At 54.8% G+C, this 106,198-nt stretch carries 77 protein-coding genes and 2 pseudogenes; 21 read left to right on the top strand and 58 right to left on the bottom strand.

The annotated features are described in order from the left end of the window. Positions 1-385 precede the first annotated feature (385 nt). The 3 genes from N0M98_RS18595 to N0M98_RS18585 form a co-directional block, all read right to left on the bottom strand. Positions 386-1,690 carry an extracellular solute-binding protein gene (locus N0M98_RS18595; protein ID WP_249866284.1) on the bottom strand — a complete coding sequence of 435 codons (1,305 nt, stop codon included), beginning with the start codon at positions 1,688-1,690 and terminating at the stop codon, positions 386-388. Positions 1,691-1,825: 135 nt separating this feature from the next. After that, positions 1,826-3,421 carry a response regulator transcription factor gene (locus tag N0M98_RS18590; protein ID WP_249865455.1) on the bottom strand — a complete coding sequence of 532 codons (1,596 nt, stop codon included), beginning with the start codon at positions 3,419-3,421 and terminating at the stop codon, positions 1,826-1,828. After that, positions 3,418-5,184: a cache domain-containing sensor histidine kinase gene (locus tag N0M98_RS18585; protein ID WP_259618794.1), complete on the bottom strand. Its 1,767-nt coding sequence runs from the start codon at positions 5,182-5,184 to the stop codon at positions 3,418-3,420. Before N0M98_RS18585 ends, N0M98_RS18590 begins: the two co-directional genes overlap by 4 nt. A 207-nt stretch (positions 5,185-5,391) precedes the next feature. Between N0M98_RS18585 and N0M98_RS18580 the strand changes: the two genes are divergently transcribed. From N0M98_RS18580 to N0M98_RS18560, 5 genes are all read left to right on the top strand, one after another. Next, on the top strand, positions 5,392-6,057 hold the full coding sequence (locus N0M98_RS18580) for a helix-turn-helix transcriptional regulator (protein WP_249865457.1): 666 nt from the start codon (positions 5,392-5,394) through the stop codon (positions 6,055-6,057). Between the two features lie 14 nt (positions 6,058-6,071). Beyond that, positions 6,072-7,178 (top strand): alanine racemase, encoded by a 1,107-nt coding sequence (locus N0M98_RS18575; protein WP_249866285.1) that lies wholly within the window; start codon positions 6,072-6,074, stop codon positions 7,176-7,178. Positions 7,179-7,246: 68 nt separating this feature from the next. Continuing rightward, positions 7,247-8,851 carry an N-acyl-D-amino-acid deacylase family protein gene (locus N0M98_RS18570; RefSeq protein ID WP_259618793.1) on the top strand — a complete coding sequence of 535 codons (1,605 nt, stop codon included), beginning with the start codon at positions 7,247-7,249 and terminating at the stop codon, positions 8,849-8,851. Between the two features lie 139 nt (positions 8,852-8,990). Next, entirely contained in the window at positions 8,991-9,455 is a 465-nt protein-coding gene (locus N0M98_RS18565) for a RidA family protein (RefSeq protein ID WP_249865459.1), read from the top strand. A 94-nt stretch (positions 9,456-9,549) separates the two neighbouring features. Then, positions 9,550-10,674, top strand: a complete 1,125-nt coding sequence (locus N0M98_RS18560; protein WP_259618792.1) for a GNAT family N-acetyltransferase — start codon at positions 9,550-9,552, stop codon at positions 10,672-10,674. A 196-nt stretch (positions 10,675-10,870) separates the two neighbouring features. Here N0M98_RS18560 and N0M98_RS18555 read toward each other — a convergent pair whose 3' ends face one another. Next, positions 10,871-12,283 (bottom strand): PASTA domain-containing protein, encoded by a 1,413-nt coding sequence (locus tag N0M98_RS18555; protein WP_259618791.1) that lies wholly within the window; start codon positions 12,281-12,283, stop codon positions 10,871-10,873. Positions 12,284-13,082: 799 nt separating this feature from the next. Between N0M98_RS18555 and N0M98_RS18550 the strand changes: the two genes are divergently transcribed. After that, positions 13,083-13,973: a DMT family transporter gene (locus N0M98_RS18550; protein WP_249865462.1), complete on the top strand. Its 891-nt coding sequence runs from the start codon at positions 13,083-13,085 to the stop codon at positions 13,971-13,973. A gap of 209 nt (positions 13,974-14,182) precedes the next feature. Continuing rightward, positions 14,183-15,112, top strand: a complete 930-nt coding sequence (locus N0M98_RS18545; RefSeq protein ID WP_259618790.1) for an aromatic acid exporter family protein — start codon at positions 14,183-14,185, stop codon at positions 15,110-15,112. A 71-nt stretch (positions 15,113-15,183) separates the two neighbouring features. Here N0M98_RS18545 and N0M98_RS18540 read toward each other — a convergent pair whose 3' ends face one another. Further along, on the bottom strand, positions 15,184-20,049 hold the full coding sequence (locus N0M98_RS18540; protein ID WP_259618789.1) for an Ig-like domain-containing protein: 4,866 nt from the start codon (positions 20,047-20,049) through the stop codon (positions 15,184-15,186). A gap of 500 nt (positions 20,050-20,549) precedes the next feature. Between N0M98_RS18540 and N0M98_RS18535 the strand changes: the two genes are divergently transcribed. Continuing rightward, complete coding sequence (locus N0M98_RS18535; RefSeq protein ID WP_249865465.1) at positions 20,550-20,738, top strand: YqaE/Pmp3 family membrane protein; 189 nt, start codon at positions 20,550-20,552, stop codon at positions 20,736-20,738. A 32-nt stretch (positions 20,739-20,770) separates the two neighbouring features. On the opposite strand, the gene N0M98_RS18530 is transcribed toward N0M98_RS18535, so the two are convergent. The 8 genes from N0M98_RS18530 to N0M98_RS18495 all read right to left on the bottom strand — a co-directional run bounded on the left by N0M98_RS18530 (position 20,771) and on the right by N0M98_RS18495 (position 25,711). Next, entirely contained in the window at positions 20,771-21,001 is a 231-nt protein-coding gene (locus N0M98_RS18530; RefSeq protein WP_249865466.1) for a cold-shock protein, read from the bottom strand. A 101-nt stretch (positions 21,002-21,102) separates the two neighbouring features. After that, on the bottom strand, positions 21,103-21,303 hold the full coding sequence (locus N0M98_RS18525; protein WP_249865467.1) for a cold-shock protein: 201 nt from the start codon (positions 21,301-21,303) through the stop codon (positions 21,103-21,105). Positions 21,304-21,788: 485 nt separating this feature from the next. Further along, a complete protein-coding gene (gene paiA / locus N0M98_RS18520; RefSeq protein WP_249865468.1) occupies positions 21,789-22,307 on the bottom strand; it encodes a spermidine/spermine N(1)-acetyltransferase in 519 nt (172 codons plus the stop codon). 44 nt (positions 22,308-22,351) lie between these two features. Then, complete coding sequence (locus N0M98_RS18515) at positions 22,352-22,777, bottom strand: NUDIX hydrolase (protein ID WP_249865469.1); 426 nt, start codon at positions 22,775-22,777, stop codon at positions 22,352-22,354. A gap of 137 nt (positions 22,778-22,914) precedes the next feature. Then, a complete protein-coding gene (gene maa / locus N0M98_RS18510) occupies positions 22,915-23,478 on the bottom strand; it encodes a maltose O-acetyltransferase (RefSeq protein ID WP_249866286.1) in 564 nt (187 codons plus the stop codon). 117 nt (positions 23,479-23,595) lie between these two features. Then, complete coding sequence (locus tag N0M98_RS18505; protein WP_249865470.1) at positions 23,596-23,856, bottom strand: SRPBCC family protein; 261 nt, start codon at positions 23,854-23,856, stop codon at positions 23,596-23,598. A 48-nt stretch (positions 23,857-23,904) separates the two neighbouring features. After that, on the bottom strand, positions 23,905-24,126 hold the full coding sequence (locus tag N0M98_RS18500; protein WP_249865471.1) for a DinB family protein: 222 nt from the start codon (positions 24,124-24,126) through the stop codon (positions 23,905-23,907). Between the two features lie 196 nt (positions 24,127-24,322). Beyond that, positions 24,323-25,711, bottom strand: a complete 1,389-nt coding sequence (locus N0M98_RS18495; RefSeq protein ID WP_259618788.1) for an aminotransferase-like domain-containing protein — start codon at positions 25,709-25,711, stop codon at positions 24,323-24,325. A 184-nt stretch (positions 25,712-25,895) separates the two neighbouring features. On the opposite strand from N0M98_RS18495, the gene blaOXA reads away from it, so the two are divergent. Continuing rightward, a complete protein-coding gene (blaOXA, locus tag N0M98_RS18490) occupies positions 25,896-26,705 on the top strand; it encodes a class D beta-lactamase (protein WP_259618787.1) in 810 nt (269 codons plus the stop codon). An 86-nt stretch (positions 26,706-26,791) separates the two neighbouring features. Further along, on the top strand, positions 26,792-27,979 hold the full coding sequence (locus N0M98_RS18485) for an epoxide hydrolase family protein (protein WP_259618786.1): 1,188 nt from the start codon (positions 26,792-26,794) through the stop codon (positions 27,977-27,979). Between the two features lie 356 nt (positions 27,980-28,335). Here the strand turns inward: N0M98_RS18485 and N0M98_RS18480 are convergent, their stop codons facing one another. Continuing rightward, positions 28,336-28,869: a hypothetical protein gene (locus N0M98_RS18480; protein WP_259618785.1), complete on the bottom strand. Its 534-nt coding sequence runs from the start codon at positions 28,867-28,869 to the stop codon at positions 28,336-28,338. Between the two features lie 626 nt (positions 28,870-29,495). Here N0M98_RS18480 and N0M98_RS18475 point away from each other — a divergent pair. Further along, a complete protein-coding gene (locus tag N0M98_RS18475; RefSeq protein WP_259618784.1) occupies positions 29,496-31,967 on the top strand; it encodes a hypothetical protein in 2,472 nt (823 codons plus the stop codon). An 86-nt stretch (positions 31,968-32,053) separates the two neighbouring features. Next, the gene (locus N0M98_RS18470; RefSeq protein ID WP_259618783.1) at positions 32,054-36,988 is read left to right on the top strand and encodes a pectinesterase family protein; all 4,935 of its coding nucleotides are present in this window, start codon (positions 32,054-32,056) and stop codon (positions 36,986-36,988) included. A 90-nt stretch (positions 36,989-37,078) separates the two neighbouring features. Here N0M98_RS18470 and nagZ read toward each other — a convergent pair whose 3' ends face one another. Continuing rightward, entirely contained in the window at positions 37,079-38,368 is a 1,290-nt protein-coding gene (nagZ, locus tag N0M98_RS18465; protein ID WP_259618782.1) for a beta-N-acetylhexosaminidase, read from the bottom strand. A gap of 206 nt (positions 38,369-38,574) precedes the next feature. Here nagZ and N0M98_RS18460 point away from each other — a divergent pair, with 206 nt between their 5' ends. Beyond that, positions 38,575-39,234: an SGNH/GDSL hydrolase family protein gene (locus tag N0M98_RS18460; RefSeq protein WP_259618781.1), complete on the top strand. Its 660-nt coding sequence runs from the start codon at positions 38,575-38,577 to the stop codon at positions 39,232-39,234. Between the two features lie 176 nt (positions 39,235-39,410). On the opposite strand, the gene N0M98_RS18455 is transcribed toward N0M98_RS18460, so the two are convergent. The 4 genes from N0M98_RS18455 to N0M98_RS18440 form a co-directional block, all read right to left on the bottom strand. Beyond that, complete coding sequence (locus N0M98_RS18455; RefSeq protein WP_259618795.1) at positions 39,411-40,505, bottom strand: M24 family metallopeptidase; 1,095 nt, start codon at positions 40,503-40,505, stop codon at positions 39,411-39,413. A gap of 420 nt (positions 40,506-40,925) precedes the next feature. Further along, the gene (locus N0M98_RS18450; RefSeq protein WP_259618780.1) at positions 40,926-44,114 is read right to left on the bottom strand and encodes a bifunctional cytochrome P450/NADPH--P450 reductase; all 3,189 of its coding nucleotides are present in this window, start codon (positions 44,112-44,114) and stop codon (positions 40,926-40,928) included. Between the two features lie 199 nt (positions 44,115-44,313). Further along, positions 44,314-44,892, bottom strand: a complete 579-nt coding sequence (locus tag N0M98_RS18445) for a TetR/AcrR family transcriptional regulator (RefSeq protein ID WP_259618779.1) — start codon at positions 44,890-44,892, stop codon at positions 44,314-44,316. Positions 44,893-45,149: 257 nt separating this feature from the next. Further along, positions 45,150-46,127, bottom strand: a complete 978-nt coding sequence (locus tag N0M98_RS18440) for a helix-turn-helix transcriptional regulator (protein ID WP_259618778.1) — start codon at positions 46,125-46,127, stop codon at positions 45,150-45,152. Between the two features lie 125 nt (positions 46,128-46,252). On the opposite strand from N0M98_RS18440, the gene N0M98_RS18435 reads away from it, so the two are divergent. Then, positions 46,253-47,620, top strand: coding sequence for an MFS transporter (locus tag N0M98_RS18435; RefSeq protein WP_259618777.1), 1,368 nt, complete (start codon positions 46,253-46,255; stop codon positions 47,618-47,620). Between the two features lie 346 nt (positions 47,621-47,966). Here N0M98_RS18435 and N0M98_RS18430 read toward each other — a convergent pair whose 3' ends face one another. Beyond that, positions 47,967-48,473, bottom strand: coding sequence for an ADP-heptose synthase (locus N0M98_RS18430; RefSeq protein WP_249865491.1), 507 nt, complete (start codon positions 48,471-48,473; stop codon positions 47,967-47,969). 630 nt (positions 48,474-49,103) lie between these two features. Here N0M98_RS18430 and N0M98_RS18425 point away from each other — a divergent pair. Next, a complete protein-coding gene (locus N0M98_RS18425; protein ID WP_249865492.1) occupies positions 49,104-49,469 on the top strand; it encodes a FlxA-like family protein in 366 nt (121 codons plus the stop codon). 338 nt (positions 49,470-49,807) lie between these two features. Here N0M98_RS18425 and N0M98_RS18420 read toward each other — a convergent pair whose 3' ends face one another. The 7 genes from N0M98_RS18420 to N0M98_RS18390 all read right to left on the bottom strand — a co-directional run bounded on the left by N0M98_RS18420 (position 49,808) and on the right by N0M98_RS18390 (position 57,122). Then, positions 49,808-51,145, bottom strand: a complete 1,338-nt coding sequence (locus N0M98_RS18420) for an amidohydrolase family protein (RefSeq protein WP_259618776.1) — start codon at positions 51,143-51,145, stop codon at positions 49,808-49,810. A 32-nt stretch (positions 51,146-51,177) separates the two neighbouring features. Then, positions 51,178-51,996, bottom strand: a complete 819-nt coding sequence (locus N0M98_RS18415) for a carbohydrate ABC transporter permease (protein WP_249865494.1) — start codon at positions 51,994-51,996, stop codon at positions 51,178-51,180. 133 nt (positions 51,997-52,129) lie between these two features. Further along, entirely contained in the window at positions 52,130-53,404 is a 1,275-nt protein-coding gene (locus N0M98_RS18410) for an ABC transporter substrate-binding protein (protein ID WP_259618775.1), read from the bottom strand. Between the two features lie 19 nt (positions 53,405-53,423). After that, entirely contained in the window at positions 53,424-54,350 is a 927-nt protein-coding gene (locus N0M98_RS18405) for a carbohydrate ABC transporter permease (protein WP_249865496.1), read from the bottom strand. Between the two features lie 18 nt (positions 54,351-54,368). Continuing rightward, complete coding sequence (locus N0M98_RS18400; protein WP_259618774.1) at positions 54,369-55,304, bottom strand: nucleoside hydrolase; 936 nt, start codon at positions 55,302-55,304, stop codon at positions 54,369-54,371. Positions 55,305-55,371: 67 nt separating this feature from the next. Then, on the bottom strand, positions 55,372-56,142 hold the full coding sequence (locus N0M98_RS18395) for an IclR family transcriptional regulator (RefSeq protein WP_249865498.1): 771 nt from the start codon (positions 56,140-56,142) through the stop codon (positions 55,372-55,374). 83 nt (positions 56,143-56,225) lie between these two features. Further along, on the bottom strand, positions 56,226-57,122 hold the full coding sequence (locus N0M98_RS18390; RefSeq protein WP_259618773.1) for a tyrosine-type recombinase/integrase: 897 nt from the start codon (positions 57,120-57,122) through the stop codon (positions 56,226-56,228). Between the two features lie 135 nt (positions 57,123-57,257). On the opposite strand from N0M98_RS18390, the gene N0M98_RS18385 reads away from it, so the two are divergent. The 3 genes from N0M98_RS18385 (at position 57,258) to desA (ending at position 59,270) form a co-directional block, all read left to right on the top strand. Further along, complete coding sequence (locus N0M98_RS18385) at positions 57,258-57,461, top strand: cold-shock protein (protein WP_249865500.1); 204 nt, start codon at positions 57,258-57,260, stop codon at positions 57,459-57,461. A 115-nt stretch (positions 57,462-57,576) separates the two neighbouring features. After that, entirely contained in the window at positions 57,577-57,855 is a 279-nt protein-coding gene (locus N0M98_RS18380) for an HU family DNA-binding protein (protein ID WP_259618772.1), read from the top strand. A gap of 422 nt (positions 57,856-58,277) precedes the next feature. Continuing rightward, positions 58,278-59,270, top strand: coding sequence for a Delta(5) desaturase DesA (gene desA / locus N0M98_RS18375; protein ID WP_259618771.1), 993 nt, complete (start codon positions 58,278-58,280; stop codon positions 59,268-59,270). A gap of 185 nt (positions 59,271-59,455) precedes the next feature. Here desA and N0M98_RS18370 read toward each other — a convergent pair whose 3' ends face one another. After that, positions 59,456-60,373: a helix-turn-helix domain-containing protein gene (locus N0M98_RS18370; protein ID WP_259618770.1), complete on the bottom strand. Its 918-nt coding sequence runs from the start codon at positions 60,371-60,373 to the stop codon at positions 59,456-59,458. Positions 60,374-60,529: 156 nt separating this feature from the next. Between N0M98_RS18370 and N0M98_RS18365 the strand changes: the two genes are divergently transcribed. Next, entirely contained in the window at positions 60,530-61,846 is a 1,317-nt protein-coding gene (locus N0M98_RS18365) for an ABC transporter substrate-binding protein (protein ID WP_249865503.1), read from the top strand. Between the two features lie 70 nt (positions 61,847-61,916). Here the strand turns inward: N0M98_RS18365 and N0M98_RS18360 are convergent, their stop codons facing one another. The 7 genes from N0M98_RS18360 to N0M98_RS18330 form a co-directional block, all read right to left on the bottom strand. Continuing rightward, positions 61,917-63,221: an ABC transporter substrate-binding protein gene (locus tag N0M98_RS18360; RefSeq protein WP_259618769.1), complete on the bottom strand. Its 1,305-nt coding sequence runs from the start codon at positions 63,219-63,221 to the stop codon at positions 61,917-61,919. 124 nt (positions 63,222-63,345) lie between these two features. Beyond that, complete coding sequence (locus tag N0M98_RS18355) at positions 63,346-64,905, bottom strand: response regulator transcription factor (RefSeq protein WP_259618768.1); 1,560 nt, start codon at positions 64,903-64,905, stop codon at positions 63,346-63,348. Then, complete coding sequence (locus tag N0M98_RS18350; RefSeq protein WP_249865506.1) at positions 64,883-66,670, bottom strand: cache domain-containing sensor histidine kinase; 1,788 nt, start codon at positions 66,668-66,670, stop codon at positions 64,883-64,885. The genes N0M98_RS18355 and N0M98_RS18350 overlap by 23 nt, the downstream gene beginning before the upstream one ends. A 103-nt stretch (positions 66,671-66,773) precedes the next feature. Next, a complete protein-coding gene (locus N0M98_RS18345; protein WP_259618767.1) occupies positions 66,774-67,616 on the bottom strand; it encodes a carbohydrate ABC transporter permease in 843 nt (280 codons plus the stop codon). Position 67,617: 1 nt separating this feature from the next. After that, a complete protein-coding gene (locus N0M98_RS18340; protein WP_259618766.1) occupies positions 67,618-68,529 on the bottom strand; it encodes a carbohydrate ABC transporter permease in 912 nt (303 codons plus the stop codon). A 199-nt stretch (positions 68,530-68,728) separates the two neighbouring features. Then, on the bottom strand, positions 68,729-69,829 hold the full coding sequence (locus N0M98_RS18335) for a glycoside hydrolase family 88/105 protein (RefSeq protein ID WP_259618765.1): 1,101 nt from the start codon (positions 69,827-69,829) through the stop codon (positions 68,729-68,731). A gap of 196 nt (positions 69,830-70,025) precedes the next feature. Then, on the bottom strand, positions 70,026-71,039 hold the full coding sequence (locus N0M98_RS18330; RefSeq protein ID WP_249866288.1) for a zinc-binding alcohol dehydrogenase family protein: 1,014 nt from the start codon (positions 71,037-71,039) through the stop codon (positions 70,026-70,028). Between the two features lie 129 nt (positions 71,040-71,168). Here N0M98_RS18330 and N0M98_RS18325 point away from each other — a divergent pair, with 129 nt between their 5' ends. Beyond that, positions 71,169-72,035: a helix-turn-helix domain-containing protein gene (locus N0M98_RS18325; RefSeq protein ID WP_249865510.1), complete on the top strand. Its 867-nt coding sequence runs from the start codon at positions 71,169-71,171 to the stop codon at positions 72,033-72,035. Between the two features lie 168 nt (positions 72,036-72,203). Here the strand turns inward: N0M98_RS18325 and N0M98_RS18320 are convergent, their stop codons facing one another. The 9 genes from N0M98_RS18320 to N0M98_RS18280 form a co-directional block, all read right to left on the bottom strand. Next, complete coding sequence (locus N0M98_RS18320; RefSeq protein ID WP_259618764.1) at positions 72,204-73,673, bottom strand: CoA-acylating methylmalonate-semialdehyde dehydrogenase; 1,470 nt, start codon at positions 73,671-73,673, stop codon at positions 72,204-72,206. Between the two features lie 18 nt (positions 73,674-73,691). After that, positions 73,692-74,561, bottom strand: coding sequence for a class II fructose-bisphosphate aldolase (locus N0M98_RS18315; RefSeq protein WP_259618763.1), 870 nt, complete (start codon positions 74,559-74,561; stop codon positions 73,692-73,694). A gap of 11 nt (positions 74,562-74,572) precedes the next feature. Then, entirely contained in the window at positions 74,573-75,568 is a 996-nt protein-coding gene (iolC, locus tag N0M98_RS18310) for a 5-dehydro-2-deoxygluconokinase (protein ID WP_249865512.1), read from the bottom strand. Positions 75,569-75,597: 29 nt separating this feature from the next. Continuing rightward, the gene (gene iolB, locus N0M98_RS18305; protein WP_249865513.1) at positions 75,598-76,413 is read right to left on the bottom strand and encodes a 5-deoxy-glucuronate isomerase; all 816 of its coding nucleotides are present in this window, start codon (positions 76,411-76,413) and stop codon (positions 75,598-75,600) included. A 291-nt stretch (positions 76,414-76,704) separates the two neighbouring features. Then, positions 76,705-77,730, bottom strand: coding sequence for an inositol 2-dehydrogenase (gene iolG / locus N0M98_RS18300; RefSeq protein WP_249865514.1), 1,026 nt, complete (start codon positions 77,728-77,730; stop codon positions 76,705-76,707). A gap of 105 nt (positions 77,731-77,835) precedes the next feature. Continuing rightward, positions 77,836-78,714 (bottom strand): myo-inosose-2 dehydratase, encoded by an 879-nt coding sequence (gene iolE, locus N0M98_RS18295; RefSeq protein ID WP_249865515.1) that lies wholly within the window; start codon positions 78,712-78,714, stop codon positions 77,836-77,838. A 168-nt stretch (positions 78,715-78,882) separates the two neighbouring features. After that, positions 78,883-80,748 (bottom strand): 3D-(3,5/4)-trihydroxycyclohexane-1,2-dione acylhydrolase (decyclizing), encoded by a 1,866-nt coding sequence (gene iolD, locus N0M98_RS18290; protein ID WP_259618762.1) that lies wholly within the window; start codon positions 80,746-80,748, stop codon positions 78,883-78,885. Positions 80,749-81,170: 422 nt separating this feature from the next. Next, complete coding sequence (gene thrS / locus N0M98_RS18285) at positions 81,171-83,084, bottom strand: threonine--tRNA ligase (RefSeq protein WP_259618761.1); 1,914 nt, start codon at positions 83,082-83,084, stop codon at positions 81,171-81,173. Positions 83,085-83,908: 824 nt separating this feature from the next. Further along, on the bottom strand, positions 83,909-84,913 hold the full coding sequence (locus N0M98_RS18280) for a LacI family DNA-binding transcriptional regulator (protein ID WP_249865518.1): 1,005 nt from the start codon (positions 84,911-84,913) through the stop codon (positions 83,909-83,911). A 379-nt stretch (positions 84,914-85,292) separates the two neighbouring features. On the opposite strand from N0M98_RS18280, the gene N0M98_RS18275 reads away from it, so the two are divergent. Beyond that, positions 85,293-86,291: an aldo/keto reductase gene (locus tag N0M98_RS18275; protein ID WP_249865519.1), complete on the top strand. Its 999-nt coding sequence runs from the start codon at positions 85,293-85,295 to the stop codon at positions 86,289-86,291. A gap of 148 nt (positions 86,292-86,439) precedes the next feature. Here N0M98_RS18275 and N0M98_RS18270 read toward each other — a convergent pair whose 3' ends face one another. The 14 genes and pseudogenes from N0M98_RS18270 to N0M98_RS18210 form a co-directional block, all read right to left on the bottom strand. Further along, positions 86,440-87,750, bottom strand: coding sequence for a CehA/McbA family metallohydrolase (locus tag N0M98_RS18270; protein ID WP_259618760.1), 1,311 nt, complete (start codon positions 87,748-87,750; stop codon positions 86,440-86,442). A gap of 177 nt (positions 87,751-87,927) precedes the next feature. Further along, positions 87,928-88,722, bottom strand: a complete 795-nt coding sequence (locus N0M98_RS18265; protein ID WP_249865521.1) for an endonuclease/exonuclease/phosphatase family protein — start codon at positions 88,720-88,722, stop codon at positions 87,928-87,930. A gap of 60 nt (positions 88,723-88,782) precedes the next feature. Further along, positions 88,783-89,667, bottom strand: coding sequence for a carbohydrate ABC transporter permease (locus N0M98_RS18260; protein ID WP_249865522.1), 885 nt, complete (start codon positions 89,665-89,667; stop codon positions 88,783-88,785). A gap of 20 nt (positions 89,668-89,687) precedes the next feature. Then, positions 89,688-90,578, bottom strand: coding sequence for an ABC transporter permease (locus N0M98_RS18255; RefSeq protein ID WP_249865523.1), 891 nt, complete (start codon positions 90,576-90,578; stop codon positions 89,688-89,690). A gap of 70 nt (positions 90,579-90,648) precedes the next feature. After that, a complete protein-coding gene (locus tag N0M98_RS18250; protein ID WP_259618759.1) occupies positions 90,649-92,304 on the bottom strand; it encodes an extracellular solute-binding protein in 1,656 nt (551 codons plus the stop codon). A gap of 159 nt (positions 92,305-92,463) precedes the next feature. Beyond that, entirely contained in the window at positions 92,464-93,264 is an 801-nt protein-coding gene (locus tag N0M98_RS18245) for a response regulator transcription factor (protein ID WP_259618758.1), read from the bottom strand. Positions 93,265-93,353: 89 nt separating this feature from the next. Continuing rightward, positions 93,354-95,096, bottom strand: a complete 1,743-nt coding sequence (locus N0M98_RS18240) for a sensor histidine kinase (RefSeq protein WP_249865526.1) — start codon at positions 95,094-95,096, stop codon at positions 93,354-93,356. 84 nt (positions 95,097-95,180) lie between these two features. Continuing rightward, positions 95,181-96,197 (bottom strand): LacI family DNA-binding transcriptional regulator, encoded by a 1,017-nt coding sequence (locus N0M98_RS18235; protein ID WP_259618757.1) that lies wholly within the window; start codon positions 96,195-96,197, stop codon positions 95,181-95,183. Between the two features lie 250 nt (positions 96,198-96,447). Continuing rightward, positions 96,448-97,479: pseudogene (locus tag N0M98_RS18230) on the bottom strand (glycosyl hydrolase family 95 catalytic domain-containing protein); the annotation flags it as partial. 49 nt (positions 97,480-97,528) lie between these two features. Next, a complete protein-coding gene (locus N0M98_RS18225; protein ID WP_259618756.1) occupies positions 97,529-98,557 on the bottom strand; it encodes an ATP-binding protein in 1,029 nt (342 codons plus the stop codon). 30 nt (positions 98,558-98,587) lie between these two features. Further along, positions 98,588-98,704 (bottom strand): annotated as a pseudogene (gene sda / locus N0M98_RS33905) (sporulation histidine kinase inhibitor Sda); the annotation flags it as partial. A gap of 365 nt (positions 98,705-99,069) precedes the next feature. Then, complete coding sequence (locus N0M98_RS18220) at positions 99,070-101,589, bottom strand: O-antigen ligase family protein (RefSeq protein WP_259618755.1); 2,520 nt, start codon at positions 101,587-101,589, stop codon at positions 99,070-99,072. 232 nt (positions 101,590-101,821) lie between these two features. After that, positions 101,822-102,826 carry an ABC transporter substrate-binding protein gene (locus tag N0M98_RS18215; RefSeq protein WP_259618754.1) on the bottom strand — a complete coding sequence of 335 codons (1,005 nt, stop codon included), beginning with the start codon at positions 102,824-102,826 and terminating at the stop codon, positions 101,822-101,824. Between the two features lie 189 nt (positions 102,827-103,015). Next, a complete protein-coding gene (locus N0M98_RS18210; protein WP_259618753.1) occupies positions 103,016-105,523 on the bottom strand; it encodes an S-layer homology domain-containing protein in 2,508 nt (835 codons plus the stop codon). Between the last annotated feature and the right edge of the window lie 675 nt (positions 105,524-106,198).

The raw sequence follows: 106,198 nt of genomic DNA, 5'->3' as shown, positions 1-106,198 counted from the left end.
GTGCTGCTACGCAACGGCCAACTCTATACGCCACGGAAGAAGGTGACGCCTGCGAAGGATTAACGCCTCCTTTGCTAAAGTCCCTGGCATAATTCCCAGTTAAAATCTGGATATTATCTCGATTTTTCGCTGGGTTCAGTTTGAGCTGTCCTTTTTTCGGCACTCCCAGCTGTTACAGCCAAGAAAATTTCCAATTCGACCGATTCGGGGACTTGACATCATACCGCTGGACTTAAAAGCTTTGCCTTAGGCAGAGCATTCTTTCAACATGAGCAAGGTTCGCTTTATCACTTCAATGCTTTATCTTAACAAATAGAACGGACAGGGTTAAAAAGCAATTCCAGTCTCTGTCACAAGACTGGAACCGCCGCACCGCTATGCTTCTTTACTTGATTCCGAGCGATTTCGCCTGCGCATCCTGAATTTTCTTCGCGATATCGTCCGGTTTGCCGCCCATAAGCAGCTCCTGCAGTCCGTTATTCACGACATCGCTCGCCGCAGAGCTGAGCACGCCGTCGTATACAGGCGTCCGCTTCACCTTCCCGAGCATTTCATGCACTTGCGCGAACAGAGAAGACACTTTCGTTTTGTCCAGCTCGACTTTGTAGCTGACGAGTTGGTTGCTTTCAAGCGTAGCCTTTTGCGCCGCCGGGCCGGACAACGCGTAGATCAATTCATACGCGGCGTCTTTGGCCGCTCCGCCCGTTTTCTTGCTCATGCCGAGGCCCGTGCCGACGACGCCGGACAGCGAGTTCGGATCGCCCTTGCCGCCGGGTACGGATGGGAGCACCGTGACGCCCATATTGTCCAAGGCTTCCTTGGACGCGCTGGCCGCAAGATTCGTCAGCGCCCAGCCGCCGTCGATCATCATCGCCGCTTTGCCCTGCGCGAACATTTGCTCCATTTGCGTATTGTCGATACTGTTGAAGCCTTCCTGGAAGGCGCCCGCTTTACCGAGCTGCTGCAGATAAGTCAGCGCCTGGATAAATTCAGGATCGGTGAATTTCGCGCCCTTCTGGTTCGCTGCGTTCAAGAACCATTCCGAGCCGGTGACGCGATCCGCCAAAGAGCTTAAAATGCTCGATTGAGCCAGCCAGGCCGCCTTATTGCCGAGCGCGATCGGGGTGATGTTATTCTTTTTGAACGTGTCGACGAGGCTCATCAGCTCATCCCATGTTTTCGGCGGCTTTACGCCGTATTTATCGAAGATCGATTTGTTATAGTACAAAATCGAGGTCGGCGACAGTCCCATAGGGGCGCTGTACGTTTTGCCGTCGATCGTGAAATCGTCAAACGAGTTCGGGAGAAAGCCGTTCTTCCAATCCGGTTTGCTGTCCAGCAAGCCGTTGATCGGCTGCAGCAGGTCGCCCCCGACGAATTCCTTGGTCATGGCGCCAGGCCACATGACGAACAGATCGGGCATTTCGTTGGCTGCGGCAACCGTTTTCAAACGGGCTTTATAGCCGTCGGGCGGAATCCCTTGAATATCAAGGTCGACATTCGGATGATCCTTTTGGAACTGCTCCATGATCGCCCGCATATTTTTGGCACGAAGATCGTCCCCCGTATAGTTATGCCACAGAGAAAGCTTTACCTTTTGTCCGGCTTTGTCGTTATTGCCGCCGTCTCCCGCCGCCTTGCCGTCCGTGCCGCCGCTGGAACCGCAACCGGCCAGCAAAGCCGTCGTCATTACCGCAGTCAGCGCAATGGTCGTTATCTTTTTCAATCGCTGCACCCTCCTCGTTATCTCTTCACATGTTCAAGTATAGAGGACAGCCGCAGGCTGCAAAAAGGGAGAGACTTCGGCGCCAGGGGGGGAATTTTTTCAGTCTTTCGACGATTGGCGAAATTCCGAAGGCGTCTGCCCGGTATGCTTTTTAAACTGCTGGCTGAAATATTTGATATCCTCGTAGCCGACGAGGCCGGCGACTTCGCTGATCTTGGCCTGCGTGCCCTGCAAAATGTCGGCGGCCCGCCGCATCCGCTCCTGCGTCACGAACTCGATATAGTTAAGGCCGGTTTCCCGCTTGAACACCTCGCTGAAATGATTCGGGTTCAAATGGACGAATTTCGCCACCTGCTGAAGCGATAAATGCTGATCGAGATTCGCTTGAATATATGCGATCGATTTTTGAATATATGGGAACCTGTTATCCGCCATCGCATCGTGAAACGACGACATAATCGAGTTCAACTGGCGGAACACTTCCTCCTCCGGCTGGTCGGCCAGCTCGAACGTCATCGTATGCGCTTCTCCCGGAGCCGTCTGCTCCCGAAGCTTCGCATTCCCGGCGATGCCCGCGTCAGCCGCGCCTTCTCTAACCCGGTCCAGCCACCGGTGCCCGGACCAGACGATAGACTGCAAATATGCCTGCACCGACGCGGCCGTAGCCGAAGGCTCCTCCATCCGGGCGCGCACCTTCTGATTGACCCAGTGACGCAGCTCCGGCGGATGATTGCTCATCAGAATGGCGGACAGCTCCGCCTCCTCCTTTTGCGAGCAAACCGTTCTTCCGCCTTGACGGTCCTTGACGTCGTCCATCGCGAACAACCCGCGGGCAGCGACCAGCCCCCGAAAGGAGAAAACATACTCCGCCTCGCCGCAGGACAGCTTCAAGCCGTCGTAGCTGTCCACCGCACGGCCGAGCGCGGCGAAGACCGCGCACTTGAGCGTCTGCTCCACCCGCTGCAGCGCCTGCTTCAGCGCCCCGTCATCGCTCATGCCTTCGGGGCCGCGTACGACGAGCAGCAGCCGGTCATGCTTCAGCAGCGTAACGGCGGGCAGCAGCTCGAACAGCATATTCTCCGCGGCGCCGAGCAGCAGCCTGGCGAGCGGCTCATCCCCCCAACCCGAAGCGGAGACCATCAGGACCGACATCGGGGACATAGCCGCAGCGTCCGGCTGTACGCCGTTTTGGGCGAACCACAGCTTCAGCTGCTCCTGAACCGAAGACGGCTCTTGTCCCAAACCCTGTGTAACGAGCCGCTCCAGCAGCTGATTGCGAAGCGCCGCCGTCTGGAAATTTTCCTGCTTGAGCGCCTCCCATTTCTCCAGAATGCGCTGCTTCGCCTTCATCGCCGCCTTAATAATTTCCTCCGGACGGCTCGTCTTAAGCAAATAATCGGTCACGCCCTCCCGCAGCGCCTGCTGCGCATAAGCGAAATCGTCATAGCCGGTTAAAATGACAATTTCCGTATCCGGCAGCAGCTTCTTCACTTCGCGCGCCAGCTCGATCCCGTCTTTCCCCGACATCCGGATATCGGTAAGCAAAATATGGGGCTTCTCCGCCGGAATACGGGCGAGCGCCTCCTCTGCGGACGAAGCCGGAGGCAGCAGCTCCAGCCCGAGCTCCTTCCAGTCGATCACCGTGCACAGTCCGGTCCGAATGATCACTTCGTCGTCTACAATCAATATCCTCATATCGGTTCCCCCGCTATCGGTATGGTGAATGAAATAATCGTGCCTTTCCCCGGCTCGCTCTCGATCGTTAGCCCTGCTTCGGGCCCGTAATGGAGCAGCAGCCTCTGATGCACGTTGCGCAGTCCGTAGCTGCCTCTCGGCTGAACCGCCGGCGTTCGCGCTTCCTCCATGGTCAGGTTGCGCCGCACTTCCCGCAGCTTCCCCGGATCGATTCCGATCCCCGTGTCCTCGACGATAAACTTCATGCGCGCCGCGCCGGACAGCTCTCCGTGAACGTAGACATAGCCTTTGCTCTGCTTTTTCTGAATGCCGTGAATGACGCTGTTCTCGATTAACGGCTGAAGCAGCAGCTTGAGCATCGGAATCGGCAGCATCGCCGGATCGATATAAAATTCAATGTGGAACTGCTCGGGAAAACGAATCGATTGAATATAAGCGTAATTTTGCGCATGGGCCACCTCCTGCTGAACGGGGCAAAACTCCTCGCCTTTGTTCAGGCTGAATCTGAGAAAATCGCTGAGCGCCCCGACCATCTCGGCGATCTGGCGGTCCTTGTTCATCAGCGCGATCCAATGGATCGAAGACAGCGTATTGTACAGAAAATGAGGATTGATCTGCGCCTGCAGCGCCTGAATGTCCGCTTCCTTCTTCATCGCCTCGTTCTTCTGCACCTGCTCCTTCAAGCGCTGGATTCGGTCGCTCAGCTTATTGTAGCTGCGCAGCAGCAGCCCTACTTCATCCGTGCTCCGCACCTCGAAATGAGGAATCGGCTCATCCGGATTGATGTCCTTCATGTTTTGCGTCAGACGGGTCAGCGGCCTCGTCACCCATTGCAGGAAGTACAGCGCCAGTCCTGCTGCCAAAATCAAGCCGAGCCCTACCGCCGAAGCGGTGACCATCAGGACGTAGCCGTTCTGCTTCGTATAAATTTGCGTCGGAATGAAACCGACCAGCTTCCAGCCGAGACCGGGAATCGTGTAATACAAAATCGTCTTCTGTTCCTTGCCGCCGTAATTGAGAATTCCGCTGTCCCCTTCCATCGACCCGATATCGGGAAAAATATCCGCTACCGGACGATTCAGCCACTGCGGCTGGCCGGAGGACAGAATCTCGTCCCGGGAATCCAGCAGCAGGACGAACCCGCTCTCCTCCCAACCCGCTTCCGCCAAGTAACGGGCGATTTCTTCCTCGTCGACGCTGATCGAGATCGTTCCGAGCGGCTTGAAATTGTTGTAGCTGCGCACCGGGCGCACGAGAGAGAATACCTTCTTCAGACCGTCGGTCGTCTGATTCTCGTAGAGCGGCGACCACCATTTTACGCTGCTGCGGTACGTCTCTTCATTTTGCTTCAGCACATCCGGAAGGCCGGAGCGAAGCACCGTCGTATTCGACAACGGCGGTCTGCCGCTATCGTTCGTAATCGTAATGTTCGATATATACTTTTTGGAAAAAGCCAGATTCGTCAAAAATCCTACGTTAGTCATGAAGCGGAGCACGTCTTCCTTGTCATCGTCCAAGTAAGCCTGAATATCCCGCTGCCCGATAATGAACAAGGACATCGTCTCCACGTCCTGAATAATAAATTCCAGTTTGCCCGCGATTTGCCTAAGCGTATTCATCCCCGACTGCTTCGCTTTATCCTCGGTAATCGAGGAGGCGATTTTGTACGAGATTCCTCCGGTTAACAGGAGCGGCAGCAAAATGGCGAACAACAAAAACAAAGACAGCTTGCGTTTCAACGACTTACCGAACCACCGCTTCATAGCAGGTTCCCCCATCAACCGTGAATTGTTACCGGTCGCAATCGTCCATAACCCCGTGCGTCCGTTCATTTTGCAAGCGGTAACAATATTATACTAACATACTTTTTTTCTTTCGAACAAACTTTTTGTTTGACATTTCAATCCGTTATGATACTATCGGTTTCAAGAAGATTTCGAAGCTATAGCGAGAGGAGGATAAGCAATCCCATGGAGCACATCCGCGACGAATCCGAGCTTCTAAACAGTCTGGTCAAAGGCATCGCCGCCCAGTTCGGCGACAACTGCGAGGTGGTGCTGCACGATCTGACCGGATCGTACGAGAGCACGATTACCGCCATCGAGAACGGCCACATTACAGGAAGAAAAATCGGCGATCCGGGCACCAACCTCGGTCTGGAGCTGCTGCGGGGCAACCATGTCGACGGCAATAAATTCAATTACGTCACGCAAACCAAGGACGGCCGTATTTTACGTTCTACCTCCATTTACATGAAAAATAACGAAGGTAAAACCATCGGCGCACTGTGCATCAATTTCGACATCACCGAGCTGATGGTAGCGGAGAAGACGCTGCATTCCTTAACCAGCACGGGCCTGCAGCCGGAGGTCAAAGAATCGTTCGTCAGCAACGTCAGCGATCTGCTCGACGCCTTGATTCAGGAAGCCCAGGAGCAGGTCGGCAAGCCGGTCGCCGTAATGGCCAAGGAAGACAAGATGAAGATGATTCAGCTGTTGGACCGCAAAGGGGCGTTTCTGATCAAAAAAGGCGGCGAAAAAATTTGCAGCTATTTGAATATTTCCAAATATACGCTGTACAACTATTTGGAGGAAGGCAAGTCATTATCCGAAGCGGAAGGGGATGAAGACGCTTGACCGACAGCAAACCGATGTCCGGCATGCCGGAAACGCCCTGCGTCATTATCGACGCGGAGCGAATGAACCGCAATATTCAAACGATGGCGGAGGTGGCCCGCAAGCATAACGTCCGGCTTCGGCCCCATGCCAAAACGCATAAAATTCCCGATGTAGCCAAGCTGCAATTGGAGGCCGGAGCGGTCGGCATCACCGTCGCCAAAGTATCGGAAGCCGAGGTGATGGCGGAGCACGGCATCGCGGATATTTTCATCGCTTATCCGCTCGTTGCCCCCGGCAAAATCGAACGCGCCGCGGCGCTCAGCCGACGCATCCGGCTGATCCTGGGGGTCGACAGCGACGAAGGCGCGGCCCGCATGAACGAAACTGCCGGGAGGCTGGGCGTTCAGCTTACAGTACGGCTCGAAATCGATACGGGCCTGCGCCGCAGCGGCGTTCCATATGACGATGCCGCCGCTCTGGCGGCCCGTATCCATGCGCTGGAGCATCTGAAGCTGACCGGCATTTATACGTTCCGCGGCGCGCTGCTGCAGCAGAGGCCGACGCTGGACTTGGCCGACGCCGGCGAAGAGGAAGGCCGCATCATGGTTCAGCTCGCCGAACGGATGCGCGCTCAAGGCATCCCCATCGCCGACGTCAGCGTCGGATCGACGCCTACGGGCGCATATGCCGCAGCCGTCGAAGGCGTGACGGAAATTCGTCCCGGCACCTATGTATACCAGGACAGAATGCAGGCCCGCTTCGGCGTCTGCGGCCTGGAGGATTGCGCGGGCAGCGTGCTCGTCACCGTCGTCAGCCGTCCCTCCCCCGATCTCGCCGTCATCGACGGCGGCAGCAAGACGTTCGCCACCGACGTACAGCCGAATTCGGCGCCGCTGATGCTCGAAGGCTTCGGCCATGTCGTAGGCTACGAGGATGCGGTATTGGAGCGGATGTCCGAGGAGCACGGCATGCTTCGGCTCGGGCCGGAAGCGCAGCGGAAGGGGCTTAAGGTCGGCGACCGGATATCCGTTATTCCAAACCATATATGCAGCACGGTCAATTTGCATAATCGGGTATTGTTTCGCCAGGGCGACGTGCTGGAGCCGAAACGGGTTGCCGGCCGGGGAATGCTCGAATAAAGGGAATGCCGCAGCGATTATGCAAACGGTTTCAATGACGTCACATGAAAAACGGGAGGTTTAACCGCATGCTCGATCTCGTATTGAAAAACGGACGCATCGTCGACGGCACCGGCAATCCGTGGTTTATCGGAGATGTCGGGATCAAGGACGGGCGCATCGCCGCCGTGGGGCGGCTCGACCAAGAGGCGCGAGAGACCGTCGAAGTCCACCGTCAAGTCATTGCGCCGGGATTTATCGACGGCCACTGCCATTCCGATCTGATGATATTCGATCATCCGCTAAGCGAAATTAAAATCCGCCAGGGCGTCACCACGGAAGTGGTCGGCAACTGCGGCCTCGCCCCCGCCCCGTTCGTCAAAGACCAGGCGGAGCTATTGCAAAGCTACGTGCAGCCCGTGCTCGGCAAAACCTCCTGGGAGTGGCCCTGGGAGACGGTCGAGCAGTATATGGAATCGCTCGCCCGCTCGAATCCGTCGGAGAATCTCGCCACCTACGTAGCGCATGGCGCGCTTCGCATCGCCGTAATGGGCTTCGCCAACCGCCCGGCCACCCGGCAAGAGCTGCAGCGGATGAAGCAGATGCTGGAGCAGGGTCTTCAAGCCGGAGCGATCGGCTTCTCCATCGGCCTGCTGTATGCGCCCGGCAGCTACACCTCCAAGGAAGAGCTGGCCGAGCTGTGCTCCGTGCTGCCCCGGTATAACGGGCTGTTCTCCACCCATATCCGCGGCGAGGGCAATAATCTGATTCCTTCCGTGAAGGAAGTGATCTGGATTGCCGAAAAAGTGGGCGTCTCCCTGCACATCAGCCATTTGAAGGCGGCCGGCAAAATCAACTGGGGCAAGGTGCTTGAGGCGATGGAGTTAATCGAAGATGCGCGCTCCCGAGGACTCGACGTCACCTGCGATGTATACCCTTACAATGCCGGTTCCACGACGCTCACGACCGTTCTCCCTCCATGGGCCGTCGAAGGCGGCATCGAATGCGTGCTGGAGCGGTTCCGGGACGCCGCATTGCGCAAGCGGATTCGCGAGGAGCTTGGCCGGGAACAGGACGATTGGGATAATCTGGTCTGCTCGACAGGCTGGCAGAGCGTTTACATCTCCGCCGTGCATACGGAAGCGAACCGCCATCTGGAGGGCAAGCATATCGCCGCAATCAGCGAGGAACGCGGCCTGCATCCGGCCGACTGCATGATGGACCTATTGCTTGAGGAGGACGGGCGAATTTCCATCGTCTACTTCCACATGTCCGATGAAGACGTCAAGCAGGTCGTCGGCTACGAGCGGTCGCTGATCGCCTCGGACAGCCTGACCTGCGAAACCGGCAAGCCGCATCCCCGGCTGTACGGCACCTTCCCTCGCGTCTTCGCCAAGTATGTCCGCGAAGACAAGGTGCTTACGCTGGAGCAAGCGGTGCGCAAGCTGACGAGCTTTCCTGTGCAGCGGTTCAAGCTCGGCAAGCGCGGTCTGCTCGTGCCCGGCTATGCCGCCGACGTGACCGTGTTCGATCCGGAGACGATCCGGGATCTTGCGACCTTTGACGAGCCGCGACAGTATCCGGCCGGCATTTCCCATGTCGTTGTCGGCGGCAAGCCGACACTGCTCGCCGAACGCCACACCCAAGCCCGCGAAGGCGTCTTGATCCGGGCGCACCACTGCTGCCGTCATTAATTTTACGGCACGAGCGAAGGCGGCCGTTTCCGCATCGCAGAACGCCGGGGGGGAACCCGCTGCTTTGCAGCTCCCGTCCCCATCGCTTCGGCCGCTGAGAAATCGCAACATCACTAAGCCCTTATTCGGAGGTATTTATATGAGCCAAATCGAACAAAGACTACATGAGCTCGGCATCGCGCTTCCGCCGTCGCCCGAACCCCGCTTCACCTATGTTCCTTGCAGCCGCACCGGCAATCTGATCTATTTGTCCGGACAAGATTGCCGTATTAACGGCGAGCTGATGTACGCAGGCAAGGTCGGCGGCGAGCTGACGATCGAGCAGGGCCAGGAAGCGGCACGGCAGGTCATTATCAACTGCCTCGCCGTCATGAAAGGCTATCTTGGCGACCTTGACCGCGTCGTACAAATCGTCAAGCTGCTCGGCTTCGTCAACAGCGCTCCCGGCTTCGCCGATCAGCCTTACGTCATGAACGGCGCATCCGATCTGCTGGTGGAAGTGTTCGGGGAACGCGGCAAGCACGCCCGCTCCGCGATCGGCGCCAGCGACCTGCCTTTCCATACGCCGGTCGAAATCGAAATCATTGCCGAAATCCGCGACTAGGCGGCCATTATCGCATCCCGAGAATGACGCCTTCACCGATTGTCGCTTTAAGATAGTTCACTGTCTGTTCATTTTCCTTTAGGAGGCGTTATTATTGGAATTTCGACTCGTACGCAATGAAGAGCTGCAGCAAGCCGTTCATCTGGCGGACAGCATCTTTCGCGATGCCGAGCAATCGTCGATGGGAACCGCTTTTCCGCTGATTTTCTCGCCGGGACAAAGCCACTCCTACGGCGCTTTTGCAGACGGCAAGCTGGTCAGCTTCATGGGCTTCGTTCCTTTCGTACTCCGTGTGGGCGCGGCGCGGCTGAACGTCTTCTCCGTCGGCTCGGTCTGCACCGATCCGGACTACCGCGGCCAAGGCACCGCGGGCCGCCTGCTGGAGCTGTGCAAGCGGCATGCCGATCAGGCCGGCGCTTCGCTGATCTTCGTCTCGGGCGACCGGTCGCTCTATACGCGGGCGCACTGCTATCACTTCGGCCGCACGGATCGGTTTACGCTGGACGCCGCCGGCGCCGCCCGGCTCCGCGCGCGAACCGCGGCGCATAGCGGCCGCGAGATTCGCCCGTACGCGCCGCAGGACGCGTTCGCACTGCATGCAGCCGCGGACGCCCGCGAAGTCGCGTTCGCGCATAGCGTCACCGAGCTGCAGCGGCTGCTCGGCGCGCAGGCCCACGCCAGCTGCGCGAAGCTGGCGCACGAGGCGCTCGTCGCCGCTCCGGCGGGCGGCGGCGTCGACAGCTTCGCTGTGATCGAGGCCCCCGGCCGCTATCACAGCAAGAGGCATCCGGCCGCCGTCGAGTGGGGCGGCCCGGCGGAAGCCGTCGCGGCGCTGCTCGCCGACGCGGTGGAGCGCTTCAACCTCGCGGAGCTGACGGTTGCGGTAGGTTGGCACGAGCGCGAGCTCGCGCTGCTGCTGCGCGAAGCAGGCGTGCCGTCTGCGCCGGCGGCGAACAGCGGCACCGTGTTCGTCGTCAGCGCAGCGCGCCTGCTGGAGCAAGCGGCCCCTTATCTTCGCGCGGCCGGCGGGATTATCCCTGCTGTCGGCGAGCAGCAGGAGGATGGCTGCACCGTTGCCGCAGAGGGCCGCGGCAGCGTGCGCTTATCGGCAGGGGAGCTCGTCTCCCTGCTGTTCGATCCCTCATCGGAGCAGGCCGCAAGCCTGCCCGGCTGGACCGCGATTCCGCTGCCTTCTCTCAGCGGACTCAGCTATACTTAAGACCGCTTCCGGCGCAAGCGATCGGATCGTATTGTCTCCGGGCACTTCTTCACCATGCGGTGAAAAAGTCCCTGTTATTGCAAAATAAAGCCATCAAAGCTACCAACAAAAACGGAACCCTAAGCATATCGTAGAGCAGCATAAACAGCCCGAACGACCTCATCATACGGTCATTCGGGCTGTTCCTATGCAAATACTATTGTTTCCCTTTACTTACCCAGAAAGTAACTTTGGTGCCCGCGTCCACGGTCTGCCCCGCCTGCAGGTCCTGCTTGAATACTTTCCCTTGCTCCATATCGTTCGGTTCAATTTCAAAGTAAAACCGCAAACCGGCATTCACAGCCGCTTTTCCCGCTTCATCCTGCGTCATACCGATCAGGCTCGGCACCTGGACCGGCCCGCTGTTCGGCGGCTTGGCCGCTCCCGTATCATTGTTATTTGCATCATTATTCGCATTCCCTGTATTTCCGGCATTATTCGTTCCGCCCTTATTGGCGTTATTGCCTTGTTTTCCGGCATCCGTCCCTTTTCCTGCATTATTCGACTGCCCGCCGTTCTGATTTTGGGCTGCGCCCGACCCGTCAGCGGCGGGAGGCGTCGTCTGGGAGGCGTCCGAGCTCGGAGGAAGATACCCGCCTTTATCCGGCTTCAGCGTTTCGAACAAACCCATGAGAATGAGCACGGAGCAAATTCCGATAACGACGATCGCTCCGCCGATCAGAAGCGTCTTTTTCATGACGCCTCCTACGGTGATGCGCCGGGGCTCATCCTCCTCGTCCTCCTCATCGTCTTCCTCTTCCTCGATCACCGGAGGCCGTCTTGCCGGTTCTTCCTGCAGCGTCTTTTGCCTTCTGGCGTCGGCCGTAATCGCCGGCTTCACTATCACCGCCGGCTCAATTTCCCTCGCGGCCTCTTTCGGCGCGCTCATATAGCCGCGCAGCTCGGCAATGAACATTTTGACCGGGACATCCTCATTCATCGTCTGCCTAAGCAGATCGGCCAGCCTTCTTCTTTGCTCCGCAGGAATCGTTCTTAGCGCCGCCTGAACTCTCGGATCGTCCAGCTCCGGCTGCGCCGAGTTCGCTGCGCTACCGGACAGCATCCGCAGCAGCAGGCCGCTCAGTCCCCGGGTGCCGCGCTGCGCGCTCGCTCCCTGCTCCCAATAGTTCATGACGACGGGGCGCCGTTCAAAATCAAGCCAGACATTGTCCGCGCCGACCGAAAATCCGGCAATCCCTTCCTCCATCGCCTTCTGCATGCCGCGCGCCAGCTCGTACACAATCGTGATAGCTTCCTCGGCAGACATCTCCTGCTTGGCGATCTCATGCAGCAGCAGCGTTCCGTTGCAAGGCTTGAGCACCGCAATCAGCCGGTTCGACGAGCGATTGAATCCGATATCCAATATATGCATAAAACTGTTATCGGTAAACTGGGAAGCTTCTCCCAGCAGCTGCGTATACGTTTGCGTAAACGACTCATTCGGACTGTCCAGCGAATATAAAATCACTTTTCGATTCAGCGACAAGTCTTTTCCCATATAAATCATGCCGCCAGGCAGCGGCAATATCGGCTGTTCCGGCAAATATCGTTGTTCCATGCGATCTTCCATCCGGTAAGCCCCCCTTTCTCTTCTAAGCGACGCTAGGGTTCGACCCTATTCATCTTACTCATATAGTTCGATCTTTAGTCCGGATTTTCGCTGATACGAGCAAAAAAACAAGGAATGGACGCCGTCATTTCGAACATTGCCTATTCTATTATAATACGAAACGGCAAAAAAGCCGACTTTTGCAAAAAAGCGGCGTACCTCAGTGACATTATATAGTTTGTTAAATATCATTGGCAGCTTTTCATATGTAAATGGATCATTTTAAAATTCGTTTATTTTTCTTCTCCACGTAACCGAATGCCACTCCGTTTTTACTAAAAACATTCATGCCGTGATAAATGGTTATTCCGAGCGTCACAACGATCCAGATAATCCCTAAGAAACCTGCATAGGGAACTACTTTAAAGATCCCAAACAATAACATTAAACAACCTGCGATCATGGTAATGAAAGAAATACCTTTAGACGGCCGGATTCTGTACATGGTGAAACCCCGCTTCCTTTTCATCCAATCCATAAGCTTTCAGGATTATTGTACCATTTTTATAATAAATAAGGAAATCAAATCATTCGAGACGACGGATGGTGAAATATGAAGACTGCGCGCGAGGCATGCGGAAAACATCTTCCGGTTGCTGCTGAACCCGATTTCCTGTGAGCGGACGTAAGTACGTTTCCGTAACCGGTCGAGAAGCGCCAATTCCCGGCAATTTTGCCCCATATCCCGGTTTACTTCCCTGCAAACGGTGATTATAATGAAGCAGTTATTATGACGATATATGGAAAGGAACAGAAACCAGTGTCCCATCGGGCTGTTATTTTGCGCTTGCTCGGCGTCTCTCTGCTGTGGGGATGCAATTATGTGGCGAGCGCCTATTTGTTGAGGGATTTCTCCCCTATCTTTTTGTCCTACTCTCGTTTGGTCCTAACCTCACTCTTCCTGATTTCGGTCGCCTTTGTGAACCGCAAGATGAAGCGGCCAACGCTGCAAGAATGGCTTATCCTGATCTTCGCCGGGCTGTTCGGCACCTTGTTCAACCAATTTTTTTATTTTACCGGTTTGCAGCATTCCACTGCAGGCAACGCTTCGCTCATTATCGCCTTGTCTCCGGTCGCGACGACCTTCCTGGCGAGAATGTTTCTCGGAGAGTCCATTACCGTGAACAAGCTTACTGGGGCCGGATTGGCGCTGGTCGGCGTCGTGCTGATCGTGCTGTTCGGCGGCAAATCGATCGGCATTTCCCAAGGGGATATTTTGCTGGTGCTCGCCATGCTGGCATTGTCCATTAGTCTCTTGTTCATTCGCAAATTGTCTTCCAGCATGCCGTCCTACGATATTACGATATTAGCCACGGTCATCGGCACCGTTTTGATGACTCCGGCAGCCCTATGGGAAGCCAGTCAAGGGCAAATGCACTTCAGTATGCACCTTACGATGTGGCTGCTTCTGACCTGCGTAGCTATTTTGGGCCAAGGCTTGGCGAGCTTTTGGTGGAATCAGGGCATTTCGGAGGTCGGCGCTTCGACCAGCTCGATGTTTATGAATATTCCGCCGTTTATTGCCATTATCGTCGCTTATCTGGTTCTCGGCGATGCCATTTTACCCGCGCAAATTGCCGGGGGCATCCTGATTCTTACCGGCGTCGCCGTCTCCAACCGGAGAAGCGCCGTTCCTGCGGCGGCCGCTTGACGCCAATCGCATAAACACAATGAGGCGTTCCCCCGCGGAGCGCCTCTCTTATTTTCACCCGCAATTATATCGCAATACTGCTGCGGATCGCTTCGCGCAAAACGCGCAGGAATGAGCAGGTAGCTTCCGTTCTTCCTCCCATCAGCTTTACGTTTATACCTTGCCAGGATTACAATATATTCAAAAAAACCGTTTATGGTGGTGACAACATGATGAAGATCGGTTTCCGCACTATTAAAACCGCCGTCGGCGTCAGCATTTCGATTTTACTCGCCCAGCTGCTGCAGCTGGAGTACTATTCCTCCGCGGGAATCTTGACTCTGCTCTGCATTCAAAAATCGCGCAAACAATCGACTCAAGCCGTCATAAGCCGATTTTTCGCCTGCCTGGCCGGATTGTTGTTTTCCAGCGTATTGTTTACTCTCATCGGTTATCATCCGTACGCTTTCCTGGTGCTGCTGCTCGTGTTCATTCCGCTTTGCGTCCGCATGAAAATTCAGGAGGGCATCGCCAGCAGCTCGGTTATCGTTATGCATGTATATATGCATCGGAAGATCGAAGCGGCTTTTTTCCTGAACGAATTTCTGGTCATTTTGATCGGCCTCGGGGTGGCCCTGCTCGTCAATTGGTACATGCCCAGCATCGACAAGGAGCTTAACCGCTGCAAGGAAGAGGTCGATCGCCTGATCGCCGCGATATTGAAAGAGATGGCCGCCTATCTCAAGGAAGGCTATACGATGTGGGACGGCAAAGAGATCATTCAGCTCGGCGACGCCCTGAATCAAGCGAAGCGTCTGGCGCTGCTGGACGCCGAGAACAACCTGCTGCGCAAAGCCAGCTCTTATGAAGCCTATTTTGAAACCAAGCGCAGGCAGTTCGAAATATTGGATCGCATGCTCCCGCCGATCTCAAAAATCACGGTGCAGATGGAGCAGGGAAGCCGCATCGGGGATTTTGTGCTGGAGCTGAGCGGCAGCTTGGGCAATAACGATTCGACCGACCAGTTCCGCGAGAAGCTGCATGCGATCAGGGAATACCACAAGCTGCTTCCGCTGCCCGAATCGCGCCGAGAGTTCGAAAACCGGGCAAGCCTCTATACCGTAGCCAACGAGCTGGAGCGGTTTATCCAAACCTTGTAACCTTTCCTGCGCTTGCTCATAGAAAAAAAGCAGTCGAGACGTCTCGGCTGCTTTTTTTCGTAAATATCCTCTTAAATCGTATGAGCTCCAATATATTGATAAGTCCCTTTCGGATAGCTGGTCCATTCGCCTTGATCGCTGAACGATTTCGAACCGGTGTAAATCCCCCGTTTGCGGATAATCGTTCCGCCGTTCGGCATGAACCGCTCATGGGAGTTCGGATCTCCCAGCACATCGACGACTTGCCCGTCCTTTTTTAACACCAGTGCAACCGTGTTGCCGTCATTGAGGTATAAGTTTAATTCATCATTATAGTATGAGGTATTAGTCAAATCAAAATAGTCGTAGAAAATGGCGTTAATAAATATATAAGGAACCCCTGGAAATACACCATTTTCTGCGGGTTTGCTTGAAAATGAAGCGATCTGTGCAGAAGTGACCTGCATCTTATTATCCTTCTTCACCCATTGATACACATCCACCGAATACCCTGTCGCTTTATGAGAGGGGTCTCCATCGCCTTTGTAGTAAAGCTCAATCGCAATTCGGCCGTCCCCGCCATCCAAATATTGCGAGAAAAATAATTCCGGCGAGCCTTGGGACTCGACGACAACCTTGAAGACGGCTGCCTTGCCGTCGGCGCCGATAACCCAAGTGTACATCGAGTCATTAGCAAGGGTAACTACCTTGCCGCCAAGAGGCGTAGGGCCGACAAAGGTTGAGTCCGGCGTCCCCTTGTACACTTTAAATTGAGTTTGACCCGGGAACAGCGTCGAAAGGTCATAGGAAAAGTCGCTGACCCCCTGCTTGGTCGTGTACGTGACAAAAGCATTGCTAGCCGTTAACGGAGCGTTCCGCACCGTAAAGGTATAGGTTGCTACGCCTCCGTTGCCGTCATTGGCCGTAGCCGTCACTTGGGCGCTGCCGGCCACACTCCCCGCAGACAATGTCAGCATACTTCCCGACACAGTCACTTGAGCGATATTCGGGACATCGGCGCTTGCCGTAAATTGAAGCACGTCTCCATCCTCATCGGAGAATAGCTGAGAAAGATCATACGATCTGCTATTCGTTACCGTTGCGGTCAGTACTTGCTCGTAAATCATGGCTTCGACCACAGGTTTGTGATTCGAATTGCTCGTAACCGTCAGCCGTATAGTTCCGGCGGTTACTCCTCCGCGATGATCATCCGCATGGACGGTGATTTCCGTCTGCCCGGCGGCCTTCGCCGAAATGGACAGCATATTGCCTGTAACCGTGACTGTGGCTATCGAATGATCTTTCGTATCGGCAGTGATCGTCAAGGCATCCCCGTCCGCATCCTGCACGTAAGAACTTATATCCAACTGCAGCGGAGAGCCTCCTGATGTTACGGACTGATCAGGAATCGGCTGAATGACCGGCGCATGGTTCGCCGCCTGCACCGTCATCTGGAACGAGGTTGTGACCTCGCCTCCTCGGCCGTCGGCCGCCTTCACCGTCACCGTCGATTCGCCCGGAGCTACCGGCGTGATCTCCACTTTGCTTCCCGTAATACTTACCGTCGCCACGCTCGTATTCGACGATACGGCGCTAAGCGTCAGCGCATCTCCGTCTTCGTCCGTGAACGTTCCGCTCAAGTCGTACACTACGGCCGACCCTTGCTCTGTCCCGCTTTGAGCAGGAATCGCTGCGGCTACCTTCGGCGCATGGTTCGCCGCCTGCACCGTCATCTGGAACGATGTCGTGACTTCGCCTCCTCGGCCGTCGGCCGCCTTCACCGTCACCGTCGATTCGCCCGGAGCTACCGGCGTGATCACCAGCTTGCTTCCCGTAATACTTACCGTCGCCACGCTCGTATTCGACGATACGGCGCTAAGCGTCAGCGCATCTCCGTCTTCGTCCGTGAACGTTCCGCTCAGGTCGTACACTACGGCCGACCCTTGCTCTGTCCCGCTTTGAGCAGGAATCGCTGCGGCTACCTTCGGCGCATGGTTCGCTGCCTGCACCGTCACCTTGAACGAGGTTGTGACCTCGCCTCCTTGGCCATCAGACGCCTTCACCGTCACCGTCGATTCGCCCGGAGCTACCGGCGTGATCACCAGCTTGCTTCCCGTGATATTCACCGTCGCCACGCTCGTATTCGACGATACGGCGCTAAGCGTCAGCGCATCTCCGTCTTCGTCCGTGAACGTTCCGCTCAGGTCGTACTCCACGGCCGCCCCTTGTTCTGTCCCGCTTTGAGCAGGAATCGCTGCGGCTACCTTCGGCGCATGGTTCGCCGCCTGTACCGTCACCTTGAACGAAGTTGTGACCTCGCCTCCTCGGCCGTCGGCCGCCTTCACCGTCACCATCGATTCGCCCGGAGCTACCGGCGTGATCTCCACTTTGGTTCCTGTGATTTTCACCGTCGCCACGCTCGTATTCGACGATACGGCGCTGAGCGTCAGCGCATCTCCGTCTTCGTCCGTGAACGTTCCGCTCAGGTCGTACTCCACGGCCGAGCCTTGCTCCGTCCCGCTTTGAGCAGGAATCGCTGCGGCTACCTTCGGCGCATGGTTCGCCGGAGGCTCTGACGTGACCGTCATTGTGAACGAAGCCGTCGCTTTTCCGCCCTTGCCATCCTCCGCCGTGATACGAATCGAGGAAACGCCCGCTTGCAGAGGCTTCAGCTTAAGCACGCTTCCGTATACTGCTGCCGTCACGGAGCTCTCATTGGAGGATACCGCATTGAAGCTCAACGCATCTCCGTCTTCATCGGTGAAGCTACCTGCCAAGCTCAGGCTAATCTCGGGTTCGCCCGCCATGGCCGTCTGATCGGCTAAACCGGCAGCCGACACTTTCGGATCGTGATTAACCGGCGCCGCCGTCACCGTTACGGAGAACGTCGAATTGACCGACTTCCCTTTTCCGTCATTGGCCGATATAGCTATGCTAGCCGTTCCTGCGCCGACCGGTATCAGCTTCAGTATGCTGCCGTTTATTTCTGTTTTGACAACCTTCGTATTTAAGGAAACGACGGTAAACTTGAGAATATCGCCGTCCTCGTCGCTGAACCTTTCGTTCAGATTAAAAACGGGTTCCTCTTCCCCCAGCGATATCGTCTGTTTCGGAATAGCTTGGGCGACAACCGGAGCATGATTCGTCGCCGTTCCGAGCACGATAACGGGAACCGTCGTCGTCTGACCTCCAAACACGTCCAATGTCGTCGTATACGGATTCGGAACATACCCGCTCGCCGCTACGCTAAGCGTCAAACCGGTTCCCGCGGGAACCGAAGGCAGCTCATAGCTGCCGTCCGATCCGGTAGCGGCAGTAAGATCTCGTACCGTTACCGTGGCGTTCGCCAAAGGTTTATTGGCCGCGCCATAGTAAACGAAACCCGATACGGCGCCTAACAGCACCTTAGACGAATGGGAAGAGCTTGAACCGCCGGAGGAAGCGCTGCCGCCGCTAACCGTCTGGCCTGAAGCGCTTGTTACCGAACCAATCTGCCCGCTGACCGCGGCATAATTGGCGATCACATCGCTCGCGGCTGCACCGTCCGGAAGCACGATGCTCTGCACCTGCACTCCGGGCGGTATCGTAATCTGCACATCTTTATTTGTCACTTCGAGCTTACCGATCGTACCTGTCGTTTGAATGGTCACCGCGGCGGTTCCCGACACGGTAATCGATTGGATATTTCCGCTGCCGCCGATAACCGCCGGCTGCGACGATTCCAGTTGTAACGAAGAGACATTGGCATTAATCTCTACGTTGGCTGCGCCGTCCGTCACCGTCAGCTTGGGAATCGTGACCCCGGGGTCGGCCGTTACCGTTGCATTCGCGCTTACTACTACATCTCCCGTGGTTGTGTTGCCGATCGCCTCGACCCGGACCTCTTGTTTATTGATCTGAAAGGTATCCAGCGAAGCATTGTCGAACACAATCGTATGGGAAGAGCCCCCATTAATGACCGTCGTTCCTTTTACATACAGATTTTTTCCGTAAAAATCGTTCTTCAGTTCATCCCCTATCCGAAAATTTCCGCTAACTTGCAAATTGCGAATCGTAATAAAATCCGCTTGAATTTCCAAATTCCCTTCGATTCGGTTCCCTTGTCCATCCAGCACAAGATTTCCGCCGAATTCCTCCTCCGCCTCTTTCGGCTCTCGACCGCTTTTATGAAGTGTAAGCGATGTTAGCTTCGTTATCGTATTATCCTTAGTATCGAACGTGACCGCAGCCCCGTCCAGCACATCACGGTTGGCCTCGTTCAAAATTCCTTTCACCGAATCGCCGACGGCATATGTATGCTGATCTACGGTTACGGTATCCCCTGCCAGACTGCGTATAAGTCCGGTCGCCTCCTGCCCGGCGGGCAGATGAAGCAGCCTGGATACGACCTCCGCCATCTCCTGTCTCGTCACAGGGCGCTTAGGAGCGAACTGCTGACCGTCGCCTACCATTAATCCCGTTTTGTTAACCGCTTGTACGGCCGCCTTGGCCCACTCGCTGATATCATCCTTGTCGGCAAAGTCCGGCCCCGTTTCGTTATTCGCCGCGCGAATCTGCTTGGCTCTTGCCAATACGACGGCCAATTGCTCCCTTGTAAGCGTTTTCCCTTCGCCGAAGCTTCCTTCTTCCTCGCCTTGGAAAATGTTCGCCTTGACCAACGCTTCAACATAAGGAAACGCATAATGAACAACCGGAATATCCCGGAACGTGGCCGTAGACGGCGGATTGCTCACGTCAAGCTGCAGCGCCTTGGCAATCAGCACGGCAAAATCCTGCCTTGCGATATACGTCTGCGGCGCGAATGTATCTCCGCTCACCCCGTCCACAATCCCCATTCGTTGAAGCTCCATAATCGCGTCTTTGGCAAATGAAGCGTCAATGTCGGTAAACACAGCCGGATCGGCAAACGCCGTGGCCCCTTGCGTAAGCAATAACAAGGATGCCGTTATAGAAATCATCTTTTTCCTCATCGATCCCAGCCCTCTCCCACAACTACAAATCTAGTACTAATATACTACTTACTGCTGGGAAATGTAATGTGAAATTACACACTTTATCAGAAAAAGCAAAGGATCGTGTCGAATCCTATCACAAAATGTCATTTTTTTCGTAACATCATTATACTAATCCAACCGCATTCTTCATATTAAAACATAATTGATCGTCTTGCCCGATCCCACAGTAACGATTAAGGATTGACAGGCGCGAAGGATTGGCGGAGAATAAATCAACACGATTTTCAAAAATCTGCATACCAATAACGGAACGGATGCCCCGCTCCCAGGCGCCATGTCTTTTGCAATGGCATGCCGCGCAGCCAATAGAATCCTCCGGACATCATTGAACAAAGCCGGGGGCGCAGGCGGTACAAAACAGGCTGCCTGGCCGTCCCCGCCCGAAACTCTGCTAATTCACAGACGTATGATTAATTAACTTAGAAAAACGCGAGGTGATTGACATGTATTTATTGGCGATCCTGCTTCCCCCGGTTGCCGTCTTGTTTTGCGGGAAACCGTTTCAGGCTGTTCTTAATCTGATTCTGACCTTATTTTTCTGGTTGCCTGGAGCCATCCATGCGTGCATGGTCGTTCACGAGAGAAAACAGGATAAGCGAATGGAAAAAATGACGAGGCATTGGAACAAATAAACGTCCCGAATTCTGGAGGCAAACCGGTGAGGTTAGGAAATTTGAATGCCTTTTTTGATCAGTTTCAAATTTCCGTTAGTGTTGACAAGCAGCGGCAGCATTCTCATGCTTTTTACCATAGGGGATTGACATTGCCAGCAAGTCGGTACGTATTCGAAGGCAAAGTTGTCACGAATCCATCCTGAGCAGTTTTCTTTGGTGCAAGACCAAATCATAGTGTCCTCTTCCGGGACATTTTCCATTGTTTTTTTTCTAGAATACATGTTTACCCCTCCTCGTTTTAATGAACTCATGCATTATGAACCGGTAATAAAAAAACTGCCCCTAACACATGTTAAGGGCAGTTTTTGTAGTGGAGCAAAGCTTACAGCTTTACTACGTTTTCTGCTTGTGGTCCGCGGTTGCCTTGAACAACGTTGAACTCAACGCGTTGGCCTTCGTCCAAAGATTTGAAGCCGTCGCCTACGATTGCGCTGAAGTGAACGAATACGTCGCTTCCGCCTTCTACTTCGATGAAACCGAATCCTTTTTCTGCGTTAAACCATTTAACTGTACCTTGTTGCATAATGTATTACCTCCAAAATTGGTATTTAACATGTTCTTTTTATTTTGTAAAATAAAAAATTCACACATTGTAAAAGGCTCCATCGCACAAATGACAACCCTTTACAACACGTGAATAAGGTTCTAATGTATGATTTAATGTTAGAATAGCATACTTTTTTATTAAAAGCAAATGTTTTTCTTGTTTTCCATCTTTCTTTTTTCAAAAAAATTACCGCTTTGAAATGTACAGCCCTCTTCCATTGATGCCAACAGGTTAACAACATTTACATAACCGGGGAACCAAGTGTCTGGCGTAAACCAAGATTCATCCGATCGCCTCACATTCGTCAAGATTCAAACCGCATCATCCTCACTCTACAAATAAGGCAATATTCGTTTTACTTCAGGATGTCTCTGCAGTTCTTTAACGGGAACCACTTTAATTCGAGTAGCTCCAGATCGGCAGCGTCTCCAATCAGCCACCGCTCTTCGTAGTAGAAAACGTTATATCAGCGTTTTGGTCATTATAAAATCAATTTGTTCTTCGTCGCCCATGTAAAAAGAGTGCGCTCCGGTTTGCACAAAACCCATTTTTTTATAAAAGGCTATTGCGTTCTCATTCTTTTCCCATACGCCCAGCCAGATCGTCTTTTTGTTTTGTCCGCTGGCGATGTCCATCGCTTTGTTCAGCAGGTGTCTCCCAAGCCCTTTTCCTTGAAAGGAGCGTCTCATATAAATCCTCTCGATTTCGAGCGAATGCTCGCCCATGGGTTCGGATTGGGACTCGTTCGCATTGACCTTTAAATACCCGGCAAGTTGTTCATTGAGATAGACGAAATAAAATTCCGAAGATGGATCGGACAATTCCTTTTCCAGCTGTCTGGCGTTAAATGCTTTTTCCAAATAAGCTTTCATATTTTCAGGCGAGTTCTGCTCTTTAAACGTATCGTTGAAGGTTTCCATACTTATTTCTTGAAGTTTGTGTAAATCTTCAGGGCCGCACTTTTTAATTTCCACAGTCATTTCAAATACTAGCTCCTTTACATTCGTCCCACGTTCGCAGCAGCCTAACAATCCTTGAGCGGAATCGAAAATTCAACATAAAACGGGTGAAGCTTTTCATCCAAACAAAACTGAATTCTTTGCTTAAAATTCCCCCAGCTTACCATCTCCAATGCTGTTTGGATTGGGAAAAATCCTACTTCCAAAGACTCCGTAGAAGTTGTTAATTCCCCGCCGACTGGTCTGCCCAAAAATAAAGTGTTACAAATACAACTGCTTACATTTTGAAAAATACCACAAAACTTGGTCACTTCTATATCCATACCGCTCTCTTCCTTAGTTTCCCTTATCGCTGCATCTTTCAACGATTCGCCTTCTTCAACCTGCCCTCCCGGCATTTCCCATCCTCGTTTAGGCCCTTTTATCAATAAAATTTCGTTGCGCTCATTAATTACAATGGCTGCCGCAGAAACTATATGTTTTGGAGCCACTTCATCGTCCTCCCTTTTTTACAAATGAATACAACTATATTACCACTAATTTCCTATTGCAGTATACTACCGGTTAGCGCAATAAAGCTGCCGTTCACCGCGGCAGCTTTATTATGGTGTAATCGTACGCTAGCTTACTAGCCATTATCAATCTGCTTGATGACCTTGGCGGGGCTGCCGCCTACGACCGCATTGTCGGGGACGTCTTTGGTAACGACCGCACCGGAAGCTATAACCGCGTTATTGCCAATTGTGACGCCAGGGTTGATAACGGCTCGCCCGCCGATCCATACGTTGTGCCCGATCGTAACCGGCTTGCCGAACTCGGCTCCGGAAATTCTCTCTTGGGCCTCTAGCGGGTGCGTCGCCGTATAGATATGCACACCGGGAGCAAGGAAGCAGTTATTGCCTATACGAATTTCACATACATCGAGAAACACGCAATCGAAGTTCGCATAGAAATTCTCGCCGACATGAATGTTGTAGCCATAGTCGCAGCGGAATGTTGGCTCTATGTAATAATGGTTCCCCATGGAGCCGAATAGCTCCCGTAAGAGTTCTTTTCTTAGTTCGTCTTCCGTTTCGAGCGACTGATTAAATAATCGGGTCAACCGGCGTGCGTTCAAACGATCCTTCGTTAACTCCGGGTCAGCCGCCTGGTAAAGCTCGCCGCTTACCATTTTTTCTTTCTCCGATTTGATTTGCACAGAAGTATTCCTTTCACAAATTTTTTCTCAATTGTACCATCTGCGCCCTTTTTTAACCACGCTTTTACAGAGATTCTAAGAATCGCTTGATTGCCAGACATCCTGCCTCGACTAAGGGTTCGACGCGCTGTGATGGGTGAAACCGCCGTCCGCTACGCTATAGGCTAAGCGGCATGTTTCTTCATCTACACTTACAAGCCGCTCTTGAACGACGTATCCGTTGTCGAAAGTCACCGTTCGCATGCCCGCAGTCTCCCGGCAATCCACCAAGACGCCGGCGAACAAGCTTGCGGCATTTCCGAAGTCCCGAAGCTGGGCCCAAGCTGTATCAAGGCTGCAATCGATTTCAAGTTCACGATGGATAGTTGCCATAGTTTGTCCCCTCCCAATGTTCCGATTCATAGATAATCAAAGTTGATGTCAGACGGTCCATGAGCCTTGTAATTTACGGATGAACACGATTTGCCCGGTATGATAAATGTCGTGAAGAGCAAGATCCGATACCCATTGATAAATCGTGATCCCATCCAATTCCTTCTGCAGTTTTTGATCGTCCATCGTTATAAGCTTTTCGCGAACGCGCGTATGTACATTTTTCAATTTCGCAACCGTTGCCTGCCACTCTTCCTCCGTTATCATCACCAGGATCTAAACGCCAAGGATTGGAAACCTGGATAGCCATTGAGCGATTAGCGGAGAGGGCAGGCGCTGCCCGTCCGGTCGAGTTGGCGGAACTATTGCGCATGTTATGCAATGGCGCCGTTATGCTGTCCTATATACAACAGTCCGACTTTAATCCCGATAATTTTTCCAAAGCGGCTCATACGCTCGTTGATTCTCACTTGTCCGGCTGGGCTGGACGGAATCTTCCGGATCGTTGAGGCGCCGTATTAAGCAGTTCCTTCATAACGTGCGCTATTTTTTGAACCCCAATGCCGATCCGTTCCTCCTCCACCTGCGACACGCTCAAGCGGATGACCGAATCTTGTTCAAGCTCGGGCAAATACATACTTTTGGCATCGGCCACATGCACGTTTTCCTTCTTCAAATGCTCTATAAACGTCTTGGCCTTTAGCGGACTCGGCAGCCGGATTGTCGAATAGAAGCCCGAGAGCGAACCCGAATATACGACGTCGCGCGGCAGCGTCTCTAGATAGGCCTTTTGCAATAAAGCCGCTTTCCTTCTGTAGATCGACCTCATCCGCTCAATATGAGCCTTAAACATCCCGCTCTTCAAATAAATCTCCAGTGCTCCTTGCGTGAGAACCGGCGAATGCAGATCCGAAGCGAACTTGGCATTTAGAAACGAGTTTCGCATGGGCTCCGGAATCACCGCCAGTCCCAATCTTAAGCCGGGCAGCATCACTTTGGAAAAGCTTTTGGTATATATGACTCTTCCTGACGGATCATAAGCGAACATCGGGTCCTGACGCGTGTCGGAGTCCAGATCGCCCAGGTAATCGTCTTCGATGATATAAACGTCGTATTTTTGCGCCAGCTCCACCATTTTCCGTTTTTCCATGTTCGAATAGCTGTAGCCTGTCGGATTATGAAACCTTGACACAGTGTAAAAAAATTTAATATCGTTGCATTTGAACAGATGTTCCAGACGCTCCATGTCGAGTCCATTAGAAGTAATTTCAATCCCGTATGCCGTGGCCTGCTGAAATTTGATCGATTCGACCATACTCATATGCGTGGGCTGTTCGACGCAAATATTCCTCTTGCCGTTGGGAAACGGAAGCGCGATGAATAGATGAAGAGCCTGCTGCGACCCGGATACTACGCATATTCGATCCGGCACCGTAAACACCTGCAGCTCCCGCAGATGACGAGCCAGCTCCTCCCTTAACGAATACAGCCCCTGAATCTCCGAATACGTAAACATCTCCTCTTTATATACTTCAATGGCTTGATTAATACAGTGCTGATAGTCCCGGTAAGGCATTGCCTTCTTATCCGGTCCGGCCGACAGAAAGTCGATGATTCCCGCGTCCGTTGAACCTAAGTAGCCGGAGGGAACCCGCTCCACCACATAGTAGCCGCTCTTGGAGACGGAATAGATGATATGCTTCTTTTCCAATTCGGAATAAGCTTTGATGATCGTATTGACACTGCACTCGAACCGCTTGGCCAGAGACCTGATGGACGGCAGCCTCTTCCCCGGCTTTAACTCGCCGCTATCGATTTGCCGTTCAATATGTTTCATAACCTCGGCATAGATCATTGATGTCCCCCTCCCTCTCTTCCAATCTGTACAGGTACAAACCGTAAAAAACATGATTTACTTGCCGCACCCGTATAACTAGACTAATAATATCAAAACGCTTTTGATATTGGGAAATTGTTCCTCTCGATGGCCATCGAAACCATTCCCGAAAAAAACGAACGCACTAAGGAGGGATTCAGGAGTGTTACAGGTGAAAAAGGCAAGCCGACTATCGATTTTTATCGCTATATTCGCTATGGTTCTTTGCTTATTTGCTTACTCCCCGGGCGCCGATGCCAAGTCGCGCTTTCATCAGCTTGAACTGGAAGATATATTTCATAACACCCAAGGGACAGTGGTCCTCAAGAACCTGAAGACCAATCAAGTATATGAATACAATCCTGAAAGAAGTAAGGAACGGTTTACCCCGGAATCCAGCTATAAAGTGGCGAATGCGCTAATCGGGCTGGAAGTAAAGGCAGTGGCCGACGAATACGAAGTCAAGAGATGGGACGGTATTGTAAGAGAGTTCCCGGGCTGGAACCGGGATCATTCGCTCGCTTCGGCCATGAGGGAGTCGGCGATTTGGTTTTACCAGGCAATGGCTCGCGATATCGGCCAAGAACGGATGCAGGATTACGTAAATCGAATCGGCTACGGTAACCGCGACATATCGGGAGGAATCGATACGTTCTGGCTGGACAGCAGCTTGAAGATCTCTGCCGAAGAACAGGCGGAATTTATAGAAAAGCTGGTTGAGGAGAAGCTCCCTTTTCAGAAAAAAACGATGAAGACGGTCAAGCGGATTATGATCGACAACGAACAGGACGCGTATACGGTTCATGGAAAAACCGGTACTAGACTGTCGGACATGGGGCTTGGCTGGTATGTCGGTTATATTGAAACGGATAAGGATATATGGGTTTTCGCGACGAATGTAGCCGGCAGCGGTTCAACCGCCAAACAATTGACGCTGGATACGCTGAAAAAAATGAAGATCGTGAAAGAGTAACGGGCAAGAAGCCGAACATGCTGCAACAACTTCAGTTTCCCCGGCAAACCGTTGTCAGGAAACAATCCATAGGAGAGGAACTTCAAATGATGAATCCAATATATTCCGCAGCGACAAAGGATATCCGGCCTTTTCGAATCGAGACCTCGCAAGAGGCTTTAGACGATCTCAGTAACCGTCTGGCGCTCACCCGCTGGCCTGACGAGCTCCCCGGAGTGGGCTGGAATTACGGCGTTCCGCTGAATTTCGTGAAAGAAATGACCGAGTACTGGACAGCGTCCTTCGACTGGCGCAAGCAAGAACAACGCCTGAACGAGATCCCGCAATATATGACGACGATTGACGGTGCCAACATTCATTTCTTCCACATCCAATCGCCGGAACCGAATGCGACGCCGCTTCTGCTCATTCACGGTTGGCCGGGCTCCCCGGTCGAGTTCCTGGATCTGATCGGACCGCTGACAGATCCCGCCTCCTATGGCGGAGATGCGGGTGACGCTTTCCATCTGGTCATTCCCTCGATCCCGGGCTTCGGCTTATCCGGGCCGACGAAGGAGGCGGGATGGACGTCCGGCCGCGCGGCTCAAGCCTTCGCCGAGCTGATGAACTGGCTGGGCTATGAGCGATACGGCGTGCAGGGAGGAGATATGGGAGCGATGATAGCGCCCGAGCTTGGTCGCTTCGCGGCTGATCAAGTTATCGGTGTGCACGTGAATGCCGCTACGCTAGGATTCATACCGATGGGCCAGATGGAAGAGGAAGTATTGGGCTCGCTTTCGGATGCCGAAAAAATCCGGTTGGGTCGTCTCGGCCAGTTTATGAAGGAGCGGTTCGGTTTTAATGCGATTCAATCGACGCGACCGCAGACGTTGGCCTACGGACTTCACGACTCGCCGGTCGGTCTGCTCGCTTGGACTTCCGAATTGTTTTATGGCTTCGGAGATGCGGTAGGAGCCGTCGACCGAGACCGGTTTTTAACGAATCTGATGCTGTACTGGCTGAGCGGAACGGCCAATTCCTCGGCCAGAATGTATTATGAAGGAGCGCATGATCCGGCAGCCTGGGCACCTAAAGCCCCATCGAATACGCCTGTCGGCGTTGCGGTATTTCAGTCATCTGATGTCGCGATCCGCCGCTACGCCGAGCAAAGCAACCGTATCGTTCATTGGAGCGAGTTTGACAGAGGCACTCATTTCGCTGCGATCGATGCGCCTGATTTAATGATCGGCGATATCCGCAATTTCTTCCGCGGGTTGAACGTACTTCGGGTTTAGAGATACGATGAAGGGATAAGACGGAATCCCATCTTTATGTAAGCAAAACGGCAGCCGATCAGGATTGATCGGCTGCCTCAGTTGGAGTCGTAAAAAGCATTCGCAACAAGACCCGCGAAGATGAATATCGCCTCACTCTCAAAGCTTTTGTTCACCTGCTCGAGCTGCATCATTTAGTTAGGATAAAACCGTCACGCCCTCTGGAACGATGAGAGTTGTTTCTCCATTTCTCAGCTCAAAACGAATCTCCCCTGCCGGCTATATTAGCGTAATCGCTGCGGTTCATTGCATCCATACACATTTGTTGCACTTAATTACGCTCCATACTTAAGTGTGGCGAAAACGCTCTCCCAGCTTCAAATGGCCCCCATAAATCGTATCAAACCTAACAGGGCGAAGCCGAATAGCACCGTGCCGGCGCCAATGCCCGTAATCGCGCTATTCGCCACTCGGAGCTTAGGAGCTATAATTACGGTAACAATCGAGACGGCAATCATAAGCGCTGCCAGAATCCATAAGCTGGGATCATCGAATACGCTCTTCAAGCTAATAAAGTGAATGCCGACGATAAAAGCGATCCAGGGGGAGATATAAGCTTTGCGCTTCGATCTGCTCAGTACAAAGGCTCCGACCCCGGCCAAAGCAAATTCTGCATAAAACGAGATTAAATAATTCCGGAAGGCGGACGCCTCCGACAAAGCGGATGGCGCTTCCCAGTTCGTCACGCTTAAATAGACACCCGTTAAGCAGACTGCAAGCGCAATACCGGATGCAATCCCGATATATAACCGCCAGTTTGGCCTGGGGCCTTCTTGCGCCCAGCCGAACCAGACAAAACTAAACATGCCAAATACGGATGCATACATGGCGTAATCCCTAATGTATTCCATTAATTCCCTCCTCCGTTTCATTAGTTAGCCGAGCCGCCTTTCTCAATAACCGATTTATCCCATCTCCCTCCATTCTTTACAATAGACGAAACGTCCGGGCAAAGTGTTACGTTAATCTGCCTTTAACGGAACGAGACTGTCGATTATGTCGGCAGCCTCGCCCTTGTTGTTCATTACGCTCTTGTTTCTCCGCTTTCAGAATTCCCCCTCATTTTACCGCAAAACATTGTAATATAATTGAAATATTGCTTTCATCTTGCTTTAATGTAGCTGGGCTATAATAATACATGACCCCCTTTTTAAAATATAAACCTTTGACCCGCGGCCCGTTGCCGACGGGTTTCTTTTTGTATATTTAGGAAGTTTGTAAATATGATCGTTTTCCCCCATGTATTTGAAATCCTCCCCCTATTAGGAAAGAAGCTTTTTGTAATACAGTAAGTTGGGATGTTCCTAGTTTTTATTATTTTTCAAAAAGGAGGAGGGAAATCCCCTGAAAATGTGAAAGCGATTACACTTTTCGTATGCCCTTGCCAAAGGAGGTGCCCGTTTAGAAAGACGATCGATTCATTTCTAGCCGTCATCAAGCGAAAAACATGGTTTATTGAAACCGGAGGTGTATAGATTTGCGATCTGTTATTTATCGCCTGCTATGCTTTGCTTTATTGATTCAACCGTTAGCAGCCGGAGGCCTGCTGCTGCCGAATCCGGCCCCTGCCGCCGCAGCCTCCGTGAACGATATCGAGACGATGCTGGAAAAGGATTTTTCCGTTATTGCCGAAGGTACGTCGGGCGCGCAAATGGGGTTTGATTACGGCTCGCTCCCGGCCGGTGCCGAAGGTACTGCCGTTATCGAGACCGAACCGGCGACAGGACAAAGAGCGCTGCACATGTCCGTCAAAGACGCGGGAAAAACCCCCTTCCTCTTGAGCAAAACTTTCGGCGAGAGCCGAACAGGAACCATTACCGCCGAAATTACGTTTTTGCAGCCTGGCAGCAAAAAGCAAGATCAACTGCTCCAGCTGTACAATTCCGGCATCGGCACCAGCAGCAAGTATCTCGTCATCGGCGGACTTGATCCGAACAAAGGAGCCGTCTATTGGACCGATACCGCTCCTACGGATCTGAAGATTCCTTACCAAGTCGATCAATGGCATACGATGAAGCTTGAAGTAAATACGGTCAATAAAAGGTTCAGCCTTTGGCTTGATGGCGTCCTGATTCGCACACGGGAGAAAGCCAATTTGTTTTCCTCGACGGAAGCCGATGCTTTTAATTTCAAAAAGCTGGTTATTGGGACTCCCGCAGGCGACGGCGAGCTGTATGTCCACAGCGTCAAGGTAACTCACATCCCTCCCAAAAAGCCGGAGCCGCCGCAAATCGCCTACTGGGTTGGACGTAATCAATCCATAGCCGTCTGGATTTATCCCGATACCGCGGCGACGAAATACGCCGTAAAAATTAAAGCAAAGGAAGAAGACCCCTGGTACATCTCCTCTTCTTACACCGGGACTCCACAAAGTATCCCCATTCTGGCGTCTCCTTCGGCTTCCAATGAATGGGATTACGACTTGAACAAAGCGGTCAAAATTACAAACGGCAAGAAATATTATATCGGCATTACTGCGATTACAAGGGACGAGTTTAACAAGGTAGATATTGAAAGCGATATCACCGAATTTGAAGCTACGCCTTATGCCGTCACGCCGGTCCAAACCCCGGACACGAGTATTATCGGAACGATCGAGGCCTACAACAACTATTCCGCACACCGCTGGTCGCTGCAAAGTGGACTGAAGGAAGGCGACGAAGTGTTCGCCGACAGAACCTCTCCTCTCAAAATCGATGCAGCGCCTGCTAAATATCAATCCGTCGACAGAATTAAAATGCACGCGGATACGATGAAGTACAGCGATACCAGCCAAATTGCGACGTTCCCCGTACGCGACAAAGCCAATGTATATGTGGCGATGGATCAAAGGGAGACGCCTCCGGACTGGCTTCAGCCCGAGCAAGGCTGGTCGGATACCGGAGATACGGTGAAGCTTTCGGATACGGCCCTGTCTTATACGTTCAAAATTTACAAGAAAGTGTATGACGCGAACGAAGAGGCCGTCATGGGCTTGAACCGATACGCCGATTATAACAGCGGCAAGAACGCCGGGTACTTCGTCTTCGCCGAACGCATTCCCACCGGGCTAACTATCGATCCGGTAAAGGAGTATACGAATACGGCTCACTATACGATCTCAGGCTCAGTCACCGATAACGTGTACGCAGCCAGCGTATCCTCTTCGGTCTATCAAAGCGTGTACGATGCTGTGGGCAGCGTCACCTTAGCGGTCTATCATAACAAAAGCCTGGTCTATAACAGTCCGCTGTCCGGCAACCGCTATGAGCTGGATCTTACATTGACACCGGGCGAAAATCTGGTCGAAGTCATAGCGTCGCGCAGCCATTCCTCCTTCTCCGATCAAGCGACGGCGCTTATTCATTACGACCGCGACACGCCGGAGCTGCAAATTCCTGCCCCGCCCTCGGTTGTTAGAGAACCCGTCTACAACCTGGAAGGAACCTTAAGCAAAGCCGCTTCCTTGACCGTCAAGCTGAACGGCCGAGTCGTTGCGGACTCCGTCGGGCAGTCCGTTTACGGTCCGTTCGCCTACCCGCTGACCTTGGATGAAGGCAGCAATATCATTGAAGTATCCAGTGTGGATTTGGCAGGCAACGAAGCGTCGGTCAGTTATATGATCCGGTATGAATTTTGGGCCGGGCTGCCGCAGGCGTTCGGCTTAAGCGGAGCCCCCGTTTCCGATAATCGCTTCTCCGACCAAATGCTCGCCCGCAAGCAAATCACGAATACGACAGCAACCGTCAAACATGTGACCTTGTGGTTCGTCCTATACGACGACAATCGTACGATGCTGGACTACTCCAGCTTGGAGACGGAGCTTGCGCCGGGCGAGACCAAGACGCTGCATGCAGGATTCTCGGTTCCCGCTTCCTTCAGCGGCTATGTGAAAGCCTTCGTTTGGGACAGCATGACCGGCATGAAGCCGCTGTCCGATACGCTTAAGCTCAGCGGATCGACGGAGTGACCCCGCAAAGTACCTGAACGGACTTAGGAGCAAGGCCCCGCTTGGGGTTATTTTGGGATTGCATAACTTGAAGGAGGGTTGACCCTATGAAGATTGCCCTGCGGCTAGGGCTTTGCCTAATGATCAGCATGAATCTGACGCCTGCGACTCTCTACGCCGAAGCTGCTTCGGCATCCGCCGCTGCGGCGCAGACGGCGGCGGTAGTGGAGCGTCCCGCCGAGCTGGCGGCCATAGCAGGAAACAACCGAGTTTCCTTATCTTGGAAATCAGTTGTAGGTGCAGATACTTATCAAATTAAACGGAGCACGGTAAACGGAGGACCTTACGCGCTCATCCAAAGCATTCCAAGCTCAACGGAATATACCGATCTGACCGCAGAAAACGGACAGACATACTACTACGTCGTTACAGCAAGCCGCGCCGCTGCGGAAAGTATGATTTCCGATCAAGTCAAAGCGGTGCCTTACGCTCCTCTAGCAGGCGTTCCGGAAGCGCCCCGCGATTTTGCGGCGACGGCGCATTACGGCAGCGTCGATTTGACGTGGACGGCCGTTCCGGGCGCAGCCTTGTACACTGTGAAGAGGGCCGAAGCAAGCGAAGGTCCCTACGTGACAGCTGTTGACGGACTTACGTCCCCTAGCTTCACGGATAACGTAGTGGAAGGAGACTCTTCCTCCATACAAAACGGAAAAACATACTACTATACCGTTGCGGCAGTCAATGAACACGGAGAGAGTCGGCCCGCAGAGGAACTGGCCGTCTCCCCTGCCAAAGTCATTACAGTCGCTCAAGACGGCAGCGGAGATTTTACGAATCTCGCGGATGCGGTTGCCGCCGTCAATGCACAGCAGCAGGACAGCCGAACCGTCTTATATGTAAAGAAAGGAACGTATACCCAAGCCGATTCGGTTCAAATTACGGCGCCTTACGTCAGCCTGGTCGGCGAAGGCTCGGATAATACCAGAATTGTAGGCAACAAGTCCAATGCGGACGCTCCGAATCAAGCGATTCAAAAAGCGACGCTGCTCGTTAGCGGAGATCATTTTACAGCCTCCAACGTGAGCATCGAGAACAACGCCGCGCCGGAAAAGGGACAAGCCGTTGCCTTAGCCGTCCTAGCCGATCAGGCTGTTATGGACAATGTGAAGCTCGTCGGCTATCAGGATACGCTGTATGCGGGCATCCGCAGCGAAAGCCCCCGTCTCGGGCGGCAATATTACCGGAACAGCACGATTATGGGGAGAACCGATTTCATCTACGGTCCCTCGAACGCGGCGGTATTCGATCATGTTGACGCCATCAGCATTAACAGCGGCGACAGCGGCGGCGTAATCACCGCCCCGGCGACGAAGAATGAGACGGATGCAGGGCTCGTTTTCATAAATTCCCGCCTTTTAAAGAACGGTACAACGCAGGGAAAGCATTATCTCGGCAGGCCGTGGCAGGACAACCCGATCATCCGGTTCATTAACACGTACATGGATGATCATATCGATCCAGCGGGCTGGACAACGATGCAGGTCCCTCCTTATTTGTTTGCCGAATATAACAGCACCGGACCGGGAGCAAGCCCCGGCACGCGCGTCATGGGAACGCAGATGACTGCGGAGGAAGCAAGCGAGCTGACGATTCCGCGGATATTCGACGGCTGGGACCCGACCCGCTCCCTTATCGTTCCGGAGATGTTTCCCGAACTTAGGGCGCAGGTGGCGCCTTCCTTGCCGGACGGATTAAACGGCTCGTATACGAAGCCCGTGATGATCTATTTGGAGCAAAATGAGGAGCTGCCGGAAGCGGACCGGGTGCAGTACCGGATTAACGGAGGAGACTGGACCGCATACGCGGCGGAATTCGAAGTCGCGTCGCCCGGGGAAAATCGGATTGAATTCCGCTATGTGGACAAATCCGGCAATGCAAGCGCCGTCCAGTCGATCGCCGTTACGATCGATCCTTCGGCGGAAGCCCGCGTTCCCGCCTTCCCGGGAGCCGAAGGAGCCGCTATGTACGCCAAGGGAGGCCGCGGCGGCGATGTCTACGAGGTAACGACGCTGGAAGATTACGACACCGCAATCGGAGAGGCTCCGATTCCCGGTTCCTTGCGCGATGCCGTGAGCCGCGGAAACCGCATCGTCGTTTTCCGTACGTCCGGAACGATCCATCTCAAGCGCGAGCTCGACATTACTTCAGGCAATTTGACGATTGCGGGGCAAACCGCTCCCGGAGACGGTATTGCCGTAAGCGGCTATATGGTCAAATTCGGCAATAACGATGTCGGCACCGATCTGATTATCCGGTATATCCGGTTTAGAGACGGCATCAATGTGCTCAGCGACGCCGCGGACATTACCGGCAACAATATTATCGTCGATCATTGCTCCTTCAGCTGGAGCTCGGACGAAACGTTCACCATCAAAAACCGCAAAAACTTCACCGTACAATGGAGCATTATCAGCGACAGCCTCAACCTGTCGATTCACGGCAAAGGAGCGCACGGTTACGGCGGCATTTGGGGCGGCACGAATGCGACCTACCATCATAACCTGCTGGCGAACCATAACAGCCGGAATCCGCGATTCGACCGGCAGACCGATCCGGATAATTATCCTACTACAATCGATTACCGAAACAACGTCGTGTACAACTGGGGAGGCAACTCCGCCTACGGCGGCGAGCAGGCGATCGGCATCAACATGATCAACAACTACTACAAGCCGGGGCCAAGCACGTTCGACGGCGTGAAGAACCGGATTGTCGCTCCTTCCGGGGAAGCCAACAGCGGTTCCTGGTATATCGACGGCAACTATATGGAAGGGGCGCCCGATGTTTCTCAAGATAACTGGGTGACCGGCAGCGACGGGAAGTGGAAGGCGATCAAGCCGGACGGCCCGCTTGTCCGTAAATATAAGCCGTTTCTGATTCCTAACGAAATGGACCCGATTGGCGGTCCCGTTGCTACGGATACCGCGCAGGACGCCTACGCCAAAGTGCTTGAATCCGCGGGAGCATCGCTGCCCAAACGAGATTCGCTGGACGCTAAGGTAATCCAAGATGTGAAGGACGGGACGGGACGAATCATCAATACCATTCAAAGCGACGGCGGATTGCCTGAACTGAATTCGGCTCCCGCTCCTGCGGATAGCGACCACGACGGAATGCCGGATGATTGGGAGCTGCAGCAGGGACTCAATCCGAACGATAGCTCCGACGGCGCGTTGACGGCGAGTAACGGCTATACGAATCTTGAAAATTACATCAATTCGCTGGTTGTGCCCGTCACCCCCAATCCTGAAGTAAAAACGACGGGAATCCAAATGCACCAAGCGTATACCGCCGGACAACCGATTGTCATCCAAGCCGATGCGCGAGCGGAGAGCGGCATTGCCAAGGTCGTATTCTATACCGGCGATCAGGAGATCGGTCAGGACAATACCGCTCCGTACGCTCTGGAATGGAAGGACGCCCCGCTCGGCGAGCATTACATTTATTCCAAAGCGATCGACAATACCGGCCGGATGACGCTATCCTCCGTTACGATCATTTACGTCGACGGAGCAGGCGATATCGCCCCGTGGGCCCAGCAGGATATCGGACAGGTCGCCATACCGGGGAGCGCCAGTCTGGAAGAGCCGACCTTCACGGTTAAAGGCTCGGGAGCGATCAGCGGCCGCTCCGATTCGTTCCATTACGTGTACCAGCCGGTACAGGGAAATTTCGAGATGATGGCCTATGTCAATTTTAATTCGGAAATCGACGATCCGGCCAAAGCCGGGCTGATGGTTCGCGACAGTTTGGCGCCGAACGCTCCGGGAGCCGCTATCATGCTTACGCCGGACGTCAGCGACCATGCCGAATCGGGGCGGATGGGGCTGTTCATGAGCCGCACCGCCGAAGGCCAAAGCTACGTCTCCAAGTCGGCCACTTCGAGCATCTTGAAGGCTCCGTTCTGGCTTAAGCTTACGCGAACGGACAATACGATCGCCGGTTATGTTTCGACCGATCAGATCAACTGGGGCTTGGTTGACTCCAGCACGCTGACCTTCCCGGCCACCGTCTATGTCGGCATGGCGGTCGACGCCCCCAAGGCGACGAGCAATTCCAACTATTTGACCTCGGCAACGTTCACCGGGGTTCAATTGAACCGATCGGCCCAGTTTACTTTGCAGAACCCGGCGGAGGAAACCGCCGACATTCCCGAATATACCGTCGCGGGCACGGTTATTGACGGCGCAAGCGTCAGTATTGCTCGAAACGGAGAAACTGTCGTCAGCTCCGATCATTATGACGCTGGGGCGCAATTCTCTTACGACCTTGCCTTGAAAGAAGGAGTTAACACCATTACCGTATCGGTCCTGGGAGACGAGCCCGGCAGCGTCGTCTCCGCCAAAACGATTCAGGTCACTTACAACAAGTCGGCCGTCGTATTTAAGCCGGAAACGGAACTGCCCGGACAAGTGTCCAATCAGGAACTCACTTTCACCGTGAACGTGAATAGAGATGCGACGGCCTCCGTCCGGCTGAACGGCAGCGTGATTATGCAGAATGTCGCCGCGCATGCCGGAACCCCGCTGCTGATTTCCCTGATGCTCCAGGAAGGAATCAACGAGATCGTCCTATCGGGAACGGATGAATACGGCAACTCCGGCTCGAATACGTTCCGCGTGAAATACAACAAAGATTGGGGAGCGGGCAAGTTTACGATTCAAAGGCTGACGTTAACCGACCTTAACGGGAATCTGACGTACAGCTTGAGCGGGTTGCGCGATATCGTCGCAGAAGTGCAAATATCCAGCAACTCCGGGGTTGAACAGGGCGGTACGATAGTCATAGCTGTCCTGGATTCGCAAAATCGTATGGTGCGTTACGCCTTATTGCAGCAAACCGTGCCGGCAGGGGCAAGCGTTCAAGCCAAAGCCGTAGTAAGCCTGCCTGAAAAGACGGATACCGGATATAACCTGCAGGCCTTTGTATGGGACGATCCCGCAGCGCGGCAGATCGTGTCCAATGTCATTACCGTGCCTTAACCCGGGCTGCCATTCGTGCTCCAATCGATACTTTCACCGATATTGAAATAGAAAGCTCCCCCATCCGGTTCACGCGATGGGGGAGCTCTTTTATTTGGCCGAACCGCTATTTCCGGTCCGGGTGCTGGCGGAGTTCACTACCGAACGAATATCCGCAGCCAGCTTCCCCGTATCCGGCTCCGGCAAGCTATCGCTGTCGGCCGGCAGCTTCGCCTTCTGCTTAAGCTTGACAATGCGGGCCGCGCTCGCGTCGATCGCTTCCTTGGAGAGAGTCCCGTCCTCCGCGGCCTTCTTGAGCGCGTCCAATACCGCTTGCTGCTGCGCCGGATCATGGCCGACCAGAACGATGTCCGCCCCCGCTTGCACCGCTTTCACTGCAGCCGTACCGATAGGCATCGTCTTCGTGATCGCCTCCATCGTCAGATCGTCGGTAATCACGACGCCTTGGAAGCCGAGCTCCCCGCGCAAATAATCTTGAATAATTACGCGGGATAACGACGAGGGCACATCCGGATCGAGCTTGGTGACAAGCAGATGGGCTACCATCACCGCGTCAGCCCCTTGACGGATCGCTTCGGCGAAAGGAACGAACTCCAGGCTGCGCAGCCGGTTTATATCGTGGTTCACGACGGGAAGATCTTTATGGGAATCGACCGACGTATCGCCATGCCCCGGAAAATGCTTCACGACGGAAATGACGCCTTGCCCCTGCAGCCCTTTCATTTCCTGAATGCCCATTGTGCTGACCGTATCGGCCGAATTGCCAAAGGAACGATCGCCGATCACCGGATTATTCGGATTGCTGTTTACATCGAGCACGGGGGCGAAGTCGACGTTCAAGCCGTACGCTTTCAGCGCCTTGCCCAGCATGCCGCCTATGCGGAAGGCATAGTCCGGGTCCTCCGTCTTCCCAACTGCCAGACTGGTCGGGAAAGCAGGCAGCTCCTTGGGCAGCCGCGCTACCCTTCCGCCCTCCTGATCCGCACTAAGCAGCAGCGGCAGCTTTCCTCCCGCCGCGTTCGCCTGCCTCATATCGCTGATCAAGCTCCAGGCTTGATGAGTATCCTTAATATTATCGCTATAAAAAATAAATCCGCCTACATGGTCATCCGTAATATGCTTGCGAGTTTGCGCGTCGAGCGCGGTGCCTTGCACGCCGAACAGCATCATCTGGCCCAGCTTCTCCTCCGTAGTCATCCGGTCCGTAACGGCGTGTACAGGGTCCGGTGTCGGCGTCGGCGCAGGGGAAGGACTCGGCGTTGTAACCGCCTCCGGCGTCGGCGCCGCTTCCTGACGGCTCGGCGCGGAGCATCCCCCCGCCGTTATCACAGCGCAAACGATCACCGAACCAAGCGCTGCACGCATCCATTTTGAGGTCATTTCATCACCAGCTCCTTCCTCCATGTTCATCTTATCTAGTTTGACTTGAACGATGCCAATTTATCCCTTATTCGGCGCGAAAATCTCACCCGGGGACGGGCGGCCAATTTAAAGCTAAAATCACTTGCCGGAAGGAAAATCATCCCGCCGGCGAGAATAGTACATGGAATAACGCTACCTAATTATGAGAGAGGATGAATTCAACCATGCTATTGCAAAAAAAAGACCGGCTGGTCATGATCGGCGATTCCATCACCGATTGCGGCCGCAAAAAACCCGAAGGCGAAGGGCGTAACGACGCTCTTGGCAGCGGTTACGTCGCCTTGGTCGACGCATTTCTGCAGTCGGTATATCCGCAGCTCGGCATCCGCGTCACCAATATGGGCATCAGCGGCAATACCGTGCGCAACCTGAAGGAAAGATGGCAAACCGACGTGGTCGACTTGAAGCCGGATTGGCTGTCGATCATGATCGGCATCAACGACGTATGGCGTCAGTACGATCTGCCGCAAATCGGCGAGAAACACGTTTACATAGATGAATACGAGCAGACGCTCCGCGAGCTGGTAGAGCGCACCAAGCCTTCGCTGAAAGGTCTTATCCTGCTCACTCCTTACTATATTGAGCCGAACGAAGCGGACGGCATGCGCGCGGCGATGGATCAATACGGTGCCGTTGTCAAGAAGATCGCCGAGGAAACCGGCGCGATTTTCATCGACACGCAAAAAGCGTTCGAGCCGGTGTTAAAGCATATTTATCCGGCTACTCTGGCCTGGGATCGCGTCCATCCGAATATGACCGGGCATATGACCTTGGCAAGAGCCTTCCTTAACGCCATCGGTTTTTCCTGGAACGGAGACAACTAAGCAGCATACGGTTCCGATCAGGACGATGGACGATTGGCTTATGCCAGCCTCTTCCAAGGAATGAACCTCGGGCCGCCGCTATACAGCGCCGGCCTTTTTTCTCGTTTCATCCCGAAAGACAAGCTCCGTATCCGTTTCGGAAGCCGCGCCGCGGCAGCCCTCCGCAAACAAGCGGACTAAACGCCGATGACCGTCAATTCCTTGGGATAAGAAGTAAGCACGCGAACTCCATCCTGTGTGACGAGCACATTGTCCTCGATCCGTACGCCGCCAAGTCCCGTAATATAGATGCCCGGTTCGGCCGTAAACACCATGCCTTCCCGCAGCACATCCGGATTGTTGCCGTGGATCGACGGATACTCGTGAATTTCCAGACCGAAGCCGTGCCCGGCGCGGGTAATGAAATATTCCCCGTAGCCATGCGCTTCAATGACGCTGCGCGCGGCCCGGTCGAGGCTGCCGAACGTAACGCCCGGCCGTACGGCCTGAATCATGTGCTCGTTAGCTTTCAGCACAATATCGTAAATTTCTCTGCAGCGCTCTCCGACATCCCCTACCGCGAACGTTCGCGTCAAATCCGAAGCATAGCCGTCTACGAAGACGCCGGCGTCGATCAGCAGCAGCTGTCCTTCCTTCACCGGGTCGGTCCCCGGAGCGCCGTGCGGCAGTCCCGTCTTCTCTCCCGTCAGCACCATCGTATCGAAGGACGGCCCTTGCGCTCCCAAGCGCTTCATCCGGTATTCCAGCTCCGCTACAAGCTCGATTTCCGTAACTCCCGGCTTCACGAGCGCGACCGTCTCCTTGACCGCTTCCTCAATACAACCGATCGCCCGCTCGATCGCGGCGATTTCCGGCTCGCTCTTCAGCACGCGGAAGCCCGCAATGGCGTCGTCGAGCTCCACCGCCTGCCGCGCGCCCGTCGCTTCCATCAGCCCGCGATAGCGTCTGACATTCAGATGCTCCGCTTGAATCCCGATCCGGTTCATCGTCTTGCCGGATGCATGACGCCGCAGCACTTCATAGGGGTTATCCGTATCCTCGTGAGAGATGATGCGCTGAACGCTCGAAGCCCGCGCCGCCTTCTCGTAATCAAGGATCGGAACCATCAGAAACGGCTCCTCTCCGCTAGGACAGACAAGGGCCATAAACCGCTCGTGCGGGTCGGTGTAAAATCCTGTAAAATAGTAAACCAGCTTGGGCAGCGTTATGAAAATAACATCAAGCGATTCCTCTTGCATAAGTGTATACAGCTTCCCGATGCGTTCCTTCATCAAATCGATCCCTGCCTTTGCCCGTAATTTTCGTTGGGATAGTTCTCCAATTAAATTGTACCATAAACAACGCCCGGGTCTCATCCGGGCGCGACCGTTAACGAGTGCGTCCCTCCGTCGCATCGCCCTCGTGCGGCCCCCGTTTTCCTCCGGGGCTCGTCATGCCGAAGGCGAACGCTCCCGCTTATACAGGCGGTCTCCGCAAGCCTCGTTCTGGTTCATCGAGCTTTCAGAAGTATGACGTTTAACGTTAAAAGCTTTGCATGGCAAAAGGACCGTCCGGTCGTGAAGACCGGACGATCCTTATATTCAGCATAAGCCGGGCCGTTACAGCCGCCTCCGAGGGCAAGCCAGCGTACGGAAGCTGCCGGTCCGCCGGTCCCGCCCGCTTACGGCAATACAGAAGGAGCTTACCGGCTGTTATAGCCCGGCCCACACATCCTTTACATACCGGCCCTCGGTCTGCAGACCGTCCAGCCAGCTTGCCGCGGTTTCCTCCGCCGCGCCGTGAACTTCGCGGTACGCTTCGCGCAATGCCGCTTCGACCCCCGGCGCCATCCGGCTGCCGTCTCCGCATACGTACAATATGGCGCCCCGGTCGAGCAAGCCGACGATTTCGGCGCCGTCCCGCTTCAGCATATCCTGCACATAAGTTTTCGCATGCCCTTCCATGCGGGAGAACGCGGTATGCAGCTTCACCAGCCCGTCGCGTTCATATTGCTCCAGCTCCTCGCGGTACAAGTAATCCTGCTCCGGATGGCGGCAGCCGAAGTAGAGACGCGCCTCTCCGAGAGTATGTCCCTCCTGCCGCAGCGCCCTCCGCGCTTGCAGGAAACCGCGGAACGGCGCCACGCCGGTGCCCGGTCCGACCATAACGATCGGCGTTTCCGTCTGCTGCGGCAGCTGGAAGCCCGATTCCGGGGTGCGGACGAACAGCACGACGGCGTCTTGCTCGCGGCGGCCTGCCAAGTAATTCGACGCTACGCCGCGATATTCGCCTCTTCCGCTCTTGGCCGGGCCTCGCACGACGCCGACGGTAATGCTGGCCGTATCCGCGCCGGCCTTGGGCGAGCTGGAAATCGAGTAGTACCGCGGCTTCAGCGGCGGCAAAAGCTCGATGAACCGCTCGAACGGCAGCTCGCATGCCGGATACTGCTCCAGCAGCTCGAGCATCGTCAGCCGCTTGCCGAGCACCTCTTCCTTATAGGCGTCCTCCTGAAGGAGTGCCTCCAGTTCTTTCTTATGCGGGGGGCAGACCGTGAAGGCGGCCAGCTCCCGCAGCTGCGCCCGGGTGGCCGCTTCCTGCAGCTCCACGCTGTGGCCGAGCAAATCTTGCACGCTGATCGGCCGGTCGAGCGGCAGATGGGCGGCGCTGCGCCCGCTCGCGCTGATAATGATATGATCGCTGGCATGCAGCCCGAATCGGCGCAGGACGCGATCGACGAGCTCCGGAGCATTCTCCGGAATGACGCCGAGATGATCCCCTTCCTGATAGGCAACGCCTTCCGGAAGCCGAATCTCCAGATGGCGCGTGCTGCGTCCGCTGCCCGGCTGCTGCAGCTCGCGGTTTGCGACGACCGTCGCCAGCTGCGCCTCGTAGCTGTCGGCGAGCGGCGTGCCGACAAGGCCGCTGACGAACTGCACGCTGAGCGTGCTGCGCTCCTGCTTCTGCGCCTGCCCGCCGATTTTCAAGCCGAACGCTTGAAGCACATCCGGCCACAGAAGGTCGCCCCATTCCTCGATTTGCTTCTCGAAATCGCCGCTGGCGTCCGCTTCCCCGCGTACGGCCAGCCTAGTTGCGCCCTTGGCGGCGAGCTGCTCGTCGATCAGCCGCGGCACCTGCTGGTAGGTACCGGCCCAGTTATGGTCGCCGCAGCCGAATACCGCATAGCGAACGCCTTCCAGCTCGCCGGGTTCCACGCCTTCGAGCCATTGCACGAATTCGCGCGCATTGCTCGGCGGCTTGCCGTTGTAGGAGGCCGATATGATGAAGACGGCCCCTTCCTTCGGCAGCTTGCCGACACGGTCGTTCAGCGGCGCGACCTCGCTTACGAAGCCTTGGTAACGGGCGGTGTCGGCCAGCTCTCTGGCGATGCCTTCGGCCGTGCCGAGGTTGGAGCCGTAGAGCACCAGAAGCGGCGTATGATGCGCTTCAACTTGAGCAGACGCAGTCTCTACCGCTTGCTGCTTGCTTCCCGCGGCGGGCTCTGCCCCGGGCGCCGCGAAGGCAAATCCGGCATGCGCGCCGCGAGAGCGGACGCGCATCGTGAAATCGTCCGGCTTCAAGGTCAGCGTTTCTTTAACCTTCAGCTGATAGTTGGTATGATCGATGATTTCAAAATGCTTCAGCACCATGCCGAGCACGAGCGTCGCCTCCTGCAGGGCGAATTGCTGCCCGATGCAGGCGCGCTGGCCGTTGCCGAACGGTTTGTACGCGTGATACGGAATTTGACTCGGGTCCTCGAACCGTTCCGGTACAAACTCCTCGACATTGTCCCCCCATACATCCGTATCGCGGTGAAGCTTCGGTATAAGGACGTTGACGCTGTCGCCTTTTTTCAGCGGGTATTTGCCCGCCAGCATCGTGTCCTCCTTCGCATAGAGGGAGAACGCCGGAGCGGTTGGCCACAGGCGCAGCGCTTCGTTCAATATCATCCGGATATACTTCAGCTCGCGCACCTGCGTATAGCTCGGAATCGGGTCCGTCAGCACCCGGTCCACCTCTTCGTAGGCTTTGCTCAGCTTCTCCGGATTTTTCAGCAAATAATAAATCGCGAAGGACAGCAGTCCGCTTGTCGTTTCGTGCCCGGCGATCAGGAAGGTGATGATCTGGTAACGGATATTTTCGTCATCCAGCGCTTCGCCCGTATCCGGGTCTTTGCCGCTCAGCATATGGGCCAGCAAATCCTCGCCGCCCTGCAATCCGTGCGCCTTGCGCTCGGCAATCATTTTGTCCACCAGTGAGAACATCGCCTGAATATCGTGCTTATACTGCCGCTTCGTAATGACCATCAGCTTATCCTGCAGCCCGAGCCGCTGCAGCTGGTTCATCGCCTCGTTCAGCGCGCGCACCATGCTGGTGATAAACGGATGCGGCTGGTCGCGGTAAAAGCTGTTAAAGCGGTAATTAAATCCGCATAAACCGATCGTATCGAGCGTCAGCCGGGTCATGTCCTCCGGTACGTTGACGCTTTCGTCGGGATTCAGCCGCCCCCACTTCTGAATCAGCTGCAGCGCCAGATCGACCATCATGTTATGGTAACCCTGCATCGCGCGCTGGCTGAAGCTCGGCAGCAAAATGTTATGCGCCTTTCGCCAGTTCGGCTCCTCCGTTTCGCTGGTGAACAGACCGTCTCCGGCAAAAGCGCGCACCTTTCTAAGAGGCGCCCACACTCTTTTATCGAAACGCGATTCGTCGCAAGCATCCTCCACCAGCTCATAGCTCGAAATGAAAATTTCCGATCTGCCCGGCAAATCCATACGAAAAATAGGGCCGTACTCATTAGAAAGTTTGACCATCGACTGCACGGGCTCCTCCAAATTGAGCTGAGGCAGATTGCCCAGCGGGCCGAAGGTTTTGGGCTGCGGGATATGAACAGATGATGACATGGTGCTTCATCCTTTCCTGTAATAGTCGGTTTCATTCCGTTATACTTCCAATATCCTGTTAGTTTTCCTAAAGAAATGATTACTATGCAGCTTTCACCACAGGAATGAATATTCATTCCGTTCGGGATAAAAAGACGGGCAGAGCGCATTCTCGTTCCAAATCCGCTAAAACCGTCTTTATTAAAAGGCGCGGGCCCAATTACGGATGATGAATCCGTACCGCATCCCAGCAGCTTTCTTCAATCTGCGCGAGCAGCTCGGGCGTTTCCGCCAGCTTGCCGGCCCGGATCAGCGTGAATATTTTCGTAAAGGCGCCGAACACAATTCCGATCAGCGCGTCCGCAGGCAGCGGGCGAATCCAACCCTGCTCCTTGCCGCCGTCGGCATAGGAGTGAAGAAAATCGAGCAGCTGCTGGAATCGGTCGCGGCTGAGATCGTCCAAATAACGGGCATTGCTGTGAGTCTCGATGAAGTACAGCTCGTGAATATGCTCCTTGGCAAAGCCGACCATGCCGTAAAATATATGCCGGAACTGCTCGCGGATCGTTCCCGAAGACGGGTAGCCGCGCATTACCGATTCGTGCAGCCGCGCGACGCCTTCTTGGAACAGCACGTTAACCAGCACTTCTTTGCTCTCGAAATAGCGGTAGATCGTCCCCGCTCCGACTTCCGCCTTATCGGCGATCATCGGCACGGTCGTTCCGTCGTACCCCCGTTCGGCGAATAAGACGAGCGCCGCCTCGGTGATCTTATCCCGCTTGCTTATCGTCGCTTCCAAGTGATATTTCTCCCTCCTTGTTAAAGTATGGTAAATTTATACTTGGTCTGCGGTCAATGGACAGTGGCCTACGGCCCGCAGGTTAAAAAAGGATGTGCGGAATGAATGTTCATTCATAACGTCATTGTACATGAAACGTCCTCCTCTTGCAAATGCGGCCAAGTGCGCAAGCGGCCGCCCACCTTCTCCAAACGATCCGAATCGAGGATCTTTTCTTAAAGGAAAGCGTCTTGCCGATCGGCAGCCGGGCGGCTCCGTTAGGAGTACAAGCGCATGATCCTCCCGGCGCAGCTCCGAAGTTTTTCTCGCAGCTCGGACGGTTCGATAACCTCCGCATCCACGCCTAAGGCGAGCATCCGGTCGGCGGCCGTCTCCACGTTCTCGAAGGCCAGTACCCATCGCTGCCAGCCCGGGCGAACGGGGAGCTGCGCGGCGGCGGAGACGCTGTCCTGCGGCACCGCCCTGACATCCCTTACTTTGGCCAGAAGCCGACGCGCCCGGTCTTCCGGGAAGTCGGCGACGACGGAATAACGGAATTGTCCGGCTTCCCAATCCGCAACCCACTGCGGCCAAAATACGGACAGCTTAAAGCCGTCCGGGCGAACGAATCCCTCCTCCGTCCGTTCGAAAGAGCGGATTCCGGAGAGCCGCAGCGCGGTAATGCGCCCGTTCAGGCCCGCAACGATAAACCAGACGCCTGCCTTGGCGACAAGCCCGTACGGGTCGATCATCGCTGCGACGGCTTCGCCGGACCGGTTGACGTAAAGCATCCGGACCCGCTTCTCTTCCCATACCGCCTGCTGGGCGGCCGTAAGGAAAGCCTCGTCCTCCGGGTGGGAGCGCCATGATTCCGTATCGAGAAAGATCCGGTTTTGAATCCACTCCGCATCCAGACGGCTTTCGCTCGGCAGCGCATTAAGCAGCTTCAGCAGAGCGGTCTGCAGCGCAGGGCCGATCCCCAGCTGCCGAAGCGGCTCCCCCGCCAAATGGACGAATAGCGCATGAATTTCCGGCGTGGTCAAGCCGTCGAGCCGTGTCCGGTACTCCTTGGGCAGCGAAATGCCCCCTCCGGCGCCGGAGTCCGTATAGACCGGAACTCCGGCTGCGCTGAGCGCCTCGATATCGCGGTATATGGTGCGCTCCGACACTTCGAGCCGCCGCGCCAGCTCCTTAGCCGTCATCCTGCCTTCCAGCTGCAAATGCATAATAAGCGAAATAAGCCGATCTGCCCGCATAATGCCTCCTATGCCCGTCTCCAATTTCATCCTAATTGTATATCACTGACAGTAGATGTCAACGATCGCCTGCTACAATGACTGTATCCTTGCGGATTACCGGAAAGAAGAAGAAGGTGAAGTAATTGAAAAGAATCCAAACGTGGCTCGGCACTCATCGCACCGCGCGGCTCCTGCAGACTGCCGCTATTTTGCGCAGCATGTGCCAAGGCATCGGCGTGGTAGCCTTGACCTTATATTTGAAAGAGCTCGGCTGGAGCGGCGGCGCCGTCGGGGAGCTTCTGGTGGCAGCGGGCTTGTTCAGAGCGGTGATGGCCGCCTTCGCCGGAGAGTTGAACGCGTTTCTCGGACCCAAGCGGTATATGCTTCTATGGGAGACGGTCCTTGCCGTCTCGCTGCTTGCCATCACCTGGACGGCGAACCCGGCCGCGTTGTGCTGCGCCGCCGTGGCGTCCGGCTTCGGACGCGGTCACGCCGGATCGGGCGGTCCCTCCGCGGCGGTCGAGCGCAAATGGCTGATCGCCTGCTCGGGCAAAGCCTATTCCCGCGCTCTCGGCGTGCATGCCTTCGCCGGTTATATCGGCATGGGAGCGGGCGCAATGCTCGCCGCTCTCACACCGCTCTGGCAGCATGCGCTGCCGGGCGCAATGCAGTTCCGCCCCCTGTTCGCCGCGGCGTTTGCGCTCGCGGCGGGCTGCACGCTCGTCATCGCCGCCATTGCCGGAGGCGAGCGCAAAGCTGCCGCTCCGGCCGGCGCCCGAACGCCGAAGCGTATGGGCGCGCCGGGTGCAGACGGCACCGGAGCGGCGCCGGCGAAGCCGTTATCCGGCTTCGTTCATCTGCTCAACGGCATGGCGGCCGTTATGGCGACGACGCTGACCTCCTACTGGCTGTCCGCCAAATTCGGCGCTTCTCCGGAGATGATCAGTCTCGTATTGGCCGCTTCGTACGGCGGCGCGGCGGCATCCGCGCTGCTGAATATCCGCCTCGCCGAACGCGTCGGGACGCACCGGACCGTCGTCTGCATGCAGCTCGGCGGCATCGTCTTCGCGCTGCTGCTCCCTTGGTCGCCGTCGTTCGGACTGGCGGCGCTGCTCGTAGCCGGCTGCACGGCATGCAATTTGGGCACGCGCGCCAGCCGGACGGATGCGGCTGTGCAGACCCGGACGGAGCGAGGGCAGACAAGCGCGCAGCTGTGGCTCTACAGAGCCAAGAGCCTGCTGCTGCGCTTCGGCATCCTTCTGTGGCCGGGGGCCTTCGGGCATATGATCGACCGCGGCCATTGGGCGCTGCCCTTCTATATCGCGGCCGCCGTCCAGCTCGCAACGACATGCTGGTATATCCGCAGCCATGACCTCCGCTCTCCGCCGCGTCGGTCCGAACCCGCAGCGGCGGCCCCAACCGAAGGCGCAGACCGGGCAGACGCCGCAGCCGAACCTCCTGCCGAGACGATGCCCGGGGCAGGGAACGTTCCCCTCAAATCCGGAACTTAACCGGATTTGCATCTCCAAACGCCTCTACGCCGGGTGCCGCGCCAACGTCAAATAGCCGTCCGAATCCATCATTCCGGACGGTTATTTCTTCAAGCTCTTGTGCGCCGAACGCTGCATTCGCTTACGCCATGCCTTTCGTTTTGCGGCCGCGGCGCCGTCAATTTCGATTTCGTTGTCCGCAATCAACGGAATGTTACATAATCCATTGAGATCAACCTAGCCTGCGGATATGTCCCGGCCGAAACCCGTACATTTGGGTATGGGGAGGGAATCGGATATAGGATTCCGACCGTACTCCCTCTTGGATCTACCTCGAGCTCTTGCGCTTCCCTTTGCCGGCGCCCGGCTATACCATGCCTTCTTCCTCCACGGCAAATTCGAAGTCGTCGAGATCGAACACTTGAACCGGAATTTCCGCTTCGATAATTTTTTCGATAAGCTCCAACTGGTCCGTCATAATCGGCGCCTGCGCGCGCATCGCGGTCAAGATAAGCTCCGTCTCGATAGGATCGAACGCTTCACCATACTCCTCGTTGTCGAAGGAATTGACCATCGTCAGCGTCACATGATCGCTAAGCGGCATGGGCGGGCTTTGCGTCCAAGGCACCGTCAGCGCTTTCTCGATTTTTTTGCGGTTCAGCGGCTCCTCCAGAAGTTCTATAAGCTCTTTGATTTTGGTTCTGACGTGGGTCTCATCCTTGGCGTCCGGCATGATCGGCTCGGGCGTATCCTTCAGTTCATACAACTCCCGTATCGTAGTATAAGGAATAATATATTCCACCGGCTGGCTAGGAACGAGCATCTCTCCGTAAACCGCCAGCATAACAGCTTCAATGACAAATTGTTTGCGCATCCGCTCCGCTCCCTCTCTTCTCTTATAAGGGTGGTGATTGAGCCCTTGTCCTGCGGTCGGTAGAAGTTTCACTCGCTGTTCCCACTTTCTACCCGCTCTCCGGCCATTTTTCACCACGCCTCTATATCATCGTAGTTAATACTTAAATACTAATTATAGCATGATTGCCGCCCACATACACCCGGGATGCGCCGCTCTCTGCGGGCGCTTTTCGTAAATCGCGGCTTCTTTCCCTCATTACGTTGTATCGTGCGGCACGTTGGAGCGCGCAAAACAGGAACAAATCCCCCAAAAGCCATCCATGCCGCCGACGCGGCACCACAGACAATGGAAATGGGGTACCAAGAGTAATTTCCAGGGTAGTGACGTGATGCTCTGAAGCTTATTACGTGCAAAATCCAAGCCCCTTTGGCCTCCAGCTCCTGAACGCCCGCGCGCAGGACAGGCAATCCCAATATATTCATCGGCTGTTACTATATGAACCGAATATTTCTATGGCAGAGCAGCCTTGCTGTAAAGATTAAGCATTCCTTCAGCGTATCCTCAGCTTCCGTTCAGCTTGGCTGCCGATCTATAAGTGCAGGTCCGGTCTCCAAGCACCGTCCCTATCATAAGAAGGAGTGAACTCACATGAACATCTCATCGGCTTCCCTATCCTCCCTGTCGTCTTCCTCGTACTCGGCAAGCGGCTCCAGCGACACCTCTTCCCTCGAGAAGCAGAAGGAGAAGCTGCAGTCGCAGCTGGATCAACTTACCAAAAGCGGCAGCTCCAAGGACAATGAGAAGCAAATCCGCCAGCTCCAGCAGCAAATTCAGCGAATCGAGCAGCAAATCGCGCAGAGCCAGGGCCAAAGCCAAACAAGCGCGGCCGCCCAAGGCGCGCCCCAGCAGCCCCCTGCAGGAGGCACTCCGCCGCAAGGAGCAGGCTCGCCGCAGGGCCAAGCTCTCGGTCAAAACCGGGCGTCCGGCAGCTCCACGATCGATATTCGCATTTAGCGCCATGACGAATCGGACTCCTGGTAAAAGCCCCAGGTTACCGGGAGCGGCCTAAACCGGAAAACTGGTTCTAACGTCCCGGCATGTGAACCAATCCCCCAAAAGTGACGTGAATGCTCTGAAGCTTATTCCGTCCGCATCCAGCCTAGGCTGGATCGGCGTCTAACCAATCCGCCGGGATCGTTCTATGGGTAGACATTCCTTTCGGGGGAGACCCCGGATTTCCACAGGATATGGCTGCGCATCATTTCCTAAACAAAAACAAAAATCGCCCCCGTATCCGGTCTTTATCCGGACATCAGGGGCGATTCTCTTATTTTGAGGAGGCCGCAGCTCTCTTAAATCCCCGCTTTGCGGGCTATAGACTCCATCGTTTTTTGGCTTTCATGCATAATCCGCTCTTCGTCGAGCGTCAATACTTGACGGTTTTTCATGACGATCTTGCCGTCGATGACGACATCCTCCACATCGCGGCTCGTGACCGACTCCACGATCGTATTGATCAGGATGCGCGTCGGCGTTATATGCGGCTGATCGATGTCGATCAAAATCAGATCGGCTTTCTTGCCGGTTTCGACCGTTCCGATTTCATGGGCAAGCTGCATGGCGCTGGCTCCGCCGATCGTAATCATCTTCAGCAGCTCGTCGGCCGGCATCACGAGCGGATCGAACACCGGCAATCCCCAATAAGCATGTATGCCCGAGCGGAATACTCGCATTTCATCGAACAAGCTTAAATTCGAGCCCGACGCCCCGTCGCTGCCCATACCGATCGACATACCCATCTCGATCATGCGCGGCGTTTTCGGGAAGCCGTGGGAGTTGAAGTTGGCGCGCGGGCAGTGCACGATTTTGACGCCGCGTTCCTTCAATATTTCCAGCTCATGCTCCGAATAGACGACGTTATGCGCCGTCAGCAAATTCGGTCCGAGCGCGCCGAGCGATTCGAGATACTCGACCGGACGCTTCCGGTAGCGCTCCAGGCAGTAGCGGACTTCGTCGCGATGCTCGGCCAGATGCATATGCAGCCCGGTATTGTACCGGCGCGCCATCTCCGCCGCCGCTTGAATCAGCTCCGGCGAACAGGACATGACCTGGCGAATGCCGAACCAGATATGGACCCGGTCGTCGCCGGCCCCGTTATACGTACGGTACAGCCACTCGTTGTTGTCGATGATCTGCTCCATCGGCTGCTTCATCGTATCCGGCAAAAAATCGCCGATATCGATGCAAGAACGAGTGATCGCCGCCCGCATTCCCGATTGCACCGCCGCTTCGGCGACCTGATGCATATGGACGCCGCCGGCATCGGCGAAGGCGGTCGTTCCCGACTTGATCATCTCCAGGCAGCTCATCTCGGCGCTGACCCGCACGTCCTCTTCATTCATATTGCCTTCGAACGGAACGAGAATGCGCGACCAGATCATCGGCAGCTCGTCCATCGTCCGCCCTTTAAGCAGCTGCTGGCAAGTATGCGTATGGGCGTCGACCAGCCCGGGCATGCACAGCTTGCCTTTGCCCGATAACGTCTCTGCCGGCTCATATTTGGCCGCCAGTTCTGCGCTCGGTCCGATCTCCACAATGCGCGAGCCGTCAATAGCTATAGCGCGGTTATCTTCGATAGTAAACTCTGGCGTCATCACGCTGCAGTCTTTGATCAACAAATCGCATTTCATGTTATCACCTTTTTTCTATGCCTGCTTCCGTATCATTTGACTCCGCCCTCAGTCAGACCTCTGACGATAAACTTCTGGAAGAACAACACCAGTAGCAGCACCGGCAGACTGCCGACGATTCCGGCGGGAAACATGATTTCGTAGGCGACCCGGTCTTCCCCGATAAATTCCGCCATTCGGACAGACAATGTTTTCACATTCATATTGGTCATGGCGCTGGCGAACAAAAATTCGTTCCACGCGCCCATAAATACAAAAATCCCCGTCGTGACAAGCCCTCCCATAGACAAAGGCAGCACGATTTTGCGAATGATCTGCAAGCGGGTGCAGCCGTCCAGCTTCGCCGCTTCTTCAATCTCGTAAGGAATGGAGACGATGAAAGCACGGAACATCCACACCACATAAGGCAGCGAAAAGCTGATGTAAGTCAGAATCAAGCCCTGGTGCGTATACAGCAGCCCCGTCATCCGCATGATCATAAACAGCGGTATGAGCAGCGCCATGTGCGGCAGCATCTGCGAGGCCAGCACCGTCAGAAAGAACGCGTTTTTGCGCGGAAATTGAAAGCGTGCGAACGCGTAGGCGCCCAACGAGCCGATCGTCAAGGAAATCGCGGTCGTAAAGCCCGACACGATGAAGCTGTTCAGCATGGCGGATGTGAACGATTTCTCCTTCAGCAGCTGAATATAGTATTTGATCGTCCATTCGCTCGGCCATACTTTCGGAGGATTGCTGAACAAATCTAGCGGAAGCTTGAAACTGGATAAGAGCAGCCATAGGACGGGAAACAAGATAAAGATCATCAATAAGATCGAGATCATCACCTGAACCGCTTTTTTCGCGTACTTCACACTCGAAAACATCCTCTCGTTTGAGAATAATTGCCGGAGCTTCAAGGAAGGACGGAATCCCCAGGACCTCCTACCCGGAAATTCCGTTCCTCCGCCTAAGCCGGTCTGACGCAGGTTAAAGCCTCACAAGAGGTTACTTGCTTTTGCCGATCATCGCCAATATTTTTTGCTCCGCATCGTTCAGCGCTTGCTCCGGCGTTGTTTTGCCGAGGAGAGCGGCCAATAGGTTGCGGGACAGCTCGTCGGTAATTTTCGTCGCCTGCTCATGACGGAACAGACCGAACGGATACTGCATTTGCTCCGGCAGCAGCGCATAGTTCGGGTACTTCTCCTGCAGCTCCGCATCCTTCACCACGGCGTCGTCGCTCGGAATTTTGCCGTTCGCCAGCGACATTTTCTTTTGCTGATCGGCGCTCGTTACAAATTTGATATATTCCATCGCCCATTCTTTTTTCTTCGAGGAAGCCGGAATCGCAAGGCCGCCGGTTTCGCCGTAAGAAGCGGTTTTCAATTTGCCGCCCGGGATCAGCGCCACGCCCATTTCGCCGACAACCTTCGATTTTTCTTTATCGTTGGACATTGCGAGCGTCTGCGGCGTATTCATGTTCATCGCAATTGTGCCCTGAGTCAGCACTTCGGCCATCGCGCCGGAGCTTGTAAACTCCTTGGACTGCGGGCTCATAATGTTATGCTTCAGGTTCATATCGACCATCGTCTGCAGCGCCGCCAAGCCTTCCGGGCTGTTGAAGCTCGGGCGGTCGTTTTGATAATCCCAGAACTCGCCGCCGTTTGCGCGCAGATGAACGATGAAGCTGGAGTAGGACAATATGCCGCCCCAGGATTCGGCGTAAGGAGATACTTTATCCGACTTGATTTGCTTGGCGACGGTGATCAGCTCGTCCCATGTTTTCGGCGGGTTCTGCATCAGCGTCTTGTTATAGTAGAACTGCCACAGCCATACGTAGCGCGGAATCGCGTACTGCTTGCCCTTGTAGGACATCGCTTCCATCGTCTGCGGATTGAGCCGTTTTTTCATATCGTCGGTCACATAAGAGTCGAGCGGCTCCAGGAAGCCCTTGGAAGCGAACTCGGTCGCCCAGTCGTCGCGGACGTGGATGACGTCGTATTCGCTGTTGCCGGCCGTGAACGAAACGAATACTTTGTCGTGAAGCTGCATGAACGGAACCGTTTCATACTTGACCTTAATGCCGGTCGCTTTCGTAAATTCCTCATTTTGCTGCTTCCAGAACGGCTCGTCCAAATAGAGGACGGTAATTTCCTTGTTCTCTTGACCTGCTTTGCCGGCAGTCCCGGCTTGATCGGCCGATGCCCCGCATCCGGCCAGCATCGAGGCGGACAATGCGCCTACGACTCCCAGCTTCAACCATTTAAAATGCTTGTTCTCCATGATTGGTTCCCCCTGTTTTTTAATCGTTTTTGCCTATTGTTTTTAAGTAAACTGCGGTAAAAAGCAGTGTACAAAGCGTAATGAAGAACGCCAGCGCCGAGCCGTAGCCCATATCGAAGTTGCGGAACGCTTGCTCGTAGGCGTAGACGTTAATGACCATCGTTTTATCCAGCGGGCCGCCTTGCGTCAGCACCCAGATAATGTCGAACGCGCGCAGCGCCCACATCGTTTCCATCACGAACAGAACCATCAGCACCGGCCGCAGCGAAGGCAGTGTAATATGGAAAAAGCGCTGAATCGTTCCGGCGCCGTCCACTTGCCCGGCATCGTAGAGTTCCTTGGAGATCGTCTGCAGTCCCGCCAGCAAAATAAGGGCCGCGAACGGAACGCTCTTCCATATATCGGCGATAATGACGGCGCCGAGCGCCGTCGAGCCTTCGGCGAGCCAAGATTTGTATTCGTCGATGAGGCCCAGCTTCTGCATCAGCTCATTAATAATCCCGTTGTTGCCGTTGTACATCCATTTCCACATCAGCCCGTTCACGACGTTGGATAAGGCCCAGGGAATCAGAAAAATGCGTTTGAAAAACTCGCCTCCCCAAATGCCGTGGAAAATCGTCAGCGCGATGCCGAAAGCGATAAAGAGCGTGCCGGCCACCTTGACGACCGTAAATAAGAAGGTTTGCAGCAGCACGTTAGGTATTCTGGCGTCCTGAACGAGCTTGATGTAGTTATCCGCCCCTACGAAGGTAAAATGCGCATGCCCGGAGACGAACTCCATCTTCGTAAACGAGAGGAACAAGGCGTAAGCCATAGGGAACAAGATCGTCAGCGCGAGCAAAATATAAGTCGGCGTCAAATAAACGCCGGCCGCAGCCGAATCCGACATCCGGTCAAAGCGGGTTAACCATCCCGGGCTAGGGGCGGCCTTACTGGGCTTGCTCATGGGTGTAATCCTCCTTCATTATCTGCTAAAAGCTTGATCGACCCGGCTGAGAAAACGGGAGACGAAACGTTCGGCGTCGACGGTCATACATACCCTCGTGTTGGGCTTGTCCGGGGATTCTCTATGCAAATCCTCGGTCGTGCGGCCAAGCGCATCTTCCTCCAGATCGACCTTGATGTGCATCGGGATCGTATGAACCAGCTCGGGATGCACCGCAACGCCGACGGCCAGCGGATCGTGCAGCGCGCAGCCCTTTAAGTACGGATGATATTTGCGGTAGGCTTGCATGTAAAATTCGGTAAATTCGGCAAAAAGCAAACTGCACGGCGTGTTCATCTCCCGCCAGCGTTCCACCTCTTCCTGCCGCAGCAGCATTTTCCTCGTCACATCGAGACCGACCAGCGTAATCGGCAGCTCGGAGGCAAACACGAGGTCCGCCGCATGCGGATCGATGATAATATTCGCTTCCGCGAATTTGCTCGCGTTCCCCGGCGTCGCCACCGCTCCGCCCATCGTCACGACGCGGCCGATGCGGCCGACAATATCCGGCGCCTTCCGGACGGCCAGCGCCAAATTCGTCAAAGGCGCCGTCGTCACGAGCGTCAGCTCGCGGCCGTGCTCGCGCGCCTGCGCGATAATGAAATCGACGGCATGCATATCCGCCGCCGCCCGTTCAGGCTCGCGGACCGCCGTATTGCCGAGCCCGTCGGTTCCGTGGAACGTTCCGCTGTACTGGCGGGTTCGGACTAGCGGCGCTTCGGCGCCCCGGAACACCGGAACGTCGCACTTCAAATGCTCCAGAACGAGCAGCGTGTTGCGCACCGAGCAGTCTACGGGAGCCATGCCGTAGGTCGTCGTGACGCCGAGAAATTCGATCTCGGGCGAGGCTGCGGCGTAGGCGATGGCTAACGCATCGTCGATGCCCGTATCTACGTCCAAAATCAATTTACGCATGTAATAAATTCCTCCTTTAATTGTTCTCTTTTCAAGGACGTTGTTCTTGTTAACTCTCAAAAAAAATTTACAACGCTCCGAGTCTCTGAGAAATCAGCTTCGCCGCATTTTGGCATTGCTGCAGCAATTCATCCGTTATTTTACTCATCCTAAATTCCAGACCCGAAATGGACAGCCCGGCGATAACCTCTCCCGTATGATCGCGGATCGGCACGGCAATGCCCATACCGCCCAGGGAAAAATCGTTGGATGAGATGCAGTATCCCTGCTCTCTTATCGTCTGCAGATGATCGAGCAGCTCGGACGGATCGACGATCGTATACTCGGTATATTTTTGCAAGCCCCCGGAAATGATCTGGTTAATCTTGTCCGGCGGCAAATTCGCCATCAATATTTTGGTCGTGGCTCCTGCATGCAGGGACACCCTTTTGCCCAGCGGAGATGTATATCGCACGCTCTGCGAGCTTTCGACCTTCTCGATACAGATGCCTTCGAGCCCGTCGATAATCATCAGCATGACGGTTTCTCCCGTGCTCTCGCACAGCTTCTCCATAATCGGCTTCGCCACCGTACGCAAGCTCATCCGGTTGGCCACGATCGTTCCCAGCTCAAAGAGCTTGATGCCGAGCGTGTATTTCTGGGTCACCGGGTTCTGAATGACGAATCCGCGATGCTCCAGCGTAACCAGCATTCGATGCACGACGCTTTTATATAAGCCCAAGTGCTCCCCAAGCTCGGTAACTCCCCATTCCGGCTTTTCGGCGGTAAAGCATTCAAGCATTCTTAATATCCGATCTCCGGTTTCTAGAATAGCGGTTTTTTTGACATGGTTTGCCATGGCTACGACCTTTCGTACCGCAAATAAGAACGGCGTTCTATTTTTCTCAAGATTTATTATATATCATTTTATGTCGAACGCAATCATTTTTTGGAAGAAAAATTTAAGGCTTCCTTAACATAAATCTTGGTTGAATTCAGGTTGTCATGTCCCATGATTTGCGACAAGCGATGCAATGCGGTATTTGCTGCCATGACATAGCCGAATCGGTGGCGCAAATCGTGGGCGCGCAGCCCTTCAATCCCTGCGGCTTTCATATACTTTTGAATCAAATGGCGCAACGCTCGCTCCGTTAGTCGCGTGCCTGTTTTCTCCGATGGAAAAAGATACGAAGCGTCAGAGGAGAGCGTTGCCAAATAATTGTCCAAAGCAGCTCTGCACGCAGCATTCAAAGGAACTTCGCGTAGTTTAATCCGTTTCCCCGATCGAACGGTAAGATAACTGCCGCGTTCACTGATTTGAATATCCCCAGGGGTTAAATCACAAACTTCCATAGGCCGCAAGCCGGTGTTAAGCATCACGGATACTATGGTCCGATCCCGGAGGGAGCCGTATCGCTCGGTTGCAGCAATCAATGCCGCTTCTTCTTGGTCGGTCATCTGTCTCGGGCTCGCCTTTTCTTCCGGCACCAGTTTGACCGGCTTGGACGGGTCGCGGTTAAGTTTGGCTTCCGAAACGGCCCATTCGAAAAATCGTTTCAGCGCAACAAGCCGGCGATTAATCGTGGCCGGCTTTAATTGCATGGTTCCAAGCATGGCTTCCCGATAACGTATTAATGTTGGGGTAGCCACATCTTCAATTCGAAAAGTCATTCCTTCCCCCGAGTGATCGGCCGTTTCAAACCAGGCAATAAAATGCCTTAAGTCACTCGCATATTCCTTCAGTGTTTTGGGACTCAAGCCTTTATGTGCGGAGAGAACATGGATGAAGTTTTTAATCATCTGCCCACCCTGTATCGAAATCCGGATCGCTTCTTTCATTAGTAACCTCCAAAAGTCTCCTTGACTTACATTAGCGGACATGGTAATCTTATCTTAACCGAAACATTAGCGGACATCAACGACAAATTTTGAAATATCTAATGATCGTGTTAATACGTTCTTTGGAGGAATTTCATGCAAACAGGTACAGTTAAATGGTTTAATGCTGAAAAAGGTTTCGGTTTTATCGAAATCGAAAACGGGAATGATGTATTTGTCCATTTCAGCGCAATTGAGGGAGAAGGTTATAAATCGTTGGATGAAGGTCAACGCGTCCAGTTTAATGTGACCCAAGGTAATCGGGGGCCGCAGGCTGAGAATGTCGTTAAAGTGTATTAATTTCTTTAAAGCTGCTCAAAGTATGAGTAGCTTTTTGTTTATTTTTGCCGGCCATTACAGTACGAGCGCTGCCATTTTTTTGCAACTCCAATAATATAAAAGCGAGGTATCCCAAATGAACAAGGATCAACTGGTGGAAGAAGTTGCGAGATCCAGCGGCTTTTCAAAAAAGAACGCAGAAAAAGCGGTGACGCATGTACTGGACTCGATTTTTGCCGCTTTAAAGCAGGGAAAAGAGGTCAAATTAGTTGGCTTCGGTAAATTTGATGTCCGCAGTCGCGAAGCGCGTAGGGGGATAAGCTCCAAAACAGGCGAAGAAGTGGAGCTCCCGGCGGGGAAAGTCCCTATATTCACGGCAGGCGTCGATCTGAAAAAAGCTTTAAATCAGGACTAAAAATGCTAATTTAAAAAAGATGGGGCAACCATCAGAAAAGTGGTTTTTTATCAAAATAATTACACAAGATACGAATGCCGATGTCGTTTTTTCTTCAATTGACGACATTATTCGTTTTTATTCCAACAAACAGAGTCCGCAAAGAAAGTTGGACGAATTGAACCATTTCGAGAATCATGTCAGCAAGGAAGGGACGGCGGGGAAATGATTATTTACAACCGGCCTATAAAAACTACGGATAAAAATTATTGGTTGATCATGATTTCCTGCGTATTTACTTCGTTTATTTTTACCGTTTGGGGGGGATGCCTTTTGCTTGGATGCCTCCTTTACATTGCCTTTTCGAAACGAAGAATTAAAGGGCTATTGGGGAATTACGGCAATTCCCTGCTGCCTGCGCTTTTCAAGAAAAGGGGACTGCGATGAAATCGCTGCAAGAATTCACTCGTTGGAAAAAAGACGTGGCTTCTCATTGTAAAGCGGATTTAAGGAAAAGCATCTGGCAATTGATTAATAGCATCGTACCTTTTATTCTGCTCTGGGGTCTTGCTTACGCCAGTCTGGGGATTTCGATTTGGATAGCGCTGGCGCTGGCGATACCGGCTGCCGGATTTCTGATTCGAATCTTTATTATTTTCCACGATTGCTGTCATCAGTCGTTTTTCAAGGAAAAAAAGGCAAATGAGATTATCGGAACGATAACAGGAATCTTTACCTTCTTCCCATTTGGTCAATGGAAAAATGAGCATTCCGTTCATCATGCGACAAGCGGGAATTTATCCCGCAGAGGCACAGGGGATATCTGGACGTTAACTACCAAGGAATATGCGGCGCTACCCCCTTGGAAACGTCTTGGATACCGGTTATACCGTAATCCGCTGGTTATGTTCGGACTTGGCCCCGTATTTCTTTTTATGATTGAATATCGAATGAATCGGAAGGGCGCCAAACGAAAAGAACGCATAAGCACGTACTTCACAAACGCCATACTGGCCGGTTTGATGGGGCTGCTCTGCTGGACGCTGGGCTGGAAAGAGGTTCTCTTGGTGCAAGGGTCGATTCTATACCTGTCCGGCGCTGCGGGCATCTGGCTATTTTATGTGCAGCACCAATTTGAGGATACGTATTACGAGCATGCGGATGAATGGGATTATGTCAGCGCGGCAATACAAGGTAGCTCCTATTATAAACTGCCCAGACTTTTGCAATGGATGACCGGGAATATTGGCTTTCATCATATTCACCATCTGGTTCCCCAAGCTCCAAATTATCACTTGCAACGCATACATGAGAGCAGTGCCGCTCTGAAGAACGTTCCTGCCATTGGATTTCGATTGAGTTTACAAGCGCTTCGATATCGGTTGTGGGACGAAGAAAGCAAACGTTTTGTAGGGCTGAGGGCAATAAAGCTGTAAACCATCGGCAGACCGGGGAGAACCGAAATCATTAACTGCGCAAGCAAATAACCTGCAATCCGCTCGTAGCGGAGCTGCAGGTTCTTTGTTTCACCGATGGAGCGGAGAAACCCCGTATACAAAGGCGACCGCTTGCGCTGTTCCAGCTTTTCTATCGACTCTTCGGCCACTTTTCATGCACTCGTCTATTCCTCCCCCGCCTCCCCTTCTCCGCCGCTTCCTTCCCGCAGCCGCAGCCTGAACTCCTTCGGAGAACACGGGTTGTACCGCCGGAACATCTTATAAAACTGGGCCACATTCGGAATTCCTACGCTGCAGCCGATTTCGGCAATGCTCAAATCCCGGGTCAGCAGCATGCCTTCGGCCAGCTTGATCCGCTTGAAGTTAACATAATCGAGGAAAGTTACGCCCATCACCTTTTTGAAATATTTCACAAAGTAGTGATAGCTCAAATTCAGCAGCCGGCAGACGTCATGCACGGAAATTTTCTCCGCGATATGCGCATCCACATAGTTAAGCACCGGCTTCAGACGGATGATCTCGACATCATCGGAGCCTTTGAGCAGCGCCCGCTTATCGCAGCGCACGAGCAGCAGCATCAAGCTTCTCACCGAGATGGCGATCGCCATTTCATACCCTCTCCGCTTGGTCTGCATCTCCGCGAAGATGTGCATGACCAGTCTATGAGCCTCGCGGCGGGCGTCCGGGTCCGTCCTGAAGATGTAATTCAAGTCGTCGAGCGGATTGGTCAGCTCGGAGAAGCCGTGCAGAAACGGCAGCGTGCTTTGATCCAAATATTGCGTCAAGCTCACCTGCAGCACCACATACCGGATAGGATTTGCGGAAGGCCGGTCGGTCCGGTGCAGCTGGGACGAGCCGATCAAGAACACATCCCCGTCCGCCAAAGGAACCGTTTCGCGCTTCGTGTACATGACCATATGGCCGCAGTCGACCGCAACGAACTCCACTTCCTTATGATGATGCCAATTTCCAATAAGGACGGAATTGCGCTTCAGCTCCCATACTTTCAGGAACAGCAGCGGGTTCTGATAGATGACCAGCTCGTTAATCGCTCCGGACATCGCTTCGATAGGCTTTTGCATTAGGCTTCATACCTCCCGGCGGAATTTCAGCACGACTCTAATGACAATTTTGAATAAAGATTGATTAAAAATTAGAATATCATTTTCATGCCCCGGTTTCTATAATTTACCTTAATGGAATCGTTTACAAAATCGTTCATTGGAGGTCTTAGGGTCATGTTAATAATAAAAAGAACATGCAACACGCTGCTCAGTCTCATTCTGCTGACGGGAGCGCTCGCCGGCTGCAGCACCAAAGATACTGCCCCGGAAGAGGCTACGGCGAAGGAGAAAACCGACAATACCGATCCGGTAACCGTAACATTCGGCATCCGTCCAAGCTATATGACCGACAGCGAAATCCAGCGCTACGTCATTGATCCCGTAAAAAAGAAATACCCGTATATTACCGTCGACATCGTGAAGCTTGACGATAAAAACAATTCCTTCGATAAGCTGCTCGCCGCGGACGCTCTGCCCGATATTAACGTAACGAACTCAGTGACGCTCCAAGGCACGAAGCTGCTCGGCATTCAGCAGGATTTGACCGATATCATTAAGGAAAACGGTTACGACTTAAGCCGCATTCAATCCGAACTGCTCGATACGATCAAGGCGAATAATCAGACCGATTATCTCGTCGGCCTGCCTTATTACGTCCAGTTCAATGCGCTTTATTACAACAAGGATATATTCGATAAATTCGGCGTACCGTATCCGAAAGACGGGATGACCTGGTATGAGGCGACCGAGCTCGCCAAGCAGTTGACAAGACAGGATAACGGCGTTCAATACCGCGGCTTCGAGCCGGATTCGGTCTACCGGCCCGCGTCCCAGCTGTCCCTGCCGCTGATCGATCCGTCCACGTACAAATCGATTGTCGATACGGATCAGTGGAAAACCGTGCTAGAGATGGTGAAGAATATCTATAGCATTCCGGGCAACAACAAGGTTCAGCCGTTCAGCTCGGGCGTCAACAGCTTCATCAAAGACCGTACGATCGCTATGTTGGCCGGCTTAAACAATCTCGGCCCGTTATCCGACGTAAAGAACGATTGGAATAATTGGGACTTCGCCTCTTATCCCGTATTTCCGGAAAGGCCTGGCATAGGGACGCAAGCGGATTTTCATCTGATGCTGCTATCCCCGTCCTCCAAAGTGAAGGACGCTGCCTTCAAGGTGATGACGACGATCCTCTCCGATGAAGTGCAGCTGGATATGGCGCATATGGGCAAAGGCTCCGTGCTGAAGGATAAGAAGTTCCAGGATGAATTCGGCCGGGATCTGGACTTCCTCAAGGGCAAAAACATTCAGGCCATATTCGCAACCAAGCCCGCTCCGGCATTCCCGCCGACCGAATTCGCGAGCGCCGCTTTTAATAGAGTAACCGATCTGATGAAGGCGATCATGAAGGACAATCTCGATGTCAATACGGCGATGAGGCAGTATAACGAAGCGATGGATAAATTCATCGAGGAGAACCGGAATCATTAGCTGCGCAAGCAAAGAACCTGCAAATCCGCTCGTAGCGGAGCTGCAGGTTCTTCGTTTATGGGCGGCGGCGTTACTTGCCGACGATTTCTTCCCACTTCTTCTTCAATTCGTCGTAGCCTTGCTCCGGAGTGATCTTACCGAAGCCGATCTGCTGCGAAATTTTGTTATATTCGCTGGCGAAGCTGCCGTAGCCCTTCGGTCTGCTGTAGAAAGGGCTGGCTATCGGAGCCGCTTTTTCAATCAGGTCGACTTGCTGTTTCTCTACATCGCTGTAGGTCGGGCTTAACGCATCGGACACTTTCTTGGAAACCTGCGGCCCGCGGCTTAAGCCGAGAATTTTGCCAGCTTCCTGATCGTTAATAAACCAGTCGATAAACTTCTGCGCTTCTTCGGCGTATTTGGAATCCTTCGATACGGCGAAAAATTGCGCCGGCAGCAGGAAGGAACCGGATTGCTTGGCGCTTGGAGCGACCATCAGGCCGAACTCGCCCGGTTTCACGCCGTCGATCGCGCCAAGGCTCGCCGCATAGCCGCGCTGCACCATAATCGTGCCGTTCAGCAAATTATCGAGCTTCGGATCATTCTCTTTGTTCGCCACCGTTACGTCGATCGGCGGCACGATGCCTTCCTTGCGCAGCTCGGCGAACAGCTCGTTAAACTTCACGAACGTATCCTTGTCGATATTGAACTTGCCTTCGGCGTTATTGGCCAAGCCCTTCCCTTGAGCGGCCTGGTAAATTTCGTACTTGTCGATTTCCACCTGGTTGACGCCTACGGACATATCCTGCAGCAAATATTTACCCTTTTCCAGCTTCGGCTTTACATCCCGCGCAAGCTGTATGAGCTCGTCCCATGTAAAGCCTTTATCCGGTACTTTAATTCCGAGCTTATCGAACATCACCTTGTCGTATTGAAGCGCGATAGCGTTGCCGCCGATCGGCACGGCGTACTGCTTGCCTCCGACATTGCCGACCTTGGCCAGCTGCGGATCGATATCCGCCATATTGATATCGCTTCCCAGCTCCATCAATTGTCCGCGTTGGGCGTACTCCAGCAGGTTGTTCGTATCGATCTGCAAAATATCCGGCAAATTCCTTGCCGCAGACAGCGTGCCCATCTTGGTCCAGTACGTATCGAAGCCCATATAATCCGGCTCGAAGGCAATGTTCGGATGCAGCTTGCTGTAAGCGTCCAATGCCTTCAAAGTCGCGTCATGTCTAACCTGAGACCCGGCCCATGTAATTTTCAGTTTAATTTTGGGGTCCGCATTTTTTTTATCCGAAGCCGCCTCATTCCCCGCGCCGCAGGCGGACATCAGAAGCGCCATGCTGACGGCGGAAAGCAATACTGCCTTTTTCCTGCTTACAAGCTTCATATCAACCATCCCTTTTCCATTAGTGTCTTGTGCTTACTTAAATTATAAAAGTGCGGCAAGGCGATGGATATGACATAAACCTACAAAAGTTTGCAGAAAACAACAAATTCCGTATTTTCTTAAATTAATTTATTAAATCCGTCGGATTATAACCCGTTATTTTTTTAAACTGCGTGCTGAAATAAGAAATACTGTTGTAGCCGACTTTCTCGGCCACTTCGTAAATATACAGATTGCCTTCCAGCAGCATGCCCTTGGCTTTCTCCATGCGAATGCGCGTAACATATTGGTTGAACGTTTCCTGCATGACGTTTTTGAAAATTTGCCCCAAATAATTTTTCGATATTTGCACCTTATCCGCAAGCAAACCGAGCGTAATATCCTCCATATAATGCTCGTGAACGAATTGAATGACGAATTCGACCACCTTGCGGTGCCGCATATTCTCGCTCATATGGGTGCTGTGAATAATCGTCGTCACGATCGTCTCAAGCCACGGCTCCAGTGCGCCCGACGTTTCCGGCACCGGCTCGAAAGCCGGATAAATTTGCTTCAGATCTACGCCCACATCATATAGGGAATAAGCGATAATCGCCCACAGCTCCCCCGCCAGCAGCTTCATATCCGCTTTGGCGAATGGACTGCGCTCGGCTATATAAGTCCGCACCAAGGCCTTGGCCTGCTCTTCCTGGGCGTTCCGTATCGCCTCGGCGAGCTGATGATAGAAGCGGACGGAGCGGCCGGCCGCCCCTTCCGGGCTCGGCCCCCCTTCTTCCGGCAGTTGTCTCAAAGCTTGGGAAGCGGATTCGAACGATTCGCAAATGCGGTTCCAATCGTCCTGAACCGTGCCGATTCCTGCGGCCGTATGCAGCTTCAGATGCTTGGCCAGACTCGTCGCTATGCTCTCTTGGGCTGGCACTGCCTGCTTCGGAAGCGAGCCTGCATCCGCGCCTCGTTCATCCGAATGGAGGATGAGAGCGAACTGCCTTCCGTTCATCTGCACGTAATCGTAATCGAGCGCCTGCTGCTCGACCAGCTCTTGAACGATATTTTGCACGGCGAATTGCATCACGCCGCGGTCGAACGCGTACCAATTATCGAGCCCTTCGCTTTCCAGCAGCTCCAGACAGAGGACAAGATGAGTCTGACGCTCCCACTTGGCCGCCTTCAGCTTGATCAATTCCAGATCCATAACATCCTTGGCAGCACTTCCGACCAATACGGACTTCAGCCATTCTTTGACGATATACGGTTCGAACACGCGTATTTTCTTATCGGCATCCTCATTCTCCGAATGACGCATTTTTTCTTCGCTCAGCCTGCCGATCGTTCGGCCCATCACGGTCATCAACCCTTCAATCGTGATCGGCTTGCTTAAATAATCGTCGACCTCCAGCCGCAGCGCCTGACGGGCGTATTCGAAATCGGAGTAGCCGCTCAAGATAATGAACTTGCCTTGATACTTCCGCTCGCGCAGCTTCTCGATCATCTCAAGCCCATTCATCACCGGCATATTAATATCGGTAATGACGATATCGGGCCGATGCTCCAGCACCCATTCCACTCCCTGGCTGCCGTCCAGGCATTGCCCCGCCCATTCGGCGTTCAGCTCATGCCACGGGATCGACTCGCGCATCCCTTCCAGCAGCGAAGGATCGTCGTCAATGATCGCTATTTTCCACATGATCGGCTTCGTCCTTTCCTTGGTTGTTCGAGGCAAGCTTGGGGATTCGCAGCGTGACCTGCGTGCCCTCGCGCCCTAATCCTTGGATATCCAATTGATAATGATGCTCAAAAAACGCGTCCAGCCGGGAACGGACATTGCCGATGCCGTAGCCGCCGGACGTCTTCTTGCCGATGGTCTGCGCATAGCCCAAGCCGTTTCCGTTGTCGGTAATAGTAACGAGGAGCCAGCCGTCCTCGACCTCCACGCCGATCGCAATAGCTCCGTGCTCCCGTTCGTGAAAACCGTGCTTGATGCAATTCTCCACAAAAGGCTGCAGTGTCATCTTAGGAATATAAAGCTCAAGCGCTTCTTCGGAGGCGTCCACCCGGTAATGAATTTTGCTGTCGCCAAGACGAGTGCGCTGAATCTGCAAATAATATTCGACGAAATCGAGCTCCTGCGATACCGGGATCAGCGACTCTCCGCCGGACAAGCCGATTCTCAGCATCCGTCCGGTCATATCGAGTACCCGGCTCATACGGGAATTGCCGTCTTTGATCGCCATCCAATTGAGCTGATCCAAGGTGTTGTACAGAAAATGCGGGTTGATCATCGCCTGCAGCGCCTTGATCTCCGTCTCCTTCTTGCGCCGGTATTGCTCTTCCAACGAGACCAGCAAATCCTTGATTCTTCCGAGCAGCCTGTCGTACCCGGTGAACAGCTGGCCGAATTCGTTGTTGTAATCCCGAGGCAGCTTCGGATTCAGATCCAGCTCGGGATAGCGGTTCATGCTCTGCAGCAGCAAGTAGATCGGCTTGTTGTACATCCGGGTCAAGTACAAGCTGATCAGCAGCACCGCCACAATCGATACCGCGCCGATCGCGCACAGCACGCCGATCATCGACCAGCTGTCCTGCGCCAGCAGGTGCCACGGGGTAATTTCCGTCACGATCCAGCCCGAGCGCGTCATTTGAGAGGAGACGATCAAAGCTTTTTCAAATGAAAGCAGCTGTTTCACCGAGCTGGTTTGATGGGCTTCGCTCAGCCCGTCGACGCTTCTCACAATATTTTGGTAATCCGTTTCGTTCAGCACGATGCCGGGATTGCCGGCCTGGACGATTTTGCGGCCGCTCGAATCGAGCAGCAGCCTTAGGGACTGAAGCCCCTGCTCTCCGAGCATATCCTGAATCGTCGAAGCCTTGATGTTAATGAGGATGACGCCGGCATAATCGCCCGAGATGGAGGTCAGCTTGTGGGCAAAGCTCGCTACGGGAATGACTCCGTTCTGCGTCTGGGCGTTATGCTCCCCGATCCAGACGAAATCGCTTTGCATAACCAGATCGCTCCACGGCTCCTTGTTCATTTCTTCCAGCTTCAAATACATGATCGGGCCAATCGTATTAATGGAAGGCGGAGCCCCGATATACACATGGATGCTGTCGATGACAGGCGAGCTGAACGCGGCGCGAAGCAGCGAAGAGGTTACCCGCTCCTCCAGCGTATGGCGCTCGTACGGATCGGCCGGATTGCCGAGCAAATTGATCATATCCTGGTTGCGGGAGGCGGACAGGGAGATCGATTCGATAAAATTGAACTGCGACTGCAAATGATCGTTCAGCCCTACCAGCATCTTCTCCTGGTAAGACGCGGCGGTTTTCACAATCGATTTCATCGAGAAGTGGTAGCTCGTCCAGACAATGATCATAAGCAGCAAAATAACGAACACCGTAAAGCTGCCGAAATATAAATAGCGAATCGGATATTTTTTGAACAATCGCTCCATTGTAGTCACCTCTGCAGCTTGTGCGGTACTGGTACGCTTAAGGCATAAAACGCGAAAGACCGAAACATACCGCATGAGCGGCACATTTCGGACATCGTGTGAATCAGCCTTTGAGGCCGGAGGTGGCGATCCCTTCTACAATATAGCGCTGGGCTACGAAGAAGATGATCGTTCCCGGCATAATCGACAGGAAAGACATGGCGAACAATTGACCCCAAGGCGTGCTGGACTGCGCATCGACGAATACTTTCAAAGCCAGTCCCACCGTATATTTATCGATCGATTGAATGTAAATCATATGACCCAGGAAATCGTCCCAATTCCACAGGAAGCAGAAGATCGACATCGTCACGAGCGCCGGCACGAGCAGCGGCATAATGATCCGCCAGTAAATGCCAAACGACGTGCAGCCGTCCATCTTGGCCGCTTCGTCCAGTTCATGCGGAATGCCCCGAATGAATTGAACGAGCATGAAGATGAAGAAGGAGCCGCCGATTCCGCCCGCCAGCGCATGGGGAACGATGAACGGCAAATACGAATCGACCCAGCCGAATTTGTTAAACATGACGTACTGCGGAATAATCGTCACCTGGTTCGGCAGCATCAGCGTCAGCAAGACGATGGAGAACCAGAAGTTTTTGAGCGGGAACTTCATTCGGGCGAAGCCGAACGCCACCAGACTGCATGATAGAATCGAGGTAAAAAGCACGCTCAAAATCAGTTTAAACGAGTTGATATAGAAATGTCCGAACGAATAGCCGGTAATCGCGTTCCAGCCGCCGGGAAAATTGTCCAGCGTAGGATGCTTCGGCCAAATATCGGGAGAGGTCAGCTCCGCATTCGTCTTGAATACGGCGCCGAGCCACCAAAATACAGGATAAATGATAATAACGCAAAGAACAACCAGAACGATATGGGAGAGCAGCTTGCCGTTTTTCCGCTTCATCCTATTTGCCCCCTTCCGTCTCGTAATGAACCCATTTCTTCGAAGTCGCAAAGATCAGAAGGGTAACGATGGAGATAATGACCAGCAAGATCCACGCGAGCGCGGAAGCGTACCCCATCTGGTAGCGGCTGAACGCCTTCTCGAACAAGTACAGCGCGTACATATACGTCGATTCCATCGGTCCCCCGTGCGTGATGATGAACGCCTGCGTGAACATTTGGAACGCGCCGATCGTCTGCAAAACAAGATTAAACAAAATGATCGGAGAGAGCATCGGCAACGTCACAGAGAAGAACGTTCTTACCTTTCCCGCCCCGTCCACCGCCGAAGCCTCGTACAGCTCGGAAGGAATCTGCTTGAGCCCCGCCAGAAAAATAACCATCGACGAGCCGAACTGCCATACCGCCAGTATGATCAGCGTCGCCAGCGCGGTTTGCGGGAGGCCGATCCAGTTCTTCCCCTCAATGCCTATCTGAAGCAACAGCTGGTTGATCAATCCGTCCTTGCCGAACAAGTTGCTCCACAGAATGGCCACGGCCACGCTCGCCCCGATCAACGAAGGAAAATAGATGACCGTCCGGTAAATGAACATCCCCTGCAGCTTCATATTCAGCATGATCGCAATCAGCAGCGCTCCCCCCAGCTTTACCGGAACTGCGATAAGAACAAAGAGCAGCGTCGCCTTCAAGGAATTTGTAAATGAAGAGTCGTCGAGAAAAATTTTCTTGTAATTGGTAAGTCCGATCCATTTCTCCGCCTCCAGCAGCGAATAATCGGTGAAGGAGAAATAAAGCGACTGCAGCATCGGCCAAAAGGTCAGAAGAAAGAAGCCGATTAACCACGGAGAAATAAACGCATAGCCTTGCAAAGAAGTAAACCATTGCTTTTCCATTTTCGAAGCTGTTGTTTTCATCTGGTCACCGCCATTTATGTCTTGTTTGTATCTTAAGTATAAAAGGCATGACCGCCGCAAAAAACTAGGTAAACTAATGAATGTTTTAAGAAAACAACAAGTTCGGAAATTCTGCCCTCGTATCTTTCGCTTCTCTAGAAAACGAAGGACCGCCATGATCATATGAATGACCGGCGGTCCTGTAATCGATAATTCCCTGCTATGCCAAGCGCCTGATTTCGTTATACGCCATCAGAAGCGGCGCTACGCCGTGGCCGTTATTATCGGCGATCTGTTCACCGGACACGTAATACTCGAAGCTGCCGTCGCGGACAATGCCGGTGTCCGGATTGCGCCCGACACCCGCGCTCTTGCAAATGCCGCCGAGCAGCACCTCGCCGTTCTCCTCGCGGATGTACTGCCGCACGGTGCCGTCGAAAGCGCGCCTGCCGTACACGGCATATTCCTTAGGCAGCATGCCGAGCCGGACGCCCTTCAAGATGCCGTAAGCCATCATCAGCGTCCCGCTCGATTCCAGATAATTGCCGGAGGCATCCCCCTTGTCGACGACCTGGTACCACATCCCGCCGCTATGCTGATACGGCAGCATGCCGTCGACCGTCTCCTGGAGCAGCGCTTTAAGCGGCTCGATATCCGCTTTCTCTCCCTGCAGCAGCTCGTACACGTCGGTCAAGGCCATCGCCCACCAGCCGACGGCGCGGCCCCAGACGTTCGGCGACATGCCGCTTTCCTTGTCGCACCAGAAGATTTCCCGGCTTTCATCGTAAGCGTGATAATAGAGCCCGTTCGCTTCGTTATAAAGAAACTTCCGCACATTGGCGATTTGGTTCAACGTGTCGGAATAATCCTTGGTTTCGGCGAATTGCTTCGTATATTCCGCATAAAACGGCTGACCCATATACAGACCGTCCAGCCAAATTTGGTTCGGATAGTTCTCCTTATGCCAGAAGCTGCCGGAAGGCGTTCGCGGATAAGTCTTCAGCTGATCGTACAGCTGGTCCATCACGAATTTATATTTCGGGTCGTTCTCCTCGCGGTACAGCGGGAACAGCGCCGACGCCATTCGGATCTGATCGATGCTGTAATACGCCGGATCAATCTCGGGAATCCGGCCGTTCTCGTCGTACAGCCGGTCGATAAATTGCTTCGCAAAGCGGTATTCCGCCTGATTGCCCGTTTGCTCGTAGCTGTCCAAATACGCCTTCAATATGCAGCATTCGATATAATGCCAGCGGAGCGAATACCATTTCTCTTCCGCCATGTACTGCTCCTTCAGTTTCTCTACTAACTCGTACGCCACCTGTAACGCACCTCCATCATTCATTGCCGTCTCCGGAAGCGCAGCGTGCAGAAGACGGCTTCCCTTGCGGAAGCGTCTGCCTGTCGGCTGCGCATCCGGATGAACTTCTTTTATTATAAAATAGGGCGGAGGCCGCCGGATGACGGACTTTTTGCGATAAACAATAAAATATTGCAGAAACTAACGATTTGCTCTCTTACAGCTCGACGACCGCCTTGATCACGCCGTTTGCCGGGTTCAGCCAATCCTCGAACCGCTCGATCATCGTATCGAAGCCGGCGCGATGCGTAATGTACGCGTTAATGTCCACCGCGCTGCCAGACAGCGCTTTCATTACAACCTCGAAATCTTCGCGCGTTGCGTTGCGGCTTCCCATCAGCGTCATTTCCCGCTTGTGAAACTCCGGATCGTTAAACCGAATGTCCGCACTGACGAGCCCGACATAGACCAGCTTGCCTCCGTGGGAGACGTATTGGAATGCCGACTCCATCGACTTGGCGTTGCCCGTAGCGTCGAAGACGATCGACGGAAACTCGCCGTCCGTCAGCTCCCGCAGCTGCTCCTGCGGGTTATCCCGCACGTTCACAACCGCGTCGGCGCCGGCCCATTCCCGGCAGAAGGCCAGCCGGGCGTCGTTCATATCCATCGCGATGACGCGGGCGCCCCGCTGCTTTGCGATTGCCATAACTCCCAGCCCGATCGGCCCTGCGCCGATGACAAGCACGTTCTCTCCCGGCTGGGGATCGGCGCGTCTGACCGCATGAGCCCCGATGCTGAGCGGCTCCAGAACGGCGGATTGATCCAGCGTCAACCCGTTCGTGACGATCAAATGATCGGCCGGCACGGCAATGAATTCCCGCATGCCGCCGTCGGTATGTACGCCGAGAACGCGCATTTGCGTGCAGCAGTTCGTTTTGCCGCTGCGGCAGGCGATGCAGCTTCCGCATTCCAAATACGGAATGACGGCGACCTGATCGCCGACGGCAATCCCGCGCGCTTCTCCTGCGATCGCTTCCACCGTACCGGACAGCTCATGTCCCAAAATGCGGGGATACGTAAAATACGGCTGATTCCCCTTAAACGCATGCAAATCCGTGCCGCAAATGCCGATTCTTCGGATGCGCACTAAGGCTTCCCCCTGCTGTGGAACGGGCGCTTCCGTTTCCGTTTGGTAAAACTCGTTAATTTCTCTGCATATGATCGTTTTCATCATCCCGGTCTCCCTTCATTTCGCGGTGCTGATTACATTCCTCATTATATTCGTTTAAATCGATTACGTAATTTCGAATTTTGACCCAAACCTAACCGATTTTGATATACAATGGTAAAGGTGATAAACATGCATACGATAATCAAGCAATTTCCCGAGAGCGGCGATTTTCCGTTTCATTTCGTTTACAAAGATACGAAAAGCCCGCAAAACGAGCTGTCCGACCATATGCACGAATGGTATGAAATCGTCTATGTTCACCGGGGCGAAGGCCTCTTTTTTATCGATCAGGCGTTCTATCCGATGGCGGAAGGTGACGTGTTTCTCATTCCGGGCGATACGATACACCGGGCGATGCCGGACAAGCATCATCCGGTCACTTCCTCGATCGTCTATTTCGGCGAGCGGCTGCTTCCCGATATTTCGCTCGGCGAGTCGTTCTCTCTCCCCTTACTGTTCCGTCATATCCAGCATCGTCAAAGCTACAGAGCTTCCCTAGACTTTCACGACCGCAAGCGCTGGGCCCGGCATATCGAGGAAGTGAAGGAGGAATCGGACCGCCGCGGTCAAGGATACCGCTTCGCGCTGCGGCTCATTCTGCATCGCATGCTGCTGGAGCTGGCCCGAAGCGAACGGATGAGCTTCCAGGAATCCGTCCCTCCCGCGCCGACCCGATACCCGTGGCTGCACGAGATGCTGGGGTACATCGACGCGCACTTGGACCGGCCGCTCAGCCTGTCGTCTTTGGCCAAGGAAGCGCTGGTCAGCCCCGAGCATTTCACGCGCGTCTTCAAGCAAATGACCGGTCTGCGCCTGACCGATTATATTCACAGCAAACGCATCGTGAAAGCCAAAAGACTGCTGCGGCACTCGGCGCTGCCTACCCACGAAATAGCGGTGCTGTGCGGCTTCGAATCGCTGCCCCATTTTCACCGCATCTTCAAAAAGCATACCGAGTCGACACCCGCGGCCTGGCGGCGGGCGTCGCGGGGCTGACCGGCTGAGGGAGCCAGCCCGATGGTCTGCCAGAAATAGCGAAGAGCAGGCGCGTAAGCTGCCTGCTCAATCTCAATGTATGGAACTACGTCTGCACAGACGAATGCCATGCTTCTTCAAATTGTTCTCGCTTGGCGTCGAGAACGGCTCTCCGGCCAGACGCTACCCTTAATATCGCGCCACAACCATTTTCTTGCGCGTATAAAATTCGACGCCGTCCTTGCCGTTCGCATGCAGATCGCCGTAGAACGATTTCTTGTAGCCCGAGAACGGGAAGAAAGCCATCGGGGCCGGTACGCCGACGTTGATCCCAAGCATCCCCGCGTCGATATGCTCTCTGTAATGCCGGATCGCCTTGGCGCTATCCGTATAAAGGCAGCCGCCGTTGGCGAACTCGGAAGCGTTGGCGATGTCGATCGCTTCATCCAGCGTTTCCGCCCGGACGATGGACAGCACAGGAGCAAAAATTTCATCCGTCCAAATTTTCATGCCTTGCTTCACATGGTCGAAAATCGTCGGGCCGACGAAATAACCGCTGCCGCCCGCCGCGGGCGCCTCGCGTCCGTCCAGAAGCAGCTGCGCCCCTTCGGCGTCCCCCGCTTCGATATACTGAAGCGTGCGCGCTTTGTGGGAGTCGCGGATGACCGGCCCCAGGAAGACGCCGGCCTGCGAGCCGTCGCCGATCGTCAGCGCCTTGGCGGCCTCGGTCAGACGGCTCACGAGCTCGTCCGCTACGCCGCCTACCGCTACGACGACGGAGGTGGCCATGCAGCGCTCGCCGGCGGAGCCGAAGGAGGCGTTGATGATCTCCTTGACCGCGAGATCGAGGTTTGCATCCGGCATGACGATGGAATGGTTCTTCGCGCCGGCCAGCGCTTGCACCCGTTTGCCGTGAGCGGCCGCCGTCTTGTATACGTACTCGGCTACCGGCTGGGAGCCGACGAAGGAAATCGCGCTCACGCCCGGATGCTCCAGCAGGCCGTTCACGACATCATGCGCGCCGTGGACGATATTGAACACGCCGTCCGGCAGCCCCGCCTCGGTCAGCAGCTCGGCCAGCCGGTTCGCGAGCAGCGGCGTGCGCTCCGACGGCTTCAGCACGAACGTATTGCCGCAGGCAATGGCCAGCGGAAACATCCAGCAGGGCACCATCATCGGGAAGTTGAACGGCGTAATCCCGCCGACGACGCCGACCGGATAGCGATGCATGTTCGACTCCAGTCCTGTAGCAATATCCGGCAGAGTGCTGCCCATCATCAGCGTCGGAGCCCCTGCGGCGAATTCGACGCATTCGATGCCGCGCTGCACTTCGCCGTAAGCTTCGCCGTAGCTTTTGCCGTTCTCCTTCGTGACCAGCTCGGCCAGCGCCTTCCAGTTATCGACCAGCAGCTGCTGGTATTTGAACAAAATGCGCGCTCTTCTCGGAACGGCGACCTGCTTCCATTCTTGGAAAGCTTCCGCGGCTGCCGCCACCGCCCGGTCGACGTCTTCCCGCGTCGACAGCGGCACGGTCGCCAGCGTCTCGCCCGTCGCCGGATTCGGCACGGTCTCGTATCTAGAGGATGCCGATTCCACCCACCGGCCGCCGATAAAATTGTGTAATGCGGGCACCGCCGCTGTATGTGTAGGTTGTGTCATCACGAATCTCTCCTTTGTTTAGAAGCCCAAAATGGTAAACTTGCCGAGCGCCGCTTCCTGAACGGCCGCCATCGGCCGCTGGAACAAGCCGATCCGGTCGAACGCCTTCGGCTTCTGCTCCATCTCCTCGCGCAGCGTTTGACCGAAGGCCATGCGCAGCGCCGTGCCGATATTGATCTTGGCGACGCGCGCCGAGGCGAGTCTGCGCAGCTGATCGTCCGGCACCCCGCTGGAGCCGTGGATGACGAGCGGCGTGTCGACCAAGCTCTGGATGCGCTCCAGCAGCTCGAAGTCGATGCTCGCCTCCTGCGTCTCCATCCGGTGCACGGTTCCGACCGATACGGCCACCGCGTCAATCCCCGTCTCGCGTACGAACTGCCGGACCTCGTCCGGGTCGGACAGCTGATGCTTCATCGCAATCGACGGATCGCTGTAGCCGACGGAGCCGATTTCCGCTTCGACCGAGATGCCGCGCTCATGCGCATAATCGACGATTTCCTTCGTCCGGCGGATGTTCTCCTCCAGCGGCAGCTGAGAGCCGTCGTACATGACGGAGCTGAAGCCGTGCTCGATCGCCGAGGAGCAAACCTCGAAATCTTTGCCGTGATCGAGGTGCACGCAGACCGGGACGGAGGCGCTGCGGGCCGCCTGCAGCATCAGCGGCGCCAGATAAGCGAGCGGCATATGCTGAATCGCCGGAATGTTGGCGGCCAGAATGACGGGGGCTCCTTTGGTCTCCGCCGCCCGAATGACCGGAATGATATCCTCATAGCCGAATATATTGAACGCCGGCACCGCATAATCCTTTGCCGCGGCTTCATCGGCGAGCTGTTTCAATGTGACCAGCATGGTCGTATCTCCCCTTCTCGTTGCGGTTTTTCCAAGCATGATAACGGCTCTTAACGGCTCGTATGCTTGTCGATTACGGCTTGAATTTCTTCCGCCGTCGGCATCGCGTCCGAGCAGCTGTGGCTGGAAACGACGATGGATGCGGAAGCCGCCCCGAACTGCTGGCTGCGCGAAATGTCCCAGCCGTTCATCAAGCCGTAGATGAAAGCTCCCGCGAACGAATCGCCGGCGCCGAACGTCTTGACGACATTGGCCGGGAAGGTCGTGCCCGTGAAGCTTTGCCCGTCCTTCGTGAAGGCGACCGAGCCGTCTCCGCCGTGCTTGACCAGCACGATTTTGGCATGATGCGCAAACCAGCGGTCGGCCGTCGCCTGATCGTCTTTTTGCAGCGGCCCGTAAGGCGCTTCGAGCAGATCGAACTCTTCTCTGCCGCCCAGAATGACGTCGCTCTTCTCCGCCACGAGAGCGCAGTAGATGCCGGTTTCTTCACGGGATGACCACGAATAAGGGCGGTAATCGATATCGAAGAAGACGACGACCCGATGCTTTCTCGCCAGCTCCACCGCTTTGAACACGGCTTCCCGGGAAGGGCTCGCCGCAAGCGCGGTGCCGGAGATCATGATCGCTTTGGCGTTCTTGATATATTCCTCGCGGATATCGGCGGGCTCCAGCTTCAAGTCGGCCACATTATCGCGGTACATCAGAATGCTGCAATCGGTAGGCGATTTGATCTCGGTAAAAGCAAGCCCGGTCACCGTGCCCGACTTGTCGGTAATGACGTTCGACGTGTCGATGCCGCGATCCTCCAAATACTTCGTAATGAAGCGCCCGTGCTGATCGTCGGACACGCGGCCGATAAAGCCGGAGGCTTTGCCCAGTCTCGCTACGGCAATCGTAATATTGGCGGGCGAGCCGCCGACATATTTGGTAAACGTTCTCGTCTCTTCCATCGGACGGTGAATTTCGTTCGCGTTCAAATCGATGCACAACCGGCCCAAGCCGATAAAATCCATCGGACGGCTCTCTTCAAACGTAATCAAGCTCATATTCGGCCTCCTCGTTCACTCGTTTATCGTTACTTCCAGCTTTCAAAAATCCATTCATGATCGGTATCGTTCTTGAATTTCCACGTTCTGACCGGCCCGGCCATGACGTTCAAATAATACAGGTCATAGCCCGGAGGCGCCGAGACCGGATGGTAGCCCCTCGGAACGAGCACGGCATCCCCGTTGCTTACAGCCAGCGTTTCGTCCAGCGAACGGTCGTCCGTATATACCCGCTGGATGGCAAAACCGTGCTCGGGCTGTACTTTATGATAATACGTTTCTTCCAAATACGACTCCTCCGGAAGCCGCTCCTCGTCATGCTTATGCGGGGGATAGCTCGACCAGTGGCCGCTTGGCGTCAGCACCTCGACGACGAGCAGACTGTCCGCCGGCTCCTGCTCGGGGAGAATTTGATGAATGCGCCGCTCGGCGCTGCCTTTGCCGCGAATTTCGACCTCAATCTGCGACGGGGCGATCAGTCTCGCTGCGTACGTTCCTTTGCCGGGAGCTCTGCACACGGCCAGCTCCAGCGCCGTCAACGCTTCAACCTCGTAACGGTCGCCGGACGGGACATAGACCGCATAAGGCGGAATTTGCTCGAATACGCTCATCCGCTCGCCGATGCTCTCCCAGCGCTCTTGCTCCGTCGAGACGTTCCCCTTGCCGCCGATGAGCACGAGGCATACTTCCTCGTCCCCCGTCTCCTGCTGCAGCCGCTGTCCGGCCTCCAGCCGGAACACTTCAAAGCCTACATACCGCCAGCCCGCCGATTCAGGCGTAATGCGCAGCACGCTACCGTCCGATGCGGGTGCCGCGCTGCTTACGATCAACTCGCTTTTTGCCATTGCCGTCTCCTCCTTCATTCCGGTGCTCCATTGTCCGTATCCTTCCGTCCCGCACATCTATCCGTTTTTTTGGCGAACGCTTAATAACATGGTGAAAAACGCCCGCTTCGCATGCGAAAGCATCCTCCGATCGCTCTTGTCCCCGGATTTCTTGAATAGGTAAGCCCGTGTAACGGGTGAAATCCGAGAACAAAGGCGAACGCTTCGCTTCTCCGGATTGCTCTCGCTTGCTTCGCTCGCTTGTTCACCCGCCGTTTAAGGCTCGCCGTTTCTCTAATTCTCTAATGGATATTAACCAACACTGACCTCGATCTCGCTCAGCTTCACGGGTCTGCCTTCCGTCAGCGATACTTTGGCCGCATAGGCGATCTTTTCCGCCTGGAAAGCGTCGTTGCCGTCTACCGGCACCGGCTGTCCGTTCAAGACGCTGTCGATAAACTGGCGCGTCTCGTCGATATACGAATCGTGATACCGCTCAAGGAAAAAATATTTCGGATTGTCGCGGACAACGCCGTCCTTCGTGCTGATCTCCGCCGTCGTCGGATGATCGTTCTGCACGCCTATGCTCCCTTCCGAGCCGAACACCTCGACCCGCTGATCGTAGCCGTATACCGCCTTCCGGCTGTTGTCGATAACGCCGAGCGCGCCGCTCGCAAACTTCAGGCTGATGACCGCCGTGTCGATATCCCCCAGCTCCCCGATCACCGGATCGACGAGCACTGCGCCCTGCGCGTAAACCTCGGTCACCTCGCTGCCCGACAAATAGCGGGCCATATCGAAATCGTGGATCGCCATGTCCATGAACAAACCGCCGGACACCTTGATGTAGTCGCTGCTTGGAGGCGCCGGATCGCGCGACGTAATTTTGATCAAATGCGGATCGCCGATGCGGCCGGCTTGCACCAGTTCGCGCACCCGTTTGAAATTATGATCGAATCTGCGGTTGAACCCCGTCTGCAAGACGACGCCCGCCTGCCGCACCTCTTCCAGCGCCGCCGCCGTTTGACGATAGTCAAGACTGATCGGCTTTTCGCAAAAAATATGTTTGCCCGCTCTGGCCGCTTCGGTAATAAAAGGAACATGAGTATTGGTCGATGAGCAAATAAAGACGGCTTGAATTTCCGGGTCCTGCATAATGTCCTTATAATTGTCCGTAACGGCCGCAATGCCGAGACCGGCGGCCCAGCCGCGCAGTTCGTCCGTCACATAAACGTCCGAGATAATGCGAATGTCGGCGCGGCCGTTGCGCGTCAGATGCTCCGCATGCAGCCGCCCGATTCTTCCGGCGCCGATAATGCCAATGATTAGCTTCTCCATAGTATGACCTCACTGTCGTTCGAATGGGGTTAAGCGCTTAATCTTTCTGCATAAAGCAATAACTCGTTATCTTCCCTTGTCGTTCCCCGGCAGGCTCCGCCTTGTTTATACAGGCATCGCTTGCAAGTAATCCTTGGCCTTCTGAGCGTATTCCACCGGATCGGCGATCGCCGGGTCCTGCTCCGCCTCGATAATCATCCAGCCTTCATAGCCGCGGGCCGCCAGCTCGCTGAAGATCGGTTTGAAATCGATGCAGCCGTCGCCGGGTACGGTGAATATGCCTCGGCGCACCGCTTCTCTGAAGCGAATGCCCTCCCGGCGCTTCCAATCCAGCACATCCTGACGAATATCCTTCAGATGAATATAGCGAATCCGGTCGTAATACGTGCGAAGGATGTGCAGCGGATCGCTGCCGCCGAAGTAAGCGTGACCCGTATCGTACAGCATATGGACCAGCTGCGGATCGGTCGATTCCATCAACCGGGCAATTTCTTCCCCGCTCTCCACCACGGTTTCTCCGTGATAGTGGTACACGAGCTGCATCCCGTTATCCCGGCAGTAGCGTCCCGCTTCGTTCAGCCCTTCGGCCATATGCTTCCACTGCTCGTCGGTCAGCGGCTCGATACGGACCGAGTTGTTCTTCAGATCCTCGAAGGCGTTGCCCGTTTCGCAGGTGACGACGTATCGGCAGCCCATCGCTTTCAGAAAATCCGCATGCTCGCGGAACGATTGCAGCTCCTCTTCCCGGCGCTCCGGCTGGCTGAAGTGGACCGATTTCCACTGCGACGTCAGCACCATATGATGGCGGTCCAGCAGCTCCTTGAGCTGCTTCGTATCGCGCGGAAACTTGCGGCAAAACTCCGTTCCTTCAAAGCCTAGCCGGGACATGTCTCCAAGCACCTGCTCCGCCGTGTAATGATCGCCGAGCTCCATAATATCTTCGTTGACCCAGTTGATGGCCGAGATCCCGTACTTCACATTCATGGAAAAAGGCTCCTCTCTTTGATTGGCAACCGCGGGCGAACCGCGTCCGCACTGTTTCACGTTTCTAAGAAATGTGACGATCGATTGGCGTCCTGCGGTCGGGTCGATAGAGACTTCTGCTTGCGGAAACCTCTGCCGATCGCCGACCATCCTCTTATCCCGACCGCTTTACCATTTGGGCACCGTGCTCAATTTTGCCTGCAGCTCCTCGTAAGACCGCTTCACGCCGTCCATCTCGGATACTTCGGCCACCCCTACATGCCACCACGATTCGTAGCCGTCCGTATTGGTGCCCGGCAGCACTTTAATATCGATCAGGGTCGTGACCTGCTCTCCTTTGGCTTTCTCCAGCGCATCCCGCAGCTCTTCCACCGTTCGCGCCGAATACGACTTGGCCCCGAGACTGCGGGCATGCGCCGCAAAATCAATCGGCATATAATCGCCGCTCAGCTGCGCCGTCTCCTCCGAGCGAGAGCGGAATTCATTGCCGAAGCTGCCGCTGCCGTGTCCCCGCTGCAAGTTATGAATGCATTGGAAACCATGATTGTCGAACAGCACAATCGTAATCTTCCGTCCTTCCTGCAGGCTCGTCACCAGCTCCGAATGAAGCATCAGATAGCTGCCGTCGCCGACCAAAGCGTATACTTCGCGGTCCGGCTCGGCCAGCTTAATGCCGAAAGCGCCGGCGACCTCATAGCCCATGCAGGAGAAACCGTATTCCATATGATACGTCTTCGGCTGCGTCGTTCTCCAGACGCGGTGCAGGTCGCCCGGCAGACTGCCCGCGGCGCAGACGATAACGTCGCGTTCACCAAGGAAGCCGTTGATTTCTCCCAGCACGCGGGTTTGCGCCAAGCCGTCCGCCCGTTCGATACTATACAGCCGGTCGACTTCACCGTCCCACTCCCGCTTCCAATCGGACAGCTCCTCCGGACTGTAAGCCGAAGCATAGCCTTGCGCCTTAAGCTCCGCAGCAATCGCCTGCAGCGCCTCGCGGGCATCGGCCGTCACATAAGTGCCGTCCAGCTTGTAAGCGTCCAGCCCGCTTACATTGATATTCAGAAACTCGACGCCCTCCCGGGAAAACGCCGTCTTCGACGCCGTAGAGAAGTCGGACATCCGCGTCCCTACGCCGATGATCAGATCGGCCTCAGCCGCCAGCCGGTTCGCCGCCAGCGTTCCCGTTACCCCGACGCCGCCGAAGCTAAGCGGATGCTGCCAGGAGATCGCGCTTTTGCCTGCCTGCGTCTCGGTTACGGGGATGCGGAACGCTTCCGCGAACTGCCTCAGCTCCTCGGTGGCGAGCGAGTAGTGAACGCCGCCTCCGCACACGATCAGCGGCCGCTTCTTGCCGCGGATCAGCTCCGCCGCGCGGGCGACAGCCGACGCCGCCGCGGGCTTGCGGTCGATATGATGGACCCGCTTGGCCAGAAATTCCGCCGGATAGTCGTAGGCTTCACACTGCACATCCTGCGGCAGGCACAGCGTGACGGCCCCCGTCTCCGCCGGATCGGCGAGCACGCGCATCGCCTGGAGCGCAGCCGTCATCAGCTGCTCGGGACGATTGATGCGGTCCCAATATTTGCTCACCGGCTTGAACGCGTCGTTCGCCGTCACCGTATAATCCAGCGGATACTCCACCTGCTGGAGCACCGGATCGGGCTGCCGGCTGGCAAATACATCCCCGGGCAAGAGCAGCAGAGGAATCCGGTTCACCGTAGCTACGCCTGCAGCGGTAACCATATTAAGCGCGCCCGGCCCGATCGACGACGTGCAGGCGAACATCTCCAGCCGGTTTTTCTGCTTTGCGTAAGCGATTGCAGCATGAGCCATACCCTGCTCGTTTTTCCCTTGAATAAACGTTATTTCATCCTTGTACTGCTCAAGCGCCTGGCCGAGCCCCGTCACGTTGCCGTGGCCGAAAATCCCCATAACGCCCTTGAACATTTTGTGCTCGGTACCGTCGATTTCGATGTACTGGTTATTCAAAAACTGAAGCAACGCCTGGGCCATCGTTAATGTGACCGTTTTCATAAACCGCTCCTCCGCCTTGTTAAATTAAGCGCTTCACCTAAACAATATATTGCATAACGACAGTAAACATTCTTGAAAATAATGAAAATCGAACTCCATCAGGTTAAGCGCTTTCCCTTAGTTCAAATTTATACCATAATCAGGTTCGTTGTCAATGAGAAATTAGGCCTTTCTTTATCGTCATGACAGAACAAATCCCCCAAAAGCCATCCATGCCGCCGACGCGGCACCACAGACAATGGAAATGGGGTACCAAGAGTAATTTCCAGGGTAGTGACGTGATGCACTGAAGCTTATTCCGTCCGCATCCAGCCTAAGCTGGATCGGCGTCTAACAATTCCTCTGGGCTGTGCATCATTTCCTAAACATTAAAAAAAGCACCCTCCCGCATAGGCGAAAAGGGTGCTTCGGACTTCGCTTTGTTACTGTTTGCTTGCCGCTTCGGCGCTAATCCGTTCTATGAACTGCCCGATACTCATCGCACCGAGATCGCCGCCAATGCGGCCCCGGACCGCGGCTTGCCCGCTCTGCTTCTCGCTTTCCCCGAGCACGAGCATGTACGGCACCTTCTCCAGTTGGGCCTCGCGGATTTTGTAACCGAGCTTCTCGCTGCGGACATCGACCTCGACGCGTATACCGGCGTCTTCCAGCCGTTTTTTCACCTGCAGCGCATAATCGATGTAATTGTCGGACACGGGCAGCAGCTTCGCCTGAACCGGCGCCAGCCACACCGGGAACGCCCCGCTGAAATGCTCCGTCAAAATGCCGATAAACCGGTCGATCGAGCCGTATATCGCCCGGTGAATGACCACCGGTCTATGCTTCTGATTGTCTTCGCCGATATAGCTCAAATCGAATTTCTCCGGCATCTGGAAATCGAGCTGGATCGTCCCGCACTGCCAGCTGCGTCCGATCGCATCGAGAATATGAAAGTCGATCTTCGGCCCGTAGAACGCGCCGTCGCCTTCGTTCAAACGGTACTCGATGCCGCGGTGCTCAAGCACGTTCCGCAGCGACGTTTCCGCTTGCTGCCACAGCTCCTCCGAACCCATCGAGTCGTCGGGGCGCGTAGACAGCTCGATTCTGTACGCAAAGCCGAAGACGGCGTACATCCGGTCGATCAGCGCGATGACGCGGCCGATCTCTTCTTCGATCTGATCCGGCCGCACGAACAAATGCGCGTCGTCTTGGCAGAACGTGCGCACGCGCATCATCCCGTTCAAAGCGCCGGAATATTCATGCCGATGTACTTGGCCGAACTCCGAAATCCGGATCGGCAGCTCGCGGTACGAATGCAGGCTGTTTTTGAAAATAAGCATATGCCCCGGGCAGTTCATCGGCTTGAGCGCAAATCTCGTATCGTCGACTTCCGTAAAGTACATGTTTTCATGGTAGTGATCCCAATGCCCCGACTGCTCCCACAGCCTCTGGTTCATCATGAACGGCGTGCGGACCTCGTCGTAGTCGTGCTTCTGCTGCATCTCCCGGGAATAGTCTTCCAGCTGCGTGCGGATCGCCATCCCTTTGGGCAAGTAAAACGGCATGCCCGGCGCCTCCTCCGAGAACATAAAGAGCTGAAGCTCCTTGCCGAGCTTGCGGTGGTCGCGCTTCTTCGCCTCTTCCAGCAGATGCAGATGCTCCTCCAGCTGGGCTTTCTTAGGGAAAGCCGTTCCGTAAATGCGCTGCAGCATCTTGTTGTTCGAATCGCCGCGCCAATAAGCGCCGGCTACGTTTTGCAGCTTGAAGGCTTTAATCCGGCCTGTCGACGGCAGATGCGGCCCGCGGCACAAGTCGAAAAACTCCCCTTGATCGTATATCGAGATCTCCGAATCCTCCGGCAAATCGCGAATCAGCTCCAGCTTCAGCGGGTCGCTCAGCTCCTCGAACGTGCGGATCGCTTCCTCCCGGCTCACTTCGCGGCGGACGATCGGCAGATTTTCCTCGGCAATCCGCTCCATCTCCCGCTCGATTGCTTCGAGATCGTCCGTCGACAGCGGCTTCTCGATATCGATGTCGTAATAAAATCCGTCCGCGATAACCGGTCCGATACCGAGCTTCACGGCCTTCTGTCCGTAAATCCGCTTGATCGCCTGCGCCATCAAATGCGCCGTGCTGTGCCGGTACACTTCAAGCCCCTCGGGGCTGTCCAGCACAACGATCTGCACCTCGCTGTCCTCCTCGATCGGCCGGTTCAAATCGACCAGTCTGCCGTTCAGCTTGCCTGCCACGGCCTGCTTTTTCAAGCTTGAACTGATGGATTCGGCCACTTGCTCGATCGTGGTCCCCCGTTCAAACTCCTTAACTGCTCCATCCGGCAAAGTGACTTTCATCCTCATGGCATAGCCTCCGTTCATTTTGATAAGATTTTTTCACCGCACTTGTATATGTGAACGCAAAAAAACGCATCTCTCCCAAGGGACGAGTGCGTTCAAGCTCGTGGTTCCACCCTGATTCGAACTTGTACTTTATCCGCCGTGCCGCCCGTACGCTGCCGCAATCATGCGCATAAAAAGTGCAAGTTCCTCAAGCATCCGGTAACGCGGATGAGACGGTAGTGCCTACTGCTGCAAATCAGGGGGACCGCAGGGTTCGGCATCACGGCTGCAAAGGGGTAATTTACGCTTCCGGTCGCTGAAGGAGCTCGCACCTAACCTCCTCTCTCTGACAGCCCTTGAAGGAAACCATGTCTTTGGTCATCGCCTGAATATGATATTGGTTCATTATTATACGGACCGAATTTGAAAAGGTCAAGCGGGGCATACAATTTATTTTATGGAAACCGCGCCGAGCCCCATCCAATAAGAATTTAAATTGAAGGTAAATATTCCCAAACACCGGCCGTTATAGTATTCTAAAAACAAGCTTCACATTCATGCCGTAACCTATAACCGCTTAGGAGGTGCCTTCCCATGAAGCCGCAATCCGACCGCCTGAACCAGGCTGTCCGTAAGATACAATCTTTCATCCGCCGGCTAAGGCAGATGACGATCGACCTCGGTTAATACAGGTACGGCGGCGGCAAGCTTGCTCATCGCCGGTCTGGCCCGCACATCATCGCATTGGATAACGAGTGGCGATCCAAACAAGCTGCCGCCCTTTCGCCGCACGCATCCTAAGCCACCGCACTATGAGGTTACGGCCGCTTCGGCGTCAGAATCCCTTACGTCAACGCCGCGGTTGAGCCGCGGACGACCAGTTCCGGCATCAGCACGACCCGCTGCCGCATCGACTTCTCTCCCTTGATCTCCTGCATGAGCAAATCCATCGCCTGACGGCCGATTTCCTGAATCGGCTGGGCTACCGTCGTCAGCGGCGGATCGATGATCGTCGCCAAAATCGTGTTGTCGAAGCCGACGACCGAGAGCTGCCGCGGCAGCTGCAAACCGCGCTCGCGGGCGGCTTGAATCGCGCCGATGGCGAGCAGGTCGTTGCAGGCGAAGACGGCCGTCGGCGGCTCGCCCAGTTCAAGCAGCCGGCGCATCGCTTCCTTGCCGCTGTCCACGGTAAATTCGCCGGCGGCGATCAGCCGCTCGTCCGAGGCGACGCCCGCCTCCGCCATCGCCTGCTTGCAGCCGCGAATCCGCTCTCGGTTGCTCATCGTGTTCACGTCCTCCGCCAATATCGCAATGCGCCTATGCCCCAGACCGGTCAGATGGCTCCCCGCCTGGTATCCGCCGAGAAAATCGTCCACCATCACCGTATCGACGGCAAGCGCCGGCATTTCCCCGGTAATCAGCGTGATCGGCACATGCTGCTGAATCAGCTTCTTGAGAAACAGATCCTTCTCCGTACGGGTCGCCACGATGACGCCGTCCACCCGCTTTTGCGTCAGCAAAGAGAAATATTTGATCTCCCTGTCGGGATCGTTATCCGTGCTGCAAATAAACACGTTGAATCCGTACTCATGCCCCCGGTCTTCCACCGCCCGGGCAATTTCCGCAAAAAACGGGTTCGCCAGATCGGGCAGCGTGAGTCCCACGGTAAACGTGCTTTTGCCGGTCAGCGCGGAGGCCACCATGCTCGGCTGATATTTCAGCTGCTCCATAATATTCGTAACATGCTTTCTAGTTTTATCGCTGATGCGGCCCGTGCCGTTAATCACCTTCGACACCGTTGCAATCGAAACCCCGGCGGCTTGAGCGACATCATAGATGGTCGGCTTCATTCGCTGCTCCTTTCAAGCTCTCCGTACAATACAAGCTCATGCTTTACGTTTTTATTGTCTATCATACGACATGAGGACAAGCGCTGTAAACGCCAAGGTGAGCGCTTACCCTAATTTTCCTTGAACCGGCGGAATCAGCGCAACAACAAAAGGCAACCGTATGACAAGAAGTCATATGATTGCCTTGATTTTATTATGTAAAAATTTTACATTTATCCCGTGGGGCGCACTCTATCCTCAGAATAAACGATCCCAAAGAAAAAGTCTACTCTTTTTTATCCATTTCTTTTATAGTGAAGCTGCCGCTTCCGCGGGGCGGCCAGTGCTTAGTCAAATACACGCCTCTGCCACAAATCGTATAAAAAAAGGAGCAACCGTTATGCAGACAAGAAATCTCGGAACGCTGCAAGTATCCGCCATCGGCCTCGGCTGCATGGGCATGTCCGAATTTTACGGCGCGGCCGACGATACGCAATCCGCAGCCGTCATTCTTCAAGCTCTGGAGCATGGTATCCATATGTTCGATACGGCGGATCTGTACGGCGTCGGCGGCTCGAATGAACTCCTTCTGGGCGCGGCTCTCCGGGGCCGCCGCTCCGAAGCAATCATAGCGACCAAGTTCGGCGTTATGCGCGACCAGCACGGCCGCGTGCTCGGCATGAACGGGCGGCCCGAATATGTCAGGCAAGCGGCCGAAGCGAGCTTGCGCCGGCTGGGAACGGATTATATCGATCTGTATTACCAGCATATGCCCGATCCGGACGTACCTATCGAAGAAACGGTAGGCGCTATGAGCGAGTTGGTTACGGAAGGGAAGGTGCGTTATCTTGGACTCTCGAATGTCGATGCGGATACCCTGATAAGGGCGAGCCGCATTCATCCCATCGCCGCGCTGCAATCGGAGTATTCGTTATGGAGCCGCGAGATCGAAGCGCTGCTTCCGGCGGCGCGCAAGCTGGGGACCGGTATCGTAGCTTACAGTCCGCTCGGCAAAGGATTTTTGTCCGGACAGATCAAGCGGTACGAGGATTTCGCCGAGGACGATATCCGGCGTCATTTTTCCAGATTTCAAGGAGATAACTTCCGCTATAATCTGGAGCTTGTTTCCGTACTGGAGCAGATTGCCCGGGAAAAGGACGCCACTTCCGCGCAAGTCGCGCTAGCCTGGATTCTGCGGCAAGGACATGACATCGTACCGATACCGGGAACCAAACGGCCGGCTTATTTGCTGGAAAATATAAAATCGCTGGAGCTCACGCTGGAGCCCGGAGATTTGGAGCGGATCGACCGGATGGCCGGCCGGATCAAAGGAGATTTCGACGTTACGGGCGACACTCTGGATACGCTCGAAGCTGCCGACGCTTCGGATAACGAATAACCCGGCACATACAGCTTCCCGCCCCGCCCGCTTCGAACGCCATAAAGCCATGCGGCACAATTAGGGACGGCTTCTGTACTCTACAGACAGTGCCGTTCTTCCTTGCTGCATGGCCTTTTTTAGGCGAACGATAATGCTACTGCTATTTTCAATCGAAATAAATCGGGTTCGTCAGCGCAGCCACCAGCAGCCGGCCCGCCTCGGCAAAATACCTGCGCACCTCGACGCGGCAAAACTTCAACCCCGCCGCATCCAGCGTTAGCGCGGCCGCATCGCCGTCATCCGCCGCGTACGTCTCCTCCTTCACAAGCCCCTGCTCGCCGATCCAGCGCACAAGGTCTCCGGCCTGAAGGCCTCGCGCATGCAGCGCGACGCAGCCCGCCTGCTCCCGCTCGCCCGCCGGAACCGCGTCCCCGGTCCGGTACGGCCCGCAGCGCAGCTCCAGGAACGGCCCGTCCGGCGCGAACGACAAGCATACATGCCCGCAGCCGGCGGCATCCAGAATCCCCTGCGCCGTCCTCGTCTCCGCGTACACCCATGTGCACGGCATCGCGTGCCGCACGTGCGGGTCGGGGCGGTGCACGTCGCTGCCTCCGACCGCGACCAATCGGCGGCCGCTCGCCAGCTGCCGCTGCCACCACTGCAGCGCCCGCTCGTTGCGCTCGGCCCACGGGCCGTTCCACACTTCGACCCAATCGTAGTCGACGTCGAAATCCCATTCCCACGGACAGTACTCGCAGTGGGGATGGTTCAGCACGATCCGCGCCCCGCGCTCGCGGGCGGTGCGCAGCCGCTCGTTGACATCGGCCTGATCGCTCACGCGGAAATCGTCCAGCGGATCGGCAACGCCGAGAAAGTTGCTGTGGCCGTAATTCGTCGTGAACTCCATCCCCGGAATCATCACGACGGACGCGCCGCGCGGGTAAGCCTCATTTTGACTGCATGTGTTATGATCGGTCATCGCGATAAAGTCGCAGCCGAGCCGTTCCATAATCGCGGCATTGTCCTCCAGCGTATATTTGCCGTCGCTGTGCACGCTATGCGCGTGCAGATCCCCCTTCAGCCAGCGCGGCGCAGACAAGCTGACGGTCACCGTAACCATCACTTCGCAGCCTTCCTCCGGCACCCGGTAGGCGTTATGCAGCACCGCCCAAGCGCCGGGCGCAAGCTTGCCGGGCATATACCCCGGCGTCGCCCGTTCGAGGCCGATCCGAAACCCGGTGCGCGCGCCGCCGCTCCAGCCCCGGACTCTTGCCGCATCCCGCACGCCGAGGTCAATGACGGCTTTGGCCTCGCCGAACGATTCGACCGAATAAGCGACGGTCAGCTCCTCCGCCCGTTCCGGCATTTCGAACGGAATCTCGATATAGGCTCCCTGCTCGCCGGGGGCGATTCTGCGTTGGATGACGCGCCGTACCGTGTGCTCCCCGGCTGTAGCTTCCGTATGATGCTCTGCCATAAGACCTGTCTCCTCTTCTTCCCATTTGCTCTAAAAGGGTGGTGAAAAGTCCGCTGCGGCTTCCAGTTGATCCTCCATCCGCCGTTGAAATCGGATTACTTGGATTATTTTCCCATATTCCCATAGAGAGAATCCGTTTTCAAAGGCGAACGCTTCGCTGGCTTTTTCACCCTGTTTCTAATCCATCCGCACGACGGCGACGATCGGATAATGGTCCGACGGATAAGCGCCGTCCACCTGCGAGCGCTCGACCAGCGTCCTTACGACCTGCGCGTTCGGGGAGACGAAAATATAATCGATCGGCTCGCCCTCCGAGCCGCCCCGGAAGCTGTGCGCCGTCAGGCCCGGCTGCCCGTCCAGCGCCGTATAAGCGTCGGTAAGCCAGCCCTTCGGCCCGTCTTCCTCCGTCTGCCCCCGCAAATAACGGATCGGCCGATCGCCCGGAGCGCTGTTCATATCCCCCATCACGATCACGGGTGCGGAGCTGCCTGCTCTATGCTTGGCGACATAATCCCAAATGACCTTCACCCCGTTATCCCGCGCTTCCTGGCTGTAATGGTCGAGATGGGTGTTGAACACGGCGAATTCGCGCCCGTTCTCCCGGTCCCGAAAGACCGCCCAGGTGCACATTCTCGGAAAATAGCTGTTCCAGCTCTTCGAAGCCGCCGTCTCCGGATTCTCCGACAGCCAGAAGTGCCCCTGCTGCTCCGCCGTCAGCCTATCCTTACGGTAAAAGATCGCGCAATGCTCGTCCTCACGCCCGCCGAACCGGCCCATGCCGACCCAGTCGTAATCCTCCAGCTGCCCGTGCAGCTCGGTCAGCATCGATGCATATCCTTCCTGCGTCCCGACCACAACCGGTGCGTGCGCCTTGATCATTCCGGCCGCGCGCTCTATCCGGTTCGGCCAGGCGTTATCCCCGTCGCTCGGCGTATTGCAGCGCAAATTAAACGTCATCATCGTATAGTCCATGGAATGCTTCTCTCCTTTTTCAAAGTCCGCTGCGGCCCCTTGCGATATGGACCGCCGGAGTTATTCCTTCACCGATCCGAGCATAATGCCGTGAATAAAATATTTTTGCAAAAACGGATACACCACCAGAATCGGAACCATGGAGACGACGATTTTGGCGGCGTTCAGCGTCTTATCCGACACCTTCATCAGCAGCTCCGCCTGCGATGAATCCAGCTCCACGATGTTCAGATTGACGACGAGCTGCTGAATATACGTCTGCAGCGGATAATTTTCCGCGCTGCGCATAAAGATCATCCCGTCAAAAAACGCGTTCCAATGCCCGACGATGCTAAACAGCGTCACGGTGGCGAGCGACGGCAGAGACAGCGGCACGAATACTTTGACCATCATGTACCACGGCCCCGCTCCGTCCATATATCCCGCATCGCTCAGCTCCTTGGGCATGTTGCGGAAGAAATTCATCAGCAAAATGACGTTGAACACCGGCACCGCTCCGGGCAGCACCAGCGCCCAAATCGTATTGAACAGCCCGAGCCCTTTCACCGTCAAATACAGCGGAATGATGCCCCCGCTAAACAGCATCGTGAAGAGCATAAACCACATGTACACGTTGCGGTGTGGGAATTCCTTGCTGCTTCTCGACAGCGGATACGCCATCAGAATCGTCAGCGCGAAGTTGATCGCGCCGCCGACCAGCACTCTTTTGACCGAAACGAAGAACGAATTGAGAAAATGCGGCTCCTCCATAATTCTCCGGTACGATTCCACATTAAAGCCTACCGGCCAAAATTTGACGAAGCCCCCGGCCGCAGCCGCATTGTCGCTGAACGATACGGAGAACGTATGTAGAACGGGCGCGAGGGAGACGATCGAGATCAGCACCATAACAAGCAGCAGCAAAGCTTCGGCCAAGCGGGCCGAAACGGTTTTATTCCGAACCATCAATCATTCACCTGCTTTATCTAGAAGATGCGGTAATTGGCGTATTTATAAGCGACGCGGTAGGAGACGATGATCAGCATGAAGCCGATGACCGACTTCAGCAGGCTGACGGCGGTAGCGAAGCCGTATTGGGCCTGCACGAGTCCTACCCGGTACACGTAAGTGTCGATAATATCCCCGGATTCGTAAACGAGCGGGTTATACAAGTTGAAGATTTGATCGAAGCCCGCATTCAGCACGTTGCCGATGCTGAGCGTCGCGAGCAGCACGACCGTAGGCACAAGAGAAGGCAGCGTAATGTAGAACAGCTGCTGCAGCCGGTTCGCCCCGTCCATTTCGGCCGCTTCGTACAAGGAGGGGTTGATGCCCGCCAAGGCGGCCAAATAAATAATGGCGGCAAAGCCGAATTCCTTCCAGATGTCGCTGCTGACGATAATCGCCGGAAACCACCGGTTGCTGGCGAGAAACAATATCGGCTCGTGCCCCGCCGCCTTCACCAGCTGGTTGAAGAAGCCGTCGAGCGACAGCATATCGATGACGACGCCGGCCAAAATAACCCAGGACAAAAAATGCGGCAAATAAACGATCGTTTGCACCCAGCGCTTGAACATCATAAAGCGGACTTCGTTCAGCAAAATGGCGAAAATAAGCGGGATGACCAAATGCGCGACAATTTTGCAGACGGCGATAAACACAGTGTTGTAAAAGATCAGCCCGCTGTCCTTAATTTGAAACATGTAGGTAAAGTTTTCCAAGCCGATCCACGGCGAATCCCAAATGCCGCGGCCGATCTTGAAATCCTGGAACGCGATAACGACCCCGAACATCGGCACGATATGAAAAACGATCAGAAACAAAACGCCCGGCAGCAGCATCAGATGATAATGCTTGTAATACGATTTAATGTTCATGTCTCACCTCGGGTGATTAGAAAGAAAGCACCGCCGTTCGCAGGAGGTGCTTCTTTCCCAGTCAGGAATGTTATTTCTTCGCCTTATTGATTTCGTCGACGACTTCTTTCGTAATCTCGTCGCCGCCTTGCGATTTCCAGTCGGTGACGAACTGGTCGAACGAGTCGAGCGGCTGCTCGCCCATCACGATTTTGAAGAACGTTTCCTTCTCCAGCTTTTGCAGGTTGGCCCATTTACGTTCCATCGTCTTCGTCACGGCCGTGTACTCGCCGTAAATTTTGTTCATATTGGACTTGAGCAAGTCGGCGGGAGCCGTATATCCGTAGTAGCCGGACCAATCCTTCAAATCGGCCTTCGGATTTTTCTTATCGCGCATCGCCTTGTCGTACAGCTCTTTCATCTCCGGACTGAGCTCTTCCGGCTTCGTCGTGCCGTCAAGCGCCTTCTTAAGCGTATCGGCTTTGCGCTCCACCGCATCGGCGTAATCGAAGGTCGCATTGCCGATCGGCCAGTATTCCGCGCTGACGGAGAAGTCCAGCTTGAGCGCGTCCGGATCGGCCTTGCGCTGGGCGGCGATAAACGTATTGGCGTAAATCATCGCAGCTTCGGGATTTTTCATGCCTTTCTTGACGACGATGAACGAGTTGCTGACCGGAATCATCAGCGTGTTGACCGTTCCCTTGGCGTCCGGAATCAAATAAGGAACGAAATCGACCTTCGGATCGTTCTTGATCGCATCGGCGATCAGACCGCCCGACCACCACGGACCGAAGAAGATGCCGGCTTTGCCGCCGACGACCACCTGGTTCGGATCTTTGCGCAGCGCGAACTCCTTGTCGATGAGGCCCGCGGAATACATCTCGCGCAGCTTGCCGAGCGCCTGCTTCGTCTCCGGCAGTATCGACGCATAGACGATATTGCCTTTGCTGTCCTTGATCCAGTTGCCCGGGTAGGCGTCATACGCCTGGAAGAAGCCTTTGAAATCGATCCGCTGCGCCTTGGCGGGCACCGTCAGCGAGCTTTCCGAGCCGGCCAGCCCGATCGTATCCGCTTGGCCGTTGCCGTCCGGGTCCTTCTCGACGAAGGCTTTGGCGATGGCGATGACGTCATCCATCGTTTTGGGCGGCTGCAAGCCTAATTTGTCCATCCAGTCTTTGCGCACCCATACCATGCTGGCGGCGTCGGCCTGAACGCTAATGTTCGGAATGCCCATCAGCTTGCCTTTATACGTCGCCTTCTCCAGCGCCTTGTTGCCGGTGGACGCATACAGCTCCTTGGTCAGCGGAGACGCGTACTGCTCGTATACCTTACTGAGATCTTCGATTTGGCCCGCGTCGGCCAAGGCGAGGAACATCTGCTCGTTGACCAGCATCACATCGGGCAGATCGTTGCTGGCAACGGCCAGCTTCATCTTTTGATCGTAATCCTGACCGGACGCATACCATAAAATTTTGAAATTAATGTTCGTCTTGTCCGAAATATATTTCATATACTGGTTGCTTTCCACCGTATCGCCGGCGGGGAGCTTGGCGCCCGCGCTGACGCTCTTGAAGGTGGTTACCTCGATCGGACTCGGTATTTTGAACGGATCGGCTTTGGCCCCGGCAGCCTGATCCGCCGGTTTATTCGTCTCCGCAGGTTTGCCTGTTCCTTCGTTATTGCCCGAGCATGCCGTCATGACCAGCGTCAATGCCGCTATCGCGAGCACAGCTTGTTTCTTTCTCATACTTCCCCTCCTCAGTAATGTTCTGCCCCTTGAATACCCGACTTCCTCTTTAATCATAAAGAAAAAAGAAGACGACCAGGTCAGATTGTGTCTCGCATTGAGGCACAAATCATCTCTGGATCGTCTTCTCCGGCACAGCCTAGTAGACGAAATTGCACTTTATGGGAGACGATTTGCGACCTCGTGCTCCATTTTGCGAAATTCGCTCGGCAGCACGCCGGCAATATCCCGGAATACTTTGCCGAAATATTTCTCGTTGGGATAACCCGATTGCGTAGCGATCCAGCCGATCGTCTTCTCCGTGCGCGCGAGCAGCTCCTTGGCGCGGTTGACTCTCATCTCCCGGATATAGTCGTTGAACGTCTTGCCTACGATATCGCGGAAGCAGCGGCTGAAGTAGCTGCGGCTCATATTGACCCGGCGCGCCACGTCCGGCAGATGCAGCTCCTCCTGCAGCTCCTCGTGGATGATCTGCACGGCCTTGGTCACGCAAGCCTTCACCTCGGCGGAATACGGCCCTTCCTCTTCGCCATCCTCCTTCAAGGCGCCGGGCAGCTCCAGCCTGTCGGCGGCGGGCGCAAGCTCCTTCATCTTACCGACGATACGCTTTAGCACTTCGCCCATATGCTCATGCTCCAGCTCGACCTTCGTAATATAATCCAGCGCGCCCAAGCGGAGCGCCTCCTGAATGAACTCGAAATCCTGATGAAACGTCAGCACCACCATCGCTACGTCGCGGTACCGCTCCTTCACCGCCCGCATCAAATCCAGGCCCGACATCACCGGCATCGCCAAATCCGTAATCAGCAGGTCCACCTGGGTATGCTCCAGAAACTCCAACGCTTTTCGGCCGTTGCCCGCTTCCCCGACAACCTCCAGGCCGTAATCGTTCCATGGCATCATGAAAATAAACCCTTTGCGCACCAAATGATCGTCGTCTACAACCAGCACTTTCATCATTGATCCCGCACCTCCTGTTAGTGTCCTGTACATGACGTCTGCTTCCCCGGCAGCATGCTCACCGATCGAACCTGCGGCCGAATACGCTTTTACTTCGCAAGAGCGGTTGCCGCTTCCGCTGCCGGAAGACGCAGCCGGATCGTCGTCCCCGCCCCTTTGGCGCTTTCGATATGAAAGCTCGCCTCCGGCCCAAACTGGAACTTCACCATACGGTACACATATTGCAGCCCGATGCCGAGCCCGACCATTCTACGCTCCGCGTTGTCCTCCTGCATGAGCCGGTCGATGTCCTCTTGGGCCATCCCTTCCCCGTTGTCCTTAACTTCAATGACGATATGCGCAGGTCCGTCTTCCCGGACAACGACCTCAATGGCCCCTTGATCCTCCATGCCGTGGTACAGCGCGTTCTCAACCAGCGGCTGCAAAATAAACCGCGGGATCGGCAGCTCCAGCACATTCGGATGGGCCCGGATATGAACGTCGAATTCAAAATGATACCGGATTCCCTGCAGCTCGACATATTGCTTCAGAGCATCGATCTCGTCGCGTATGCGGGCGGGACCTCCCTTGCCGAGATTATAATAAAGCACTTTATTGAGCATCGATACGAGCCGGTCGATTTCCTTCTGCCCGTTGGCGCGGGCCAGCCAGCGAACCGTATCCAGCGTATTGTGAATAAAGTGCGGATTAATCTGCGTCATCAGCTTCTCCACTTCAAGCAGCGCTTTGCTCTTCTCCTTCCGCTCCACCTCTCCGATCAGCTCGAAGATGCGGCTGCGCATATCGGCGAACTCCCGGTAAATGACCGCGAATTCGGTAATACGGGACTGTCTTGTCGGGAAAAATTCGTAATTATGCTTCACATTGCGGATATCTGCGTTCAATGTATTCAAAGGGCGGTAAACGGCGCGCCAGATCAGCCAGGCCAGCAACCCGCTCACAGCCAGCGTTAGCACGGCAAACAGGGCGAACTGCTTGATCCAGCGGTTAATCTCCTGCTTGTAAACCGATTGAGGGACGGCCGCCATCACCTTCCACGATTGATTGCTTGTCTCTTCGAACATATAATATTTGCCGGAAGGCGCTTCCTTCATCTTGGCCGACAAGGCGCTGGAGCCGATGGGGAAATCCTCCGTATTTTCGCTGTAAACGACCTTCCCGTTATTGTCCACGATCAGGTGAACCAAATGGCCGCCGAACTGGTCGTTGTCCTTAATAATGCTCTCGGCCAGCTTGAAATTGGTTTCTATATAGACGTACACATCGTCGCGGCCCGGCAGCTCGACCTTGCGCAGAATCGACAGCACTTCATTGCCGTCGATCGGATTCAACGACCGGTGCGGGCCGTAATACGTAATTTTATCGAAGCGAATCAGCACCGGAAGCTTCAAAATATCCACGTCGCGGACATTAAAGTTCTCGAACAGCTTCTGATCGTCGTCGGCGAAATAATAGAACATCAGCCCAAGCGTCGGATTCGTAAAATGAATCAGGCTCAGCTCGCTGCGAATATCGTCGTTCAGCCGTTTTTTCTCGTAGGTGTCGGCGGATAAATAGCTTTCCAGGCTTTTGCCCACCCTCCCGTCAAACGCAAGCTGCTGGGAAGTATGATTGAGCTGGCCTATCGTATCCTCGAGCGAAATCCGCACCTGATGCAAATTGCTCTGCACGCCGCCTTCCGCCTTGTTCTGCAAAATGGCGTACATGGAAAAGTAAGAAATGCTGCCGATTAATATAAGCGGCGTCAGCGAGCTGATAAATAAAATAACGATCAGCTGGTATTTCAGCGAATAAGGCTTGGAATAGTCGTTGCGCCATAAAGGGAATCTCATCGATGTTCAGCCTCGCTTTACGAAACGTTAATAAAGCGCTTTCATAATCGCTTTATTATGCTCTTTACTTGCCGCAGCCCGAAATTACCGGGGCCGCTTCTTGCACGACTCCCGGAAGACGAGCTTCGCCCGGACCGTATGCTGGCGCACGACATTGGCATTCTCCATTTTCTCCATCAAAATTTGCGCCGCCTGCGCGCCCAGCATTTCGGCCGACAGCTCGACGCATGTGAGCGGAGGCGTCATCTCCTGCGCCAGTCTCGCGTCATTGCTGAGCGCAATGACCGACAAATCGTCGGGCACGTTCAGCCCCAGCTCCCTCGCCGCCCTCAGCACGCCCAGCGCCACCCGGTCCGTATCGGCTACGACGGCCGTATAGCTCCGGCTCTTCATCGTCTCCAGAACCGCGCGGTATCCGTACTCCGTAGGGCTGCGATGCAGCTCGCGGGAATAGTTCATCACCTGCTCGGGCGGCAGCGGCATGCCTTGCTCCGCCAGCGCCGCGGCAAGCCCGCGCTCCCGGTCGAAGGCTACCGTCATATCCGACGAGGCGTTCAGGAACAAGATCGACTCATGGCCGAACGAGAGCAAGTACCGTCCCACTTCGCAGGCCAGTTCGGCATTGTCGTTATCCACATAGCTGACGCCCGGGTCCATCGGGTCCGGCCGTCCCACCAGCACAAGCGGCATCCCGATCTGACGGTACATCTCGATGCGCAGGTCTTCCCTGCGCGGATTCAGCATGATGACCCCGTCCACCGGGTCTACCGTGAATTGGTTCGGATCGTCATGCTCGGGCAGCGTATCCAGCAGCACCCGAAACCCGTGCTTGGCGCATTCGTTCAAGACGCCGTTGATCATTTGAATTTCAAACTGCGACATCATCCCGTCCTTCGGAATCGGCATCCTGAGACCGGCGATCATCGTCTTGCGGATCGCCAAGCTTCTCGCTATATGATTCGGATAATAACCGAGCTGTCGGGCCGCCTCGAATACGCGTTTGGTCGCTTCGGGACCGATCGGCCGTTTTTTGCTGAACACATTCGATACCGTCCCTTTGGAAACCCCTGCCAGCTTGGCGACATCGTCAATGGTGGCCATCCTTGACGCACCTCCTCTCCGGGCCGGCCGGATGCGCCGTCCCTATTAAACCGGTTTAACCTTTCTCTACTTTATTATATAGAGCCCAAAATCGGCTTACAACCGTTTTTGCCGGGCTGAAGATTAAGTTTCGGTAAATCTCATACTACCATAGTTTTGGCGGCGGCCGCCTCCATATGTACAAAAAAAATGACCTCCTATGGAAATGGAAGTCATTCGAAGTCATGTTTGATGCCGAATTTGCGCGGCCTTAAGCTTCCAGTAGCACGCGGTAGCAGGAGGAGGCCGAGCCGGAAAATGAGATCGCATCTTGCAAGCAGCGATGAGAAACCGGATTTCCGGCCGCATCCTCTATCCGCACCGGCTGCTTCGCCCGGATTCGTATCTCTCCCGCTCTGGTCGTACGGACCGACTCCTGTACCAGCTCGCTCTTCTCCCAGGCGATGTCGATCTCGAAGCCTCCGCGGGCTTTCAAGCCTTTGACTCTGCCGCTGGGCCAAGCGGCCGGAAGCGCGGGCAGCAGACGGATCACTCCCTCATGGCTTTGCAGCAGCATTTCGGCGATGCCCGCCGCGCCTCCGAAATTGCCGTCGATTTGGAAGGGCGGATGGTTATCCAGCAAATTCGGCAGCGTCGATTTCCTCAGCAGCTCCTTCACGTGGAACCAGGCTTGCTCCCCGTCCGCGAGCCTCGCCCAGAAATTAATGATCCACGCCCGGCTCCAGCCGGTATGCCCTCCCCCGTGAGCCAAGCGCCGCTCCAGCGTGGCGCGGGCGGCCGCCGCCCATTCCGGCATCCGATCCGGACTGATCTGCGTGCCCGGATGCAGCGCGAACAGCTGCGATATATGCCGATGGCCGGGATCTTGTTCCTCGTAATCCTCCAGCCATTCCTGAATTTGCCCGTATTGGCCGACGCGAATCGGCGGCAGCTTGCGCAGCGCCTCCGACAGCTCGGAACGGAAGGCTTCGTCGACGCCGAGAATCAGGGAGGCATCGACGCACGCGCTGAACAGCTCATGCAGTATTTGGCTGTCCATGGCCGGTCCGCAGCAGAGCGTGCCGGATTCGCCGTTCGGCAACATATAACGGTTTTCCGGCGAAACCGAAGGTGAAGTAACCAATTGTCCTTGCGCGTCTTCGATCAGAAAATCGAGAAAAAACTGCGCGGCTTCCTTCATCGTCTCATAAGACCGCTTGAGAAAAGCGCCGTCTTGTGTGAAGCTGTAATGCTCCCATAAATGAAGGCAGAGCCAGGCTGCGCCCATCGTCCAATACGCGGCAAAAAAGCCTGCAACCGCAGGCTCTTTGCCGGACGCCGCCTAAATCGCTTTATGCCGGCAGCTGAATATGGAATACCGTTCCTTTACCTTCGTGGCTCTCCACATGAATATGGCCCCCGTGCTCGTGGATCGTCGTGAACACCTGAGTGAGCCCCATGCCGATGCCGTCGTCCTTCGTTGTGAAAAAAGGCGTCCCGAGCAGTCTGATCTTCGATGCCGGAATCCCCTTGCCCGTATCGCTGATTTTAATATGGACCATATCGTTTTTGAAAAAATGCTCGATCGTAATCTCGCCTTTGCCGTCTATCGCTTCTATCGCATTTTTTAGCAGGTTGAAAAACGCCTTCAATATCAGGTTCTTCTTCCCGCGAATCTCCCTGTCGGTGTCGCTGAACAGTTTATGCACCGTCACCTTGTACAGCTTCTCCTGGAACAGGAAAATGAGCGATTCCAGCTCGGAGCACAGATGAATCGAGACGTCGGGCTCGTTGTTCAGATCGGGCTTCGCCACCTGCAGCAGGTTGTTCAGCGTCTTGATCGCGTTGTCCAGCTCGTCGACGATGACCGGCAAATACGAATGGTTCATCTCCTTCTCCAGCAGCTGGACGAAGCCCTTGACGGCCGTCAGCGGATTGCGCACCTCATGCGCGATGCCTGCCGCCATCTGCCCGATGGAAGACAGCTTCTCGAGATTGTGCAATCTCCGTTCCGTCAGCTTCCGTTGGGTAATGTTTCTGACAATGACCTGGGCAAGCCTCTGCTGTTCCATATGGTACGGGGCGAGCATAACCTCCACATCGATCAATTCCCCGTCCGCCCTGACCATGCGCTGCTCCATCAGCTCGCTCGCTTCGCCCCTCAGCACGCTTTCCAGTTGATTGCCGATACTATAATGAAAATCGGGATGCAAAAACCGGTGAAACAATTCGCCGATAATTTGCTCAGGATATTGCAGTCCCAGCAAGTCGAAGCCGGCTTGATTGACGTAGATGACTTTATGATCCTGCAGCACAAAATAGCTGTCCAGCGAATACTTGACTAGTTGATAAAAGTCCAAATTCGATTTTCCAAAGGTCAATGGGTTCAGCTCCTTATGAGCAGTGAAGCCAAGCTTTCGCTGCTCCAACTCATTCTCCAAAATAAACCTAAAGTCATCGCCTAAATTCTCTTGTATGCATTTCGAATATACCTCAACTAGTTCTTGGTCGCTAAATTTCCTGAGCATGATCGAATCCCCGCTTACTCACAATCTTCGGATAGATACTATATTATAGCATATTCCCCGCTGTTTATTGAGAGATTAACAAGATTACCCTATGGAAAAAAATGATATAAATCCCACTTCGCTTTGCAGCGATCCGGCTGGCAGAACCAATCCCCCAAAAGTGACGTGATGCTCTGAAGCTTATTCCGTCCGCATCCAGCCTAAGCTGGATCGGCGTCTAACCATTCCTCTGGGATCGTTCTATGGGTAGACTTTCCTTTCGGGGGAGACCACGGATTTCCACAGGATATGGCTGTGCATCATTTCCTAAACAACGACAAAGAACCTTGCGGGGATGCAAGGTTCTCTGCAGTTAGCGGCCGCTTTTAGAATTGCGCATGAATCAACTGCTCCAGCAAGTTTTGTTCTTCCTTATTCTGCTCTATAAGCTTGCCGAGCAGCTCTTGATCCGCTTTCCCCGCCCTGGCAAGCGCCGCCAGGTACCAGCGGGCAATCGCCTGCTGAATCGGCTCCTCCAGCCGCCCGTCCATCCCCAGCTTCAATGCTGCGGCCGCTTCCGTATATTGCCCCTCTATGTACAGCATCTGCCCTGTCGAAATCGCCATGGCCGGAGTAACCTCGAAGGATTTGCCGAGGTTGATCGTTTTGGGCATATCGTCAAGCTGCTTTCTCTTCAGCAAAAATTGGCGGAACAGCTCCGTCCCTAGCGTGCGGTGCCGCTTTGCGGCAGCCTGATCGTGATGCTCAAGCCGCTCCTTCTCGCTTAATTGAAACCGGAGCCCCATGGCTCTTTCATACATCGTTTGGTCCCACGGAAAACGGCCCAGCGCTTCATCCGCAATCGTCAAAGCTTGGTCGAGATCCTGTTGCCGCACGGCGCGGTTCCATCTTGCTTCAAGCAGCTCCTTGGACAACGGCTCCACTCTTTGCAGCTGCGCCATCCAATTACCGGCTTCCTGATCGAAGCGCTCATCCTTGGTTTGCTCGTAACCGAGCTCCAGCAAATTCATGAGCAGCAGCATATACCCGGGATTGTCGGGCTGCTTGCGCAATGCTTCCTGCATCAGTCCCGCCGTCTCCTTGACGTCGATCTCGCTTTGACCCGACAAACTGTTCACCGCGCTCTGCATCGTCCGTCCGCCGGATACATACGACGCCCCCGTGATCAGCACAAATATCGCTGCTGCGGCCAGCAGTACGCTGTAGGCCGCAGCAGGCTTCGCGTTGCCGACACTCCAACGTCTGACCCGCTTGTCCGTTGCAGAGCTTTCTCCGAGCCTCTCTCCCCCAATGGCGGCCATGCCGCCCAAGCAAAGAAAAACGACGGAAGCGAGATAAACAAAGCTTAAATCGAAATCTATCGCACTATGCAAGAGCAAGGCTCCGGCGGTGATCGCATAGAACAGATGCGGCTCTTGCCATACTCCCAAGCGGCTTACCGCCCGTATGTAACGAATCGCCGTATAGAGGAATAACGCGAGGAAGGCAAGCACTCCCGCCGTCCCCTGCTCGACCCACAGCTGCAAAATAAAATTATGCGCCTGACGGCTTGTGTACGGATAGCTCTGATACGTCGGATATAACGCGGACCAAGCGCCGCCTCCGGCACCGAATACGGGGTAGTCGCGGATGATTTTGAGCGAATCCATATAGAACACGCCGCGCTCCAGAACGCTGTGCTGCTGAAAGTCGATGCTGCGAATCCGCTGTTCCAGCGTACGGGGCAGCAAATTCAGCAGCGGGCTGTCCGACGCCGCCAGGAACACAGCGGCAGCGCCAAGCAGCGCAAGCGCGGCCGGAAGCGTCCAACGCCGACTCCATAAGGGAGCCGGCTTATGTTCTTGCTCGCCGCCGGCGACGACCGCGTCCCCGCCCGGCCGAAGCTTCGGCAAACGCAGCAGAACGACATGCTGCAAACCGACGCTGACGAGCGCCGCCGCCAAGGATGCGCCGAGCAGCAGGCCCCAGCTTGGCCATAGCGGCGCCGGAGCGGCATGCTGCTGAACCGTTAACGCCGTCTCGGTAACGGAGGTCAGCAGGCACAGCATCCCTATCGCCGCCGCGCCCGCATGCAAAAGCAGCAGCAGCTGTCTGGAGACCGGCAGCAGAAACAGCAGCAGCCAGAGAATGAGCGGCAGCATCAATAATGCGCCCCGCGACAATGTCAGCATAAGCGACAGCAGGGCGGGAACGAGCATAACGGCGTGGAGCAGGGATACCCATTGATTCCTCGCCGTAACCGCTCCGTACGCGGCGCAGGCAATGACAAGCAGCAAAAATCCCGCATTGGCATTCGGATATTGAAACACGGAGCTTAGCCTTAATCCGTACGATTCCACCATTACGGCTCCGTTGTAATGCACGTTGCCGAATAAATTAAGCAAGCCGTACACGACAACCGCATAGCTGCTGAACGCCACAAACTGCGGCAGCAGCTTGCGGCCAGCGGGATGGAGCGTAATGAGCAGCCCGAGCAAAAACATCGCCGCATACAAAACCTGCGCCTGGATCAGCAAAAAACCGTAATGTAAAGACACCGCTTGAAAATAAGAGCACAGCGCGCTGACAGGCAGCAGCCATACTAGAATCACGGCGGCCGTATGCTTGCCCAGCTGATCGCGGTATTTCCATACATATACGGCCATGGCCAGCATGACAAACGAGATCAGCAGGAGCGTGCTTTGAATCGGCAATTCATACGACAAATTCACCCGCGGATCGCCCTCGACGCGCGCCGCCAAAAACAACCCCCTCTGAAATGGCGCTGCCAGCAAATACAGCCCGGCAAACAAAATTAACAATCCGTACATCATGACGCTTCGCTCTTCACCGCGGCGTGACGGCACAGCCAGCCCCCGGCTGCGGTATTTATGCTCCGTTAACATCAGACGACAACCCCCAACCATTTATGAACCTGTTCGACGGTTCGATTCTACATAGTTAGACGCTGCGTTTTGCGTTTCAGTTTCCTTATTTACCAAAATTTTATAACCGTCGCCATTTAACGACTAAGCGAGAACAGAGCCCCCCATTATTTGCCGTGCTACGGTTTCTTGCCGCAAAAAATCGGCCGTTCCTAGGGAACGACCGATTCGGTAAGAGGATATGATGGAGTTATTACGGCTTTACATCGTAAATTTTGTACAGATCGTCAAGCATAAGATTGGCTGCCTTTACGCCGCCCGCCGTATTCCAAGTCGTATCGCTGACTTTCGTCAGTTTGTTGTTTTTCACGACTTTCAGATTTTGCCAGAGAGGGTCGTTCATCCATTCCTGCTCCTGCTTCGTCCCTTTGCCGTCGCCGGTTTCGTAAGTGAAGTAGAAGACGCGGTCGGCGGCGTCCAGCTCAGGCAAACGTTCTTTGGTAATATCCTCGAACGCCTTCTCGTCGCTCTTCGGATCGGAACGAGGAAAACCGATTTGTTTGAAAATAACCCCGGAGAACATATCGCCGTAATAGAATCTCGTCTTGCCGCCCATAAAACGAACGACGGCTATTTTTTCCTTCAGCTTGTCGCCGGCTTTGCTCTTGAAGTCTTCGATACGCTTGTCGAAAGCGGCGATAACTTGATCGCCTTCTTGTTTCTTATTCAGCGTGTCGGCGTACAGCTTGAAATTCTCTTTCCACTCGCCGCGCAGCGTCTCGGAGTAGACGGTTGGGGCAATCGCCTTCAATTGATCGTAAATTTTCTCGTGGCGCATTTTGTTGCCGATGATCAGATCCGGCTTAAGCGAAGCGATCAGCTCGAGGTTCGGCTGGGATTCCGCACCCAAAACAGTCACGCCTTCCATATCGGCTTTAATATGATCGAACCACGGATTGCCTACATACGATTGTACCGCCCCGACAGGCTTGATGCCCAGCGCCAGCAGCGCTTCCGTTCCTTCGTCCGTCAAAATAACGACCTTCTTCGGATGCGCCGGAACTTCCGTTTCGCCCATCGCATGTTTAATTTTACGCGGAGCGTCCGAAGCCGCCGCTTGCGCTCCTTGCTTATTGTCCGCAGCGCCTTGCTGAGCCGGCTCCTTCGAGCCGCAAGCGGCAAGAAAAACGGACAGCATTAAAATAACAGCAAGCAACGTTGCTGATCTCATCCGAAATGATTTGTTTTGGTAAAGCATTCTGTCTAGACCTCCTGTAATCTCATCATCTGATAATGATTCTCATTAACATTGTCAATAGTACTTGAATGCCGGGTAGTTGTCAATCTCTTTTTCAGACGCGTGCCCCTTCCCTGTGCCGCGAACGGCAAATCCCCCGGCTCCTGCATCAGGAGAACCGAGGGATTCGCTTGCGTCAACCAACCGTATTTATTTGCTGTACATGCGGTAAACCAGTACGGCCGCTTCGGCGCGGGTCGTCGGATCGAGCGGATGAATCCGCCCGCCGCTGCCTTCAAGCAGCGACTCGCGAGTCATCGCGCTGACATCGGCCGCGGCGTACGAAGCGACGTCGGCCTTATCGGCATACATCGATAAATCCGCAGAGTCCCCAGCGGCGCCCAGCTTGCCTGCGGCCCGCAGCGCCCGGGCGGAGATAACCATCATGTCCTGCCGCGTGATGCTCTGATTCGGATTAAACTCTCCGTTAGCCTGTCCTTCTACGATACCGAGCGCCTTCGCCGCCGATACCGCTTCATAGTAATAATCCGCAGGCCGCACATCGTCGAACGACGGGCCCGGCTGGGCCGTAAGCCCGAGCGCTCTCATCAGCAGCAGCGTGAAATCGGCTCGGGTAACGCGGCTGCCCGGTTCGAACGTCGTATCGCTCGTGCCATCGATCACGCCTTTGGCCGCCATCGCTTCAACCGCTTTTTGCGCCCATTCGTATCCAGTCATGTCGCTGAACGATTTGGATACCCAAACAACCGCGAATAGGCTGAAATGGTTCGTTGTAAATACGACTTGACCGGAAGCTGCGTCATAACGGCCGCTCGGTACCGGAATCGGCGTTCCCGCTCCATCCAGATACCACACCGTAAGATGCTCGGGACTGCCCAGCTCTTCGGCCGCAGGCTGGTAAGGCAAAGCGATCCGTACCTTCGCCGCCGCGCTGCTCCATGCCAGCTGCTTGCCGCCGACCCACAGGCTTACGTCAACCGCAGGACGGCCGCCGATATGACGCTGCACGTCAGCGGACAGCTTGGACGTATCCGCCTGAGCCAGGCGGATCGAAATCGTCTGCGCACTGCCGGTATCGGTGCCGGCGAGCATATTGCCCGGGAGAGTGATCGTGCCGAATTCCGTTACGATCACAATGCTCGTCGAAGCTCCTCCCTCGGTCAGAACAGCCTTGGGCAGCTCCTGCATATAAGCTTCGGCTCCCTCCACCTTCGGCAGTTGGATGGTAACGACGGTTTGGCCCGCAGCTTCCAATAGTTTCTCTAGCTCTTCTTGGCTTACCGAAGCGACAGCCGTGCCGGTTGCCGGGTCGAGCGTAGGCTGCGGCTTCAGAACGCCGTCCGCCTCCGCTGCGCCTTCGCCCGATCCGCCCGATCCGCCCGAGCCCGTTCCTCCGGAGCTTCCTTTATTCGCAAGAACCACGGACAATCCGAAGCTCTTGCTGGCGGTTAGCGTGCCGTCGCTTACCGTGACCGTAACGTTCGTCTTGCCGGTTACGCCCGAAACGGGAGTAATCGTCATCGTGCGTTTGGCCCCCTCACCGCCGAAGGAGAGTCCCATATCCGGCACGATCTCTTTATTATCTGCGGAAGCGGATAGTACAAGCGCCGCCGGATCGGTCTCGGCATCGCCGACGGTCAGTTCCAACTCCAGCGACGACTGCTTCGTGGTCATCGTCTGATCGGCCAAGCCCGACAGCGTCGGCGCCGTATTCTCCGGCTGCGGCTCATCCTTTTTCAACACGTTCAGCTTGAAGCTGCCGCTTGTCGTCAATTCGCCGTCGCTTACGCTAATCGTGATGACGGCTACACCCGACCTGTCTTCATTAGGCGTGATTTTCACCGTACGTTGACCGCCGTTTCCTCCAAGTGCAATGCCCGTATCCGCTACTAGTTCCTGGTTATCCGAAGTTGCCTTGATTGCCAGCTTCTCGGCGGGCGTCTCTGCATCGGATACTTTAAAACTTATAGACGCAGTGCTCTCGTTCATATAGATCGTCTGATCGGCCAAGCCCGACAGCGTCGGCGCCGTATTCTCCGGCTGCGGCTCATCCTTTTTCAGCACGTTCAGCTTGAAGCTGCCGCTTGTCGTCAATTCGCCGTCGCTTACGCTAATCGTAATGACAGCTACACCCGACCTGTCTTCATTAGGCGCGATTTTCACCGTACGTTGACCGCCGTTTCCTCCAAGTGCAATGCCCGTATCCGCTACTAGTTCCTGGTTATCCGAAGTTGCCTTGATTGCCAGCTTCTCGGCGGGCGTCTCTGCATCGGATACTTTAAAACTTATAGACGCAGTGCTCTCGTTCATATAGATCGTCTGATCGGCCAAGCCCGACAGCGTCGGCGCCGTATTGGCAAAGCCGAATTCCGTTTGCGCTTGCAGAGTTCCGTCGGAAGCGCTGACCTTATAAAGCCCGGGCAAGCTTTTATCCTTGAGCCGGAACGACAACTCCAAACGACCGTCCTCTCCTGCCTGTACCTGATCTACATATTCGACCGCTTGCGCGGGAGTCAGCACTTTTAGCGCAACTTCTTTTCCCGGAGTAAAACTGCCGGTCAACGTTACCGTCCCCGACGATTTATCCAGCGATGCCTGAAGCGACGCTGTCAAAGCCGCCGCTGACGCGCCTGCCGGAATGCCGGCAACGGCGAGCATCAGTACAACAGCCGTAAGCAAAGATATAAATCGTTTCAACCTTCTTACGCCTCCTTATGGCCAAGTGATTTCATTTGAACTAGAGTCATGTTCTCTTCCAAACTGTCCCGAAGATCGGCATATTGCCGAAAGTACTGTCATTGCATGGGAAATGGATACCTAGACGGACAACATCGGGACAACCCGTTGTTCCCGCCCGCCAGTTCCGATAAGCTTGGGACAGAGAGCCTTGCCATCTGTCGGTGCGCGAACATTGCCGCCGCTTCATTCCGACTTGTAAGACCGTCATGGGCAGATGGGTTATTTTGCCCCTGCAGCATACAAGGTGAATATCGGCCGGCAACAATCCGGTTGCAAGCGCATACATAATATGCGACCCGAGCCGGCTCGGCGGTGGATCGCCGACGCATATCGACGTCCGTCAGCCCCAGCAGGCACTGAACCTGGCGCATGAACCAGCCTGCACAACAAAAAAGCCAGCTTCGTAAACCGCTTGCTTCGGCAACGATGCGCCTTTCTGCATAAACATACATATTCGCGCCCCGCTTGGGAAATCCTGCAATTGCAAACGCTTGCTCTCCCTTTTTCCTAGAGTAAAGGGCAGAGAAATCTGCCCCTCCTCATCAAACCGTACGTGAGGTTTTCCCTCATACGGCTTTCCGATGTTCGTCATTCATGTGCATGCAGATTACAAGAGCGTTTTAAGTCCATATT

It is taken from the genome of Paenibacillus doosanensis, from assembly GCF_025060755.1.
GTDB lineage: Bacteria > Bacillota > Bacilli > Paenibacillales > NBRC-103111 > Paenibacillus_S > Paenibacillus_S doosanensis.
Note: the sequence above shows the minus strand (reverse complement) of the source record. Positions and strands in the feature narration are given on the sequence as shown.

Excerpts from the sequence above, each read along its gene's own strand:
- N0M98_RS18595 (WP_249866284.1), bottom strand. The coding sequence starts at position 1,690 with ATGACGACGGCTTTGCTGGCCGGTTGCGGTTCCAGCGGCGGCACGGAC.
- N0M98_RS18590 (WP_249865455.1), bottom strand. The coding sequence starts at position 3,421 with ATGAGGATATTGATTGTAGACGACGAAGTGATCATTCGGACCGGACTG.
- N0M98_RS18585 (WP_259618794.1), bottom strand. The coding sequence starts at position 5,184 with ATGAAGCGGTGGTTCGGTAAGTCGTTGAAACGCAAGCTGTCTTTGTTT.
- N0M98_RS18580 (WP_249865457.1), top strand. The coding sequence starts at position 5,392 with ATGGAGCACATCCGCGACGAATCCGAGCTTCTAAACAGTCTGGTCAAA.
- N0M98_RS18575 (WP_249866285.1), top strand. The coding sequence starts at position 6,072 with ATGTCCGGCATGCCGGAAACGCCCTGCGTCATTATCGACGCGGAGCGA.
- N0M98_RS18570 (WP_259618793.1), top strand. The coding sequence starts at position 7,247 with ATGCTCGATCTCGTATTGAAAAACGGACGCATCGTCGACGGCACCGGC.
- N0M98_RS18565 (WP_249865459.1), top strand. The coding sequence starts at position 8,991 with ATGAGCCAAATCGAACAAAGACTACATGAGCTCGGCATCGCGCTTCCG.
- N0M98_RS18555 (WP_259618791.1), bottom strand. The coding sequence starts at position 12,283 with ATGGAAGATCGCATGGAACAACGATATTTGCCGGAACAGCCGATATTG.
- N0M98_RS18545 (WP_259618790.1), top strand. The coding sequence starts at position 14,183 with ATGATGAAGATCGGTTTCCGCACTATTAAAACCGCCGTCGGCGTCAGC.
- N0M98_RS18540 (WP_259618789.1), bottom strand. The coding sequence starts at position 20,049 with ATGATTTCTATAACGGCATCCTTGTTATTGCTTACGCAAGGGGCCACG.
- N0M98_RS18535 (WP_249865465.1), top strand. The coding sequence starts at position 20,550 with ATGTATTTATTGGCGATCCTGCTTCCCCCGGTTGCCGTCTTGTTTTGC.
- N0M98_RS18530 (WP_249865466.1), bottom strand. The coding sequence starts at position 21,001 with ATGTATTCTAGAAAAAAAACAATGGAAAATGTCCCGGAAGAGGACACT.
- N0M98_RS18525 (WP_249865467.1), bottom strand. The coding sequence starts at position 21,303 with ATGCAACAAGGTACAGTTAAATGGTTTAACGCAGAAAAAGGATTCGGT.
- paiA (WP_249865468.1), bottom strand. The coding sequence starts at position 22,307 with ATGACTGTGGAAATTAAAAAGTGCGGCCCTGAAGATTTACACAAACTT.
- N0M98_RS18505 (WP_249865470.1), bottom strand. The coding sequence starts at position 23,856 with ATGGCAACTATCCATCGTGAACTTGAAATCGATTGCAGCCTTGATACA.
- N0M98_RS18495 (WP_259618788.1), bottom strand. The coding sequence starts at position 25,711 with ATGATCTATGCCGAGGTTATGAAACATATTGAACGGCAAATCGATAGC.
- N0M98_RS18485 (WP_259618786.1), top strand. The coding sequence starts at position 26,792 with ATGATGAATCCAATATATTCCGCAGCGACAAAGGATATCCGGCCTTTT.
- N0M98_RS18480 (WP_259618785.1), bottom strand. The coding sequence starts at position 28,869 with ATGGAATACATTAGGGATTACGCCATGTATGCATCCGTATTTGGCATG.
- N0M98_RS18470 (WP_259618783.1), top strand. The coding sequence starts at position 32,054 with ATGAAGATTGCCCTGCGGCTAGGGCTTTGCCTAATGATCAGCATGAAT.
- nagZ (WP_259618782.1), bottom strand. The coding sequence starts at position 38,368 with ATGACCTCAAAATGGATGCGTGCAGCGCTTGGTTCGGTGATCGTTTGC.
- N0M98_RS18460 (WP_259618781.1), top strand. The coding sequence starts at position 38,575 with ATGCTATTGCAAAAAAAAGACCGGCTGGTCATGATCGGCGATTCCATC.
- N0M98_RS18455 (WP_259618795.1), bottom strand. The coding sequence starts at position 40,505 with ATGAAGGAACGCATCGGGAAGCTGTATACACTTATGCAAGAGGAATCG.
- N0M98_RS18450 (WP_259618780.1), bottom strand. The coding sequence starts at position 44,114 with ATGTCATCATCTGTTCATATCCCGCAGCCCAAAACCTTCGGCCCGCTG.
- N0M98_RS18440 (WP_259618778.1), bottom strand. The coding sequence starts at position 46,127 with ATGCGGGCAGATCGGCTTATTTCGCTTATTATGCATTTGCAGCTGGAA.
- N0M98_RS18430 (WP_249865491.1), bottom strand. The coding sequence starts at position 48,473 with ATGCGCAAACAATTTGTCATTGAAGCTGTTATGCTGGCGGTTTACGGA.
- N0M98_RS18425 (WP_249865492.1), top strand. The coding sequence starts at position 49,104 with ATGAACATCTCATCGGCTTCCCTATCCTCCCTGTCGTCTTCCTCGTAC.
- N0M98_RS18420 (WP_259618776.1), bottom strand. The coding sequence starts at position 51,145 with ATGAAATGCGATTTGTTGATCAAAGACTGCAGCGTGATGACGCCAGAG.
- N0M98_RS18410 (WP_259618775.1), bottom strand. The coding sequence starts at position 53,404 with ATGGAGAACAAGCATTTTAAATGGTTGAAGCTGGGAGTCGTAGGCGCA.
- N0M98_RS18405 (WP_249865496.1), bottom strand. The coding sequence starts at position 54,350 with ATGAGCAAGCCCAGTAAGGCCGCCCCTAGCCCGGGATGGTTAACCCGC.
- N0M98_RS18400 (WP_259618774.1), bottom strand. The coding sequence starts at position 55,304 with ATGCGTAAATTGATTTTGGACGTAGATACGGGCATCGACGATGCGTTA.
- N0M98_RS18395 (WP_249865498.1), bottom strand. The coding sequence starts at position 56,142 with ATGGCAAACCATGTCAAAAAAACCGCTATTCTAGAAACCGGAGATCGG.
- N0M98_RS18390 (WP_259618773.1), bottom strand. The coding sequence starts at position 57,122 with ATGAAAGAAGCGATCCGGATTTCGATACAGGGTGGGCAGATGATTAAA.
- N0M98_RS18385 (WP_249865500.1), top strand. The coding sequence starts at position 57,258 with ATGCAAACAGGTACAGTTAAATGGTTTAATGCTGAAAAAGGTTTCGGT.
- N0M98_RS18380 (WP_259618772.1), top strand. The coding sequence starts at position 57,577 with ATGAACAAGGATCAACTGGTGGAAGAAGTTGCGAGATCCAGCGGCTTT.
- desA (WP_259618771.1), top strand. The coding sequence starts at position 58,278 with ATGAAATCGCTGCAAGAATTCACTCGTTGGAAAAAAGACGTGGCTTCT.
- N0M98_RS18370 (WP_259618770.1), bottom strand. The coding sequence starts at position 60,373 with ATGCAAAAGCCTATCGAAGCGATGTCCGGAGCGATTAACGAGCTGGTC.
- N0M98_RS18365 (WP_249865503.1), top strand. The coding sequence starts at position 60,530 with ATGTTAATAATAAAAAGAACATGCAACACGCTGCTCAGTCTCATTCTG.
- N0M98_RS18360 (WP_259618769.1), bottom strand. The coding sequence starts at position 63,221 with ATGAAGCTTGTAAGCAGGAAAAAGGCAGTATTGCTTTCCGCCGTCAGC.
- N0M98_RS18355 (WP_259618768.1), bottom strand. The coding sequence starts at position 64,905 with ATGTGGAAAATAGCGATCATTGACGACGATCCTTCGCTGCTGGAAGGG.
- N0M98_RS18350 (WP_249865506.1), bottom strand. The coding sequence starts at position 66,670 with ATGGAGCGATTGTTCAAAAAATATCCGATTCGCTATTTATATTTCGGC.
- N0M98_RS18345 (WP_259618767.1), bottom strand. The coding sequence starts at position 67,616 with ATGAAGCGGAAAAACGGCAAGCTGCTCTCCCATATCGTTCTGGTTGTT.
- N0M98_RS18340 (WP_259618766.1), bottom strand. The coding sequence starts at position 68,529 with ATGAAAACAACAGCTTCGAAAATGGAAAAGCAATGGTTTACTTCTTTG.
- N0M98_RS18330 (WP_249866288.1), bottom strand. The coding sequence starts at position 71,039 with ATGAAAACGATCATATGCAGAGAAATTAACGAGTTTTACCAAACGGAA.
- N0M98_RS18325 (WP_249865510.1), top strand. The coding sequence starts at position 71,169 with ATGCATACGATAATCAAGCAATTTCCCGAGAGCGGCGATTTTCCGTTT.
- N0M98_RS18320 (WP_259618764.1), bottom strand. The coding sequence starts at position 73,673 with ATGACACAACCTACACATACAGCGGCGGTGCCCGCATTACACAATTTT.
- N0M98_RS18315 (WP_259618763.1), bottom strand. The coding sequence starts at position 74,561 with ATGCTTGGAAAAACCGCAACGAGAAGGGGAGATACGACCATGCTGGTC.
- iolC (WP_249865512.1), bottom strand. The coding sequence starts at position 75,568 with ATGAGCTTGATTACGTTTGAAGAGAGCCGTCCGATGGATTTTATCGGC.
- iolB (WP_249865513.1), bottom strand. The coding sequence starts at position 76,413 with ATGGCAAAAAGCGAGTTGATCGTAAGCAGCGCGGCACCCGCATCGGAC.
- iolG (WP_249865514.1), bottom strand. The coding sequence starts at position 77,730 with ATGGAGAAGCTAATCATTGGCATTATCGGCGCCGGAAGAATCGGGCGG.
- iolE (WP_249865515.1), bottom strand. The coding sequence starts at position 78,714 with ATGAATGTGAAGTACGGGATCTCGGCCATCAACTGGGTCAACGAAGAT.
- iolD (WP_259618762.1), bottom strand. The coding sequence starts at position 80,748 with ATGAAAACGGTCACATTAACGATGGCCCAGGCGTTGCTTCAGTTTTTG.
- thrS (WP_259618761.1), bottom strand. The coding sequence starts at position 83,084 with ATGAGGATGAAAGTCACTTTGCCGGATGGAGCAGTTAAGGAGTTTGAA.
- N0M98_RS18280 (WP_249865518.1), bottom strand. The coding sequence starts at position 84,913 with ATGAAGCCGACCATCTATGATGTCGCTCAAGCCGCCGGGGTTTCGATT.
- N0M98_RS18275 (WP_249865519.1), top strand. The coding sequence starts at position 85,293 with ATGCAGACAAGAAATCTCGGAACGCTGCAAGTATCCGCCATCGGCCTC.
- N0M98_RS18270 (WP_259618760.1), bottom strand. The coding sequence starts at position 87,750 with ATGGCAGAGCATCATACGGAAGCTACAGCCGGGGAGCACACGGTACGG.
- N0M98_RS18265 (WP_249865521.1), bottom strand. The coding sequence starts at position 88,722 with ATGGACTATACGATGATGACGTTTAATTTGCGCTGCAATACGCCGAGC.
- N0M98_RS18260 (WP_249865522.1), bottom strand. The coding sequence starts at position 89,667 with ATGGTTCGGAATAAAACCGTTTCGGCCCGCTTGGCCGAAGCTTTGCTG.
- N0M98_RS18255 (WP_249865523.1), bottom strand. The coding sequence starts at position 90,578 with ATGAACATTAAATCGTATTACAAGCATTATCATCTGATGCTGCTGCCG.
- N0M98_RS18250 (WP_259618759.1), bottom strand. The coding sequence starts at position 92,304 with ATGAGAAAGAAACAAGCTGTGCTCGCGATAGCGGCATTGACGCTGGTC.
- N0M98_RS18245 (WP_259618758.1), bottom strand. The coding sequence starts at position 93,264 with ATGATGAAAGTGCTGGTTGTAGACGACGATCATTTGGTGCGCAAAGGG.
- N0M98_RS18240 (WP_249865526.1), bottom strand. The coding sequence starts at position 95,096 with ATGAGATTCCCTTTATGGCGCAACGACTATTCCAAGCCTTATTCGCTG.
- N0M98_RS18235 (WP_259618757.1), bottom strand. The coding sequence starts at position 96,197 with ATGGCCACCATTGACGATGTCGCCAAGCTGGCAGGGGTTTCCAAAGGG.
- N0M98_RS18220 (WP_259618755.1), bottom strand. The coding sequence starts at position 101,589 with ATGTTAACGGAGCATAAATACCGCAGCCGGGGGCTGGCTGTGCCGTCA.
- N0M98_RS18215 (WP_259618754.1), bottom strand. The coding sequence starts at position 102,826 with ATGCTTTACCAAAACAAATCATTTCGGATGAGATCAGCAACGTTGCTT.